Raw genomic sequence first — 113,650 nt, 5'->3', positions numbered from 1 at the left:
GCGACCGCCCAGGGGCTGGAGCCAGAGCCGGTGGATGAGCAGACCGTCAAAATTCAGCAGGCGATATACAACGCGATGCGCTAGCCGTGCCGGGCAGCCTTCGGGCTGCCCAATGCATTACAGCAGCCCTTTATCACGGAACGTCGCGGCGGTGGCTTCATTCAGATCGTAGCTCGCCAGATCCTGCGGGCTGACCCACGCGTACTGCTCAAACTCTTCGTTAAGGGTTATCTCGCGGTTTTCGCTAATGCAGTCGAACATCAGATAAATCATGTACACCTGCTCCTGGCTGCCGTCGGTGTAGGTTTTCACCCGCACGTCATCGCGGAAGGTCCACGGCTCAATGTGCGAGATAATCAGCGCTTCCCCCAGCTCTTCCCGGATCTCACGCCGTAGCCCTTCTGCCATGGTTTCACCCGGCTCAATGCCGCCACCGGAGAGCGCCCACTGGCCGGGAAACACCCCGCGATCTTGTGGCATTTTGCACAGCAAATATTGGCCCTGATTCTGGATTATCGGGCAGGCAATCACTCTTTGTCGCATGGTCATCTCCCTGAAAATAAGTCGCTGAGTTATAGCACAGATACGAAAGAGGGTCTGTGCCGTGACAGACACCTGGGGGAGAATTTTATCCGTTAATACAATAATATTTTTATAATAATTTCATTCAATATATTAATTAGATGAATGCATAAAGATAAATAAAGTAATTTTGTTTTATGTTGTGAGTTAAAATAATGATTGAGGTCTAAGTTTTACTGCAAATATAAAAAATGTGACGCGCCATATGTATCTGCCGCTTATCATAAGTGACGCTCAAGATGAGTCTCGTTAACAATATACCAGGAAGGTCTTTATGCCGGCACTTCAGTTTCCCTGTACGATATTCAAAACCCAGAAAAAGATGGATGACTATACCGCCAGCGATATGCGCTGCGGCGACCTGTCCGAAATCGATCTGAAGGCCCGGTTTCATTTGGTGGATGTTTCCACCAGAGTGAACCCTTACACGTTGACGGCAATCAGCCCCTTCAGCCAGCCGAAGTCAATGTTCCACGGATCCCGAGGGGAAGGTGATAAACTGACCCAGAGGGAGTGCGCAAACATCCTTTTTGATGAGTTTCGGCACCTATCCCGTCCGTTTGCGTGCCACCCCCCTTACAACGTGCTGATTAAGCTGATGATTTCCCATATGCAGAAAAATAGCGACAAATCGTTCTGCCATCCATTACTGGATAGCGCGTTGGAGGCGCATATTTTAAGTGATAGTTCGTCTGAAAACAGTACAAGACTCCGTTTGCAGAAAGTTTTCGGGCGATATATTGACTGGGAAAACAAACGTTATCCATTAAAAGACATAAAAAAATTAGGGGAGGCAATTATGCGTGGAAAATTGCCAAAATTAGACCGCTTCCAGGACAACTTTAACGGCCTGGGCATCACCGTGCACGATACCTGGGCAACGCATATCACGATTAAGTCTCTGGTAGTTGGTAAAGAGCGCTATCGTGCCGTTGTGCATTATAAAGTCCAGGACCACTTTGGGCTGGATGATGAGGACATTTCAAAGGTGAAATTTAACCAGTTCCGTTTTTTCCGGATCTGGTTTGTCCTTCAGCGCTACAGCGAGTTTGCCTTTAAACCCTTTATGACCAATATGCAAGCTACCATTGAAATTACCGGGGGGCGCAATGACATTCAAAAATAAGAAAGCACGTTTTATGTTACTTGGGGTGGGCTGTGTGTTGGCGGGTTACCTGCTATGGCAGTCATTTCGTCCGGTGGAGATTGTCGCTGTTCATCAGAGAAATACCTATAGCAGTGTTCTGGTTAAAAACTTCCCTTTTACGAAAAAAGGAAAAATAAACTGGTGGCTGGAAAACAAGGATATGCTGAAAGCCAGATATGATATTCCAAGGCCTGCATCTTACGGTGGCTACACGATTATTTTTTGGCTTTTCGGTGAGGGCTATAAAGAAGAAGGGAAGTATGACCGACTCTGTTTCGATGATATGAAAACAAAAATCAACTGCATTGATAAAGATTCAGTTTTTAGAATCAGTAACAGTAAAAATAGAGGGCTTACGTTCACGTTTGATGATGGCATTTATAGGCTGGAAGGAAATGGAAGTATTAAAAAGATAGATTGAGATGTTTTGTTTTTTTGATGTTCAATGTGATCGCTACCATTGAAATTACCGGGGGGCGCAATGACATTCAAAAATAAGAAAGCAGTTTCCTTGCTAGTTTTTGTGAGTTGTGTGTTAGCGGGCTGTCTGCTATGGCAGTCACTTCGTTCGGTGGAGATTGTCGCTGTTCATTACGATGGTAACTATAGCGATGTTTTGGTTAAAAATTTCCCTTTGACGAGTAGAGGTAAAATAAACTGGTGGCTGGAAAATCAAGAGATGCTGAAAGCGAAGTATGATATTCCAGGGCCTGAATCATACAGTGGCTACACTATTACGATTTGGCTTTTCGGTGAGGGCTATAAAGAAGAGGGGAAGTATGACCGACTCTGTTTCGATGATATGAAAACAAAAGTTAACTGCATTGATAAGGATGTGGTTTTCATTGTTGACTAAAGTAAAAATACGGGGTTAGAGCTCACTGTTAATGGCAGTATCTATAGGCTGGAAGAAAATGGAAATCTTATAAAGATATATTGAGGGTATGTTTTTTATTGATGATTACCGTGGTGGGAGCATTAACAATACAGCACTTTCTCTGCTATTCAAGCATAAGAACATCTCTCAGCCCGGCTGGTGAAAATCACACAATCCGGGCTGAGTTTCCTCAACTTGATCTGCAAAACCCTTTAGAAGCGATACTGAATTCCGACGCCATAGGTGTAGCTGTCGTTACTCAGGCCCGCTGACCCGCTGCCCTGGGTCCAGGTTTCCCCAGTATTATTATTACGGGTTTTTGTTGATGCTTTTGCTTCGGAAAAACGCGTCCACGTTAATTCCGTGTACAGCCGGGTATTTGGCGTGACGTAATAACCGGCGGAGACGGTTGCAGCATAATAATTGGAATGACTACTTTTCTCGCTAAAGCTCAGCTGACGCATATAGTGCTCGTCATTATCCTGAGCATTAACCAGCGGGCTGAATTTAAATTGCCCTGCAATATCAAAGTCCTGATAGCGGTAGCTACTGGTCAGCCCAATATACGGCACGCTGAATTTCTGACTATACCCAATTCCCGGTTTCCCGGCGGCGAATTCACCGATAAGTGCACCGTTGAAATAATTGTATGAGCCGCCTCTCGCCGTCCAGCTATAGCGAGTTTCCTGGTAGCCGGTTACCACGCCGAGATTGTATGTCGGCTCCTTCAGCAGCCAGCCGGTAAGATTGAAATCGAACTGGTTGGCATAATTCAGGCTGGTATCCGAGTGGGTAGATTTGTCGCTCCAGTGGCTCTGGCCAGGCGTTTGCCAGTCATAGTCGGACATATGCGAGCCGCGAGAGGCGAAGGTTGTCCAGCCGTTAGCATTGAGGGTGATGTAGCGCTGTGCGTCCCAGCTAATACCGCCTTTAATAATAGGGGTATTTTTGATTTTCCATTTCAGTTCACTTAATTTACTGCCATCGCCTTGATTATAAACGAGCTCTTTAGATTCTCCGTTTAAAATGCTGGTGGAAATATTGGTGGTGAATGCATCGGGTGAAAAATTAAAGCTGGTTGAAGCTAGCAGCGCCGGGCTAAACAGCAATGCGGCGGCTACAGGCAGGTATTTTTGCTTGTGCATGATGTATCGTTCTGTTTTCTATCACATTGGTTTGGTGTTGCAAAAAATAAACCTGTACGGACAGGTTAAGGGCCGTAAAGGGTTATTGTTGCGCGATAAATTATGTTGTTGAAAATTATTATTAGTTTGTCTTGCCAGGCAAAACGGGAGCTATTTTATGGACCGTTGCTTGACAGGGGAAAGATTATTTTCTACTGGTGAATATTTGAGCGGTGAATCGTTTGATTTTAAAGAAAATTAAAATTGTAGCTTTTTGTTACAAGGATATATCATAACTATTCATATGTATTTATTGAGGAAATTTAGCTTAAGTCGCGTTTAGTGAATTTAAATATGTAAGCGAACTAATAATTATTTGGCGATGAAAGTTTTGCTGCTCGTAGCATATTCATTTCATTCTCTTTTTTACATAATGCGTGCCACCGCGCTGCTGAGCACTCGGCGTAATATCGAAAAGACGTAAAGCTGCTACCCTGCATGCCGACACTATACCCAGACACTTTGACCAGGAATGACTTATGGAGCCGTTACTGACCACCCCGCGCCTGACGCTGCGCAAGTTTACTCGTGCCGATTTGCCCGCTTTTATTGAATACCGTAACCAGCCGGAAGTTGCTCGCTACCAGAGCTGGGATGGCTATAGCGATGCCGATGCCGAGGCGTTTTATGCCCAGCAGGCGTCGCTGGGCTTTAATACCGATGAAAGCTGGTTTCAGATTGCGGTGGTGCGCAGCGAAGACCAGCGTTTATTGGGTGACGTTGCCGTTCACTTCTTCGATGAAGGCCAGCAGGCAGAGTTGGGCATGACCTTTGATGAGAGGCATCAGCGTCAGGGCTTTGCTTTTGAAGCTTTGCGCGGCGCGATTGATCTGTTGTTCACCACCTTCAACAAGCATCGCCTGGTGGCGACGGTTGATGCCAGGAATGACGCCGCCGCTGGCCTGCTGGAAAAGCTGGGTTTTCGTCGGGAAGCACACTTTCACAAGAATATTTTCTTTAAAGGTGAGTGGGGGGATGAATATGCCTATGCGCTATTGCGCAGCGAGTGGAAATAAACAATGGCCTGCTTAGCGGGCCATTGTTTATTTAGCCGTGGCCTATAGCGAATAATATCAGTGGGCCAGTGCAATATTCACTTAGCGTTATTTTATGATTTTGTGCGTTTTAATTTAGCGCCTAAGACGACGTTGAGCTTTTGTTTAACCTTTAATTTACATTCTTACTATACTCGTTCGAATCCCTTTCAGGTATGCATTCGCTGTCTTCCGGCGGCGTGCTTCTATTCGTCTTTCAAAAAATAAAATGTTCCGGAAATTCATCTGTTAAAGACATTATCCGGAGCAGTGGCAAGGACATCAATATGTCAGATTTAAACATCACTCTTGATACCGCAGCCCTGACGCATCCGCTTTCTCAATGGGGCAATACGGCTGCTGAGTCGGCTGTGAGCGAGCTGGAACAGGGCAAAGTTGTTTTTCTGCCGCAGCTGGCGTTTGCGCTGACCGAACAGGAAACCGCGCTGCTTAACCCAGCGGTCGTGGATCCGAAACGTAAAAACATCAGCTATCAGCCCCTGAAGGATAAATTGACCGGCGTGGCTGTAGCCGGGCAGGAGCCAGAAGTTCGCGCCCTGCTAAAACGGCATTACGAATCTTGCCTGCAGCTGATTGCCACTCTTCTGCCGGAATACCAGCAGGTGCTACATTCGCCGACCAACAGCCTGCGCCTGCACCCCGTTAAGCAGTGGACGCAGAACACTTCCTGGCGTAAGGACGACAGCCGCCTGCACGTGGACGCGTTCCCGTCCCGGCCCAACTATGGCGAGCGTATTTTGCGTATTTTCACCAACATTAATCCGGCCGGTGAAAGCCGCAGCTGGCGCGTGGGTGAAGCCTTCCCGACGCTGGCCGAACGCTTCCTGCCGCGCCTGAAAAGCTATTCCCCGGTAAGCAGCTGGCTGCAGAACGCCGTCGGCATTACCAAAAGCCGCCGCAGCCATTACGACCACCTGATGCTGCAGATGCACGACGCGATGAAGGCCGATGCGGATTATCAAAAGCGGGGGCCTCAGGTGGCCATCGATTTCCCTCCGGGCAGCAGCTGGATCTGTTTCTCTGACCAGACGCCGCATGCCGCGATGGGCGGGCAGTTTATGCTGGAGCAGACGTTCCTGTTGCCGGTGGACGCCATGCAAAACCCGCAGCATTCCCCGCTGAAGGTGCTGGAAGGACTGCTGCGTAAGCCGCTGATTTAGCCATAATGAGCGCGTGTAAAAAGCCGCTGGTGCGGCTTTTTTATTGGTAATCCGTAGAGGCAAGACTGCGCTATTTATTTTCTGAAGTAAGTAATGATTTTTTGTAGAAATGAAGGTGAAATTTCTTTTTTTGCCCACGATGGATTAAGTAAATCATTGGGCGATAAGTATAAGTTGCCGTCATCGTCCAGGACTTTTGCATTGAGCGCGGCGGCGATATCCAGCATTTTGCAATACAACGTCTGAGCAGGCGATTTTGCAGAAATATTTCCTGCATGCCAGTCCAGCCAGTTAATTTCATCCCCTCGCCAGATGACATGATAGGGTCCATTTATGGGAGAGAAACTGAGCTCAGGATCGTTATTTACATACTGAATCCATTCTTCTGCAAGAATAGGATTGCTCTCCCCATCCCATGCATGTTCCGTCCTGGTGATATGCATTTCCCAGCCCATAATATATCTCCGCTTTGTACATTATTTTTGATATCAGTTTATGCAGAGATAAATATCATGGCTGGGTGTTTTTCCACAGATATAAAAAAAGGCCAGAGCGATCTCTGACCTTTTAGGCGTTTCCCTGGGGGAATTAACGCATGGTGACAAACTCTTCCGCTGCGGTCGGGTGGATCGCCACGGTGTTGTCGAAGTCTTTCTTGGTTGCGCCCATTTTCAGCGCTACGGCGAAGCCCTGCAGGATTTCATCCATGCCGAAGCCGATGCCGTGGATCCCGACGATTTTCTCGTCCGGGCCAGCACAGACCAGCTTCATGCGGCACGGCTGGCGGTGAGAGGTCACGGCGGTGTACATAGCGGTGAAGGCGGATTTGTAGACCTTCACGTTATCGTCGCCGTACTGCTCACGCGCCTGCGGTTCGGTCAGGCCCACGGTGCCGATTGGTGGGTGGCTGAACACCACGGTCGGCACGTTGCTGTAGTCCAGATGCTCGTCCGGCTTGTTGTTAAACAGGCGCTCGGACAGGCGACGACCGGCGGCAACCGCCACCGGGGTCAGCTCAACCGCACCGGTGTTATCGCCCACGGCATAAATCCCCGGCACGTTGGTGTTCTGGAACTTATCTACCTTGATGTAGCCTTTGGCGTCCAGCTCAACGCCGGTTACCTGCAGGTTGAAGTTGTCGTTAGCCGGTTCGCGGCCGATCGCCCAAATCAGGGTGTCGACGGTTTCCGACCGGCCATCTTCCAGCTCAAGCGTCAGGCTGCCGTCTGCATTTTTCACAACCGCTTTCGGAATCGCGTTGGTGTGCAGGGTTGGGCCTTCTGCTTCGATGACTTCCAGCAGCGTTTCAACGATCAGCGGGTCGAAGGTGCGCAGCGGCGCATGTTTGCGCACGAACAGGTGCGTTTCAGAACCCAGAGCGTTAATCACGCCCGCGATTTCCACCGCGATGTAGCCCGCACCCACAACCGCCACGCGTTTTGGCAGGCCCGGCAGCTCGAAGAAGCCGTCGGAGTCGATGCCGTACTCAGCGCCAGGGATGTTCGGGTGGCTTGGGCGGCCGCCGGTAGCGATCAGAATATGGTCTGCGGTGATGGTTTCGCCGTTAACTTCCACGGTGTGGGCATCAACGAACTTCGCAAAGCCGCGGATCACGTCCACTTTATTCTTGCCCAGTACGTTGTCGTAAGAGGTATGAATACGGTCGATATAGGCGGTGCGGCTGGCGATCAGCTTGTCCCAGTCGAAGTGGTTCAGCGTGGTGTCAAAGCCGTAGTCCGGGCCGTAGTTGTGGATCGCTTCGGCGATCTGCGCCGCATGCCACATCACTTTTTTAGGCACGCAGCCGACGTTCACACAGGTGCCACCCAGATCCTTCGCCTCAATCAGTGCGCATTTCTGCCCATACATTGCCGCACGGTTAATCGAGGCGATACCGCCGCTGCCGCCGCCAATGGCGAGGTAGTCATAATGTTTGGTCATGATGTTTCCCTTTTGAGTCGAAAATTAGGCGCGATTGTAGCGCGCCGGGATAAAGGTTCTACCGATTACTGTGATAGCCACGCCATACTTCAAGCTGCAGCGGCATTGGCTAGCTTTCTTATTCAGGCACAATCCAGCTCAGCGTGGTGGAGCCGGTACCCGTTGGCACCAGCTTTTTGTGCAGCCACGGCAGCACGTTCGCCATTTGCTGTTCCAGCTTCCACGGTGGGTTAATCACAATCATGCCGGAAGCCGTCATGCCGCGCTGGTCGCTGTCCGGGCGAACCGCCAGCTCGATCTGCAGGATGCGGCGGATGCCGGTCTCTTCCAGGTCGCGGATCATGCGTTTGATTTGCTGACGCAGCACCACCGGGTACCACAGCGCGTAGGTGCCTGTGGCAAAACGCTTATAACCTTCGGCAATCCCTTTCACCACGTCCTGGTAGTCGGTTTTGATCTCATACGGTGGGTCGATGAGGATCAGACCGCGACGGGAAACCGGCGGCAACTTGGCTTTCAGCTGCTGGTAGCCGTCGGCGCGCTCGACGCGGGCCCGGTCGTCTTTCTGGAACTCAGAGCGCAGCAGCGGGAAGTCGGACGGATGCAGCTCGGTCAGCTGCAGGCTGTCCTGCTCGCGCAGCAGGTGGCGGGCAATCAGCGGAGAGCCAGGGTAATAACGCAGGTTGCCGCTGCGGTTCAGATGCTTCACCGCGCCAATATAGGCTTCCAGTTCGGCAGGCAAATCGTCCTGCTGCCAGATGCGGGAGATACCTTCCAGATATTCGCCGGTGCGCTCCGCATGTTCGCTGCTCAGCTGGTAACGCCCGGCGCCTGCGTGAGTGTCGAGATAGAGAAACGGTTTCTCCTTCTCTTTAAGCGATTCAATAATCAGGCTTTGAACGGTGTGTTTTAGTACGTCGGCATGGTTACCGGCGTGAAAGCTGTGGCGATAGCTGAGCATGAGGGATGGTGTTCCGCAAATAAGAAAACAAATTTCCCACAGTTTACCGCAGATTGCGGCGGATTACCGCCCGGGCGCGGCGCTGTTTCAGTTGGGGAGAAAGCGTTTCAAAACATAACGGTGTCATAAAAATGTCAAATCACCAGGATAGCGTCGCTGCCAGGCAAGGTAATCGTTTGAATAAAAGGAAAAATAATGAAACTTCGTATTTCTGTGCTGGCCGCCGCGTTAGCCGTCTCTCTGCCCGCGCTGGCGAAAGATGTGTCTCTTCCTCAGGCCGCGGCGATAGCCAATAGTGTGACCCCGGCCAACAGCAGCCAGGCGTTTGATGAGATTGAAATGCAGTCTCTGGCGGCGTTGCGCGCTGCCCTGAAAGGCGATGCGGATAAACTGACCCGCGACCAGCTGGATAAAGCGAAGCAAAGCAAAAAGCTGGCGGATGCCGCCTGGCTGAAGGCGAGCGGCTATGACTTCCAGACGAAAGCTAACCAGAAGGCGGGTATTGAGCTGCTTTCTGCCTTCAGCAAGTTGCCGGACTCGGTGATTAAGCAAAACCTTGAAACCGTCACCAACATCAACCTGAACGCCGTGCAGACTTCGCGCCATCAGGCGCTGGCGGATGCCGAGGGCATCAACCACCTTTACTTCCTGAGCGATGCCATGGGGCCGCGCCTGGGGAAAGCCTTCCTGGCCGCCTACGATAAAGGCGAGCTGAGCAAAGCCGCGGCGCTGATTAAAGCCTCCGAAGTCAGCACCAGCGCAGCGAAGAAGCACTTCAATAACCCGCGTCCGTTCCTGATCCAGGGCAACACCATTCACCTCGTGCCGGACGATGTGGTGATTAAAGACAACAAACCGTACACCGCAGACGGCGGCTCCTTCCCAAGCGGCCACACCAACACCGGCTACACCGATGCGCTGCTGATGGCCGAAATGGTGCCGGAGCGCTTTGAAGCCCTGGTTGAGCGCGGTGCGCGCTACGGTTACTCGCGCATTGTGCTGGGCGTGCATTACCCGCTGGACGTGATGGGCTCCCGCATGGTGGCGCAGCGCAACGTCGCCAACTATCTGAACGACCCGAAATACCGTGCGTTGTTTAACGAAGCTCGCGATCAGCTGCGTACCGCGCTGGAAAAAGAGTGCGGCACCACTTTGGCTGAATGTGCGAAATCTTCCGCAAAAGACGATCCGTACCGCGCCCCGGCGATGAAAGAACTTTACCGCTTCACCATGACTTACGACCTGTCGCAGCAGAAGGGTGAGAAGCAAGTCCTGAAAGTACCGCAAGGGGCGGAAGTTTTGCTGGAAGCCGCGCTGCCTAAGCTTTCCGCCTCCCAGCGCCGCGACCTGATGGTGAAAACTGCGCTGCCTGCGGGCTATCCGCTGTCCGGCACGACGGCAGACCAGCAGTTCTGGCAGCGCCTGAACCTGCCAGCGGCCTACGCCATGGCCACGAAATCCCACTGATTTATCCCCTGGGGCAGCGCCTGCTGCCCCATTTCCCGGCGACCACAGCGCAACGCCCGGGATTGAAATTCGCTACACTTAACCCCATGCTAGACTCCATGCACAAAGCGCCGCTTGAGCGCTTCTCTCTCCCTTTTAATCAGGAACGCGCTTATGACCAATCCTTTACTGACCTCTTTTGAGCTGCCGCCGTTTTCCGCCATCAAACCTGAGCATGTTGTTCCGGCCGTGACTAAAGCGTTGGACGACTGCCGTGCGGCGGTGGAAAGCGTGGTTGCGCAGGGCGCGCCTTATAGTTGGCACAACCTGGTTCAGCCGCTGGCAGAAGTGGACGATCGCCTCGGCCGCCTGTTCTCCCCGGTCAGCCATCTGAACTCGGTACAGAACAGCCCGGAGCTGCGCGAAGCCTATGAGCAGACGCTGCCGCTGCTGTCCGAATACAGCACCTGGGTTGGCCAGCACGAAGGCCTGTATAATGCCTACCGCGACCTGCGTGACGGGGCGAACTACGCCAGCCTGAGCGTCGCCGAGAAGAAAGCGGTGGATAACGCGCTGCGCGACTTCGAGCTGTCCGGGATTGGTCTGCCAAAAGACAAACAGCAGCGCTACGGGGAGATCTCCGCTCGCCTGTCCGAGCTGGGGTCCACCTACAGCAATAATGTGCTCGATGCCACCATGGGCTGGAGCAAACTGATCGCCGACGAAGCCGAGCTTGCCGGAATGCCGGAAAGCGCCTTAGCCGCAGCGCGCGCTCAGGCGGAAGCCAAAGAGCAAGACGGCTGGCTGCTGACCCTGGATATCCCAAGCTACCTGCCGGTGCTGACCTACTGCGACAACCGTGCGCTGCGCGAAGAGATGTACCGCGCCTATTCCACGCGCGCTTCTGACCAGGGCCCGAATGCCGGGAAGTGGGATAACACCCCGGTGATGGAAGAGATTCTGGCGCTGCGCCACGAGCTGGCTCAGCTGCTGGGCTTTGGCAACTACGCGGAAAAATCCCTGGCCACCAAAATGGCGGAAAACCCGCAGCAGGTACTGGAGTTCCTGTCAGACCTGGCCAAACGCGCCCGTCCGCAGGGTGAAGCCGAGCTGGCTCAGCTGCGCGCCTATGCGAAAGAGCATTACGGCGTGGAAGAGCTGGAGCCGTGGGACATCACCTGGTACAGCGAAAAACAGAAACAGCATCTCTACAGCATCAGCGACGAACAGCTGCGCCCGTACTTCCCGGAAGAGCGTGCGGTGAATGGCCTGTTCGAAGTCGTGAAGCGCATCTACGGTATCACCGCCAAAGAGCGGAAAGATATCGACGTCTGGCACCCGGACGTGCGCTTCTTCGAGCTGTATGACGACCAGGGCGAGCTGCGCGGCAGCTTCTATCTCGACCTCTACGCTCGCGAGCACAAACGCGGTGGGGCGTGGATGGATGACTGCGTGGGCAAAATGCGCCGCGCCGATGGCTCACTGCAAAAACCGGTGGCCTATCTGACCTGTAACTTCAACCGCCCGGTGAACGGCAAACCTGCGCTGTTTACCCACGATGAAGTGATCACCCTGTTCCATGAATTCGGTCACGGCCTGCACCACATGCTGACCAAAATCGAAACCGCGGGCGTGTCCGGTATCAACGGCGTGCCGTGGGATGCGGTCGAGCTGCCGAGCCAGTTTATGGAAAACTGGTGCTGGGAGCCGGAAGCGCTGGCGTTTATCTCCGGCCATTATGAAACCGGTGAATCTCTGCCTGTTGAGCTGCTGGAAAAAATGCTGGCGGCGAAAAACTACCAGGCAGCGCTGTTTATTCTGCGTCAGCTGGAGTTCGGCCTGTTCGACTTCCGCCTGCATGCGGAATTCAACCCGGAGCAGGGGGCGAAAGTGCTGCAGACGCTGGCCGAAATTAAGAAACAGGTTGCCGTGGTGCCGGGGCCGAGCTGGGGCCGCTTCCCGCACGCCTTCAGCCATATATTTGCCGGTGGTTACGCGGCGGGTTACTACAGCTACCTGTGGGCCGACGTGCTGGCGGCGGACGCGTTCTCTCGCTTTGAAGAAGAGGGTATTTTCAACCGCGAAACCGGCCAGTCGTTCCTCGATAACATCCTGACCCGTGGCGGTTCGGAAGAGCCGATGGAGCTGTTCAAACGCTTCCGCGGGCGTGAGCCGCAGCTGGATGCGATGCTGGATCACTACGGTATTCAGGGTTAAGCCACCACGTGAAAATCTGTTTACTGACTGAAGCAGGCGCCGACTCCGGCGCCTTATCTGTTTTGAGCGAGCGCTGGCAGCTCGAGCATGATGAAGAGGCGCTGATGGCGCTGGTGCTGACGCCTGAAAGGCTGGAGTTACGCAAACGCGACGAGCCAAAGCTAGGCGGCATTTTTGTTGATTTTGCCTCCGGCGCGATGGCGCACCGCCGTAAGTTTGGCGGCGGGCGTGGCGAAGCGGTGGCAAAAGCCGTGGGCGTGAAGGGCAGCTATCTGCCAGACGTGGTTGACGCGACGGCGGGGTTAGGGCGAGATGCCTTTGTGCTGGCGTCCGTCGGTTGCCGCGTGCGGATGCTGGAGCGCAATCCGGTGGTAGCCGCGTTGCTGGATGACGGCCTGCGCCGTGGCTACGAAGATCCTGAAATCGGTGGTTGGCTGCAGGAGCGATTGCAGCTGATTCATGCCTCAAGCCTGACGGCGCTCAGCGATATCACGCCGAGGCCGGATGTGGTGTATCTCGACCCGATGTTCCCCCACAAGCAGAAAAGCGCGCTGGTGAAGAAAGAGATGCGCGTTTTCCAGTCTTTGGTGGGGCCGGATGAAGATGCAGACGGGCTGCTTGCCCCAGCCAGAGCGCTCGCGAAGAAAAGGGTCGTTGTGAAGCGTCCGGACTACGCGCCGCCGCTGGCCGACGTCGCCACGCAGAATGCTGTGGTGACCAAAGGGCACCGGTTTGATATTTATGCCGGGACGCCGGAGTAATTACTAAAACGCTGGAAAGTGCCTCGCAGAAGAGATTGCTTCCCCTCGCAACTTTACGGCTGCATCGGCATGTTGTATGCCATGCAGCCGATCCGACGTTATGCCCGCCAGCTCGGGCACCAGATGACTCCCGAAGAGAACTTGCTGTGGTATCAACTCCGCAGCAGGCGTTTTGCTACGTTTAAGTTTCGCCGCCAGCATCCGGTTGGGCTTTATATCGTCCACTTTGCCTGCTGCGCTGCTCGCCTGGTGATCGAGCTGGACGGTGGGCAGCATGAGATGCAAAAGGGCTATGATGAACGAAGAACGACGTATTTGAATGAGCAAGGGTGGCGGGTGAGGCGGTTCTGGAATAACGAACTGCGGGAGAATCTGGAGGGAGTGTTGACGGTGATTCTGCAGGATTTGAGTGAGCTGTGACCCTCACCCCGGCCCTCTCCCTGGAAGGGAGAGGGGGGAAAATCAAAGGATTTGGCTCTATCGAGTCCCCTCTCCCCTTTGGGGAGAGGGTTAGGGTGAGGGGCAATACCGTTACTCGTCTTCTTCATCACGCAGTGGAACAATCAGCATATCCACATGCACGGTATTGATCAGCTGGCGTGCAGAGGACATCAGCTTGCTCCAGAAATCCTGGTGGTGACCACAAACCACTAAATCCATATCGTATTTTTTAATGGCATCGACCAGCACCTGGCCCAGATCGCCGCTGCCGCTCAGGGTTTCGGTAATCGGGTAACCTGCCCCGGTAGACAGCTCGGTGAGCGCGTGGTGAGTCTCTTCGGAAATGCGTTTCTGCATATCGCCCAGATTGACATCAATCAGCCCGGTATACAGATCGGAGTAATTCACATCGACATGAATCAGGGAAACTTTCGCGTTGTAAGGCCGAGCCATGGAGACGGCTTTTTCTACCAGGACTTTACTCTCAGGGGAGAGGTCAACCGCGATCAGAATGTGTTTGTAAGCCATAATGTTACTCCTTCCATAAGTTATCGATGACTCTCGCCGTCATCTTTTAAACCGTAGCGGCATGAGCTACGGTCACCCGATCTAAAGACTTCAATTGTAGATGGTATTTCGCTTTTATCGAACCTTCTTCAGCCCGACAATGCGCCATCCCTCAATCACATTCAAGCGAAAAATGAATGCGGCCACTTTGATAAAGATTAACGCGGTGGTAAAAAAATTAAGGGATCTCCTACACTATTAAATGAGCCGGGCGGGAAGAGATCTGTGACCTGTATCGGTTATTCGTTGCAGGATTGTCTGACAGGGTTTTCGGGGAGAGCGGTCGTCCCGAAGCAAAGGCTTCGAGGGCTTCGCCGGGAGGGGTACATGATCAGCACCGTCGCGCTGTTCTGGGCGCTTTGTGTAGTTTGTGTGGTGAATATGGCGCGCTATTACTCTTCACTGCGCGCGTTACTGGTGGTGCTGCGCGGGTGCGATCCGCTGCTGTATCAATACGTTGATGGCGGCGGTTTTTTCACCTCACATGGTCAACCCAGCAAGCAGGTCAGGCTGGTGCGCTATATCTACGGCCAGCGCTATGTCGATCATCATGATGAAGAGTTTATTCGCCGCTGTGAGCGCCTGCGCCGCCAGTTTATTCTGACGAGTTCGCTGTGTGGTCTGGTGGTGATTAGCCTGATTGGATTAATTATCTGGCACTAGTTGTAGGGCAGCGTTATGGACAAGCATAAAAAAAGCGGGCCAGTTTCCTGACCCGCTTTTTCTTTGGCTACGGCTTACACGAAGCGCAGCGCAATCCAGTACAGCCCGCCGGAGAGCAGAATCGAAGCCGGTAAGGTGAATATCCAGGCCATCAGGATATTGGTTACCGTCTTACGCTGCAGGCCGCCGCCGTCCACGATCATGGTCCCTGCCACGGAGGAAGAGAGCACGTGGGTAGTGGAAACCGGCATCCCGGTGTAGCTTGCCAGACCGATAGAAACGGCTGCCGTCATCTGCGCGGACATCCCTTGCGCATAGGTCATGCCTTTCTTACCGATCTTCTCGCCGATGGTGGTCGCCACGCGACGCCAGCCGATCATTGTACCCAGACCAAGAGCCAGAGCCACCGCCAGAATAATCCAGACCGGCGCGTACTCGATGGTGCTAAGCATGTCGCCTTTCAGTTTCTTCAGCAGGCGCTGGTCGTCGGCGCTCACTTCCGGCAGCTTCGCCACTTTATCGGTGGTGTCGGAGATGCACAGCATAATGCGACGCAGCTGGCTACGCTGCTCAATGCTGAGCTTGTCGTAGCTTTCGATATCCGTCAGCATCAGCTTCGCGCGATCCAGCGCGTTAATCGCGTTGGCCGGGTGGCAGTGGAACTGAGCCGGTTCAGTTGCGCCCGCTTCCGGAGAAGGGATCAGCTGTTCCGAGCCGGTGGCTTTCTTCAGCAGGTCAGGGCGTTGCTGGAAGAAAGTTTCGACGTTGTTCACCGCATCGCGAGTACGGGTGATTTCGTAGCCGGAAGCATTCATGTTAACCACGAAGCCCGCCGGTGCGACGCCAATCAGTACCAGCATAATCAGACCGATGCCTTTCTGGCCGTCGTTAGCGCCGTGAGAGAAACTCACGCCGATAGCGGACAGGATCAGCGCGATACGCGTCCAGAAAGGCGGCTTTTTCTTGCCGTCTTGCTTTTCACGTTCCGCAGGCGTCAGGTGAATACGCTGCTTTTTCTTGGTGTTGCTCCAGTAACGGCGCAGCAGGAAAATCAACCCACCGGCAATCACCAGCCCGACAATCGGGGACAGAATTAAGGAAGCGAAGATCCCAATGACTTTCGGGATATTCAGCGCGTCGACAACCGAGGTGCCGGTCAGCAGCGCGTTGGTCAAACCGATACCGATGATGGCACCGATAAGCGTATGGGAGCTGGAGGCCGGCAGACCAAAATACCAGGTGCCGAGGTTCCAGATAATAGCGGCCAGTAACATAGAGAACACCATGGCGAGACCATGAGAAGACCCTACGTTTAACAGCAGATCTGTAGGCAGCATATGCACAATGGCATAGGCCACGCTCAGCCCACCGAGCAGAACGCCGAAGAAGTTAAACAACGCAGCCATTGCCACCGCAAGTTGCGATCGCATAGCGCGGGTATAAATTACCGTTGCTACTGCGTTGGCCGTATCGTGGAAACCATTAATGGCTTCGTAGAACAGCACAAATGCCAGAGCAAGCAAAAGTAAAAGCCCGGTGTGAAGATCCAGGCCGGCAAACAAATGTAGCATAGACGTTACGCCATTTTGAGGACATGAACGCGGCGCATTATGTAAGACAACCTCCACCGCGGCAAAGTGAAATCTGGACTTTTTTTGATTTTAGTCGCCATCTGGCGCACAGGTGGAATGATTTACATTTTGTTTATCAATCACCTGCATTTGTTATTAACCTTAAAGCTGGTGCGACCAGCCTCAGGTCTTTACAATCCGTTGCCTTAAGCATAGTCGGGAGTCGGTCGTGGAAAAGTTTGATGCCATTATTATAGGTGCGGGTGCAGCTGGAATGTTTTGTGCGGCGGTTGCCGGGCAGGCGGGCAGCCGCGTATTGCTGATTGATAATGGGAAAAAACCGGGCCGTAAAATCCTGATGTCCGGCGGCGGACGCTGCAACTTTACCAACCTTTATGTCGAGCCTGCGGCGTATCTGAGCCAAAACCCGCATTTTTGCAAATCTGCGCTGGCCCGCTACACCCAATGGGACTTTATCGACATGGTGGGCAAGCACGGCATCGCCTGGCACGAGAAAACCCTCGGGCAGCTGTTCTGCGACGATTCTGCCCAGCAGGTAGTCGATATGCTGGTGGCCGAATGCGAGAAAGGCAAAGTAACAATGCGCCTGCGCAGCGAAGTGCTGAGTATTGAACGCGACGAGCAGGGGTACACCCTGCAGCTAAACGGCGGCAGCGTGCAGGGCGCGAAACTGGTTATCGCCAGCGGCGGTCTGTCGATGCCGGGGCTGGGGGCGACGCCGTTCGGCTATAAAGTCGCCGAACAGTTTGGCCTGAAGGTGCTGCCGACCCGCGCGGGCCTGGTGCCGTTCACGCTGCATAAACCTTTGCTCGAACAGTTGCAGGTGCTGTCCGGTGTCTCGGTGCCGTCCGTCATCACCGCAGAAAACGGCGTCAGCTTCCGTGAAAGCCTGTTGTTTACCCATCGCGGCCTGTCCGGCCCTGCCGTTCTGCAGCTTTCCAGCTACTGGCAGCCGGGCGAATTCGTCAGCGTGAATCTGCTGCAGGACACCGATGTGGACGGTTTTATTCACGAGCAGCGCAACGCGCACCCAAACCAGAGCCTGAAAAACACGCTGGCGATGGTGCTGCCGAAACGCCTGGTTGAGTGCCTGCAGCAGCTGCAGCAGATCCCGGACGTCACGCTGAAGCAGCTCAACAGCCGCCAGCAAAGCGAGCTGATTGACACCCTGCAAGCCTGGCGCGTTCAGCCCAACGGCACCGAAGGCTATCGCACGGCGGAAGTGACCCTCGGCGGCGTGGATACCAACGAACTTTCCTCCCGCACCATGGAAGCGAAAAAATCCCCGGGCCTCTATTTTATCGGCGAAGTGATGGACGTCAGCGGCTGGCTGGGCGGCTATAACTTCCAGTGGGCCTGGAGCTCCGCCTGGGCGTGCGCGCAGGCGCTGGTTGAGGGCTAGCCCGCGCTTTTCAGCTGCGATGATAGATTGTGATATGTTATGCACTATTGCAGCTATTTGAGGGCTAAACGTGACAGATTATGACGCATTGCCTGAACAGCGCCAGGCGATGATCCACCAGATCCTGACCGAAACGGGCAGGGTGATCGGGGCTGATGTGGCGCGGAAGCTGGGCGTGTCCGAGCACACCATCCGCCGGGATCTGCAGGAGCTGGCGCGTCGCGGCCTGTGCAAAAAGGTTTATGGCGGGGCCATCAGTCAGTTCCAGCAGTCTGCCAGCTTCGAAACCCGCGTGTCCCAGGATGTGGGTGAGAAATCCCAGGTGGCACGGAAGTGCGCCGGGATGATCCAAGCTAACACCTGCGTGTTTCTCGACGCCGGTTCAACCTATCTGGCGATGGTGGAGTTTATCCCCGAAGAGCTGGATCTCACCATTGTCACCAATTCCCCGCAGATTGCAGCGGCGCTGAGCGGGCGCACGCGGGGCGAACTGATTTTGTTGGGCGGCAAAGTTAACCCGCTGACCGGCAGCACGCTGGGTTCCGACACGGTCAATCAGCTGCGCGGCATGGTTTTCGACCAGACCTTTATCGGCGTGTGCGGGCTGGATCCGCAGGCCGGCCTGAGCGCGGTTTATTACGAAGACGCCTGTTTTAAGCGGGAAGTGCTGAGCCAGAGTAATGAGGTGATCGCCGCCGTGACGGCCAACAAGATGTCCCAGGTGGCTCGCTATAAAGTGGCACCCTGCGAAGACATTGATATTGCGGTGGTGAGCGCCGAAACCAAAATTGCCGGTTTCGGCGGCGTTAACCTGCGGATTGAAATCGCGGGCTAGCGGAACGGGCGGCTAAGAACCCGCCCTTCTTCAGACTTTGCTTTGCAACACCAGCAGGCTTTTTATCGTGTGCTGGACCGCGCTTTCATCATTGCTGCCGGTAATAAACCGGGCTGCGGCCTTGGTCTCTTCAAACGCATTACGCATCGCGAAGCTGTATTCCGCCTGAGCCAGCAGTTCCAGGTCATTATACCCGTCGCCAAAGGCGAGAGTCTCCGCCGGGCTGACGTTCAGTAACTGCTGGAGCCTTTGCACCGTTGTCCCTTTATGGACGCCATAATCCGCAATATCTATCCACGCCGCTTCGGACACCACGATGTAGACATCCTGTTCAAACGGCCTGAGTACCGGGCGAGTCTGCGGGCAGTTTCCGGCTTCGTCATAGACGCTTATCTTCACGAAATCACAATTGAGTTCGGCAAAAGAGTCCACCAGCGCCAGGCTGGCGTAGGACTGGCGCATTTTGTCCTGCAGCCGCTGCGGCACGTCTTTGCGAATAAACGCGCTTTCGCTGCCGCAGGCAACAATCACGTGGCTGTCACTGGCTGCTTCCAGCGTGTCGATAATGCGTAATCCCAGCGCATTGTTGATAAGCGATTCGTAGACATATTCGCCGTTCCTTTTAATGCGCGTGGCGCTGTCGCCGATGATCCATAAATCCTCGCGGTAATCGGCGAACAGCTCTTCTACCCGCTGGCACTGCTTGCCGGTACAGGCGGCGAAATGGACGCCTTGCTCGGCCATTAAGCGGTGGGTCTGGGCAAATAATTTACGGTCATAGTCGCCGTGGCTATTGAGAAAAGTGCCGTCCAGGTCGGTAATAATTAGCTTTATCATGTTGTTATCCCATCGGTAAGTGTTCTGTAGGCGTTTATATTTTTAGTTTTGAAACGAAGGGCAGGTTGCGGTACTTGTTTTGCCACGGCATGCCGTAGCCAATGAGCAAATCGTCATTGTCCATGATCCAGGCATAACATTGCTCGGCGGGGATCTCTACGCGGCCAGGCTTCACAAATAAGGTGGCGATGGAGAGCGATTTCGGAGCGTAATGTTCGATTAAATGCTCGACCAGACGCTTCATGGTCCCACCGGACTCAATGGCGTCATCCACCAGGATAACGTCCTTCCCCCTGATGCCAATATTGTCGTGGTAAACGATGGTAGAGCTGTTGTTTCTGTCGCCAGGCGTGTGCGGGCAGGAAATATAGTCCATTGAAATATCGAAGGTGAGCTGCCTGACCAGATCGGCGGTAAACAGAATCCCACCGGGCACGACCGTGATCACTACCGCTTCGTGATAGCGACTGTTCAGCAGCCGGGCGACTTTGGTGACGCCTTCGGCAATCGTCGACTCATTCATCACGATCTGTCCTACATGATTGTTTCTCACTGCTGCATCCTCGCTAAAGTGTCATTGCTCGTTGTTGCTCGATTAAAATAAGATCGAATGCTCGATTGTGCAATATTAGCGTGATGACAGCGTATTTTTTGTGATCTAAAACGATCGTGCAGGCAGGGTATGCTCAATGCTGCATTACCGAGCATTGAGCAAAGGGATCTACTGGCGGAGATCGAAACGGATTGGCAGCGTGAGGGTTATTTGCGGCTGGCCTGGCGCGATATCGTCCGTGGGGGCGGGCAGTGGAACCGCGCGCGTCGGCAGGGCAAGGGCTTCGCGATCCAGCGTTGGCGTACCGCTGCTTTTTGCCAGCGCCACGCTAAGGACCTGGCCCTCCCGGTTCAGCGTCAGGCTCAGATAAACCACGCCCTGGGCCTGCTGACGTAAAGCCTGAGCCGGGTAACGTTTGAAGCGGTCGAGCCGCTGGCGCAGTAGCCCGACCCAGTTCACTTCGCCTGGGCTGGGGGCGCTCACTGCGCTGCTTCCTGCCCTGCCGGCGCTTTGCTGCGGGTGGCTGGCGGGTGCATGCGTTTCAGGTGCAGGTGTAGGGGCCGGCGGCACTTCCGTATCGTGCGGCTTAACCGGCTGAGGTTTGGCGATGACTTTATGGTGCATTTTTTTAGCCACAACGAGCTCCGGGTTCGGGGCCTCCACGCTCTTCACCGCTTCTTTTGACTCGGCCTTTTCCTGAGGTGCGGCCGACTGGATCTGTTTGATCTTATCGGGCTGCTTGGCTGGCGTGGCGACAGAGGCCGGATCGTCTGTCGGGAGGATCATCAGCGCAATAGGCGGTGGCGCGGTGGCCGGTTGTTCCTGAGTGGGCCGGTTGGTTAGCCAGAGAAAAACGCCCGCGTGCAGCAAGAGCGCCAGCACCAGCCCGATGCTGCGGCGTGTGGGAGGCAGGCCGTCGGACCAGGCAGGAAAGGGCTGTCTTATCGGCAGGGTAGAAGGCATGACAAAATACTCCGCAGCCGGGCTAAAGGCTGTTGTTTCAGTGGGGATAAGAGAGAGGACACGCGAAACGCCCAAACGGGCAGGCTGACATGAATAACGAGACAACTGACATGGATTACTCCGTATCGAAGCATTATTCACTGCGTGAAAGGCTGACCCAGTAACGAGATAGCGTATTTATTCTGACGGGCAGGGCGCGGGGGAGCACAGCCAGAATCTGGTCAGTATCCGCCAGCGGGAAAACGCCGGACAGCCGCAGGGCCGCAATATCCTCGTCGCAGCGCAGGACGCCGGGGCGGTAGCGGTTAACTTCCCGCAGGAAATCGCTCAGCGGCATATTGTCGGCCAGCAGTTTGCCGTGCACCCAGCCAGGCTCTTTTTCACCGCCGTGCAGGCCCCCGGATTCAGCCCCGCTGAGCCATGCGCCCTGGCCTGCCGCGAGCTGTAGCCCGGCGAGGCCAGAGCTGCGCGGATAAAGCCGGACTGCGCCGTGGTAAACCGCCACGCGGGTAAGCCCCGGTTCCAGCTTTACCCGGAATTGGGTGCCCAGCGCGAGCACTTTGCCCTGTGGCGTCGTCACGCTAAAGGGCCGGGGCCATGCCGCCCGCTTTTCCTTCTGCCCGGTCGTAATCAGCAGGTCGCCGCCGAGCAGCTCAATCTGGCGCTGTTGCCCGGTAAAATCCACGTTTAGCGCGGTTTGGGTGTCCAGTAATAGGCGGCTGCCTTCGCTGAGTTCAACCTGCCGCTGCTCCCCCGTCCCGGTGCGATAATCGGCAATGAACGCTTCCCAGCCGTGCTGCTGTCGCCCCCATTCCAGCGAACCACCGAGTAGCAGCAGAGCGCCTAATCCTTTTAGCGCCCGACGCCTGCCGCTGTTTTTTAACGAAGAGAGGCTCTGCCGCGCCAGTTTGCCGTCAACCTGCCGGAAGCTGGCGCAAACCGCCTCGACGTGCCGCCAGGCTCGCTGATTCTCGGCGCTGGACGCCAGCCATTTTTGCCAGTCGGCTTTATCCTGCTCGCTAACGTCGTCCGACATCATCAGCGTCAGCCATGAGGCGGCGGCCCAGGCGCTGTCCCGGTCGATGGCTTGCCCGTTTTGGTCAATAAAAGGATGGGAGGTCATGAGCTGAGCGCGAAGAAACAGTGCAGGTTGGCGCGCTGGAGATACTGCTTCACGGAGCTGCTGGAAACGCGCAGACGCTCGGCGATATCGCAATAGCGCATTCCCTGCAGGTGGGCCAGCAAAAAGGCCTCCCGCACCTGCGGCGGCAGGCCGTCCAGCGCCGCATCAATCTGTTCCAGCACTTCCAGAATCAGCAGTCGGGTTTCAGGGGAAGGGTGTTCCATTTCCGGCTGAGTCGCCAGCGCCTCCAGCCAGGCCTCTTCGATTTTCTTGCGGCGATAATGGTTGGCAATCAGCCGTCTGGCGACCGTGGCAAGAAAAGGACGTGGCTGGCGAATGGAGGCCAGATCGGGGCTGACCAGAATATTAATAAAGGTGTCCTGAGTCAGATCCTGCGCCTGTTCCGGGCAGCCGACTTTGTTGCGAAGCCAGTGGTAAAGCCAGCGCTGATGATCGCAGTAAAGCTGCTGCGCAACCTGTTGGGAACGGGACATGATGTGACTCACCATTGATCGGTATCAGGGCGTGATAAATATTTAAATGATAATCATTATTATTTTCATTTCTCTATTTTTATGTCAAGAGATTGCGAAGTATTAATGTATTTTTGCGGGCGACGAGAACGCAGCGCCAGCACTGGCGCTGCGGGTAACACACTAGAATTTCTGCGAAATGGTCAGCTTAACGTTGCGACCGATACCGGACACGGATTCACCCAAGTACGGGTAGTAGTCGGTGTTAAACAGGTTGTCGACGGCAATGCGGGCTTCCATGCCTTTCACCTGCTCCGGCTGCCAGGACGCAAACAGGCCCTGCAGCGCGTAGCCGCTGGTTTTTGGCAGCGCCCAGATGCCCGCTAACGGGTCGCCATCCTGCGGGGAGCGATCCTGTTTACGCACCATGTCCATGGTCCAGCCAAAGGTCATGTTCCACTCCGGGGCTTTTACGCCCAGCGTGGTGTGGGCGGTGACCGGCGGAATTTCTGCGATCCAGGTTTGGTTGCCCCACGGGTCGCGCGGAGAAGCGTCACGCTGCCCACGAATGGTGGAGAAGGAGAAGCTGCCAAAGATGCGGCGGCTGTCGTAAAATGATTCAATCTCCAGGCCCTGGATGGTGTAGCCCGGCAGGTTACGATAGTTCGACAGCGGAGAACCGCAGTTCGCGCCACTTTTCACCGACTGCGCCTCACACAGCACGCCGCGACGGTAGAAGATTTCATCTTTGCCGCGGTTGCGGAATAGCGTGGTACGAATCTGTACGCTGTCGTCGTCCGCCAGCAAATTATTGAAGTTCAGGATCATCCCGCCGCGAACGCTGTTAATGGTTTCCACTTTCAGGTCGCGGCTGGTGCCGGACACGTTAGACAGCGCGTACTGCACGGTGTACTGCTCATCAATGGTCGGCGCTCGCCACGTGCGGGTCACATCGGCAAACAGCGACACATTCGGCGTGGCTTTCCAGACCAGCCCAAGCGCAGGCGTAAAGCCGTGATAACTTTTGCTGCTGTAGTCGTGGCCGACTTTAGGATTACTGCTGTTGTACATTGAGGCGATGTTTGGCTCACCGGTATTGGTGACGCTGTCGTAGCGCACGCCCGGCGTTACGGTGACGCTGCCGAGCGTCATGCTGTCCTGCAGATACAGGCCGCGCGTTTGCTGTTCCCCGGCGGGCATGTAGTACGGCTGGAAGTAGCCGTAGTTGTAGGCGGCATTTTTCTTGTAGCCTGGGTAGTACATCAGCGCATCGCGTTGGTTTTTATGCCAGCTTGCGCCGATTTCCAGCAGGTGATCCACCGGCCCGGTGCTGAAGCGGCTCTTGTTGCTGATCTCCACCAGGTTGTCTTTGTAATCCACCCAGCTCTCATTGCCGAGCGAGCCCAGGAAGCTGGACGCTCCGGCGGAGTCGGGGCGGGTATCATGCTGTTTGGTTTTGGAGTAAGCGTAGTTCAGCGTCAGATCCAGCCAGGGCTTGTCCGCCGGGGCCAGGTTCCACTTCACGGAGTAGTTTTCGTCGGTCTGGTTGCGGTACACCAGCTTCCTGCGCCAGGCCTCGTCTAACCCGTATTTGTCGACATCCGCCTGACTCGGGGCGGCAATTTCGTCCCGCTTGGCGGCGAAGGGCTGCCAGCCGGTGGATTCGGAATGCATGGCCGAAAGCGTCAGCGTCTGCGCGTCGGTCAGGTAGAGATTGGTTTTGGCAAGCCAGGTCCCCTGGCGGTTAGCGGAATAGTCGAAATGCGTGCCGTCCGGGCGGGTAATATTGCCGCCATCGCGTTTGCTGGCGTAGAGCATCCCGTCGGCAAAGCCTTCTGACGTTCTGCCATACAGTGCGCCGCTGTAGATATTCTGGTTGTCGTTGGTGTGGAAACCGTACTTCAGCATGCCGCCAAAGTTTTCGCCGGGCTGTAAGAGGTCGGCCGCGTCTTTGGTGACGATTTTGATGCTGCCGCCAAAGCCGCCGTTGCCGTTGGCGAGGTTAAACGGACCCTTATCGACGTCGATTTGTTTGATTAGCTCTGGTTCGATAAACACCGACCCCTGGCGGTACTTCTCAAACCCTTTGGGCGCGCCGTCCAGCGTCACTTTGATGTCCTCCATGCCGCCCATGCCCCAGATATTCAGGCTTTGCCCGCCCGGGCGCGGTGAACCTGCGGAAGAGACACCCGGCAGCTTATCCAGCAGGGCGGCGACGTTATCAGCCTGAATGCGCTCGATATTCTCTTTTTTCAGCGTTGAGCGCCCGGCCACGACGCTGTCATCCAGGCCGCTGAGCACGGAAAGCTCTGGCACGATAATCGGCGCGTTCTCGCCAGAGGCTGCCGGAAGAGAAACAAGCCGATAGCTATTGCCGTCGCGCACGGCTTTCAGGCCGCTGCCCGTCAGCAGATGATCAAACGCGCTTTGTACGGAATAAGTCCCTTTGAGGCCTGAAGTCGTTTTGTTTGACGTCTGATCCGGGGTGAAGACCAGCAGCACGTTGGCGTCATTCGCCAGCGTTTGCAGGGCGCCGCTCAAAGGCCCGGCAGGCACGGAAAATGCCTGGCTGGCGGCTGAGGAGGCTTCTGCCGCCCAGGATAATGTCGGTAAACCAGTTGCCAGCGCCAGCAGGCCGGATAAGGCGATGCCGGACGCAAGCGGGGCGCGAGGGAGCTGTGCAGGTTGGCTCGCGTCGGAAATGGCCGTAGCCTTTCCGTTATTTTTTATCGTCATGATGTATCCCTGAAGGTGAGTCACAAGAAGTACTGCTTCAGAGAGGTCACGCGAGACTGAAAATCAGGCAGAAAATTTTTAAATTAAAAACGGCCGCCGGGCTCTACATCGTCAGCACTATGCGGAATCGTGCCTTGCCGGACTTCATTTTTTGCCACGCTTCGTTGGCCTGTGCCAGCGGGAATATTTCCGTCATCGGCTGCACGTTGTTCAGCAGGCTAAAACGCAGAGCGCTTTCGGTTTCATACGGGGTGCCGGTCAGCGAGCCTTCGATTGACAGCTCCCGGCCAACCAGCATACCCGGAGAAAGCGCGAGCGGCTGCTGGCCGACCCCGAGCACCATTAGCTTGCCTTTGGGCTGCAGGGCTGGCAGCAGAGAGGACGCTATAGCGTTGTCCGTGACCGTGGTGACGATCGCCTTTACACCGCCGAGTTTTCTCAGCGCTTCGGCAGGATTATCCAGGCTGCTGTCGAGATAATCGCGGGCACCCAGCGCCAGCGCAGCTGGTGGTTTATCGCTTCCACGCCCGATGGCGATAACCCGAAACCCCATTTTAGCGGCATACTGCACGGCAAGGTGGCCCAGGCCGCCAATGCCGAGGACTACGATGCTGTCTCCCGGCTGAGCACCTGATTTACGTACCGCGTTAAAGGTGGCTATTCCGGCGCAAAGCAGCGGCGCGGCGTCGACTGCGCTTAGCGCATCCGGGATTGCTACAAGGCCGGTCGCCTTCGCCAGCATCATTTCGGCATAGCCGCCGTCCTGCGAGCTGCCGACGACCGGCTGGTGGCTGCAAAGCGTGAACTCGCCGCGGCGGCAGGCATCGCATTCATTGCAGTGCCCGCCAAGCCTGCCCACGCCAACCCGCTGCCCAACATGCAGGCCAGAAGGTACGCCACTGCCAAGTTTCAGCAGCGTGCCGACAACTTCATGCCCCGGCACGCGCGGGTAAGCCACGTTCTTTTCCGTGCCGTCGATAACGCCGCCGTCAGCGCCACAGATGCCGCAGGCTTCTATTTTTATCAGCACTTCGCCTGCGCCAGGTTCTGGTACGAGGCGCTCGACAAGTTCCAGGCTACCGTTGCCGCTGGCCTGCATCGCTTTGTAGGTCATTTGCATTCTCCGGTGAAAAAAACGGCACCCTCAGGAAGGATGCCGCTTAGGCTCAGGCTTTTGGCAACGCGTCGAACGCGTCCAGGGCGTGAGCGGTGTAGGTCAGCGCCGCCCCGGTGTTCAGCGAAATGGCGACCGCCAGCGCTTCGGCAATCTCTTCCCGGGTTGCGCCGTGTTTTGCGGCGGATTTAACGTGTACCGACAGGCAGCCGTCGCAGCGGGTGGTGATCGCCACCGCCAGCGCAATCAGCTCGTGGGTTTTGGCATCCAGGTGGCCCATGGCGGAAGCACCCGCGTCCATCTTCATCAGCCCTTTCATAAACTCCGGCTGCAGCTTCGCGTAATCGCCCACCACACCCAGTAATTCTTCGCGATGTTCATTCCAGTTCAGCAACATACAAACCTCTTCAGTTAATTTCAGGCGACGCTATAAATGCGGACTTCCGGGGCGGCGTTCAGGAACGGTTTCAGGGCTTCAACTACGTCGCGGGTGAACAGGTCAGAACCCAGATAGGCTTCGGCCTGGGCGGCGGTGTTAAAGCCGTGCAGTACCTGGACGTCCTGCTCGCGGATCAGCAGTTCCTTGGAGACTGCACCGTCGATGGTGGTCAGGAAGGCCGTTTTGTACTGCTGGTAAACGCCCGCGGCTGCGGCGCGATTCTGCGCGCTGATATCAAGGGTGATTTGCAAATAAGCCATGGTTCACTGCCTCTTGTTGTGTGGCTCATGCCGTTGCACGAGCGGAGATGAGGGAGAAAAAAGCGGCAGAGCAAAGAAGAAAAAGGCTGCCGCTTGCCTCTCCGTGTTGGCGCATTATGTGAATCAGCGTGAGGGTTAACAAATGACTTAATCTTGACTGGCAAGATAGATTTTCTTCTTTGGTGGGTGGTTTTTTTGCTGGCCTGGTGATTCTTGTTCATTGTGGATCTGTCTGTCGTGGCGGCTTTGCGCAGAATAGGAAGCCAATCTGAGTATCTGGAGCCACCATGCAAAATAGAAGCGCGTTGCCGCTCAGTCAGCCGACTGCTCACCCGCAAACCCGAGGCTGGATCAGCGGCTTTTTGGGGATGCTTATTTTTAGCGGCTCGCTGCCGGCCACACGCGTTGCGGTGCTGGAGCTTGATCCTCTTTTTCTGACGGCGATACGAGCCACTCTTGCGGCGCTGCTGGCGGCCGGCACGCTGCTGATTTTGCGGCAGCCGCGACCGCAGCGGGGAGACTGGCTGCCGCTTTGCCTGGTGGCCGTCGGCGTGGTGCTGGGTTTCCCGCTGCTGACGGCTTTAGCACTGCAGCACACAACCTCGGCACACTCGCTGGTCTACATCGGCCTGCTGCCGCTGGCGACCGCCTGTTTTGGCGTGTTGCGTGGAGGAGAAAGGCCACAAGCGGCTTTCTGGCTGTTTTCTCTGGCGGGTGCTGCGCTGGTGGCAGGTTTTGCTTTGAGCCACGGGACAGCAAGCAGCTGGCAGGGCGATGCGCTAATGCTGGGCGCCATTGCGCTGTGTGGGCTGGGTTATGCTGAAGGTGCGGTGCTCACCCGGCGGTTGGGCGACTGGCAGGTGATTTCGTGGGCATTGGTAATTTCTCTGCCGCTTAGTGCCGCGGCTACTGCTTTTACCGTTCCGTCGGCGGGAGACGCTATCAGCGCTCAGGCATGGCTCGCGCTGGGCTACGTGTCGCTGTTCAGCATGTGGATAGGGTTTATTTTCTGGTATCGCGGCCTGGCGCTGGGCGGGATTGCCGCCGTCGGGCAACTGCAATTGTTACAGCCCTTTTTTGGTCTGTTACTTGCCGGATTGCTGCTTCATGAAGAAGTACATACATCGATGATTGCCGTGATGCTTGGCGTGCTGGTTTGCGTGTTCGGCGCTAAGCGCTTTTCCCGCTAAAAAGAAAAACCGCCGGGGAAGGCGGTTTCTCAGAGGTTAGTCGATATTCAGCTCGGAGAAGCTGGTAATGACTTTGCCGACAATCCCGTAGTCGATAGCTTCTTTCGGCGACATCCAGTAGTTGCGATCGGTGTCCTGCTTCACCTTCTCCAGCGGCTGGCCGGTGGCTTCTGAGATCATCTTGTTCACGCGATCGTGCATGCGGATGATCTCTCTGGCTTCGATCTCAATGTCCGTGGCCTGGCCGCGCACGCCGCCCAGCGGCTGGTGGATCATAAAGCGCGTATTTGGCAGCGAATAGCGGTGCTTTTTGTCCGCCGCGAGGAAGATGGTGATCCCGGCGCTGGCAACCCAGCCGGTGCCGATGATATGGACTTCCGGCTTGATGAATTTGATCACGTCATGAATGGTGTCCGCCGCCTCAACGTGGCCGCCCTGGCTGTTGAGGTACAGCTTGATGGGTTTGTCGTTGATGCTTTGCAGCAGCAAAAGCTGGGCAACCACCTCTTTGGTGATCGCCTGAGTGATTTCGCCGGAGATAATAATCGAGCGGGAATCCAGCATTTTTTGCTGCATCAGTCCTGAGGCATTGGCGGGGGTGGCGCTTTCTTCAGGTTCATCTTTTTCTAAATAGGTCAGCATAATCAGGCTCCTGCCAGGTTTATGGCGTAATCAGGGATGCACTTGAGCATAGCACTTCATCCAGACGCTGCACGGCGCGAACGATCTCTTCGTCGCTGTAACCACCGAGGCCCAGCAGAATGCCGGACTTCTGTTTTTCTGGGGTAAACATGTGCGACACCGCACGAACGGCGATTCCGGCCTGCATTGCCCGCTCCACAACCTGATGGTCGTCCAGGCCCTGGCGCAGCCAAAGCACCATGTGCATGCCCTGGTCGCAGGGCTGAAGCCAGGCCACGTCCGGGGAAATGTATTGTTCTACCGCCGCCATTAACACGCGGCGTTTTTCGGCATAAACACCGCGCATTTTGCGCAGGTGGCGGTCGAGGTGCCCCTCTGAAATAAAGCTCGCCAGCACATGCTGGTCTGCCCCTGGCGGCTGCCTGTCCATCAGAATGCGTGCCCCGCAGAAGGCGGAAACCAGCTGCTTGGGCACTACGGCGTAGCCGAGACGCAGCGACGGGAAGAGGATTTTGCTGAAGGTGCCGAGGTAGATAACGTTCTCCGGCCCCAGGCCCTGAAGCGCCGGGAAAGGGTGGCCCGCGTAGCGCATCTCGCTGTCGTAGTCGTCTTCAATGATCCAGGCCTGGTTGGCCTGCGCCCATTCCAGCAATGCGGCGCGGCGCGACATGCTGAGCGGCATGCCCAGCGGGTACTGGTGCGAGGGCGTGACAAACGCAGCGCGGGCGTTGGGGGCCAGCTTTTTCCCCAGCTCAACGTCCAGCCCTTCGTCGTCCACGGCGACTCTGACCATGCTACGGTCGCGGAACATCGTCTCAAACAGCGAGGTCGCACCTGGGTAGCCCGGCTCTTCCATCCAGACGGCATCGCCTGCCTCCAGCAGGATTTGCAGGGTCAGATACAGGCCGTGCTGGTTGCCGGAGGTGATGATGACCTGCTCAGGGGTGCAACGAACCGAGCGCGACTTTCTGACGTATTCACAGATAGCCTCGCGCAGAACCAGAACGCCTTGCGGATCGGCATAGCCCGACGGGGCACCGGCACCCCGCGCCCGAATGCGGTTGCCTAGCCTGCGCCACACGTCGTCCGGGGCCGTGTCGCCAACCGGAACGGAAACGGCAAACGGCTTCGGCGCCAGCGTTTTAAGCTGCTCGCCTACTCTGGCAAAAGCCTGAGCCTGGGCAGACAGCGGGATGGCTGCTGCTGTACGAGCCGCCGGTTCGGGCTGCGGGCTTTCCGGGGCGTAGGCCACGCGGGTGCCGGAGCCGTGTTTCGACTCCAGAAACCCTTCCGCAACCAGCTGCTCGAACGCCTCCAGCACGGTGCCGCGCGCCACGTTAAGGGCGCCCGACAAGACGCGGGTGGAGGGCAGCAGGTCGCCGCTCTTCAGTTCGCCTTTGTGAATGGCGTTTTTCAGCGCTTTGGCTAGCTGCAAACTAAGCTGCCCGCTGCGGCGGTCAAGCTCGCCAATGGCGGGGATATCTACGGCTCGGGCTTTACGTGACATGAGTTGTGGCTCGGTCATATAGCTGTAATCTGGTTCTTTATCATAAACCACTTCGAACATAAGCTGGGCAAAATTACCGCAAATGAAGGTCTGCCCATGTATATTCCTCGCCCTTTTCAGGAGCCCGATATCGCTGTGCTGCAGCGGCTGATTCAGGCCAATCCCCTGGGCCTGCTGGTTGTACAAATCGAAGGTGTGCTGGAAGCGTTTGATATTCCCTTTGAGCTTTGCCCTGATGAGGGGGAGTTCGGCGCGCTCCGCGCGCACATTGCCCGTGCGAACCCGTTGTGGCGCGGCCTTCAGCCCGAGCAGGATGTGCTGGTGGTGTTCCGTGGTGCACAAGGTTATATCTCCCCGAGCTGGTATCCGGGCAAGCAGGAGCATCACAAAGAGGTGCCGACCTGGAACTACCAGACCGTGCAGGCGCGGGGGAGGATTGCGGTGCGGGACGATGTGGATTTTGTCCTGCGGCAGATAACCAGCCTGACCCGGCAGCAGGAAGCGCAGATGAACCTCCCGTGGCAGGTAAGCGATGCGCCTCCTGAGTTTATCGGCTCAATGCTTAAAGCGATTGTCGGGATTGAAATCCCTCTGGCTTCGCTGGTCGGCAAGACCAAGCTCGGCCAGAACAAGAAGTCTGAGGATCAGGCCGGGGCCGCGCAGGGACTAATGGCAAAGGGTGAAGTGGCCATCGGCGAGGCGATGTTAAGCAGCCTCGCAAAGCGTCGTCAGACTTAACATTCGTGCTGTTGAAAGAGGGTGAGCAGCGTGGTGATTGGCTCGTCCAGTGGGGCTAAATCCTTTTTCACGATCAAATGCAGGGGCGTGGCACGCCTTGCCCCGTGACTGAGCGGGAGCGGTTTAAGCGTGCCGTTTTCAATCTGCGGAGCAATCCGTTCTTCAGGCAGCCAGCCGTAGCCAACCTGCCAGGTCACGGCTTCGCACGCGGCATCAAGCGTGGAAAACGTCCAGTCTGCCGTGGGCGAGGATTCGCTGCTGTTTTGCCCGGCAAGGCGGATCAGCGGATAGTTCGCCAGGTCCGCCTCTTCTAAGGGGGCGGGAAGCTGATGCAGGGGGTGATCGCGGTGCGCCACGGCCACAAAATCAACGTTTCTGAGCCACTGCCCGCGGCCCGTGAGATCCTGACGGCGGGTTAGCACCATGACATCCGCTTCTGCCAGATCGGCTGTGTCGGTTTCCAGAATCTCCGTCAGATGAACCTGCGTGCTGGCATGTAATCGCTGAAACTGATGGAGGATGGCGAACAGGCGGGCGCGCGGGAATATGCAGTCCACCACTAAGTCTATGCGGGTGCGGATGCCGTTTTTTAACGTAGCGGCGCGGCTTTCAACGTAGTGAAAGCTTTTCAGCAGCGGGCGAACCTGCGCCAGCAAAAGTTCCCCTTCAGGCGTCAGTACCGCCTTACGCCCTTCTGGCTTCAGCAAGCTAACGCCAAGCCGCTCCTGAAGTAATGCAAGGTTATAGCTGACGGAGGACTGGCTGCGGAAAGTGGCTTCTGCCGCTTTGGCGAAGCTGCCCAGCTCAATGACCAACTCCAGAAGTGCCCACTGCTCAAGGGTTGTTTTATGCATATCATCTAAAAAATGGATGAATTTGATACAAAAGTAGCGTTATTCATCGAAAATGTGAAGGTCTAAGATGCGCTTAACCCCACAGAGGAGCGCCATCATGAGTCACTTTGATAAACACGATTTAAGCGAGTTCGTCGGCAAACATCTGGTTTATACCTACGATAATGGTTGGAACTACGAAATTTATGTAAAAAATGCAACTACCCTGGATTACAGGATCCACAGCGGCATTGTGGCCAATCGCTGGGTGAAAAATCAGGATGCGCACATTGTGCGTGTGGCAAGCAGCGTGTACAAAATTTCCTGGACTGAACCTACGGGTACGGACGTCAGCCTGATTGTGAATCTCGGCGATAAGCTGTTCCACGGGACGATTTTCTTCCCGCGCTGGGTGATTAATAACCCGGAGAAAACGGTGTGTTTCCAGAACGAGCATATTGCGAAAATGGAAGCGTTCCGCGAGGCTGGCCCGGCTTATCCAACGGAAGTTATTGATGAATTTGCCACCATCACGTTTGTTCGCGACTGCGGCGAGAATAACGAAGCGGTGATTGCCTGTGCCGCCAGCGAGCTGCCGGCGGACTTTCCAGAAAACCTGAAATAAGCGTTAGCCCGGCAGGCGTTTTTTCGGCCTGCCGGGACCCAGCAGAATTGCCAGTTTCGCCCCGCCCTGGGTAGATTCCATGAGGATTTTACAAACGCTGGTGAGCGGCACCGAGAGCAACATGCCCACCGGGCCGAGCAGCCAGCCCCAGAAGAGCAGGGAGAGAAATACGACGAAAGTCGACATCCCCAGCCCACGCCCCATCATGCGGGGCTCCAGAATATTCCCCAGTACCATGTGCACCACCAGGAACAGCGCCCCGACTATCAGCATCTCATAGGTGCCGTTGAGCAGCAGAGCCTGAATCATCGGCGGCACGGCGGAGATCACCGACCCAATATTGGGAATGTAGTTGAGCAAGAAGCCCAGCACGCCCCACATCAGCGCAAACTGCACGCCCAGCAGCTTTAGCCCCAGCCAGATAACGATGCCGGTCAGTAAACTGATAAAGGTCTTCAGCGCCAGATAGTGGGTGACGCCTTTCAGCGCTCGGTGCATGCCGGCGATATGCAGCTTAGGGTTTGCCAGCGCAAAACGGAGTTTATAAGGTACATGGCGCACCTCAAACAGCATAAAAATCACCGTCATCGCCAGTAGAAGCACGCTGGCCATCGCCCCGGAAAGCCCGGTCATCAGCGTTGTGGCAAAGGTCATCAGCTTGTCGGAGTCCAGCTTTTGCAGCAGGCGTTCCGGCGACAGCGGCAGGTGCAAAAACGGCATCGCGTGCTCGATTTCACGCACTTTCTGCGTCAGCAGTTTGTTGAACTGCGGCATTTGTTCCATGAAGTCATTCATCGACGTTGCCAGCACGCCAACCAGCAAAGTGAGCATCACTAGCATGACCAGCACCACGATGGCAATCGCGAGCGGGCGGCTGAGGCCGCGGCGCATAAACCAGGTCACCAGCGGGTTGAGAACAATGGCGAAAAATACCGCCAGCAATAGCTGAACGATGATGTCGGCTGCGGCGTGAATACCGGCGAGAATAATCACCAGGGCCGCGAGTTTGAGTAATATATGCAGGCCGGTCTTATCAGGTTGTGGGGCTGTCATGTAGACGTCCGATCGGGAAAATGTGCTTTTAGTGTAGTACTTCCTGGCAGGGCGACGGCGGCAGTCTGTCTGAAAATGAAGGAAAAAAATGGCCCCGCGGAGGCGGAGCCATTGATGTATCACGCGGCGATTACTTGATGACGATGGTGTTGATGATGTTTTCCGCGTTGGTCTGCGCCAGCTGCTGGTTATCCGCAGGCAGCGTGATTTGCATGGTCAGCAGTTTATCGTCCACTTTGCCAATGATGATGGAAGAGTACGCGGTCTGTCCTTTGGCGGAGATCACGCTGTCCAGCTGCTGCAGGGTGTGGCCTTTAATCTCGATGGATTTGTTGGTTACCACCTGAAGCTGCGGGTCGCGTGCGCGCTGCTGCTCTTCCAGGCCTTTTGCCAGCGTGGCAAGGTCGCTCGTCGGGTTGTCGCTGACAATCACGATCACCGCTTTCTGGCCGGTTGCGTCAGAATAAACGTGCATGTTGTTGGACTGGGTGCCCACCTTGCCGCTCTGATCGCTCATGTCCGCTGGCAGGGCAAAGCTCAGCTTGCCGTCCAGCAGTTCAACTGGCTGACCGCTGGCGCTGCTGGCTTCCGGCGCGCCGGTGGTGGCGGTTTTGCTGTCGTTATTATCACAGGCGGCAAGACCCACTACCAGCAGGCCAATACCGACATATTTTACCAGTTTGCGCATCGCGTTCTTCCTTTCCGTTAGCAAGCCAAATGGCCAATCCCTGCATCTTAACACAAGATATTCAGCCCGCGTTTAACCAGGCTGCAGCGCGGAGATTTCAGATTTATCTGCGAGGCGTTTCAACAGCATATTCAGCAGAACGCCGTACATCGGCAGGAAGAATACCAGGCTAATAAGTACTTTGAAGCAGTAATCGACCACGGCGATTTCTACCCAGTGCTGGGCCATAAAGGCGTCCGGGCTGCGCCAGAAGGCGATAAAGAAGAACGACAGCGTATCGCTCACGTTACCGAACAGCGTGGACACCGTTGGGGCCAGCCACCAGCAGTGATTCTGGCGCAGGCGGTTAAAGACGTGCACGTCCAGAATCTGGCCGAGCGCGTAAGCCATGAAGCTGGCAACCGCGATACGGGCAACAAACAGGTTGAAGTGGGTTAGCGCTTCAAAGCCCTGCCAGCTTCCCATGTAAAACAGCGAGGAGATGCCGTAGGAAATCACCAGCGCCGGGATCATCACTGCGAAAATAATCCGCCGCGCCAGCGGAGCGCCGAAAATACGCACCGTGAGGTCGGTCGCGAGGAAGATAAACGGGAAGCTGAAGGCGCCCCAGGTGGTATGAAACCCAAAGACGGAGACCGGAAGCTGAACCAGATAGTTGCTGGAGGTGATCACCAGCAAATGAAAAAGCGATAGCCAAAACAGCGCATTAGTGCGCTGGCGAGTGCTGAACTGCATCATGTTGTAGCCTTTTTAGTAGTGGGGTGAGGGAACCCAGTCAATAATGTAAAGCGCGGGGATGATACTGCTTTAGTTTCTCAATGCAATGGTTAATTTTAACGCAATCGTTCACGCGGCTTGCGCCAGATTTTACCCGGCGTAAACTAGCGCGGTTTTTGACGACCTGAGAGTGCTATGACCGATTTGTTCGCAACCCCTGACCACACGCTGGATGCTCTTGGCCTGCGCTGCCCGGAGCCGGTGATGATGGTGCGCAAAACCGTGCGCAATATGCCCGTCGGCGAAACGCTGCTGGTGATAGCCGATGATCCGGCCACTACGCGCGATATCCCCGGTTTCTGCCGCTTTATGGAGCACGAGCTGGTCGCCAGCGAAACCGACGCGCTACCTTACCGCTATTTGCTGCGTAAGAGTCATTAATCCCCTCACCAGGCTAATCCGCTGCTCAGAAAAAGAGGGCGGGTGATATGCCAAATCGCCGTGACAGTTTGCGGATGTGATCGGTGGTTAGCTGGCGTTCACCGCTGAGAATGCGGGAGACCATCGACTTGCTGCCAATCTCTTGTTGAAAATCGCTCTGTTTCAGATGGTGATGCTCCATCAGGGTTTTCAGTATGGCTATCCCGGCAGGTATGGCCTGCATTTCCTCGCGGAACGCCTGCACGTCAGGCTGCGCGTTTTCCCAGGCCTGGATCTTACTACTGAGAATCTCAACCAGCGGACTTTCTGGATCATTGATGAGCAGATATTCGACCAGCTCCAGCGCAGCCAGATAATCTTTTTCGCAGGTGCTGCCTGCCAGTAGCGGAACCGCTGTTTTTAAAGCTTCGGCGGCCTTCAGTGCATCCGCAATCATCGCTTCTTTCCCCGGTGTTTTTCAGTAAATCGCATGTATTCGCTGTGCGTCATGACGTGGCGGATGTAGAACTTCTGGCTGGTAAAAAAGATAAGTGCAATCAGCCTGAGTTCATTTCCGGCTATGTTGATGACGTAATGTTTATCGAGATATTTAAAGTTATCCAGCGTGGGATAAATCCGCTTAAGTGAGTCCGGTGTTGGGAAGAAGCCTTTTTCCAGCACTTTGCCAAGGATTTGCAGTTCCTGCTTATGTCTGGGAAATTTTTGACCGGCTTCCACAAGCGCCTTAAGCGTAATCAGGTGCATCACTTCATCCTGAAGTTGACTGATTGGCAATTAATATGCCCATAAGTTGCCAATCAGTCAACTTATGGGCGGGGATTTATTTTTACACAGGGGCATCCTTGCCCCTGCTTGCGGAGTAAAAAACCGGAAGCTGCCTCGAAAACTATTTCTTCCGCAGCAGGCGAATGGCGTTCGCCGTGACCAGCGCGGTAGCGCCTGAGTCTGCCAGCACCGCCAGCCACAGGCCGGTCAGGCCGAGCAGGGTGGTGACCAGGAAAATCCCCTTCAGCCCCAGCGCAATCGTCACGTTCTGGCGAATGTTGTTATGGGTGGCTCTGGCGAGCCGTACCATACCTGCCAGTTCGATCAGACGGTTGTGGGTTAGCGCGGCATCTGCCGTTTCCAGCGCGACGTCGGTGCCGCTGCCCATCGCGATGCCGATGGTCGCCGCTTTCATCGCCGGGGCATCGTTGATGCCGTCGCCGACCATTGCCAGCGGCGCGGTGGCATTGAGTTTATTCACCGCTGCCACTTTGTCTGCCGGCAGCAGGCTGGCGCGGTAATCAATGCCAAGCTCGCGGGCGATTGCCGCCGCCGCGCGTGGGTTATCCCCGGTCAGCATTACGCCCTGAATCCCGAGCTGGTGGAGTGCCGTAACCGCTTCGCGGGCATCGCTGCGCAGCGTATCGCGCATAGCGATGGTGCCCAGCAGTTGCCCCGCACGCAGCACCACGATCACCGTCTGGCCCTCTTCTTCCTGCTTCGCGATCCGTCTTTGCCAGGTTTCGCTGAGTGTCTGGCCGGCAAGTTTGGACGGTGAACTGAGCAGCAGCGTTTCGCCCTGAATGCTGGCTTCTACGCCAACCCCGGCGAGAGCGCGGTGATTTTCTGCGGCGACAGGAGGCAAGTTGCGCTGTTGCGCCGCGTTGACAATGGCCTGCGCCAGTGGGTGGGTGGAGCCTTGTTCTACCGCTGCGGCGAGCGCCAGAAGCTGGTCTTCTTCTGTTCCTTCTTCCACCGCTATGGCCGTAACCTGAGGTTTACCTGCCGTCAGGGTACCGGTTTTGTCGAACGCGACCTGCTGGATTTGACCGAGACGTTCCAGCGCGGCCCCGCCTTTAATCAACGCGCCTCGACGAGCCGCCGCGGCAAGACCTGAAGTAATGGCCGCAGGCGTGGAGATAACCAGCGCGCATGGGCAGCCGATCAGCAGCAGCGTCAGGCCTTTATAGATCCACGGTTCCCAGCCCTGGCCGAAGAACAGTGGCGGGATGACGGCGGTCAGCAGCGCGAGCAGCATGATGATCGGTGTGTAAATCCGGCTAAAACGATCGATAAAGCGTTCGATAGGCGCACGGCGCTCCTCGGCTTCTTCAATCAGCCGCAAAATGCGGTCGATGGCGCTGTCGCCGGGCTCGGAAATGACCTCCAGCTGAACAAGGCGATCTACGCTGGTGCTGCCTGCGGCGACTTTTTCGCCCTGCTGGCGCTCTACCGGCACGGATTCCCCGGTTAGGGCACTTTCGTCAAAGCTGGCAAAACCGCTGAGCAGGCGGCCGTCGGCGGGCAGTCTGCCTCCGGCGGCAACTTCAATCACGTCGCCTGGGCGAAGATCGGCCTGCGCGACGGTTTCGCGCTCGCCGTCCCGGAGGCGAATAGCGACGTCCGGTTTTAGCGCCATCAAGGCGCTTACCCCGCGGCGTGCTCGGCTGGCGGCATAGGATTCGAGGCGTTCGCCGATGAGGAACAGCAGCAGAACCATCGCCGCCTCGGCGGTGGCGCCGATAAACAGCGCGCCGATTGCGGCGACGCTCATCAGCGTTTCAATGGCGAACCAATTGCCGCTGCGAATCAGGCGCACGGCCTGGCGCGCGATCGGCCACAGGCCAACCAGCGTGGTGGCGATAAACGCCAGGTTGCCGAGCGGATGGTTGAATTGCTCGAGCCCCCAGCTGATCACCATCAGGACGATGAGCAGGATCAGCGGCAGGTTCTCTTGCAGGCTGCTGCTTTTTTCCTGCTTCGGGGCGCTGGCGTCGTTCAGCGTGTAGCCTGCGGCCTTGACCGCTTTTTCTACGTCGTCGCGAATGTCTCTTGAGGCGCTGACCAGCAGTTTTTCGGTAGAAAACACCACCTGAACTTGCTGCACATCGCTCACCTGTTTCACCGCATTTTCCACTTTGCGTGCGCAGGCCGCGCAGTCCATTCCCGCGACGTGCCAGCTGTAGCGGCTGCCGTTGTCGGCAATTTCTGGCTCTGGTTTTTGTGCAGAGCAGGCGTCATCGGCGCAGCAGGAGGGGCCTTCCGCCTGCAGCGGGCTTAGTTTGGCAAACGCAAACTGCGGTGGCTTTTTGCCGTCTTGAGGTGTGTTGAGCATGGCGCCCTCCGGTAATGATAATTTTCTCATTACCGATGTTACTCTCTGGAGTTGACTCCAGAGTCAAGCGTCTTTTTTACCGCCGGATATTTCTGGCTGGCCGGCGGCAGTTTTCAGGATTGGCCTTTGCTTCCCCACGGCGCTTCCCCTAGTATTATCCGCAGGTCGGGATGAGAATGAATCGATGAAAAAACCACTGACAATCAAGGATATTGCGGAGCTGGCGCAGGTGTCTATCGCCACGGTCTCCCGAGTGCTGAACAATAACAGCTGGGTGGCGGACAAAACGCGTAGCCGGGTTGAAAAAGTGATTCAGGAGCATAACTTCAGCCCGAATCTGCTGGCGCGGGGGATGATTTCCAAGAAAACCCAGACGCTGGCGATTGTCGTTTCCGATATCAGTAACCCCTACTTTGTGATGCTGGTGGCGCAAATTGAGCACGAAAGTCTGCGGTTGGGCTACAAGGTCACGCTGTACGACACGCAATCGGCAAACAGAACCTCCCGCGAAGCACCGGTGGTGCCCGAAGAGCATATTTTTAATTCCATTACCGACAGCCAGATAGACGGCGTGATCATTCTCGGCGGTAATATCGACTACAACGACATTGCCGCGACTTATCTGCAGGAACTGAAAAAGCTGATCGCCACCGTGCCGGTCGTGGTCGTGGGGCGTAACCTGCCGGGCGTGGAATATGCCTGCGTTGAACGCGATCAGGCGGGATGTGTGCGCTTAGCCACTCGTCACCTGATTGAGAAAGGTTACTGGCGCATTGGTTTTATCGGCGGGTCAAAGAATGTATATATTACTCGCGAGCGCGAGGCGGTATTTCGGGCCGAGCTGGAAGCTGCGAAATTGCCGGTAGAAAATAGTTTTATTGTGCTGAATAACTTTTATTTACAGCATGGCTATGAGGCAATTGAAACGCTGATTTCAACGAATACAAGCTTGCCGGATGCCATTGTGGCAATTAACGATCATGTTGCCAAAGGCGCGATCCGTGCGCTAAAGGATCACAATCTGTCTGTGCCAGATAATATCGCCATAGTGAGCTGTGAATATTTCCCTGGCAGCGAGTATTTTATTCCCCGCATTGCCACCGTTGACCACCAGAATGCTTTGATTGGCAAAGCGGTCATGACAAAGTTAATGGCTATTTTGAATGAAAATGCTGCCGGTATCGCAGTCGAAAAAATACCTCTTACGCTATTGAACGGCGAATCCTGTTAGTTTTCAGCGGCGGATCTCTTTTTCAGGCATCCGCCCGTTTCTCCCCTTCACATTATTTTTTGATCTCGCTAACAGTTGCGCGATCTGGCGTTGACAAGCCTCGTCAGACTCCTCTAGCCTAAAACCTGAAAACGTTTTCAGGTTTTGATTACAGGAGAGCCGATGAAACCGACAATGATGACCTACATCCATGAAGAGCAGGCGACATTAAGCGCCATGCTGTCTCGCTATCCGTCCGATCTTCCGGTGCTCGGTGGGAAGAAAGAGTGGCTGGTGCTGGCCACGGGCTCCAGCATTAACGCGATCAAAAGCGCGAAGTACTACGTGGAAAAACTGGCGGACGTTCGTGTCACCGTCGAAGAGCCGTTCCACTTTCAGCATTACGAAAAATTCAGTGATACCACGGATTTGGTGATAGGCGTTTCCCAGAGCGGGGAAAGCACCTCGACCCTCAACGCGATTCAGCATATTCGCCAGACTCACCTGGTCAAAACGGTGGGCATCACCAGCAAAGCCGGGAGCGAGCTTGCCCGCGCCGTGGACCATGTGATTGATATCGAGATCGGCGAGGAACGCGTGGGCTACGTCACCAAAGGGTACGTTGCTACGATCCTGAAATTTATGCTGCTGGGCGTGTTTGTTGCTCGCCGCAGCGGGAAGATCGACGCTGAACAGGAAGCGGCTGAGCTGCATAAGCTGGACGTTGCGGTGAAATCGATTCCGGGCGTGATTGCCGACACCGAAGCTTTCTTCACCCAATGGCAGGCCGAACTGGCCGCTTCCCCGCGCTTCACCTCAATTGGCTACGGGCCGAGCGTCGGCGTGATCAAAGAGATGGAAACCAAGTTTGCCGAGACGATTCGCGTGCCATCCCAGGGCGTTGAGCTCGAAGCGTTTATGCACGGGCCTTATTTCGAAGTGAATGGCAGCCACCGGATGTTCTTTATTGATACGCCGGGCGTGGCTCGCGAGCGTTTATTACTGCTGAAAGCCTATGAGCAAAAATATACCGATTACGTGTACACCATCAAATTAGGTGAGGACAACGATCCGCGCACGCTGGCGGTGAAAGTCAATATTGATGAGTTTATTGCCCCGCTGATCATGGTTATCCCTTTCCAGATATTGGCTCACCATATTGCCGAGGCAAAGGGCAATAATCTGCCGCAGCGGATCTTTACCGATTTTGGCGTGTCCGTAAAAAGTAAAACGAAGCCAGGCGATTACGCCTGAGGCACAGTATTCCCTACACAATAATAACGTCCCTACCTTGCTACTGAGGAATGATTATGGCTACCTTCAGTCAACTTGCCCGACAGATAATTCAGCATGTCGGCGAGGCAGAAAATATAGAGCATCTTACCCACTGCGCAACCCGTTTGCGTTTTACTATCAAAGATAAAAGTAAGATTAATAAAGATGAGCTTTATAAGTTGCCAGAGGTAGTCAAACTGGTTGAAAACCCAGGGCAATTCCAGATTGTTATTGGGCCTAAAGTTGAAAAAGTCTTTCTGGCTATCACGGCGCAGATGGGGGAACCGTCCTCAGAAGAGGCCTCTGCGCCGCAGGGCTCGATGATTAACCGCCTGCTGGCCACGCTGTCCGCTATTTTCACGCCTTACATCGGCGTGCTGGCGGGCGTGGGGGTGGTGAAAGGGATTGTGGTGTTGCTGCAAACAATGAATCTGGTGGATACCCATTCGTATGTGTTCACCGTGTTCAATGCGCTTTCCAGCGGCGTTTTCGTCATGCTGCCGCTGTTTATCGCGGTAACGGCTGCGGAGCGCTTTAAGGCCAATAAATTTAGCGCCCTGGCGCTGACGGCGGCGATGATTTTCCCGCTGACGGATGCCAGCGTGCCCGGGGCCTTCCACGTTATGGGCCTGGCGCTGAACGTGAAAATCTACGGCGGGGCGGTGATCCCGGCGGTCTTTGCCGTGCTCTTCCTGAGCCACGTCGAACGCTGGCTGAAAAAGGTGATCCCGGAGATCGCCGCGCTGGTATTCGTGCCTTGTTTGTCGCTGATCGTCAGCGGCTTTGTGGTGTTCACCGTGATTGGCCCGGTGGCTGACTATGTTGGCGTCGGCATCGCCAACGGCTATGCGTGGCTGTACAACCTCAGCCCGGTGATTTCCGGTGCGCTGTTAGCGGGGATTGGGCAGCTGTTCGTGGTGTTTGGCGTGCACTGGGGCATTATCCCGCTGGCGTTAATTAACATTCAGGTCAACGGCTATGACACCATTATGGCGATGTTTATGTCGGCGGTAATGGGGCAGTTTGGGGCGGTATTTGGTGCCATCTTTATTGCCCGTAACCTGAAAGATAAGCAGATTGCGATTTCCGCTTCGCTCTCCGCCTTCTTCGGTATTACCGAACCGGCGCTGTACGGCGTGAACCTGAAATACCGCATGTTATTTGTTTTCGGCTGCATTGGCGCAGCGCTGGGCGGCGGGATTACCGGCCTCCTGGGCGTGAAAACCTACAGCTTCCTGCCGGTGCTGAACGTGTTCGAGCTGGGGCTGTTTAGCGGGCCGGAATCGAAGATGATTTACGAGGTGATTGCTATCGCGGTGGCGTTTACGGTGCCTGCGGTGTTGACCATTATCTACGGCAAAACCCGCAGGCTGGAACCTGCCTCCCTGGCGGAAGACAGGCGTTAACCTCAGATATACAGGGCGCGAACAATCATAAAGTGCCCGGCAAAGTAGCAGGCGGCGGCAATGGCGCTGTCGCCTCTGAAGCGGTGACGATAGTGGCTGACCAGCCAGACAATGTTGCCCAGCAGCAGCAGGCTAGCCCCCACAAACCCGGAGAAGTTCGGGGCCGTCGGGCGGAAGAAATAAAGCTCGGCGGCAAGCCAAACCATCACCAGCGTCATACCGATAAACGTCAGAATAGGCACGCGCAGCGCTTCCAGCCGCGTCCAGATAGTCGCGACCAGCAGTGCGCCAATAATCAGCAGAGCCAGCGGTAGCGGCCAGAAAATGGCCAAGCTCATCTGGCTGGCAAAATAGATGGTGTACAGCAGATGCGAAAGGAAGAATGCCCCCACGGCGTAAAGCAGACGTTGAGTGGGCAGTAGCGTGAGCGCATCGCCGACCAGCGTTGCCAGAAGACCCGCCACAATCAGGTAGCCGGCCGCTTCAAACATCGGTGCCTGCCAGGCCAGCAGCAGCAGGAGCAGCAGGGTCAGCGGCTTGAAGAGCCAGCGCTGCCAGGTGGCGCCGCGCCAGGAAGCATCAATGTAAATCCAGGCCGATAACGCAACAGCAATAAATGACCAAAGCATGGCATATCCTTATTTTAATTGTTGGCGTAACACCGTTCAGTCTAGTGGCTAAGCGGCGCAGATGACAACGCCGCGGCGCCAGGGTTATGCTGAAAAGTGTCTGACAATTAGAGAAAAAGCCATGAGCAAGCCCCCAACTTTCATTATCGCCATCGTTGTGGTCATCGTCGTAGCCGCCTCCTTTCGCTATTTTCAGCAGCGCCGCCAGAATATCGAAAACGACGCGGCGCCGCTGAGCGTAAAAAAAGTGGTGGTGGCGACCAAGCGTGAAAAACCGTCCAACGACCGACGTTCGCGCCAGCGTGAAGTCACTCCGCCGGAAGACTCGATTCGCTATGAGGTTTGGTTTGCGCCACAGAGCGGCGGGATGGAAATGAAAATGCGCGTTGAAGCGGCGGAATACCATGCGGTATCGGTGGGAGATAAAGGTACGCTGAGTTACAAGGGGACGCGCTTTGTCAGCTTCGTCCCCGAAGAGACTCACTTGCCCTGACGCAGCTTTTTCTGCCAGACCAGCAGCTCAAACACGCCAAAAACGAAAATCTTAATCTGTTCACCGCGGGCAAGCGCCGGGCCGTCTTTCGGCTGTGTGGCTTTCAGCAGGCTCAGCTGCAGGCCGTGCATAATCACCATGAAGATCAGCGCGACGTTAACGAAAATGTTCAGCGGGCGCGGATAAGGGTGAACCAGGTTAAAGATCAGAAAGCCCCAGACGCAAAGCATCAGCAGGCGGCCAAAGTTAATCAGAATCGGCATTATGCGGCTCCTTGAGCTTCACGAATAAACAGGCGATAAGCCACCTGACCGGCGACTTTTTCACGGTGCAGCGCCCAACTGGCAGGTACCGCTGGCAGACCATTTTCCACTTCACTTTCTACATAGATTAGCGCGTCATCCGCCAGCCAGCCGTTTTCCTCGAGCAGGCTGAGCGTTTCATCCAGCAATCCCTTACGGAACGGCGGGTCGACAAAGACGACGTTGTGCTGCGTGCCGGGCTGCGCGAGCACATTCAGCGTATTGGCGTTGAGCACTTTGCCATTGCTGGCTTTTAAGGTTGCGAGGTTCTTTTGCAACTGCTGGGAGACTGCGCGATCCATTTCAATCAGCGTCGCGCTGGCGGCATAGCGGGAGAGCGCCTCCAGTCCGAGCGCGCCGCTGCCGGCAAAACAGTCGAGGCAATGGGCATCTACCATTGACGGGGCCAGCCAGTTGAAAAGCGTTTCGCGCACGCGGTCTGTCGTCGGGCGCAGGCCGGGGCTGTCCGGCACCGGGAGTTTTCGGCCGCGCCATTGGCCGCCGATGATGCGAATCTGGCCGGAACCAGAGGATTGGGGTTTCTTCATTGCTCTCACTGCGATGCTAAATTTTGCGGTTATTCTAGCGGCGCACGCCCGGCCAGGAAACCTTAATCCACTGGCGTGATGCCGCGCCGGGAAAGTGATAGACTAACGCACTATTTTTTATGCCCGTGGCAAGCAGAATCGGGTCTGTGCCATGAATTAACAGCGAGGAGTGTAGTCGCAAATGGCGAAAGAGAAAAAACGTGGCTTTTTTTCCTGGCTGGGATTTGGCCAGAAAGAGCAGCAGCCGGATGTCGAAGCAGAACAAAAAGTAATAGAAGAACAACCGGTTACTGAGCAGGCTCCCGCGCAGGATGAATCTCAACAGCCTCAGGCTGTTGAGCAGGAACAGCAGGACTTAGTTAGTGAGCACTCACTGGAGGAGTCCGAAAAGTTTGCTGAGCAGGTCGTGGAGGTTAACGCCCAGCTTGCAGAAGAAGCGGAAGAGAAAGCGCTGACGGCCGAGCCGGAAATGATTCCTGAGCCGGAAGTGACCGTTGAGCCCGAGATCGTGGCTGAACCAGAGCCTGTGGCGGTTATCGAGCCAGAACCCGTTGTCGAACCTGAGGCCGTTGTCGAGCCTGAGGTGATTGAACCTGCGGCTGTTATTGCAGAGCCGGAAGTCATTGAGCAGCCTGTTGCGGCCGTGGAGCACGAAACGCTGCCGTTGCCGGAAGAGATTGCCGAAAATGTAGATCAGCCTGACGAGTGGCAGGCCGAGCAGGACGAAATCGTCAACGAAGAAGTGGCTGAAGCCGAGGCGCTGTTCGCGCACGAAGCTGCCGTGGAAGATGAAGCCGTGGCTGAAGAAGCTGTTGATGAAGAGCCGGAAGAAGAGGCTGTCGAAGAGACTGCTCCGGTTGCCGTGCAGCAAGAGCAGGAAAAGCCGACCAAAGAGGGCTTCTTCGCCCGCCTGAAGCGTAGCCTGGTCAAAACTAAACAAAACCTCGGTTCCGGATTTATCAGTCTGTTCCGCGGCAAGAAAATCGATGATGATCTGTTTGAAGAGCTGGAAGAGCAGCTACTCATTGCCGACGTTGGGGTTGAGACAACCCGGAAAATCATCACCAACCTGACCGAAGGTGCAAGCCGTAAGCAGCTTCGTGACGCGGAAGCGCTGTACGGTCTGCTGAAAGAAGAGATGAGCGAAATCCTCGCCAAAGTGGACGAGCCGCTTAGCGTGGAAGGCAAAACGCCGTTTGTTATCCTGATGGTTGGCGTTAACGGCGTGGGTAAAACCACCACCATCGGTAAGCTGGCACGGCAGTTCGAGCAGCAGGGTAAATCCGTGATGCTGGCGGCAGGTGATACCTTCCGTGCGGCAGCGGTTGAGCAGCTTCAGGTTTGGGGCCAGCGCAACAATATTCCTGTTGTCGCCCAGCATACCGGCGCGGACTCCGCTTCAGTTATCTTCGATGCTATTCAGGCGGCGAAGGCGCGTAACATTGATGTGTTGATTGCCGATACCGCAGGGCGTTTGCAGAATAAATCGCACCTGATGGAAGAATTGAAGAAAATTGTCAGGGTTATGAAAAAGCTGGACGAAGATGCCCCGCATGAGGTTATGCTCACCCTCGACGCCAGCACCGGTCAGAATGCCATAAGCCAGGCTAAACTGTTCCACGAAGCGGTCGGGCTGACGGGCATCACCCTGACCAAACTGGATGGTACCGCCAAGGGTGGCGTAATCTTCTCTGTGGCAGACCAGTTCGGCATTCCGATTCGCTACATTGGCGTCGGCGAACAAATTTCTGATTTACGACCGTTTAATGCGGGCGACTTTATAGAGGCACTTTTTGCCCGAGAGGATTAACAATGATTCGCTTTGAACACGTCAGTAAAGCCTATCTCGGTGGGAGACAAGCGTTGCAGGGAGTGACCTTCCATATGCAACCGGGCGAGATGGCCTTTCTGACCGGCCATTCTGGCGCAGGGAAGAGTACTCTGCTCAAGCTTATCTGCGGTATCGAACGGCCCAGCGATGGGAAGATTTTTTTCAGCGGCCATGACATTAGCCGCCTGAAGAGCCGTGAAGTGCCGTTCCTGCGTCGTCAGATTGGGATGATCTTTCAGGATCACCACCTGCTGATGGACAGAACCGTGTACGACAACGTGGCCATCCCGCTGATCATCGCGGGCGCCAGCGGCGAAGATATTCGCCGCCGCGTGTCTGCGGCATTAGATAAGGTCGGCCTGCTGGACAAAGCGAAGAACTTTCCTATCCAGCTTTCCGGCGGTGAACAGCAGCGCGTGGGCATCGCTCGCGCCGTGGTAAACAAGCCGGCTGTGCTGCTGGCGGATGAACCGACCGGGAACCTTGATGATGCGCTGTCGGAAGGTATTCTGCGCCTGTTCGAAGAGTTTAACCGCGTGGGCGTAACGGTGCTGATGGCGACTCACGATATAGGGCTTATCTCACGTCGCAATTACCGTATGTTGACCCTCAGCGACGGCCATTTGCATGGAGGCCTGGCAGGTGAATAAACACAGTGCGCTCAACCATATCAAGCGCTTCAGCAACAAGCTGGATAAAATCAACCAACTGAATAAGTTAGGCGACCTTGGCCGTTCGGTGAAAAAACGTGGCAAAGGGCCGCAGTCTAAAAGTAAATCCCTGAAAGGCGGCGTGAATGAGCAGTTCCGCTACGCCTGGGAAGGGGCGCTTCAGGATCTGAAGAGCAAGCCGCTGGCGACCTTCCTGACGGTCATGGTGATTGCCATCTCCCTGACGCTGCCGAGCGTTTGCTATATGGTTTACAAGAACGTAAACCAGGCGGCGACCCAATATTATCCGTCCCCGCAAATCACCGTTTACCTCGATAAGGCGCTGGACGATAACGCCGCGCAGCAGGTGGTGGGCGCGATTCAGGCGGAGGAGGGCGTGGATAAAGTTAACTACCTCTCCCGCGAAGAAGCGCTGGGCGAGTTCCGTAACTGGTCGGGCTTTGGCGGCGCGCTGGATATGCTGGAAGAGAACCCGCTGCCCGCCGTGGCCGTGGTGAACCCTAAACTGGATTTCCAGAGCACGGATCATCTGAATACGCTGCGTGATCGCGTGGCGAAGATTCATGGCGTCGATGAAGTGCGCATGGATGACAGCTGGTTTGCCCGTCTGGCGGCGCTGACAGGGCTGGTCGGGCGAGTGGCGGCGATGATCGGCATCCTGATGGTTGCAGCGGTGTTCCTCGTCATCGGTAACTCGGTGCGTTTGAGCATCTTTGCCCGCCGCGATACCATCAACGTGCAGAAGCTTATCGGGGCAACCGACGGCTTTATTTTGCGTCCATTCCTGTATGGCGGTGCGCTGCTGGGCTTTAGCGGTGCGTTTCTGTCGCTGATCCTGTCTGAGATTCTGGTGATGCGCCTCTCTTCGGCGGTGACGGAAGTGGCGCAGGTGTTCGGGACTAAGTTCGATATCAGCGGGTTGGGCTTTGACGAATGCCTGCTGCTGTTGCTGGTCTCGTCGATGATCGGCTGGCTGGCAGCCTGGCTTGCCACTGTTCAACATTTACGCCGTTTTACGCCGGAGTAAAAAGTTTTTGATATACTCATTCCCTGCTACGATAACGTCGTCCGCAGGGAGTGCGTTTTACACCGTAGTGACCCCTGCGATGCTGCAATAACCGTCACACTTTGTGTGTAATCTATTCACAGCTTTACATTGAACTTGTGGATAACATCACTGTCTGAGAGTACAGTGAAGGGTACGGTCTGGGCCTGACGTGTTGTCGGTGCGCCTCAGCCACTTGAATGGCAAGCCGTACTTAGTCTCTAAGAGAGGGTTTGAATGACCAAAGAAATGCAAAATTTAGCTTTAGCCCCTGTTGGTAACCTGGAGTCGTATATCCGGGCTGCAAACGCCTGGCCGATGTTAACGGCTGAGGAAGAGAAGGAGCTGGCTGAAAAGCTGCATTACCAGGGCGATCTGGAAGCAGCGAAAAAGCTGATCCTGTCTCACCTGCGCTTTGTTGTTCATGTTGCGCGTAACTATTCCGGCTACGGCCTGCCGCAGGCAGACCTTATCCAGGAAGGCAACATCGGCCTGATGAAAGCAGTACGCCGTTTTAACCCAGAAGTGGGTGTTCGCCTGGTCTCCTTTGCGGTGCACTGGATCAAGGCTGAAATTCATGAATACGTGCTGCGTAACTGGCGTATTGTGAAAGTCGCGACCACCAAAGCACAGCGTAAGCTGTTCTTTAACCTGCGTAAAACCAAGCAGCGCTTGGGCTGGTTTAATCAGGACGAAGTCGAAATGGTGGCCAACGAGCTTGGCGTGTCCAGCAAAGACGTGCTTGAGATGGAGTCACGCATGGCGGCGCAGGATATGACTTTCGACATGTCGAATGACGACGACGCTGACGGTCAGCCGATGGCGCCGGTGCTCTTCCTGCAGGATAAGTCTTCCAACTTTGCCGACGGCATTGAAGACGACAACTGGGAATCTCACGCCGCAGACAAACTGAGCGATGCGATGCAGGGCCTGGATGAACGCAGTCAGCAGATCATTCGCGCGCGCTGGTTAGATGAAGACAACAAAAGCACGCTGCAGGAACTTGCAGACCGCTATGGCGTTTCCGCCGAGCGCGTTCGTCAGCTTGAAAAGAACGCGATGAAAAAATTGCGCGCCGCTATCGAAGCTTAACGCCGATACACACGTCGCACTAAGAGCGCCCCACTTTATGTTGGGGCGTTTTGCTTTTTATGCTCCGGCATACATGCCAGCAGCACGGTAAACGCCGCTTCCATTTCGCGCTCCGGCAGGCTGGCGAACCCCATCAATAATCCCTTCTTGCGCCGTTCGGTCAGATAGTAACGCGACAAGGGCCGCACCAGAATATTGCGGGCGTTAGCGCGCTCAGCAATCGCCACATCATCGGCCTCATCAGGCAGATTCAAAATCAAATGCAGCCCGGCGTTATCGCTAAAATCTGACAGCGCCTGTGGCCCGCAGTGGCGGGAGATCAGGTCGGTCAGGAAGGCGCGACGGCGGCCGTAGAGCAGGCGCATCCGGCGAATATGGGCCGAATAATGCCCGGCGGTAATAAACTCTGCCAGCGCCTGCTGAATAAGCGAATGCCCGCCGCGATACAGTTCCGCATGGGCGGTTTTCAGGTCATTGACCAGCGGGCGAGGCAGCACGACGTAGCCGAGCCTTAAACCCGGATAAAGCGTTTTACTGAAGGTGCCGATGTAAACCACCGGCGCGTCGGTGACCAGCCCCTGCAGCGCCGGAATAGGCTGGCCAGAAAAGCGAAATTCGCTGTCGTAGTCATCTTCAATAATCCAACTGCCGTGCTGGCGGGCGAGTGCCAACAGGCGCTGGCGGCGCTCCAGGCTCATCACCGCCCCCAGCGGGTACTGATGAGACGGCGTGACGAAGATTAAGCGCGGCGCTTCGCTCACTTTCTCCGGCGGGCAAAGGCCGTTCTCATCGACGGTGAGCGGCGTGACCCGCACATCATTCATCGTCAGTACGTGGCGGATGCCCCAGTAAGAAGGTTCTTCGATCCACGCCAGGTCGTCTCTGTCGCACAGCATCCGGGTGACCAGATCGATAGCCTGGTGGATCCCTTCGGTGATCAGGATTTGGTCGACCTGGCAGTTTACTCCTCGGGAAACACGCAGGTAATCGACCAGCGCATGCTGCAGTTCAGATGTGCCGCCGTTGCAGCTATAGCTCAGGCGCTCCGGTTTAGGACGGCGGCTGATGCGCGCCTGGATCTTGCTGAATAGCGGATGAGGGAAGGCGTTGACGTCTGGTACACCGGGAATAAAAGCTCCCCACTGGCGCGGGCTGGCGCTCACCTGAGAAAGAAGATGCTGCCCGCGGCGGGAAATAGATACCTCAGGAGCCGGAGCCGTGCCACCTTCGGCAGGGCTTCCCGTGGAGGTGAAGCGATCCGGCAGCGTTTTTTCAACAAAAGTGCCGCTGCCCTGGCGGGATGAAACGTACCCCTCGGTCATAAGCTGCTCATAAACTGTTAACACAGTGTTACGGGAAATGCTGAGTTCGCTGGCTAAGTCGCGGGAGGCGGGCAGGCGGCTATGGGGCGGCAATGAGCCATCCAGAATGGAACGGCGCAGCGCGTTATAAAGACGTTTATGCAGCAGGATATCGGTCTCTGCCTGCAGCCTGACAAGAATCAAATCACCCACTAAGTCTCGCAATTGGATCCCTCAGATAAACTGAATTGGCACTCGATTATAGGGCCAATACCTGTGTAAATAAACGACATTGTTTCTGATTTGTTGCGATAAAGTGACTGACTTAACAGGAGAGACCAAGGTGAAAAGTGCAGAGCTGAATCAGCGTCGTTTACAGGCCACGCCGCGCGGTGTGGGCGTGATGTGTAGCTACTTTGCAGAGAAGGCAGAGAACGCCACTCTGTGGGATGTGGAAGGCAACGAGGTTATCGATTTTGCCGCCGGGATCGCCGTGCTGAACACCGGCCATCGTCACCCGAAAGTGATTGCCGCTGTAGAAAAACAATTGCAGGCCTTTACCCACACGGCTTACCAGATTGTCCCTTATGAAAGCTACGTTTCACTGGCCGAGCGTATTAACGAACTGGCGCCGATTGACGGCCCGGCGAAAGCCGCGTTCTTCACCACCGGTGCAGAAGCGGTTGAGAATGCGGTGAAAATCGCCCGCGCTTATACCAAACGCCCCGGCCTGATCACCTTCGGCGGCGGCTTCCATGGTCGTACCTTTATGACCATGGCGCTGACCGGCAAAGTGGCACCGTACAAAATCGGTTTTGGCCCGTTCCCTGGCTCCGTCTACCACGCGGTTTACCCGAATGCCGCTCACGGCGTGACGACTGACGATGCGCTCAAAAGCCTGGACCGTATCTTTAAAGCTGATATCGCCGCGGATCAGGTGGCGGCCATCATACTGGAGCCGGTTCAGGGAGAAGGCGGCTTCAACGTGGCGCCCCCTGAATTTATGCAGGCGCTGCGCCAGCTGTGCGACACCCACGGTATTCTGTTGATTGCCGATGAAGTGCAGACCGGCTTCGCGCGTACCGGCAAGCTGTTTGCGATGGACTATTACGACGTCAAAGCCGACCTGATGACGATGGCGAAAAGCCTGGCCGGTGGCTTCCCGCTGTCCGGCGTTGTGGGCCGTGCCGAAGTGATGGATGCCCCTGCGCCTGGCGGCCTGGGCGGAACTTATGCGGGCAACCCGTTGGCGGTTGCGGCGGCTCATGCGGTGCTGGATGTAATCAACGAAGAACAGCTATGCAAACGTGCCACCCAGCTTGGTGAACACCTGAAAGAAGTGCTGAATCAGGCGCGCCAAAGCTGCCCGGCAATTGTCGACGTGCGTGGGCAAGGCTCGATGGTTGCAGTGGAGTTTAACGATCCGCAGACCGGGAAACCTTCGCCGGAATTTACCCGCGAAGTTCAGCTGAAAGCTCAGGCACAAGGGCTGCTGCTGCTGAGCTGCGGCGTCTACGGCAACGTTATCCGCTTCCTTTATCCGCTGACCATTCCTGATGCTCAGTTCACCAAAGCGCTGGCCATTCTGTCCAGAGTACTTAAGGGCTAATCCCCGTAGTTTGCGGCGGCAGGGAAGCCCGCCATACACAAGGCGGCCGCAGCATTTTTTGCCCAGCGTGAAGTGGTTTATCACCCTGATATCCCCTGTTTTCCGGCGGACGTTACCGCCGGAGTAATACGGAAAATATTATGTCTGAAAACTCCACCTTCTCTCCCGCCGTTGCGCGCGGGGAGCGGACTGCTGTCCCCGGTAAATCCCTGAGTTTCGTTGAAGGCGTGTCGATGATTGTCGGCACTAACATTGGTGCGGGCGTGCTTTCTATCGCCTATGCCTCGAGTAAAGCAGGATTCTGGCCGCTGCTATTCTGGCTGGTGCTGGTGGGCAGCCTGACCACCGTGACGATGCTTTACGTCGCTGAATCCACTTTGCGTACCCGTCAGCATTTACAGCTCAGCGGGCTGTCGCTGCGCTACGTCGGGCGCTTTGGCGCGCTGATGATGTTCCTTTCCGTCTGCGTAAACAGCGTCGGGGCGTTGACCGCCTATATGACTGGCAGCGGCAAACTGTTGCACTCTTTGTTTGGTATCTCCCCGGCCCTGGGCAGCGTGCTGTTTTTCATCCCGGCGGCGGGCGTGCTCTACATGGGCCTGAAAGCCATCGGGCGTGGGGAAAAGTTTATTAGCGTCGGCATGGTGGTGATGATCGCGGTACTGGTGATTGCGACTTTGCTGAAAGAGACGACCAGCGTCGGCTACCTGCTGGAAGGCAACTGGCTTTATATGGTGCCGGTGTTCAACGTGGTGGTGTTCTGCTTCTCGGCGCAGTACATCGTGCCGGAGATGGCGCGTGGTTTTGCCGACAAGCCCGAAAAGCTACCGAAAGCCATCCTCGTTGGCATGGTGGTGACCTTCGCGCTGCTGGCCCTGGTGCCGATGTCGGTCATCATGCTTAACGGGCTGGACGATATCTCTGAGGTGGCGACGATTTCCTGGGGGAAAGCGCTGGGAGAGTGGGCATTCTTCTCGGCGAACCTGTTTGCACTGTGCGCCATGCTGACGTCGTACTGGGGGCTGGGCGGGAGTTTCCTGACCAATATCTTTGACCGCTTCCGCCTGGGCAGCGATGAGCCTTCTCTGAAGCGTTTTCTGGTACTGCTGGTGGTCGCGATCCCGCCGTTTGTGCTGGCCTACAGCGGGCTGGTGTCGTTCGTGAATGCGCTCTATTTTGCGGGCGTGTTCAGCGGCGTGATTTTGTCGATTATGCCGATCCTGATGATTAAAGGCGCCCGCCGCAGCGGCGATGTCACGCCCGGCTGGACCTGCCCGGCATTTATGACCCACCCGCTGATCCAGATTTTCATCGTGTTGCTTTACCTCTGCAGTGCCGTTTATGCGGTTGCTTCCGCTCTGGGATATTTGCCGGCAGGTTGGTGATTCCGAGGCCTGCTCCCCCGCGCCCGGAGGCTTTCCGGCGCGGTTTTTTTTTGTCACATTCCCGTTATCTAACCTTCAAATATGTCTTTCCAAATTATCGCAAATGGCGCTATGTTTAGCATAGTGTGCTGCCGTAGCGCCGGCTGCTGCCCTTAAGTTAGCTATCATATGCTTTTCTTATACCTACAAACAGAATAATGCGCTAACAAACAACAACACAACAAATTCAATAACCATAACAATGGGGACTCTCAGGATGAAAATGACGGGTAAAGCCTTACTGGCAGGATGCGTTGCACTGGCAATGAGCCACGCGGCGATGGCAAAAGATATTAAGGTCGCGGTAGTAGGGGCAATGTCTGGGCCGGTCGCGCAATACGGCGATCAGGAGTTTACCGGTGCCGAGCAGGCGGTGGCTGACATTAACGCAAAGGGTGGGATTAAAGGCGACAAACTGGTTATCACCAAATATGACGATGCCTGTGACCCGAAACAAGCGGTCGCGGTAGCGAACAAAGTGGTGAACGACGGCATCAAGTACGTGATCGGTCACCTGTGCTCTTCTTCTACTCAGCCAGCGTCTGACATTTACGAAGACGAAGGCATTCTGATGATCACCCCGGCAGCTACGGCACCGGAGCTGACCGCGCGCGGCTATAAGCTGACTCTGCGTACTACCGGTCTCGACTCCGACCAGGGCCCAACCGCGGCGAAATACATTCTGGAACACGTGAAGCCTAAGCGCATTGCTGTTATCCACGATAAGCAGCAGTACGGCGAAGGTCTGGCGCGTTCCGTGCAGGACGGCCTGAAAAAAGGCGGCGCTAATGTGGTGTTCTTCGACGGGATCACCGCCGGTGAGAAAGATTTCTCCACGCTGGTTGCTCGCCTGAAGAAAGAGAACATCGACTTTGTTTACTACGGCGGCTACCACCCGGAAATGGGGCAGATCCTGCGCCAGTCCCGCGCTGCTGGTCTGAAAACTCAGTTCATGGGGCCTGAAGGTGTAGCGAACGTTTCCCTGTCTAACATCGCCGGGGATTCAGCAGAAGGCCTGCTGGTGACCAAACCGAAGAACTACGATCAGGTTCCGGCCAACAAACCGATTGTGGACGCGATCAAAGCGAAGAAACAGGATCCAAGCGGCGCATTCGTCTGGACCACCTACGCAGCCCTGCAGTCGCTGGCTGCTGGCCTGAACCAGAGCGCAGATCCGGCGGCTATCTCTAAATACCTGAAAGGGGCGACCGTGGATACCGTGATGGGGCCGCTGTCGTGGGATGAGAAAGGCGACCTGAAAGGCTTTGAGTTCGGCGTGTTCACCTGGCATGCCAACGGCACAGCCACCGACGCAAAATAAAAGCAAACGGCAACCCAGGGTTGCCGTTTTAGTGTTTGCTCCCTCTCCCTCCGGGAGAGGGGCGGGGTAAGGGCAGCTTACCTCCCCCAACCGCCGCTCTGCTCGCAGAACCCGGAAGCCTGCATAAACGCCGTCATCACGGCATGATCCTCAACGCCAACATCCGCCAGCCACCAGCGTTTAATCGCCGGGTTATCCCGCATAACCTCTTCCAGCAAATACTGCCCCACGCCTCTGCGGCGGGTAATTTCACGAACGCGCAGAGAATCCAGCGCTCCGGCATCCCCTGTGAGCGTGACGCGCACCGCGCCGAGCAGGCGTTCGTTAAATTTTGCGGCGTAGATCCTTTCACTGTCGCTAAGGGTCAGTGAACCGCTGGAGTATTCCGGCCAGATCTTGCCGAGGTCAATTTTATCCTGAGCGCTAAACTCAAACAGACGAATGATAGTGAGTTTCATAAGTGACCTAACCAAAAAGCGGGAAAACCCCGAGTGTAACCAATTTATTTGCCTCAGACGCTTTATCTTTTTTATGCCGTTCAGCAGTTGATTACTTTTTAGCGAAAAGATAAGCCAGCCTTTAACGCGGCAGATTGAATCCTGACCAGGATAAAGCACTAAAATCCAGTGAATTGTTCGGCTCTTTGTACCGCTATTTTATGCTGATTTTGGTGCTTTTTTTTGTTTAACTATGGCGAAATACAGAATATTATCTCTACTTAATCGCCTGAAAAATAGAGAGTTTAGTCTGATAAATTGTAAAATTTACCGCTAACTCCTTAACGGCACTGATAAAAATGGTCATTGATTATAAAAGGTACTGAGTGCTTTTTAACCAAGTTATGGGGATGGAACGAATGAAGATGAACGCGAAGACATTACTGGCCGGGCTGGTGGCGTTGGCCGTGTCTCACGCGGCAACCGCGGGTGATATCAAAGTGGCTGTTGTCGGGGCAATGTCAGGCCCGGTCGCGCAGTGGGGCGACATGGAATTTAACGGTGCTCGCCAGGCTATCAAAGACATCAACGCCAAAGGCGGGATCAAAGGCGACAAGCTGGTTGGCGTTGAATATGACGATGCCTGCGATCCAAAACAGGCCGTGGCGGTTGCCAACAAAATCGTTAACGACGGCGTGAAGTACGTTATCGGCCACCTGTGCTCCTCTTCCACCCAGCCGGCTTCTGACATCTATGAAGATGAAGGCATCCTGATGATCACTCCGGGCGCGACCAACCCTGAGCTGACCCAGCGCGGCTACGGCATGATCATGCGTACCGCGGGCCTCGACTCTTCCCAGGGTCCAACGGCGTCCAAATATATTCTGGAGCACGTTAAGCCGCAGCGCATCGCGATCATCCACGATAAGCAGCAGTACGGCGAAGGTCTGGCGCGCTCCGTGCAGGATGGCCTGAAAAAAGGTGGCGCTAACATCGTGTTCTTCGACGGGATCACCGCCGGAGACAAAGACTTCTCCACCCTGGTGGCGCGTCTGCAGAAAGAAAATATCGACTTCGTTTACTACGGCGGCTACTACCCGGAAATGGGGCAGATCCTGCGCCAGGCACGCGCCGTTGGCCTGAAAACTCAGTTTATGGGGCCGGAAGGCGTGGGTAACGCTTCTCTGTCCAATATCGCTGGCCCTGCGGGCGAAGGGATGCTGGTCACCATGCCTAAGCGCTATGACCAGGATCCGGCCAATAAAGCTATCGTTGATGAGCTGAAAGCGGCGAAGAAAGACCCGAGCGGCCCGTATGTGTGGATCACCTACGCGGCAGTTCAGTCTCTGGCCACCGCCATGGACCGCACCGGCAGCAAAGATCCTGCTGCGCTGGTGAAAGATTTAAAAGCACACGGTGCGAACACTGTGATTGGGCCGCTGAACTGGGATGATAAAGGCGATTTGAAAGGATTTGAATTCGGTGTCTTCCAGTGGCACGCCGATGGTTCGTCCTCCGTGGCGAAGTAAGGCGAAGGCTGCACAGTCATCCCACCCCCGGCCTATGCCGGGGGTTTTTAAAAGGTTAAGTTATGTCCGAGCAGTTTCTCTACTTCCTGCAGCAGATGTTTAACGGCGTCACGCTGGGCAGTACCTACGCGCTGATCGCCATCGGTTACACGATGGTGTACGGCATTATTGGCATGATCAACTTCGCCCACGGCGAAGTGTATATGATCGGCAGCTACGTCTCTTTCATGATCATCGCCGCGTTAATGATGCTCGGTATTGATGTGGGCTGGATGCTGGTGGGCGCAGGTTTTATTGGCGCCATTATCATCGCCAGCGCCTACGGCTGGAGCATTGAGCGCGTCGCCTACAAGCCGGTGCGTAACTCCAAGCGCCTGATCGCGCTGATTTCCGCCATCGGGATGTCTATCTTCCTGCAAAACTACGTCAGCCTGACGGAAGGTTCGCGCGACATCGCGCTGCCAAGCCTGTTTAACGGGCAGTGGATTGTGGGGGCGAGCGATAACTTCACTGCCACCATCACCACCATGCAGCTGGTTATCTGGGTTGTGACCTTCCTGGCTATGCTGGCGCTGACGCTGTTCATCCGTTATTCCCGCATGGGCCGCGCCTGCCGCGCCTGTGCTGAAGACCTGAAAATGGCCAGCCTGCTCGGGATTAATACCGACCGCGTTATCTCGCTCACCTTCGTCATCGGTGCCGCGATGGCGGCAGTGGCTGGCGTACTGTTGGGCCAGTTCTACGGCGTAATCAACCCGTACATCGGCTTTATGGCAGGGATGAAAGCCTTTACCGCGGCGGTACTTGGCGGCATCGGCAGTATTCCTGGCGCCATGATTGGCGGCCTGATCCTCGGCGTGGCCGAAGCGCTGACTTCAGCCTACCTGAGCACGGAATATAAAGACGTCGTCTCCTTCGCGCTGCTGATAGTGGTGCTGCTGGTGATGCCTACCGGGATCCTGGGTCGTCCGGAGGTTGAGAAAGTATGAAACCGATGCATATTGTTTTTTCGCTGCTCTCCGCAGCCATGTTTTTTGTTTTAGCATCGGTATTTATGGGCGTTCAGCTTAGCCTGGACGGCACCAAACTGGTGGTGAACAGCGCACCTTCCGTGCGCTGGGAATGGGTCTTCATCGGCACCGCTGCGGTGCTGGTGTTCCAACTGCTGCGCCCGCTGTTCCAGAAGGGCATGAAGAAAGTGTCCGGGCCGAAGTTTGTGCTGCCGGCGCTGGATGGTTCCACGGCTAAGCAGAAGCTGTTCCTGGTGGCGCTGTTGGTTGCCGCTGTGGCGTGGCCGTTCCTTGTTTCACGCGGCACCGTGGACATTGCTACATTAACCATGATTTACATCATCCTCGGCCTGGGGCTGAACGTGGTGGTGGGGCTGTCTGGCCTGTTGGTGCTGGGCTATGGCGGCTTCTACGCTATCGGCGCTTACACTTTTGCGTTGCTGAACCACTATTACGGCCTGGGCTTCTGGACCTGTCTGCCGCTGGCGGGGCTGGTGGCTGCTGCCGCAGGCTTCCTGCTCGGCTTCCCGGTACTGCGCCTGCGTGGGGACTACCTGGCGATCGTGACGCTGGGCTTCGGGGAAATCGTCCGTATCCTGCTGCTGAACAACACCGATATTACCGGCGGCCCGAACGGCATCAGCCAGATCCCAAAACCGACCTTCTTCGGCCTGGAGTTTAGCCGTACCGCCCGCGAAGGCGGCTGGGATACCTTCAGTAATTTCTTTAACGTGGCCTACGACCCGAGCGACAGGATTATTTTCCTGTACCTGGTAGCGTTGCTGCTGGTGGTGCTGTCGCTGTTCGTGATTAACCGCCTGCTGCGTATGCCGCTTGGCCGCGCCTGGGAAGCGCTGCGCGAAGATGAGATCGCCTGCCGTTCGCTGGGCCTGAACCCAACCCGTATCAAGCTGACTGCGTTCACCATCAGCGCCGCTTTTGCGGGCTTCGCCGGGACGTTGTTCGCCGCACGCCAGGGCTTTGTCAGCCCGGAATCCTTCACCTTCGCCGAGTCGGCGTTTGTGCTGGCGATTGTGGTGCTCGGCGGGATGGGCTCGCAGTTCGCGGTGATTCTGGCCGCTGTTCTGCTGGTGGTTTCCCGCGAGCTGATGCGTGACCTGAACGAGTACAGCATGCTGGTGCTCGGTGGCCTGATGGTGCTGATGATGATTTGGCGTCCACAAGGCTTGCTGCCGATGACGCGTCCGCATCTGAAGCTGAAGAAAGAGCAAGTGAAAGGAGAGCAGGCATGAGTCAGCCATTGTTATCCGTAAGCGGTCTGATGATGCGTTTCGGCGGCCTGCTGGCCGTCAACAATGTCTCGCTCGAGCTGCATCCACAGGAAATTGTTTCGCTTATCGGCCCGAACGGCGCCGGTAAAACCACGGTGTTTAACTGCCTGACCGGCTTTTACAAGCCGACCGGCGGCACCATTTTGCTGCGCGACCAACACCTGGAAGGCTTACCGGGCCAGCAGATTGCGCGCATGGGCGTGGTGCGTACCTTCCAGCACGTTCGCTTGTTCCGTGAAATGACGGTGATTGAGAACCTGCTGGTGGCGCAACATCAACAGCTGAAAACCGGTATTTTCTCGGGCTTGCTGAAAACCCCAGGCTTCCGTCGCGCTCAGAGCGAAGCGCTGGACAGAGCGGCCACCTGGCTCGAACGTATCGGGCTGCTGGAGCACGCTAACCGCCAGGCAAGCAACCTGGCCTATGGCGATCAGCGTCGCCTTGAAATCGCTCGCTGCATGGTGACCCAGCCGGAAATCCTGATGCTGGATGAACCTGCCGCCGGCCTTAACCCGAAAGAAACCCATGAGCTGGATGAGCTGATCATGGAGCTGCGCAATCATCACAACACCACGGTGTTGCTGATTGAGCATGACATGAAGCTGGTCATGGGCATTTCTGACCGTATCTACGTGGTGAACCAGGGAACGCCGTTAGCCAACGGCACGCCGGAGCAAATCCGCAACAACCCTGATGTCATTCGCGCCTATCTGGGTGAGGCTTAAGATGGAAAATGTAATGCTGTCGTTTGATAAGGTGAGCGCCCACTACGGCAAAATTCAGGCGCTGCACGACGTCAGTCTGCATATTAAACAGGGCGAAATTGTTACGCTCATCGGCGCTAACGGCGCTGGTAAAACGACGCTGCTTGGCACGCTTTGCGGCGACCCGCGCGCGACCAGCGGCCGCATCGTGTTTGATGGCAAAGATATTACAGACTGGCACACCGCGCGCATCATGCGTGAGGCCGTGGCGATTGTGCCGGAAGGGCGCCGTGTTTTCTCCCGCATGACGGTGGAAGAGAACCTGGCGATGGGCGGCTTTTTTGCCGAACGTGACCAGTTCCAGTCGCGTATTAAGCGCGTCTACGATCTGTTCCCGCGTCTGCACGAACGCCGCATTCAGCGGGCGGGTACCATGTCCGGCGGTGAGCAGCAGATGCTGGCGATAGGCCGCGCACTCATGAGCCAGCCGCGTCTGTTACTGTTAGATGAACCGTCGCTGGGTCTGGCGCCTATCATCATCCAGCAAATTTTCGACACCATTGAGCAGCTGCGCAGCGAAGGGATGACCATCTTCCTCGTGGAGCAGAACGCCAACCAGGCGCTGAAGCTGGCTGACCGGGGCTACGTGCTGGAAAACGGCCACGTCGTGCTGGAAGACACCGGCGATGCGCTGCTGGCGAACGAAGCGGTGCGCAGCGCTTATTTAGGCGGCTAATAAAAGCATAACGGCAACTTCGGTTGCCGTTTTTTTTTGTTTGCACTCTCTCCCTGTGGGAGAGGGAACAGCATGGGTTGAGTTTGAATTATTCAGGGAATACACGGGGAAAGAAAAATATATCTCCCGTCGACAAAGAAACATTTCATTCACTCCGCTGTAACTATTCTGTCATCCAGCCGTTATTTTTCTGTCATTCGAGCGTGTCATGTTACCTCGCGAGCATAAAACGCGTGATTTCGCGCATCCGGCACAACAAGAGAGATAACCGAATGACATCGTTACGACACACAGCTTTAGCGCTGACGCTTGGTCTGGCATTTGCCTCCCAGGCGATGGCCGTTACCACGATTCCTTTCTGGCATTCAATGGACGGGGAACTGGGTAAAGAAGTGGATTCTCTGGCAAACCGTTTCAATGAAACGCACCCTGATTACAAAATTGTGCCGGTTTATAAAGGCAACTACGATCAAAGCCTGGCGGCGGGTATCGCGGCATACCGTTCCGGTAACGCCCCGGCCATCCTGCAGGTATATGAAGTTGGCACCGCGACCATGATGGCTTCCAAGGCTATCAAACCGGTCTACGAAGTGTTTAAAGACGCTGGCATCAACTTCGACGAATCTCAGTTTGTCCCGACCGTGGCCGGGTACTACACCGACTCTAAAACGGGCCACCTGCTGTCCCAGCCTTTCAACAGCTCCACCCCGGTGCTGTACTACAACAAAGACGCTTTCAAGAAAGCCGGTCTGAACCCGGATCAGCCACCTAAAACCTGGCAGGACGTGGCGGCATACAGTGCCAAACTGCGCGCAGCGGGCATGAAGTGTGGCTACGCCAGCGGCTGGCAGGGCTGGATCCAGTTGGAGAACTTCAGCGCCTGGCACGGCCTGCCGTTCGCCACCAAAAACAACGGCTTTGACGGCACTGATGCCGTGCTGGAGTTCAACAAACCTGAGCAGGTGAAACACATTGCCCTGCTGGAAGAGATGAACAAGAAGGGCGACTTCACCTATTTCGGTCGTAAAGATGAGTCCACCGAGAAGTTCTACAACGGTGACTGCGCGATCACTACCGCGTCTTCCGGCTCTCTGGCTGACATTCGTCAGTACGCGAAATTCAACTACGGCGTAGGCATGATGCCTTACGACGCAGACGTGAAAGGCGCGCCACAGAACGCCATCATCGGTGGGGCAAGCCTGTGGGTAATGCAGGGCAAAGACAAGCCAACCTACAAAGGCGTGGCCGAGTTTATGCAGTTCCTGGCTAAACCAGAAATCGCCGCTGAATGGCACCAGAAAACCGGCTACCTGCCAATCACCACCGCCGCTTACGAGCTGACTCGTAAAGAAGGCTTCTACGACAAGAATCCGGGCGCGGACACCGCAACTCGCCAGATGCTGAACAAGCCACCGTTGCCGTTCACCAAAGGCCTGCGTCTGGGCAACATGCCGCAGATTCGTACCGTGGTTGACGAAGAGCTGGAATCCGTCTGGACCGGTAAGAAAACGCCACAGCAGGCGCTGGACGCTTCCGTTGAGCGTGGTAACCAGCTGCTGCGCCGCTTCGAGCAGTCTACCAAGTCTTAAGTTCTACCCTCGTCCCCTCCCAAAAGGAGGGGGCAAAGTACCGCGCTCTCTGTCACAGGAGGGCGTTGTGCTAAGGGGCAAAGCATCGCCTGTTCTAACATTAACCGAGTAACCCTATGTCATCATCTCGCCCGGTGTTCCGTTCAAGTTGGCTACCTTATGCGCTGGTTCTGCCGCAGCTGATCATCACCGTCATTTTCTTTATCTGGCCGGCGGGCGAAGCCCTCTGGTACTCGCTGCAAAACCTTGACCCGTTTGGTCTGTCCAGCCATTTCGTTGGCCTGGATAACTTCGTGCAGCTTTTCCACGATAGCTACTATCTGGATTCTTTCTACACCACCATGATCTTCAGCGGGCTGGTGGCGGGCTGCGGGCTTCTGGCTTCGCTGTTCTTCGCCGCGCTGGTGGATTATGTGGTACGCGGCAGCCGTTTTTATCAAACGCTGATGCTGCTGCCCTATGCCGTTGCACCCGCCATTGCCGCGGTGCTGTGGATTTTCCTGTTTAACCCAGGGCGCGGGCTAATTACCCACACGCTGGAAGAGTTTGGCTACAACTGGAACCACGCGCAGAACAGCGGGCAGGCCATGTTCCTGGTCGTGTTCGCGTCCGTGTGGAAACAGATTAGCTACAACTTCCTGTTCTTCTTTGCCGCTTTGCAGTCGATTCCGCGTTCTCTGGTGGAAGCCGCAGCCATTGACGGAGCTGGCCCCGTGCGCCGCTTCTTCTTTATCTCGCTGCCGCTGATTGCCCCGGTGAGCTTCTTCCTGCTGGTGGTGAACCTGGTGTATGCCTTCTTCGACACCTTCCCGGTGATCGACGCGGCAACAGGCGGTGGCCCGGTGCAGGCAACCACCACGCTTATCTACAAGATTTATCGCGAAGGGTTTACCGGGCTGGATCTCTCTTCCTCGGCGGCGCAATCCGTGGTGCTGATGCTGCTGGTGATTGTCCTGACGGTGGTTCAGTTCCGCTTCGTTGAACGTAAGGTGCGCTACCAATGATTGAGAACCGTCGCGGGCTGACTATCTTCAGCCACACCATGCTGATTCTGGGCATCATCGTCATTCTGTTCCCGCTGTACGTGGCATTTGTTGCCGCGACGCTGGACAACAAAGCCGTCTTCGATACGCCGATGACGCTGATCCCCGGTACTCACCTGTGGGAAAACATCAGCTACATCTGGACCAACGGCGTGGCGGTCAACAGCGCCCCGTTCGGCCGGATGCTGTTTAACAGCACGGTGATGGCGCTGGTGATCACCATCGGCAAAATCGCCGTGTCGATGCTGTCGGCTTTCGCCATCGTCTGGTTCCGTTTCCCGCTGCGTAACCTGTTCTTCTGGATGATTTTTATCACCCTGATGCTGCCGGTCGAAGTGCGTATTTTCCCGACGGTTGAGGTTATCTCTAACCTGAAAATGCTCGACAGCTACACCGGCCTGACGCTGCCGCTGATGGCGTCGGCCACGGCCACGTTCCTGTTTCGCCAGTTTTTCATGACGCTGCCAGACGAGCTGATGGAAGCGGCCCGCATCGACGGCGCCTCGCCGATGCGCTTTTTCTTTGACATCGTGCTGCCGCTGTCCAAAACCAACCTGGCGGCGCTGTTCGTGATCACCTTTATCTATGGCTGGAACCAGTATCTCTGGCCGCTGCTGATAATCACCGATGCCGATTTGGGCACAGCCGTGGCGGGCATCAAGAGCATGATTGCCAGCGGTGATGGCGTGACGCAGTGGAACCAGGTGATGGCAGCGATGCTGCTCACGCTTGTTCCGCCGGTTGTTATTGTTTTAGTTATGCAGCGCGCCTTTGTGCGTGGTCTGGTTGATAGCGAGAAGTAGGAACCTTTCATGGCTGGTTTAAAATTACAGGCAGTAACCAAGAGCTGGGACGGTAAAACCCAGGTGATTCAGCCGCTGACCGTGGACGTAGCGGATGGCGAATTCATCGTGATGGTCGGGCCTTCTGGCTGCGGGAAATCTACGCTGCTGCGTATGGTCGCCGGGCTGGAGCAGGTGACCAGCGGGGATATCTGGATCGACAGCCAGCGCGTCACCGACATGGAGCCCAAAGAGCGTGGCATCGCCATGGTGTTCCAGAACTATGCGCTCTATCCGCACATGACGGTGGAAGAGAACATGGCCTGGGGCCTGAAAATTCGCGGTCTGGGCAAAGAACAGATCCGCCAGAAAGTGCTGGAAGCCGCCCGTATTCTGGAGCTGGATGCGCTGTTAACTCGCCGCCCGCGCGAACTTTCTGGTGGCCAGCGCCAGCGCGTTGCCATGGGCCGCGCCATCGTGCGCGATCCGGCGGTATTCCTGTTTGACGAACCGCTATCCAACCTTGATGCCAAGCTGCGCGTGCAGATGCGCCTTGAGCTTCAACAGCTTCATCGCCGCCTGAAAACCACCAGCCTGTACGTGACGCACGATCAGGTTGAGGCCATGACCCTCGCCCAACGCGTGATGGTGATGAACAAAGGCGTGGCGGAGCAGATTGGTACGCCAGTCGAGGTTTACGAGCGCCCGGCGAGCCGCTTTGTGGCAAGTTTTATTGGCTCTCCGGCAATGAACCTGCTGGATGGCAACATCAGTATCGACGGCTCACGCTTTGAGCTGGACGGCGGCGATGCGTTGCCGACCGGCAGCCAGCGCCTGCAGTGGGTTGGCCGGCCAATGACGCTGGGTATCCGCCCGGAACATATTGCGCTAAGCTCACAGGCTGCAGGTGGCATCCCTATTGTGGTGGAAACCCTTGAAATGCTGGGGGCTGATAACCTGGTTCACGGCCGCTGGGGCGGTCAAAAAGTGGTGATTCGCCTTGGGCATCAGGAACGCCCGCAGCCGGGCACCACGCTTTGGGTGCATCTGCCAGAAGAACATCTGCACTTCTTTGATGGCAAAAACGGACAACGTTTATGAGCAACTGGCCTTACCCAAAAATCGTCGCCCACCGTGGCGGCGGTAAACTTGCGCCGGAAAACACTCTTGCGGCAATCGACGTCGGAGCGCGTTACGGCCACACCATGATTGAGTTTGACGCCAAGCTCTCGCGCGACGGGCAAATCTTCCTCCTCCACGACGACACGCTCGAGCGTACCAGCAATGGCTGGGGGGTTGCCGGCGAGCTGACCTGGGACAATCTGCTGAAAGTTGACGCGGGAAGCTGGTTCAGCCGTGAATATGCGGGCGAGCCGCTGCCGCTGCTTTCTCAGGTGGCCGAACGCTGTAAACAGCACGGCATGATGGCCAACATTGAGATCAAGCCCACCACCGGCCTGGAAACCGAAACCGGCAAAGTGGTTGCGCTGGCTGCCCGTGAGCTGTGGACCGGGCAAACCGCACCGCTGCTTTCTTCTTTTGAGATTGAAGCTCTGGAAGCCGCACAGCTTGCGGCCCCTGAACTGCCTCGCGGTCTGCTGCTGGATGAATGGCGTGATGACTGGCAGGAACTGACGACCCGGTTACAGTGCGTGTCTATTCACCTGAATCATCAGCTGCTTGATGAGGCTCGGGTGAAGGCATTGAAAGCCGCTGGACTGTATATTCTGGTTTATACCGTGAACGTTCCCCACCGCGCGGCCGTGCTGCTGCAGTGGGGCGTCGATGCCATCTGTACCGACCGCATCGACGAGATAGGCCCGGACTTCTCCGCATAACGCCTTACGGCGTGACTGTCGGCGGCAGCGTTGAACTGTTTGGCTTCAACATGCCGCCGTTATTTCCTCTTAGCATCCCACCATTGGTGTTCGGCAGCGGGTTCATGCCCGGCTGCGACTGCAGGACACGCTGCTGATTATTGTTCAACTGCGTCTGAAGCTGCTGTTGTTGAAGCTGATTTTGCGATTGTATCTGCTGCTTTAACATCCCCTGCTGCTGAGACTGCTGCGTTTGCATCTGCGTCAGCATCCGCTGCTGGCTCGGGTTCTGATAGACCGGCAGGTTAGGGTTGTTGGTCGTGTTGAGCGGCTGTGCGAGCGCGGTTAGCGGCAGCAAGGCTGCCAGAAGCCATACCTTTTTCATCGTTATCTCCTCCCATCAGGGGTTGCTTAAGTTTACTCCGTTTCCTTTATCACGGTGATTATTTCGGATTTGTGAACCAGGCTTAAGCGGGGACTTTCCCCGGGTAAATGAGGATATAACGATGATAAAGCAGTGGAAAATTTTACGCTGGGTAGCGATTCCAGCCCTGACAATCGGGCTGTGTTTGACGGTTATAGCCGCTCCTCCGCCGGTCTCTTATGGCGTGGAAATGGACGTTTACCATCCGGTGCGCGCGGAGCACGGTATGGTGGCTTCGGTGGACGCAGCGGCGACTCAGGTGGGCGTCGATATTTTAAAGCAGGGCGGTAATGCGGTAGATGCCGCGGTCGCCGTGGGTTATGCCCTTGCGGTCACGCACCCGCAGGCGGGCAATATCGGCGGCGGTGGTTTTATGATGCTGCGCACTAAAGACGGCAAAACAACCGCGATAGACTTCCGGGAAATGGCGCCGGAAAAAGCCAGCCGGGATATGTTCCTCGATGATAAAGGCAATGCGGACAGCAAGAAGTCGCTGACCTCGCACCTGGCTTCCGGCACCCCGGGTACAGTGGCAGGCTTTAGCCTGGCGCTGGAAAAGTACGGCACCATGCCGCTGAATAAAGTCGTGCAACCGGCTATCAAACTGGCACGAGACGGCATCATTGTGAACGATGCGCTGGCGGACGACCTGAAACAGTACGGGGCGGAAGTGATCCCGAATCACGCCAACAGCAAGGCTATCTTCTGGAAAGCGGACGGAGAGCCGCTGCAGAAAGGTGACAGGCTGGTGCAGGCCAACCTGGCGAAAAGCCTGGAGATGATTGCCGAGCAGGGGCCAGATGCCTTCTACAAGGGGGTGATTGCCGACCAGATTAGCGAAGAGATGGCGAAGAGCGGCGGGCTGATAAGCAAGGCGGATTTGGCCATTTACAAAGCCATTGAGCGTCAGCCCGTCAGCGGGGAATACCGTGGCTACGAAGTCTATTCCATGCCGCCGCCGTCTTCCGGCGGGATCCACATCGTGCAGATCCTCAATATTCTCGAAAACTTCGATCTGGCGAAATACGGCTTTGGCAGCGCGGACGCCCTGCAAATCATGGCCGAGGCGGAAAAATACGCCTACGCCGACCGCTCTGAATACCTCGGCGATCCGGACTTTGTGAAGGTGCCGTGGCAGGCGCTGACCAGCAAGGCTTATGCGAAATCGCTGGCGGAGAAAATTGATATCAACAAGGCTCGCCCGTCGAGCGAAATCAAGCCGGGTAACCTGGCCCCGTATGAAAGTAACCAGACCACGCATTTCTCCGTGGTGGATAAAGACGGTAACGCCGTGGCGGTGACTTATACGCTGAATACTACCTTCGGCACCGGGATCGTGGCCGGGAATACCGGCATTCTGATGAACAACCAGATGGATGATTTCTCCGCTAAACCGGGCGTGCCGAACGTGTACGGTCTGGTCGGTGGGGAAGCCAACGCCGTGGGGCCGCACAAGCGCCCGCTATCTTCTATGTCGCCAACCATCGTGGTGAAGGACGGGAAAACCTGGCTGGTCACGGGCAGCCCAGGCGGGAGCCGAATTATCACCACCGTGCTGCAAATGGTGGTTAACAGCATCGATTTTGGCATGAACGTGGCAGAAGCGACCAACGCGCCGCGCTTCCATCACCAGTGGCTGCCGGACGAACTGCGGGTGGAGAAAGGTTTTAGCCCGGATACGCTCAGGTTGCTGAAAGAGAAGGGGCAAAACGTCCAGGTGAAGGCTGCGATGGGCAGCACGCAAAGTATTATGATTGCGCCGGACGGCAAGCTGTATGGCGCATCTGATCCACGTTCGGTGGATGATTTAACCGCGGGGTATTGATTGCCCCCTCACCGAGAGGGCGGCAAGAAACAGGCTTGTTTTCCCCCTCTCCCTTTTAGGGAGAGGGTCGGGGTGAGGGTAAAAATCACTCCGGCTTAAAACGCGCCATAAAATAGGCATCCACATACTCGCCGTCGCGCAGCGCAAAGCGCTTTCCGGTGCCTTCCACCTCGAAGCCAAACTTGCGGTACACCGCCAGCGCAGCCGCGTTATCGGTATACACCGTCAGCTCGATGCGCTCGATGCGCAGCCACTTATCGCACAGGCCAACCATTTCCTTAAGCAAAGCCGAAGCGATGCCTTTCCCCTGATGATCGTAATGCACGCCCATGCCGAAAGTGGCGACGTGGCTGCGGCGTGGGAACTGTTCCACCGTGACCGTTAGCTGCCCCACAATCTCATCGTCGATGCATGCCACCAGATGTCGGCTCCCCGGTCTGGGGTCGGTAATTCGGTCCAGCCAGGCTTTTAGAGGAGGATGAGGTAGCTGCAGCGTGTCGCGGTAAAGCGCCGGATGGGCATACATTTTCTGTAAAGCTTCCGCATCGCCAGGTTCGGCGTGACGCACAACAACTGATTTCATCCTTTTCTCCTCAATGAGTTATAGAAAACCTTTTAAACATCATTGACTTTGAACAATAAGTCAACGCTATTTTTTTCAAAAAACGCTTTACAAGTGCGAATGATAATGATTATTATTGCCATGCGTTCAGGGGAGACCCCTACGGAGACATCCTGAAAGCACGACATTGCTCACATTGCTTCCAGTATTACTTTAGCCAGCCGGGTGCTGGCTTTTTTTTTGCCTTTCTTATTTGAACCCGTAGCCGCGTTGGCTGCGCTCAGTTGCCCGAATCACTTACCGAAGTAAGCTCATCGGGATGCCTTCCCTTGCCGCCTTGCTACAGCGCCAACTCCTTTGGGCAAACCTTTGTCCGGTTTTAATAAAACGTGGGTGAAAAATGCAGTAAGGTACAGGCAGCTCAAATCAAAAAGGACAATGAAATGACTCTGCACTGCGCCTTCATCGGCTTTGGTAAAAGTACCACCCGCTATCACCTGCCGTTCGTTCTGGTTCGTAAAGACAAACTCAACGTGGCCCATATCTTCCGCCGCAGCGAAAAGCCGGAACTGGAACAACAGCCGCAGTACGCGGAAATTCACTTCACCAGCCAGCTCGATGACATTCTCAATGACCCGTTAGTCAAACTGGTGGTGATTTGCACCCACGTTGACAGCCATTTTGAGTACGCGAAAAAAGCGCTCGAAGCGGGTAAAAACGTGCTCGTGGAAAAACCTTTCACCCCGACGCTTGCCGAAGCGCGCGAGCTGTTTGCGCTGGCAAAAGAGAAGGGCCTGGTCGTGACGCCTTACCAGAACCGTCGCTTTGACGCCTGCTTCCTGACGATGAAAAAAGCCATCGAGAGCGGTAAGCTCGGCAAGATTGTGGAAATTGAAAGCCACTTCGATATGTATCGCCCGGATGCGCCTGCGAATCCTGGTAAACCGGCGGACGGCGCTTTCTACGGCCTGGGCGTGCACACCATGGACCAAATCATCTCCCTGTTTGGTCGCCCGGACCACGTCGCCTATGACATCCGCAGCCTGCGAAACAAAGCTAATCCGGACGATACCTTTGAAGCCCAGCTGTTCTACGGCGACCTGAAAGCGATCGTGAAAACCAGCCATCTGGTGAAAATCGATTACCCGAAATTTATCGTGCACGGTACCAAAGGCTCGTTCGTGAAGTACGGCATCGATCAGCAGGAAACCAGCCTCAAAGCGTACATCATGCCGGGTGAGCCAGGGTTCGGGGCCGACAGCAGCGTAGCGACGCTGGAGTATGTTAACGAAGCCGGGGAAACGGTGCGCGAGGAGTGGAAACCGGAAGTGGGCGACTATGGCCGCGTCTATGATGCGCTGTACGACACGCTGATCGGCGGCAAGCCTAATTACGTCAGAGAAATTGAAGTTCTCACCAACCTGGAAATCCTCGAGCGCGGTTTTGAACAGCCTTCTCCTGCGACAGTAAGCCTTGCCTGATAACTTTTTGACTCCTCCAACTCGTTCACTTTTTTTGAACAGAGGAGTCAATTTTCACCCTCTATGATCCTCCGCGAAATGGGTCCACACTTATCCCATCAAACGAATTGCGGAGGACATACCATGATCTACTTAAGAAAAGCACAGGACCGCGGCCATGCGAACCACGGCTGGCTGGACAGCTGGCATACCTTCTCTTTTGCCGACTATTATGACGCCAACTTTATGGGCTTCTCGGCGCTGCGGGTCATTAACGAGGACGTGATCGATGCGGGGCAGGGTTTTGGGACCCATCCGCATAAAGACATGGAAATCCTGACCTATGTGCTGGAAGGCGCGGTTGAGCACCAGGACAGCATGGGCAACAAAGAACGCGTGCCTGCGGGTGAGTTCCAGATCATGAGCGCCGGGACCGGGATCCGTCACTCTGAGTACAACGCCAGCCAGACCGAACCGCTGCGCCTGTACCAGATTTGGATCATTCCAGAAAAAACCGGGATTACGCCGCGCTACGATCAGCGCCGTTTTGATGCGCCTCAGGGGCGCCAGCTGGTGCTTTCCCCGGATGCACGCGACGGTTCGCTGAAGGTTTACCAGGATATGGAACTGTCCCGCTGGGCGCTGGCCAAAGACGAACAGTCGGTTTATCAAATTCCGGCCGACCGCCGCGTCTGGATCCAGGTCGTAAAAGGCGATGTGTCCATTAACGGTACGCAGGCAAAAACCAGCGACGCGATCGCGGTCTGGGATGAACAGGCGATTTCCGTTCACGCCAACGAAGCGAGCGAGATCCTGCTGTTCGACCTGCCACCGGTATAACGTTACCCGTCACAGCCTGCCCCTGAAAAAGGGGCGGGTTTTCTTTTGTCCGTGCTAAACTCGGCTGTCGAAACTCACAAGTCGCGCAGGACAATGAAAAAGAAAAGACCGGTACTACAGGATGTTGCAGATCGCGTTGGGGTGACCAAAATGACGGTCAGCCGTTTTTTACGCAACCCGGATCAGGTGTCTGCCGCGCTGCAGGTTAAAATTGCCGCCGCGTTAGATGAACTGGGCTATATCCCGAACCGTGCGCCGGATATCCTTTCTAATTCAACCAGCCGGGCCATTGGCGTCCTGCTGCCTTCCCTGACCAACCAGGTGTTCGCCGAAGTGCTGCGCGGCATTGAAAACGTCATTGATGCCCACGGTTACCAGACTATGCTGGCTCACTACGGCTATAAGCCGGAACTGGAGCAGGAGCGTCTGGAATCCATGCTGTCCTGGAATATCGACGGCCTGATCCTGACCGAGCGCAACCACACGCCCAGAACGCTGAAAATGATTGAAGTTGCCGGTATTCCGGTGGTGGAGCTGATGGACAGCGTTTCTCCTTGCCTGGATATCGCCGTAGGTTTTGATAACTTCGAGGCGGCTCGTCAAATGACGGCCAGCATTATTGCCCGTGGTCATAAACACGTGGCTTACCTGGGGGCGCGCCTCGATGAACGTACCCTCATCAAGCAAAAAGGCTACGAGCAGGCGATGCTCGACGCCGGGCTGACGCCGTACAGCGTGATGATTGAAAACTCCTCGTCTTATTCCACCGGCATTGAACTGCTGCGCCAGGCAAAACGCGAGTATCCGCAGCTCGACAGCATCTTCTGCACCAACGATGACTTAGCGATTGGTGCGGCCTTTGAATGCCAGCGCCAGGGGCTGCGTATCCCGGAAGATATGGCGATTGCCGGTTTCCACGGCCACGATATTGGGCAGGTAATGGAGCCGCGTCTGGCGAGCGTGCTGACCCCGCGAGAGCGCATGGGGCGTATCGGCGCAGAGCGTTTGCTGGCGCGTATTCGCGGTGAAATCATTACCCCGAAAATGCTGGATTTAGGTTTTACGTTGTCGCCTGGTGGCTCGATCTAGGCCAAATTTTTTTATTTGATGTAGCTCACACTTATACACTTTGCAAGCTAATGGTTATTGCTTATTGCTCAGCCAGACTGGAAAATGTTATCGGTAACAGTTACCCGTAACAAAACCAGGCGCATTGCTTTGTGTCAGAGTCGGAGCCATCATGAGCACTACTAACCACGACCACCACATTTACGTCCTGATGGGCGTCTCCGGCAGCGGTAAATCCGCCGTTGCCAGCGAAGTTGCCCATCAGCTGAACGCCGCGTTTCTTGACGGCGACTTCCTGCACCCCCGCAGCAACATCCTGAAAATGGCCTCCGGCGAGCCGCTGAACGACGACGACCGTACCCCGTGGCTAAAAGCGTTGAACGATGCCGCGTTTGCGATGCAGCGCACCAACAAGGTTTCACTGATCGTCTGCTCGGCGCTGAAAAAGCACTATCGCGACCTGCTGCGTGACGGTAACCCGAACCTCTCCTTCATCTATATGAAAGGTGATTTTGAAGTGATCGAAAACCGTCTGAAGGCGCGGAAAGGCCACTTCTTTAAAACCCAGATGCTGGTGACCCAATTCGAAACCCTGCAAGAACCGCAGGCGGATGAAAAAGACGTGCTGATCGTCGATATCGACCAGCCGCTGGACGGCGTCGTCGCCAGCACCCTCGCATTGATCAACCAAGGCAGCGCAGAGTGAGTACATTAACGCTTGTTTTAACCGCGGTCGGCTCCGTGCTGCTCCTGCTGTTTTTAGTGATGAAGGCGCGTATGCACGCCTTCGTGGCTTTGATGGTGGTTTCTATTGGTGCCGGGCTTTTCTCCGGCATGCCGCTCGACAAAATTGCCGACACCATGCAGAAAGGCATGGGCGGGACGCTGGGCTTCCTGGCGATTGTGGTCGCCCTGGGTGCCATGTTCGGTAAAATCCTGCATGAAACCGGCGCGGTGGATCAGATTGCCGTCAAAATGCTGAAATCCTTCGGCCACAGCCGTGCGCACTATGCGATTGGCCTGGCCGGCCTGATTTGCGCGCTGCCGCTGTTCTTTGAAGTGGCTATCGTGCTGCTGATTAGCGTGGCATTTTCAATGGCGCGCCACACCGGGACGAACCTGGTGAAACTGGTGATTCCTTTGTTTGCTGGCGTCGCTGCCGCTGCGGCGTTCCTGCTGCCGGGGCCTGCACCAATGCTGCTGGCCTCCCAGATGCACGCTGACTTTGGCTGGATGATCCTGATTGGCCTGTGCGCCGCGATCCCGGGCATGATTATTGCCGGGCCGCTGTTCGGGAACTTCATCAGCAAATTTGTTTCGCTGGAAATTCCGGAAGACATTTCCGAGCCGCATCTGGGTGAAGGCAAGCTGCCGTCCTTCGGTTTCAGCCTGTCGCTGATCCTGCTGCCGCTGGTGCTGGTTGGCCTGAAAACTATCGCTGCTCGCTTTACCGCGCCGGGTTCTTCGCTGTACGAATGGCTCGAATTCATCGGCCATCCGTTTACTGCGATTCTGGTCGCCTGCCTGGTGGCTATTTATGGCCTGGCGTATCGTCAGGGCATGGATAAAGAAAAAGTGATGGCGATTTGCGGCCAGGCGCTGCAGCCGGCGGGCATTATCCTGCTGGTTATCGGTGCCGGTGGCGTGTTCAAACAGGTGCTGGTTGACTCCGGCGTGGGCCCGGCACTGGGCGAAGCGCTGACCGGAATGGGCCTGCCTATCGCGATTACCTGCTTCGTGCTGGCGGCGGCGGTGCGTATCATTCAGGGTTCCGCTACCGTGGCCTGTCTGACGGCGGTTGGCCTGGTGATGCCGGTTATCGAGCAGCTGAATTATAACGGCGCTCAAATGGCGGCTCTGTCGATTTGTATCGCCGGCGGTTCTATTGTGGTGAGCCACGTGAACGACGCGGGCTTCTGGCTGTTCGGTAAGTTTACCGGCGCAACCGAAGCGCAGACGCTGAAAACCTGGACGATGATGGAAACCATTCTCGGCACCACCGGGGCGATTGTCGGGATGATTGCGTTCAGCCTGCTGAGTTAAAGTATCCTGACCAGCAAAAAGGCAGCGCTCTTCGGAGGCTGCCTTTTTTATTACTCCTGAACAGGCTTTCTCCCAGAGGGAGGGATGTCCTACCCCCGCATCCAGGCGCGGATGCCGTCGAGGAACATCTGGGTGGAAATCATCACCAGCACCAGCCCCATCAGACGCTCCAGGGCGTTAACCCCTTTCTCACCCAACAGGCGCAGGAACAGGGAAGACTGCAGCAGAATTGCCACGGTACCGCCCCAGGCCAGCATCAGCGCGGCCACTAAATGCCCCATCTGATTTGGATACTGGTGCGAAAGCAGCATCAGCGTCGCCAGCAAAGAAGGGCCAGCAACCAGCGGAATCGCCAGCGGTACGATAAACGGTTCTTCACCCGCAGGCAGGCCGGATGAACTGCCTTCCTGGCCTGGGAAAATCATCTTAATGGCAATCAGGAACAGAATGATGCCGCCTGAAATCGACACGGTTTCAGCGCGTAAATTCAGGAAGCCAAGAATTTTTTCTCCGGCAAACAGGAAGATAAGCATCAGCAGCAGAGCAATAAGCAGTTCGCGGATCATAATGGCCCGGCGGCGCTTTGGCTCCGTGTGTTTTAGGACCGACATAAAGATCGGCAGGTTACCCAGCGGGTCCATAATCAGGATCAGGAGTACCGCGGCGGATATGATTTCAGTCATCTGTTTTCCCCAAAATCTGGCAAGTTGTTTCTGGTAATAAGCTTTGTTTCTGACTCGGTGGATATCATTGATTAATTTCACTTGCGACTTTGGCTGCATTTTGTAAGGTGGAGTGATGTTCTGGCCCACGGCCAGCGCTTACACACGCAATCATCTCTGCAGGATTAAGTCGCTATGAAAAATGTTGGTTTTATTGGCTGGCGCGGTATGGTCGGCTCTGTACTCATGCAACGCATGGTGGAAGAGCGCGATTTTGACGCCATTCGTCCGGTTTTCTTCTCCACTTCCCAGCTTGGGCAGGCAGCCCCTACGTTTGCCGGCACCACCGGCGGTACACTGCAGGACGCATTTGATCTGGAAGCGCTGAAGGCGCTGGATATCATCGTGACCTGCCAGGGCGGCGATTATACCAACGAAATCTATCCAAAGCTCCGTGAAAGCGGCTGGCAGGGTTACTGGATCGACGCAGCTTCTTCTCTACGCATGAAAGATGACGCGATTATTATCCTCGACCCGGTAAACCAGCACGTTATTCAGGAAGGCCTGAACAAAGGCGTGAAAACCTTCGTCGGCGGTAACTGCACCGTCAGCCTGATGCTGATGTCCCTCGGCGGCCTGTTTGCCAACGACCTGGTTGACTGGGTTTCCGTGGCGACTTACCAGGCGGCATCCGGCGGCGGCGCGCGTCATATGCGCGAGCTACTGAACCAAATGGGCCAGCTGTACGGCGAAGTCTCTACCGAATTGGCAAATCCGGCTTCCGCTATTCTTGATATCGAACGTAAGGTCACCGAACTTGGCCGCAGCGGCAAACTGCCGGTGGATAACTTCGGCGTGCCGCTGGCCGGGAGCCTGATCCCGTGGATCGACAAGCAGCTCGACAACGGCCAGAGCCGTGAAGAGTGGAAAGGCCAGGCCGAGACCAACAAAATTCTTGCGACCTCTGCTGTTATCCCGGTTGACGGTCTGTGCGTGCGCGTTGGCGCGCTGCGCTGCCACAGCCAGGCATTCACCATCAAGCTGAAAAAAGACGTGTCTATTCCTACCGTGGAAGAGCTGCTGGCCGCGCACAACCCGTGGGCGAAAGTGGTGCCAAACGACCGCGATATCACCATGCGTGAACTGACGCCTGCCGCGGTAACTGGCACGCTGTCGACGCCGGTTGGCCGTCTGCGTAAGCTGAACATGGGGCCGGAGTACCTTTCCGCCTTCACCGTCGGTGACCAGCTGCTGTGGGGCGCCGCCGAACCGCTGCGCAGAATGCTGCGGTCACTCGCATAATTACACTTATTTACCTGAGGGGCTTTGTGGCCCCTCTTTTTTTGCCCGTAATTTAAGGTACAACGGAATTCATTAATTAATTTCACGAGGAGTTAATAAAGCGTTGGCTATGCTTAAGTCAGCACGCGCAAGCGTTTTGGCGAGTATTGGGCGAACTGGCTTACAGGAGTTGCGCGCCGTTCGTCGGGGTCAATGATAAGTGTCGTATCCGCACGCAGGCGTAGGGCGGGTCATCGGTGACACATAAAAAAGGAAAATGCCATGTCTGTTCTGCCGGAAAGAGACGTGATTAATGCGCTAATTGCGGGTCATTTTGCCGATCCGTTTTCCCTGCTGGGAATGCACCAAACCGACGCCGGGCTTGAAGTTCGGGCACTCCTGCCTGACGCCACCGAAGTGTGGGTTATTGAGCCTAAAACAGGGCGTAAAGTCGCCCAGCTCGACTGCCTCGATTCCCGCGGCTTCTTCTGCGGGCTGATCCCTCGCCGTAAAAATGTTTTTCGCTACCAGCTTGCCGTTGTCTGGCACGGCCAGGAAAACCTGATCGACGATCCCTACCGTTTTGGTCCTTTGACTCAGGAGCTGGATAGCTGGCTGCTCTCAGAAGGCACGCATTTACGCCCTTATGAAACGCTGGGTGCGCATGCAGATACCTTGGACGGCGTGACCGGAACGCGTTTCTTGCTGTGGGCCCCCAACGCCCGTCGCGTTTCCGTGGTGGGGCAGTTTAACTATTGGGATGGCCGCCGCCATCCGATGCGGCTGCGGCGCGAAAGCGGCATTTGGGAGCTGTTTATCCCCGGGGCGCACAACGGCCAGCTTTATAAATTTGAATTGCTGGACGCCGAAGGGCGGCTGCGTATTAAAGCCGATCCTTATGCTTTTGAAGCGCAAATGCGCCCGGAAACGGCCTCGCTGATTTGCGGCCTGCCGGAGAAAACCACGCTCAGCCCCGAGCGGCAGAAAGCTAACGGTTTTGATCAACCCATCTCCATCTATGAGGTGCATCTCGGCTCCTGGCGTCGCCACACCGACAATAATTTCTGGCTCAGCTACCGCGAACTGGCGGATCAGCTCATTCCCTACGTCAAAGAGATGGGCTTTACCCATCTTGAACTGCTGCCGGTTAACGAGCATCCGTTTGACGGCAGCTGGGGCTATCAGCCGCAGGGGCTTTACGCGCCGACGCGTCGTTTCGGTACTCGTGACGACTTCCTCTATTTCATCAGAACCGCCCACGAAGCCGGGCTTAATGTTCTGCTGGACTGGGTACCGGGCCATTTCCCGACGGATGACGCCGGGCTGGCGAAGTTCGACGGCACTGCGCTGTATGAGCACGGCAATCCGCAAGAGGGCTACCACCAGGACTGGAACACGCTGATTTACAACTATGGCCGCCGGGAAGTCAGCAACTATCTGGTGGGCAACGCGCTCTACTGGATTGAGCGGTTTGGCATTGACGGCCTGCGTGTGGATGCCGTGGCGTCGATGATTTATCGCGACTATAGCCGGGAAGGCGGCCAATGGGTGCCGAATGAGCACGGCGGGCGTGAGAACCTGGAAGCGATTGCGTTTTTGCGTAGCACTAACCGCATCATCGGCGAGCAAACCCCGGGGGCGGTGACCATGGCGGAAGAGTCCACCGATTTTGCCGGTGTCTCTCGCCCACCAAGTATGGGCGGCCTGGGGTTCTGGTTTAAGTGGAACCTGGGCTGGATGCACGACACGCTCGATTACATGAAGCTTGACCCGGTTTACCGCCAGTACCATCACGACAAAATGACCTTCGGCATGCTGTATAACGGCACCGAAAACTTTGTGCTGCCGCTGTCTCACGATGAAGTCGTGCACGGCAAAAAATCCATTCTTGATCGTATGCCGGGGGATGCCTGGCAGAAGTTTGCCAATCTTCGCGCCTACTACGGCTGGATGTGGGCATTTCCAGGCAAAAAGCTGCTGTTTATGGGCAACGAATTTGCCCAGGGGCGAGAGTGGAACCACGACAGCAGCCTCGACTGGCACCTGCTGCAGGGCGGCGATAACTGGCACCACGGCGTGCAGCGCCTCGTGCGCGACCTGAATCATACCTATCGGCGTCATGCGGCCTTGCATCAGCTGGATTTTGACGGCTACGGCTTTGAATGGCTGGTGGTGGAAGATAAGGCCAATTCAGTCTTTATTTTCGTGCGGCGTGATGCCGAGGGCAATGAAGTGATTGTCGCCAGCAACTTTACGCCGGTGCCGCGTTACCACTATCGCTTCGGCATCAACCAGCCAGGGCGCTGGCGCGAAGAGCTGAATACCGACTCCATGCACTATCACGGCAGCAACGCCGGTAACAGCGGCACGGTGCGTAGCGAGGCGGTGCCGAGCCACGGTCGCGACCATTCGCTGTGTATTACGCTACCGCCGCTGTCCACGCTCTGGTTGATCCGCGAGGGGGACGCATGACGCAGCTTACCCAAGGCAATTCGGCTCCCTTTGGGGCGTATTTCGACGGCAAAGGCGTTAACTTCACGCTCTATTCCGTGCATGCGGAAAAGGTCGAGCTGTGCTTGTTCGACGAGCATGGCCACGAGCGCCGCTACGACATGCCTGCGCGCTCCGGGGATATCTGGCATGGCTATTTGCCGGATGGCAAGCCGGGGCAGCTGTACGGTTACCGGGTTCATGGCCCGTGGGCACCTGAGCAGGGCCACCGTTTCAACCCGGCGAAGCTGCTGCTCGATCCTTGTGCTCGCGTGGTCGTCGGCGGGGCAGAAGATCACCCGCATTTTCACTGCGGCTACGATGAGCCCAACCTTGAAGACAGCGCCCCGCACATGGCGAAGTGCGTGGTGGCCAGAGAGAAATTTGACTGGGAAGACGACCGGCCGCTCCGGACGCCGTGGGGCAACACGGTTATCTATGAAGCCCATGTTCGCGGGCTGACGTTGCTCCACCCCGGCATCCCGGAAGAGCTGCGTGGGACTTATGCGGCGCTTGGGCATCCGGTGATCATCGACTACTTCAAGCGCCTGGGCATCACGGCGCTTGAGCTGCTGCCCGTGGCGCATTTTGTTACCGAGCCACGCATCTCCCAGCTTGGGCTGAGTAACTATTGGGGTTACAACCCTCGCGCTTTCTATGCCGTTGAAAGCTACTACGCGATAGACCAGAACCCCCACAACGCTGCCAACGAGCTGCGTGGCGCCATCAAAGCGCTGCATCAGGCCGGTATAGAAGTGATCCTCGACATTGTGTTGAACCACAGCGCGGAGCTGGACAAGGACGGCCCAACGCTGTCGCTGAGCGGAATCGACAACCGTAGCTATTATTGGTTAATGGACAATGGCGATTACCAGAACTGGACCGGCTGCGGGAACACCCTGAATCTCAGCACGCCGGGCGTGGTTGCCCTGATGATCGACTGCCTGCGCTACTGGGTGGACAGTTTTCACGTGGACGGTTTCCGGTTCGATTTGGCTTCGGTAATGGGGCGCACGCCCGAATTTCGGCAGGACGCCCCGCTGTTTGAGGCAATCAAAAACGATCCTCACCTGTCGCAGGTGAAGCTGATTGCGGAGCCCTGGGACATCGGCCAGGGCGGTTATCAGGTCGGTAATTTCCCTCCGCTGTTTGCCGAATGGAACGATCATTTCAGGGACGGGATGCGCCGCTTCTGGCTCCAGCAGGATCTCTCTTTGGGCGGCTTCGCCTGCCGCTTTGCTGGCTCGAGCGACGTTTATCGCCACGGCGAAAGGCTGCCTTCCACCAGTATTAATTTAATCACCGTCCATGATGGTTTTACGCTGCGGGATTGCGTAAGTTTTAACCAGAAGCATAACGAAGCCAACGGCGAAGATAACCGCGACGGCACCAACAGCAATTTTAGTAACAACTATGGGTTTGAAGGGCTTGAAGCCAGCTTGATTACCAAGGAACGGCGGCGCGACAGCGTGCATGCCCTGCTCACCACGCTGCTGCTCTCGCAGGGCACACCGATGCTGCTGGCCGGGGATGAACACGGCCACAGCCAGCACGGCAACAACAATGCCTACTGCCAGGACAACGTGCTGACCTGGCTTGACTGGGCTGAGGGCAATGACGGCCTGACGGCCTTTACGGCGGCGCTCCTCCAGCTTCGACAGGCGATCCCGGCGCTGACCGCCAACCGCTGGTGGGAAGAGGGTGATGGCAACGTCCGTTGGCTGAATAAAGACGCACAGCCCCTGAACGTCGATGAGTGGCAAAACGGCGTACATCGCCTGCAAATCCAGCTGTCCGACCGCTGGCTTATCGCAATTAACGCGACCGAAGAAGTTGCGGACATCGTTCTACCTGAGGGGGAATGGCACGCTGTTCCTCCGTTTGCCGGAGAGGACAACCCGGTCGTGATGGTTGTATGGCATGGTCCCGCGCACGGAGTTTGCGTGTTCCACAAGTCATGAAAAAGGAGTTCGTCATGGTTAGGTTTGAGAAAAACGATCCGCTGATGTTGGCCCGCCAGCTGCCCATCAAATCCGTTGCGTTAATTCTGGCCGGTGGCCGCGGGACTCGACTGAAGGATCTCACGTCGACCCGCGCCAAGCCTGCTGTTCACTTTGGCGGCAAGTTCCGCATTATTGATTTTGCGCTATCCAACTGCATTAACTCCGGCATTCGCCGCATTGGGGTGATTACTCAATATCAATCGCACACCCTGGTGCAGCATATTCAGCGCGGCTGGTCTTTTTTCAGCGAAGAGATGAACGAGTTTGTGGATTTGCTGCCCGCCCAGCAGCGCGTACACGGTGAGAACTGGTATCGCGGCACGGCGGACGCCGTGACCCAGAACCTCGACATTATTCGACGTTACGACGCCGAATATGTGGTCATCCTGGCCGGGGATCACATCTACAAGCAGGACTACTCGCGCATGCTGATCGATCACGTCGAAAAGGGCGCACGCTGCACCGTGGCCTGCATGCCGGTGCCGGTGCATGAAGCATCAGCGTTTGGTGTTATGGCGGTGGACGCGGACGAAAAAATTATCGATTTCGTGGAGAAGCCGGAAAACCCGCCGACGATGCCCAACGACAGCAGTAAGTCTCTGGCCAGCATGGGCATTTACGTTTTTGATGCGGATTACCTGTTTAAGCTGCTGGAAGAAGATGACCGGGATGAAAACTCCAGCCACGATTTTGGCAAAGACATTATCCCGAAAATCACTCGCGCGGGAGAAGCTTACGCCCACCCGTTCCCGCTCTCCTGCGTACAGTCCGACCCTAACGCCGAGCCTTACTGGCGCGATGTAGGCACGCTGGAAGCCTACTGGAAAGCCAACCTTGACCTGGCCTCGGTGATGCCGGAACTGGATATGTATGACCAGGCCTGGCCGATCCGCACCCATATGGAGCCGCTGCCGCCCGCTAAATTCGTTCAGGATCGCTCCGGCAGTCACGGCATGACGCTGAACTCGCTGGTGTCCGGCGGCTGCATTATTTCTGGTTCAGTCGTTGTGCAGTCAGTGCTGTTTCCTCGCGTGCGTATCAACTCGTTCTGCAACATCGATTCATCCGTCCTGCTGCCGGACGTTATTGTCGGGCGCTCCTGCCGATTACGCCGCTGCATTATTGACCGCGCCTGCGTGATCCCTGAAGGCATGGTGGTTGGTGAAAATGCCGAAGAGGATGCGCGCCGTTTTTATCGCTCTGAAGAGGGCATTGTACTGGTCACGCGTGAGATGCTGGCGAAGCTGCAGGGCTGAAACGCGTAGAAGATTGGCCTGCGCACGGTGATGGCTGTGCGCGGTTATTTTATCGTTCGGCGTTGCCTGATGATTAAGACACAGCGCCGCGACTTTCCATATGGGAGCGATAATGCAGGTCTTACATGTCTGTTCCGAGATGTTTCCTTTGCTGAAAACGGGCGGCCTTGCGGATGTGCTGGGCGCTTTGCCTGCGGCACAAATTGCCGGCGGCGTTGATACGCGCGTCCTGCTGCCCGCCTTTCCTGATGTGCGGCGAGGAATCGAAGATATTCAGGTGGTTGCCCACCGACAGACGTTCGCAGGCCCAATGCGTCTGCTCTACGGCCACTACAACGGCGTAGGTATTTATCTGATTGATGCCCCCCATCTTTATGAACGCCCGGGCAGCCCATACCACGACACGAACCAGTTTGCTTACCAGGACAACGTACTGCGCTTTGCGCTGCTTGGCTGGGTTGGGGCGGAAATGGCCTGCGGCCTGGATCCTTTCTGGCATCCCGATGTGGTGCATGCCCACGACTGGCACGCCGGGCTGACGCCGGCCTATCTCGAGGTTCGCGGGCGGCCAGCCAGGTCGGTATTTACCGTCCATAACCTCGCCTATCAGGGAATGTTCTATGCTCATCACTTAAGTGAAATTGATTTGCCGTGGTGGGTCTACGACATGAACGGGCTGGAATTCCACGGCCAGATTTCGTACCTGAAGGCCGGGCTTTACTATGCCGACCACATTACCGCCGTCAGCCCAACCTATGCTCGGGAGATTACCGACCCGCATTTTGCCTATGGCATGGAAGGGCTGCTGCGCCAGCGCCAGCGTGAAGGGCGCCTGTCGGGCATTTTAAACGGCGTGGACGACAAGATCTGGAACCCGGAAAGCGACCTGCTGCTGGCCTCGCGGTATAACCGCGATTCGCTGGAGGAGAAAGCCGAAAACAAACGCCAGCTGCAGGTAGCGATGGGGCTGAAGGTGAACGACAAAGTCCCGCTGTTCGCGGTGGTCAGTCGGTTAACCAACCAAAAAGGGCTGGATCTGGTGCTTGAGGCATTGCCGGGGTTGCTGGAGCAGGGCGGGCAGCTGGCGCTGCTGGGGGCCGGGGATTCCGTGCTGCAGGAAGGGTTCCTGGCGGCGGCGGCCGAGCATCCCGGCCAGGTCGGCGTCCAGATTGGCTATCACGAGGCATTTTCCCACCGCATCATGGGCGGTGCCGACGTGATTTTAGTCCCGAGCCGCTTTGAGCCCTGCGGCTTAACGCAGCTTTATGGTCTGAAATATGGCACCTTGCCGCTGGTGCGGCGAACCGGTGGCCTGGCTGACACCGTGTCTGATACTTCTCTCGAGAATCTGGCTGACGGTGTGGCGACCGGTTTTGTGTTTGAAGACAGTAATGCCTGGTCGCTGCTTCGCGCGATCCGGCGTGCTTTCGTGCTGTGGTCCCGCCCGTCGCTGTGGCGTTTTGTGCAGCGGCAGGCAATGAATATGGATTTTAGCTGGCAGGTAGCGGCGCAGTCATACCGCGACCTTTATCAACGCTTGATGTAATTACCCATACACCAGGAATCACTGATATGAACGCACCCTTTTCCTATGCATCACCCACGCTGAGCGTCGAGGCGCTTAAACACTCGATTGCCTATAAGCTGATGTTTACGGTGGGGAAAGACCCTGCCATCGCCAATAAACACGAGTGGCTTAACGCGACGCTGTTTGCCGTGCGCGACAGGCTGGTGGAGCGCTGGTTGCGTTCCAACCGCGCCCAGCTTTCCCAGGAAGTCCGCCAGGTTTACTACCTGTCGATGGAGTTTCTGATCGGACGCACGCTGTCGAACGCGCTGCTTTCCCTCGGCATCTATGAAGATGTGAAAAATGCCCTCGAAGAGATGGGCCTCGACCTCGAAGAGTTGATTGACGAGGAGAACGACCCCGGCCTGGGCAACGGCGGTTTGGGGCGTCTCGCCGCCTGTTTCCTCGATTCGCTGGCGACCCTGGGGCTGCCTGGGCGTGGCTACGGCATACGTTACGACTACGGTATGTTCAAGCAGAACATCGTCGATGGCCGCCAGAAAGAGTCGCCGGACTACTGGCTTGAGTACGGCAACCCTTGGGAGTTTAAACGCCACAATACGCGCTACAAGGTGCGTTTCGGCGGGCGTATTCAGCAGGAAGGGAAAAAGTCTCGTTGGGTCGAAACCGAAGAGATCCTCGCGGTTGCCTATGACCAGATTATTCCGGGCTACGACACCGACGCGACCAACACGCTGCGGCTGTGGAACGCTCAGGCGAGCAGCGAGATCAACCTCGGTAAGTTTAACCAGGGTGATTATTTCGCGGCGGTGGAAGACAAAAACCACTCTGAAAACGTGTCCCGCGTGCTTTATCCCGATGACTCGACCTATTCCGGGCGTGAGCTTCGCCTGCGCCAGGAGTATTTCCTGGTTTCGGCGACCATGCAGGACATTCTGAGCCGCCATTATCAGCTGCATAAAACCTACGCCAACCTTGCGGATAAAATTGCGATTCACCTGAATGACACTCACCCGGTGCTGTCGATTCCGGAGTTGATGCGGCTGCTGATTGACGAGCATAAGTTTGAATGGGAGGAAGCGTTCGAAGTGACCTGCCAGGTCTTCTCGTACACCAACCACACGCTGATGAGCGAGGCCCTGGAAACCTGGCCGGTGGACATGCTCGGCAAGATCCTGCCGCGCCATCTGCAGATCATCTTTGAGATTAACGACTACTTCCTGAAAACCCTGCAGGAGCAATACCCGAACGACACGGGTCTGCTGGGCAGGGCATCTATCATCGACGAATCCAACGGCAGGCGAGTGCGGATGGCCTGGCTCGCGGTGGTGGTCAGCCATAAGGTGAACGGCGTGTCTGAGCTGCACTCCAATCTGATGGTGCAGTCCCTGTTTGCTGACTTCGCCAGTATCTTCCCGATGCGCTTTAGCAACAAAACGAACGGCGTCACGCCGCGCCGCTGGCTGGCGCTTGCCAACCCGGCGCTGTCTGAAGTGCTGGATGAGAATATCGGGCAGACCTGGCGGACGGACTTAAGCCAACTGAACGACCTGAAGCAGCACATTGACTACCCGACGGTGCATCAGGCGGTGCGTAAGGCCAAGCTGGCGAATAAAAAACGGCTGGCGACGTACATTGGGCAGCAACTGAATGTCGTGGTGAGCCCGGACGCCTTATTCGACGTGCAGATTAAGCGCATTCATGAATATAAGCGCCAGCTAATGAACGTCCTGCATGTGATCGCCCGCTATAACCGCATCAAGGCCGATCCTGAGGCGGAATGGGTGCCACGCGTGAATATTTTCGCGGGTAAAGCGGCATCGGCCTATTACATGGCGAAGCATATTATTCATCTTATCAACGACGTTGCGGAGGTCATCAACAACGACCTGCAGGTTAAAGATAAGCTGAAGGTGGTGTTTATCCCCAACTACAGCGTCAGCCTCGCCCAGTTGATTATTCCGGCGGCAGATCTCTCCGAGCAAATTTCGCTGGCGGGAACCGAAGCTTCGGGGACCAGTAACATGAAGTTTGCGCTTAACGGGGCGTTGACCATCGGGACCCTGGACGGCGCCAACGTGGAGATGCTCGACCACGTCGGCAAGGACAACATCTTTATCTTCGGCAACACCGCAGAAGAGGTGGAGACACTCCGCAGTAAAGGCTACAACCCTCGGGAGTATTACGAGAAGGATGAAGAGCTGCGCCAGGTGCTGACGCAAATCGCGACGGGGGCATTCAGCCCCGGGGAGCCGGGGCGCTATCGGGACTTAGTCGACTCGCTGATTAACTTTGGCGATCACTACCAGGTGCTGGCGGATTACCGCAGCTATGTGGACTGCCAGGACAGGGTGGATGAGGTTTACCAGCAGCCGGAGGAGTGGACTATCCGTACTATGCACAATATTGCCAATATGGGCTATTTCTCCTCAGACAGGACGATTCAGGAGTATGCCGACGAGATTTGGCATATTAAGCCGGTGAGATTGTAACTTTTCCCCTCAATCTAACCCTCTCCCTTTTAGGAGAGGGCCGGGGCGAGGATAAAACTCAGCACAGCTCCAGCTGCACGTTATTCTCTTTAATCACCTGCATCACTCCTGCGGGCGGCACCACGTCGGTATACACGGTATCCACCAGGCTAATACTGCCCAGATTCACCATCGCATTACGGCCAAACTTCGAATGGTCCACGACCAGCAGCACGCTGCGAGAGTTTTCGATAATCGCGCGCTTGGTGCGAACCTCGTGGTAGTCGAACTCAAGCAGCGAGCCGTCGCTGTCGATCCCGCTGATGCCGAGAATGCCGAAGTCGAGACGGAACTGGGAAATGAAGTCCAGCGTGGCCTCGCCGATAATGCCGCCATCGCGACTGCGCAGCTCTCCGCCGGCCAGAATGATACGGAAATCTTCTTTAGCCATCAGCGTGTTTGCCACGTTGAGGTTGTTGGTCACAATGCGCAGATTGCTGTGATTAAGCAGCGCATGCGCCACGGCTTCCGGCGTCGTGCCGATGTCGATAAACAGCGTGGCGCCGTTAGGAATTTGGCTGGCAACCTTCTGCGCAATACGCTCTTTTTCTGCGGTTTGCGTTGCTTTTCGGTCATGCCACGGGGTGTTAACCGAGCTGGAGGGCAGGGCCGCCCCGCCGTGGTGGCGCAGGATCATATTCTGATCGGCCAGGTCGTTTAAATCCCGGCGGATGGTTTGCGGGCTGACGGCAAACTGTTCCACCAACTCTTCGGTACTGACGTATCCCTGCTGCTTAACCAGCTCAATAATCGCGTCATGACGTTGTGTCTGCTTCACAAGCTACTCCAGCATTGTTATGTTCGTTTTCGCGCATTCAGGGTATCTACCAGCGCCATCGCCAGCCCAACCAGCATGCCGGTCAGGTGCGCTGGAATGACAGCGGACTGAGTGAAGACCTCAATAACCAACCAAATTACCGCAAACGCCAGCAGCCCGCGCTGCATCTGAATGCCGCTGTCGGGATCTCGCTCTCCGCGCAGCCAGACATAACCCATCAGCGCAAACACCGTGCCTGACAGGCCGCCAAACAGTGGGCCGGTAAATTTTGCCTGCATAAAACCGCTCAGCAGGGTGGAGATAAGCGTCAGCGTCAGCAGTTTGCCGGTGCCGAGGCGTTTTTCGAGCGCGCCGCCTAAATACCACCACCATAGTAGGTTAAAGAGGATATGCAGCAAGGAGAAATGCAGTAATCCGTGCGTGAAATAGCGCCAAAACTCAAAGCGCTGCTCGGGCACGAGCGGCCAGCCAAGCACGGAGATCACCGGACCGAAGCCCACGATATTGAGCAGGACAAACAGCGCGATACACACGCCGATGACGATAAGCGTCAGCGGGCCGGCGCGCTCTTTGATGGTGGCGAAAAACGGATAGCGTTTATAGCTGAAACCCACGCCGCTGTGGCCGGTGCTCCAGCTGGCGGCCTGGTAGCGCGGGTCGCCAGGGTTCGCGACGAACTTTTCCAGCTCGGCGCGGACATACTGTACCTGGTTCTCATCCGCCAGCCAGACATCGCTTTGCGTATGTTGCTGAATCGTAAGAATAACGCCCTGAGTTGCCATGTAATCGACAAAAGCCTGCGCCACGCGCGGGTTGGCGAAAGAGGTAATCATGATCATGAAAGTTTAACCAACTTCGTCTATAAAGCCGTACAAAGGCAAGCAGTATACCTGCAGGGAGCGACAAGGGCTGAACTTTACGCGCCGTGAGCGACTTCAGCCGGGAAATGGCGGTGCCAGGCATCAAAGCCACCGTCGATGCTGTAGACCTGGTCATAGCCTTGCTGCAGCAGATATTGGGCGGCGCCTTTGCTGCTGTTGCCGTGGTAGCACATCACCATGACCGGCGTGTCGAAGTCGGTTTGCTGCATAAAATTCACCAGCGTGTCGTTGGTAAGGTGGTAAGCCCCCGGCGTGTGTCCCATGGCAAAGCTCTGCGGATCGCGGATATCCACCAATACCGCCTGCTGCTGCTGGAGTTTCTGGTGTGCTTCTTCCACACCAATACATTCAAATTGATCCATGGTTTTACTCGTCGAGAAAGAAAGGAAACAAGGGGCATGTTAAGGCATCGCGCCCCGCTGGCGCTGATATTAACGCCAATATGTTATCCATATCACGTAGAAATGTTTTTATTTCGTTACCAAAGCGGGCGAACACTTGCTATCATGAGCGATATCGAACATTTTTGAGCTTTAACGAAAGTGCGTGAGGGCAACATGGAAACCAAAGATCTGATTGTTATTGGCGGTGGAATCAACGGCGCCGGTATTGCGGCGGACGCCGCTGGCCGCGGGTTATCCGTGTTGATGCTGGAGGGACAGGATCTGGCCTGCGCGACCTCTTCCGCCAGCTCGAAGCTGATTCACGGCGGCCTGCGTTACCTGGAGCATTATGAGTTTCGCCTGGTGAGTGAGGCGCTGGCGGAGCGTGAAGTGCTGTTGAAAATGGCGCCGCACATTGCTTTCCCGATGCGCTTCCGTTTACCGCACCGGCCGCACCTTCGTCCGGCCTGGATGATTCGGACTGGCCTGTTCATGTACGATCATCTGGGGAAACGCACCAGTTTGCCGGCCTCGACCGGCTTGCGTTTTGGCGCAGATTCAGTGCTGAAGCCTGAGATCGTGCGCGGTTTCGAATATTCCGATTGCTGGGTGGATGATGCTCGCCTGGTGCTGGCTAACGCCCAAATGGTGACCCGCAAGGGCGGAGAGGTGAAAACCCGTACTCGCGCCACCAAAGCAACCCGCGAAAATGGGCTGTGGGTCGTTGAAGCGCAGGATATTGATACCGGCGAAACCTTTACCTGGCGCGCGAAAGGCCTGGTGAACGCCACCGGTCCGTGGGTGAAAACCTTCTTTGACGAAGGGCTACACCTGCCTTCGCCTTACGGTATCCGCCTGATCAAAGGCAGCCACATCGTGGTGCCTCGCGTGCATACCCAGAAGCAGGCTTACATCCTGCAAAACGAAGATAAACGTATTGTGTTTGTGATCCCGTGGATGGACGAATTCTCCATCATCGGCACCACCGACGTGGAATACCACGGTGACCCGAAAGCGGTGCAGATTGATGACAAAGAAGTGAGCTATCTGCTGAACGTTTACAACGCGCATTTCAAAAAGACGCTGACCAAAGATGATATCGTCTGGACCTATTCTGGCGTGCGCCCGCTGTGTGATGACGAGTCTGATTCTCCGCAGGCGGTGACCCGCGATTACACTCTCGATATTCATGACGAAAATGGTCAGGCACCGCTGCTGTCGGTCTTCGGCGGTAAACTGACGACCTACCGTAAGCTGGCTGAACATGCGCTGGATAAGCTGGAGCGTTACTACCCGAATATCGGCCCGGCCTGGACCAAAGAGTGCCGCCTGCCTGGCGGTGACATCGGTGGCGATCGTGATGATTATGCGGCCAAACTGCGCCGTCGTTACGGTTTCCTGACCGAAAGTCTTGCCCGTCACCTGGCGCGCACCTATGGCAGCAACAGCGACCTGGTGCTGGGCGAGGCCAAAACCCTGGGCGATCTGGGCGAAGATTTTGGCCATGAGTTTTATGAAGCCGAGCTGCGCTACCTGGTTGAGCATGAATGGGTCAGATGTGCGGAAGATGCGCTGTGGCGCCGTACTAAGTTGGGCATGTGGCTGAACGAAGAGCAGCAGGCGCGGGTGGCGCAGTGGCTGGTCAAGCAGGCGGCTAAAGCGGGACTGTCGCTGGCGTCTTAAAGAGAGTTGAACCCTTTTCAGTCCGAGTGTTGGCCGGTTCCGCTCATCTTCAGATTTTTATCCCCCCTCTCCCCTATGGGGAGAGGGCCGGGGTGAGGGGCTGAAACTAGCCTTCAGAATATCTCCAGCTAAACCCCATACCCCATCATCTTCAGTAATTTCTGTGCATGCTGTACCGCGTCCTGACGGTGCGCCACGCCCAGCTTCTGGTAAAGATTTCGGATATGCGTTTTGATGGTGGTGGCCGCAACATCCAACTCTCCGGCGATCTGCTCGTTGCTATAACCGGAATAAATCAGCCCCAACACCTGCCATTCTCGCTGCGTCAGCGGGCTGGTGCGGATAAGCTCCGGCACTTCCGGGTGATTCAGCAGGCGGTTCACAAAGCTTTCATCAAAGTGTGCAAACTTATGGCGGTGGTGCTGGTTTATCTCACGCAGGATGCGTTGAGCGCGGTGCTGATCCAGCTCCGGCAGCGTGTTGAGCTGAATAAGCTGGCGCAGCTGCTGCGCCATCGCTTCCCCTTCGATAACGAAGTGACTGATAAACCCGGTGCGGTTTGCCAGCGCCAGAGCTTCCAGCAGCACGCGCTGAGCGTCACTTTTTCTGCCCGCCTGCCAGTAAAGCTGGTTGAGCAGCAGCAGGTTGCGGTTAAGGTCGCTCATCAGACGCAGGCTGCGGGCGTTTTCGTTAAGTTCTTCCAGCACCATTTCCGCCGGATCGTACTCACCCAGCAGGATTTGCACGCGGGCGATATTCCGCCACTGGCTTTGCAGGAAGTGGTTATTGGCAAATTCAGGCTTCGGCGTCTGGCGCAGCCAGTTGGCTGCCGACTTTTTATCGCCAATCATTTGCCAGTAAATCACCCGCACCTTGTCGGCGTTGGAGACCCAGTCGCTGTGCCAGGGACCGTTCCCAAGCAAATTTTCAAGGCGATTAAGGTGATTGCGAGCATTATCCAGGTCACCGCGCGCCAGTGAGCACTGCACCAGCAGCGCCAGACACTGGAGCTGTTGCTGCGGCTGGAAGCTGGAAAGGACCTCCATTCCGCTGCGGGCTGCCGCTTCGGCTTCATCCAGCCGGGCCCAGGCCCAAAGCAGCTGGGCGCGGATACGCTGTAGAAACTCATGCAGTGGCAATTGTTCGAGGTGCTGCTCGCGGATCAGCACAAAGGCTTTCTCCTGGGTTTCCCAGGCGGCCTGTAAGAACCCCTGAGCCAGCAGGATTTCGCTTTGCTGAATGAGACTCCACAGCGCGTAGTGCCACACATCGTGGCGGCGGGCCATTTGCTCGGTCTGCTGCATAACGGAAAGAGACTTCGTCAGATCGCCCTTGCAGTGCAGCACTTCGCCGTGAACCGAAGTTGCTACTATGCGGCTGTAAAAATTGGCCAGCGGCAGCATTTCCAGCGCGACCATGGCCAGACGCTCGGCTTCCGCCGGATCGCCCGCGTTGATGGCAACCTGGGCTCTCAGGGCGTTAAATTCACCGTGCAACGTGTCGTCGATGACCAGGTCCATTTCCTGCTCGGCCCTTGCCAGCAGGGTATTCACTTCGCCGTAGCGGTGCTGGCTTTGCATCAGCCAGGCCTGCAGCAGCACAAGTTTTGGGTTTTCCAGCAGACTTTCCCACGGCAGCGCCTTCAGTGACTCCTCGAGCAGCGTCAGTTCGCTGTGGTTAAACAGCGCCCACGCGTGGCCCAGCAGAATATCGCGCAGCATATTGGCATCACCTGCCGCCAGCGCGTGGTGAATAGCCTCGCTTGGGAAGCCTTGCGCCATCCAACTTTCGGCGGCCGCCCGGTGAATATCCGGCAGCTCTGCGGCCAGCTCCCACTGGCAGCGCTGGCGAAGGAAACTGCCAAACAGCGGGTGGAAGCAGAACCATTCGCCGGAATCGTCCATACGCTGCAGGAACAAGCCCTGGCGCTCAATCTCCTCCAGCCGCATCTGGCCATTTTCTTCACCCGTTACCTGGATGATCAATGCGTCATTCATTGAGCGCAGGATGGAGCTTCTCAGCAGGAAGTTGCGGGTATCGGCATCAACGTTGTTCAGGACTTCATCCACCAGATAATCTGAAAGATGGCTGGCGTTAATGCCCGACAGACGGCGTGCGGAATGTTGAGCTGGCGTATTGCTCTGGCGCGCGGACAAGGCGATTAACTGGAGCGCCGTTACCCAGCCAGCAACGTCATCACACAGGCGGCTGCTGTCCGCTTGTTCAATCGGCGTTGCCAGGCGGTTGTCGAAGAACTGTTTGGCTTCCTGATGCGTAAAGGCGAGCTGCTGGCTACCAATTTCCAGGAGCTGATCGCGCACGCGAAGGTTGGCAATGCCAAGCTGCGGGAGATTGCGCGACAGGATCACCAGTGTCAGGTTTTCTGGCTGGTGGCGAATGAAAAAGCGCATGGCTTCATGAATAACCGGGTTGGCAATCAGATGATAATCATCAATCACCAGGTACAGCGGTTTGTCCCACCCCGCCAGCTCAATGAACAGCTGAGAAAAGAGCGAAGACAGGCTGGCGTATTGCCGCTTTTGCGCCATGATTTCGCTACTGGCGCAGTGGCCGCCGGTGGCGTGCTGCACGGCGGCAATCAGGTAGCTGGCAAAGCGCTCCTGCTGGTTATCTCCCTCATCGAGGGAATACCAACCCAGCTCTTTTCGCCCCGCCGCCCACTGCGACACGAGGGTCGTTTTACCATAACCGGCCGGGCTGGCGATCAGCGCTAAGCGATAGTTGGCGGCAGTTGAAAGCTTCACCAACAGGCGATCGCGAACCACAGTGTTTTCCAGCCGAACGGGGCGGCTTAATTTGGATGGGATTAACATAGTTGATCACTTCACTGTGTATAAATTTCCCCGGCATTTTTCGCGCTGCAGGGCGGGGCTGCCGGACTGCAGAGAAAATAATGGAGGGAAAAGTTCAAGGATGCGATTTTTTTTACGCTTCGTAATTAATGCTTACGGATAAGGTCTGCCAGAATGCTTTTTATTGCAAGGTTGTTGAACTTTCCGAGCTCGGTAAGTTGCACCCTGTCACAGTTCCATTTTTTCATGAATGCGATTGCTCACTGCTTGTGACAGCGCGGCTGAAACCTGTTACACCGCCGCATCGAGTGGCAGAGATCACATTTTTCGCTCATCCTCGCTACTCCTCCCCGCCTAATCCGCGCCGGGAGGAGGAACTCCCACGGGCTGCCCGGCACACTAACGGGTAATGATTTTCGAACATTACAGGACCGATTTTCTATGTCACAGCCGATCTTCAGTAAAGAACAGTTCCAGTCCGCTCTGACGCGCCAGTGGCAGCGTTATGGCCTCCATGATGCCAGTGAAATGACTCAGCATCAGTGGTGGCAGGCGGTTAGTGGTGCGCTTGCAGAGCACTTAGCGGCTCAGCCAACAGCAAAACCTGAAGCCAAACAGCGCCACGTAAACTACATCTCGATGGAGTTTCTGATAGGCCGCCTGACGGGGAATAACCTGCTTAATCTTGGCTGGTTCACTGAGGTGAGCGATGTGCTGAAGGATTACCAGATAAACCTCACCGATTTACTGGAAGAAGAAACGGACCCGGCTTTAGGCAACGGCGGGTTGGGACGGCTTGCGGCCTGCTTCCTGGACTCAATGGCCACGGTCGGGCAATCGGCCATCGGCTATGGCCTCAACTATCAGTATGGCCTGTTCCGCCAGTCCTTTAAGGACGGCAAACAGATGGAAGCCCCGGATGACTGGCAGCGCGGGAGCTACCCTTGGTTCCGCCACAACAGCGCGCTGGATGTGCAGGTGGGCATTGGTGGGAAACTCGTGAAGGACGGTAAGCGTTCCCGCTGGGAGCCAGCCTTTATTTTCCAGGGCGAGGCGTGGGATTTACCGGTGCTGGGCTACCGAAATGGCGTGGCGCAGCCGCTGCGCCTGTGGCAGGCAAAACATGCTCATCCATTTGATTTGACAAAATTTAATGACGGTGAGTTTCTTAAAGCCGAGCAGCAGGGCATTGACGCTGAAAAGCTCACCAAGGTGCTCTATCCGAATGACAATCACCTGAACGGTAAAAAGCTGCGCCTGATGCAGCAGTATTTCCAGTGTGCCTGTTCGGTGGCTGACATTCTGCGCCGCCATCATCTGGCAGGCCGCAAGCTCGCCGAGCTGCCGGCCTACGAAGTGATTCAACTGAACGATACCCACCCAACCATCGCTATCCCTGAGCTGCTTCGCGTGCTGATTGACGAACATCAGCTTAGCTGGGATGACGCTTGGGCGATTACCAGTAAAACGTTCGCCTACACTAACCACACCCTGATGCCTGAAGCTCTGGAGTGCTGGGACGAGAAGCTGGTGAAAGCGCTGCTGCCTCGCCATATGCAAATTATCAATGAGATTAACAAACGCTTTAAGCTGCTGGTCGACAAAACCTGGCCGGGGGATGAAGCCGTCTGGGCGAAGCTTGCCGTGGTGCATAGCAAGCAGGTACGTATGGCTAACCTGTGCGTGGTCGGAGGCTTTGCGGTGAACGGCGTTGCGGCGCTTCATTCTGAGCTGGTGGTGAAAGATCTGTTCCCGGAATACCACCAGCTGTGGCCGAACAAATTCCATAACGTGACGAACGGCATTACGCCGCGCCGCTGGATCAAGCAGTGCAACCCGGCGCTTGCCACGCTGTTCGACAAGACGCTGAAGAAAGAGTGGGCGAATAACCTCGACGTGCTGGAAGGACTGGAAAAGCACGCCGATGACGCCAAATTCCGCCAGACCTGGCGCGAAATCAAGCATCAGAACAAAGTAAAACTGGCTGCATTTGTGAAGGCTCGTACCGGCATCGTGATTAGCCCGGATGCGTTGTTCGACGTGCAAATCAAACGCCTGCACGAATACAAACGTCAGCACTTGAACCTGCTGCATATCCTGGCGCAGTACAAAGAGATCCGCGAGAACCCGAAAGCAGACCGTGTGCCGCGCGTTTACCTGTTTGGCGCGAAGGCGGCTCCGGGTTATTACCTGGCCAAAAATATTATCTTTGCTATCAACAAAGTGGCTGAGGCGATCAACAACGATCCGCTGGTGGGCGACAAACTGAAGGTCGTTTTCCTGCCGGACTATTGCGTATCTGCGGCGGAAATCATGATCCCGGCGGCTGATATTTCCGAACAGATTTCGACTGCCGGTAAAGAGGCATCCGGCACCGGTAACATGAAGCTGGCGCTGAACGGCGCGCTGACGGTGGGGACGCTGGACGGTGCCAACGTTGAAATTGCAGAGAAGGTGGGTGAAGAGAATATCTTTATTTTCGGCCACTCCGTCGAGCAGGTTAAAGCCCTGAAAGCCAAAGGCTATGATCCGGTGAAATGGCGCAAAAAAGATAAAGTGCTGGATGCCGTGCTTAAAGAACTGGAGCAGGGCAAATACAGTGAAGGAGATAAACACGCCTTTGATCAGATGCTGCACAGCATCGGCAAAGAGGGCGGCGATCCTTACCTGTTGATGGCGGACTTCACTGCTTATGCCGAGGCGCAAAAGCTTGCCGACAAACTTTATCTGGACCAGGAAGCCTGGACGCGCGCCGCCATTTTGAACAGCGCCCGTTGCGGCATGTTCAGCTCCGATCGCTCGATCCGCGATTACCAACAACGTATCTGGCAGGCAAAACGCTAAGGGAGCGCCATGGAGAGCAAACGTCTTGATAGCGCCGCTCTGGCGGCGGGTATCAGCCCGAACTACATCAACGCCCACGGCAAACCGCAGGCTATTCCTGCGGAGACAAAACTGCGTCTGCTCGAGGCCATGAACCGCACCGCTGTTGCAAAAAAGTCGACCGATCCTGTGCCAGCGGTTCAGGTTTTCACTGCCGGGCAGCGAATGCAGCTGACGCTGGAAGGAGAGGGTGAATTTAGCTGGACGCTGACCACTGAAGAAGGCCATACCCACCGCGGGCAAGTTTCCGGTGGGAAGACGTTATCGCTGCCGACAAAGCTACCCGAGGGCTACCATTCGCTGGTAGTCAGTCGGCAAAAGCAGAGCTGGACGAGCCGAATTATCGTCGCCCCGCCGCGCTGCTATGAGCCGGACGCGTTACTGCAGGGCAAAAAGCTGTGGGGGGCATGTGTGCAGCTTTACACGCTGCGCTCGGCGGCTAACTGGGGCATCGGCGACTTTGGCGATTTGAAGCAGATGCTGGGGGATGTGGCGAAGCGGGGCGGGGCGTTTATCGGCCTCAACCCGATTCATTCGCTTTACCCGGCTAACCCGGAGAGCGCCAGCCCATACAGCCCTTCGTCACGCCGCTGGCTGAATGTCATCTATATCGACGTCAATGCGGTAGAAGATTTCCAGAATAGCAAAGCGGCGCAGACGTGGTGGAAAACATCCACAGTGCAGAAACAGCTTCAGGCCACGAGAGATGCCGAGTGGGTGGATTATTCTGCCGTTACGGCCCTCAAAGTTGCGGGACTGCGTTTAGCGTGGCAGCAGTTCTCGTTGCGTACAGCCAGCGATGAACAAGTCGTCGCGTTTGGCAGGTTCGTTGCGGAAGGAGGAGAAGGTCTGTTCTACCAGGCTGCCTACGATGCGCTTCATGCCAGCCAGGTTAACGAAGATCCTCTGCGCTGGGGCTGGCCGGTGTGGCCGGAAGGCTATCGCGACGCCCATAGCCCGGGAGTGAAGCAGTTCTGTGAGCAACATTGCGATGAGGTCAACTTCTGGCTTTGGCTGCAGTATCTCGCCTGGCGTCAGTTTAAGGCCTGCTGGGATGCCAGCCAGCATGACGGGATGCCGATTGGCCTTTATCGCGACCTGGCGGTGGGCGTAGCGGAAGGCGGCTCTGAAACCTGGTGTGACCGTGAGCTTTACTGCCTGAAAGCCTCCGTTGGCGCGCCGCCGGATATCCTCGGCCCGTTAGGCCAAAACTGGGGGCTGCCACCGATGGATCCCCACGTCATGGCCGCTCGCGGCTATCAGCCGTTTATCGAACTGCTGCGCGCCAATATGACCCACTGCGGCGCCCTGCGCATTGACCACGTTATGTCGATGCTGCGGCTGTGGTGGATCCCGTACGGCGAGACGGCGGATAAAGGCGCCTATGTGCAGTACCCGGTGGACGATCTGCTTTCGATTCTGGCCCTGGAAAGCCAGCGTCACCGCTGCATGGTGATTGGCGAGGACCTCGGTACCGTGCCGGTTGAAATCGTCGGCAAGCTTCGCGACAGCGGCGTTTATTCTTACAAAGTGCTGTACTTCGAACACGACGGAGAGAAGCAATTCCGGGCTCCGGCCACATGGCCTGAGCAGTCGATGGCGGTTGCCACAACGCACGACTTGCCCACGCTGCGTGGCTACTGGAATAGCGGTGATTTAACGCTGGGCAAAACGCTGGGACTTTACCCTGATGAAGAGGTGCTGGCGGGGCTGTATGAAGACCGCGAAAGGGCTAAACAAGGTCTACTGGACGGGCTGCATAAATACGGCTGCTTGCCGAAGCGGGCGGGACATAAGGCCGCGTTAATGACGATGACCGACACGCTCAACCGTGGAATGCAGCGTTATATCGCCGACAGCCATAGCGCGCTGCTGGGGCTGCAGCCGGAGGACTGGCTGGATATGGCCCAGCCGGTGAATATTCCTGGCACCAGCGATCAGTATAAGAACTGGCGGCGCAAGCTGACCGTCTCTCTGGAAGCGATGTTTGCCGATGAACGGGTGAATAAGTTGCTGAAAGATTTGGATAAGCGGCGTAAGAAGACGTAGTTTCGTCTCACGTTTCTCGGTCTATTCCCTCTCCCTTTTAGGGAGAGGGTTAGGGTGAGGGGCAAACTAATAGTAAGAGTGCTCACCGCGCTGGTGTTCGGTCAGGTCACGTACGCCTTTCAGCTCAGGGAACTCAGCCAGAAGCTGTTTCTCGATCCCTTCTTTCAGCGTCACATCCACCATAGAACAGCCGTTACAGCCGCCGCCAAACTGCAGAATGGCATAGCCTTCGTCGGTAATTTCCATCAGCGTGACGCGACCACCGTGGCCCGCCAGCTGTGGGTTAACGGTCGCCTGCAGCATATACTCAACGCGCTCCATCAGCGGCGCGTCGTCAGACACCTTACGCATTTTTGCGTTAGGGGCTTTCAGCGTCAGCTGGGAACCGAGCTGGTCGGTGACGAAGTCGATTTCGGCATCTTCCAGATAAGGCGCGCTCAGCTCATCGACATAAGCGGTTAACTGCTCGAACGGCAGCGCCGTGTCGGTCGCTTCAACCGCATCCGGCGGACAATAAGACACACCACACTCCGCATTCGGGGTGCCAGGATTGATAACGAATACGCGGATTTGCGTCCCTTCTTCCTGATTTGCCAGCAACTTGGCAAAGTGGGATTGTGCAGCATCGGAAATACGGATCATAACGATTGCTCAATAGTTGACTATTTTAGTCGGTTATAATACGCCCATCATCGAGGGTCTACAAGGTTCGACACAGGCACCATACCTGGACAGTCGCCGCGCCCTGCCTTTTCAGCAATCGCGCTATCTCCGCAACAGTACTACCCGTCGTCACGACATCATCCACAATCGCCATATGGCGACCCGCAACGGGAATTTCAACCCTAAAGATGCCTTTCAAATTCCTCTTTCTTTCCTTTGCTGTCAACGTATGTTGGGCTGGTGAGGCGCGTATGCGTTTGATTGCAGAGGGATAATGCTCCAGCCCTAACCAGCGAGACAGCGGAGTAGCAATAAGTGCGCTTTGGTTATAGCCGCGCCGCCACGCTCGGGTATGGTGCAGCGGTACACTCACAATAGCATCAGGCAAATGAAGCCTGCCCTCTCGCCTGGCTGCCAGAATACGCAGTAGCAAAAGGCGGGCTAAGGCCGGTGCAAGCGAGGGCGTTCCGGTAAATTTTAGGTGATGAATCAGCGTGCTTAACGGCGGCAGGTAGTCTGTCACATAGGCCATTGCGTCCCACTCAGGCGCTCTTTGCAGGCAACGTCCGCAGGGCAAATGCCCGCTCAACGCCGGTAAACCACACTGTAAACAGCAGGCCAGGGGCTGAAGCAGCGAGGCGGCGCAGCAGGAGCAAATGCCCCATGTCGGACGGGCAAGCGGTAACCGGCATAGCCAACAGCGGCCAGGGATTGCTAGCATAGCGTTCTCCTTGCTGATGAAAATGAGAACGGTAACTGATGAGTGAGCTGTGGTGGCAAACAAAAGGTAAAGGAAAAAGCGATCTTGTGCTGCTGCACGGATGGGGACTGAATGCGGAGGTTTGGCACAACATAGAATCCGAACTCGGCTCGCAATTTCGGCTGCATCTGGTCGACTTACCGGGGTATGGCCGGAGCAGGGGGTTTGGTGCGCTAACGCTGGAGGAAATGGCCGACATTGTGCTGGCTAAAGCGCCTGAATGTGCCACATGGCTTGGCTGGAGCCTGGGTGGACTGGTAGCAAGCCAGGCTGCGCTCGCCAGGCCTGAACGTGTGAATGCGCTGGTGACGGTGGCTTCCTCACCCTGTTTTACCGCCGCAGAAGACTGGCCGGGCATTAAACCTGACGTGCTGGCCGGGTTCCAGCAGCAGCTAAGCAAAGATTTTCAGCGTACCGTGGAGCGTTTTCTGGCGTTGCAAACCCTGGGCACAGAAACCGCGCGCCAGGATGCTCGCCTGCTGAAAACCGTTGTTCTGGAACAGCCGATGCCGGACGTGGCCGTGCTTAATGGCGGGCTTGAGATCCTGAGAACCGCCGATCTGCGCCAGGAGCTTTCGCATTCTGTAATACCACATTTACGTCTGTATGGCCGACTGGACGGGCTTGTGCCACGGAAAGTGGTTCCCCTGCTGGACGCCCTGTGGCCGCAGTCCAGCTCGGTTATCTTCGACAAGGCCGCCCACGCGCCGTTTATCTCTCATCCGGCTGAATTCTGCCAGGCTCTGCTGGCCTGGGGGCAACAACGGCTTAGCTGACGGGCAGTAAAAAGGCGGGGTAGCCCGCCTTTCATCAGATTAACTTAACGCAGTGCCCAAAGTTCCCGTACGCATTTTTTCCCTTCTGGACAGCTTTTGCAGCTTCCCGTCAGGCAACTGCTCGGATCTTCGCTGATGCGTCTGGCTTTGCCCATCGCTTCCAGTCGATCGAGCATGGCGGCTACCAGCGGCAGAGGCGTGGCAAGCTGCTGGCTTATCTGCTTCGCTTCCAGGCGGCCCTGAAGCGCCAGGGCGTTACGGATATCAATCAGGCTTGCCATCATCGCTCCTTAGTGACAGTCGCCGGTGCTGCTTTGGCAGCAGGACGACGGCGTTTTTCTGGTGGCGAGCAGCGATACATCCACGCGACTTCTTGCCCGGCGCAGCCCGCCAAGCAGCAGGACGTTGAACAATATCACCGCGAGGATGCAAATCAGGCTGAACTGCGGGTGCTCGCTGAAGGTGACGCTCTGGTAGTAAAGCGTGGAGAGCGAATAGGCAATGTTCAGCCCCCAAAGCACGGAAAATGTCATCCAGCCCCGGCTCGATTCACGGGCGATGGCCCCCATCACCGAGATGCACGGAATATAGAGCAGAACGAAAATCAGATAGCTGTAGGCGGCGGCTTCGCTGCCGAATTTCGTGCTCATCACGCCCATCGGCCCGGAGGACATTTCACCGTCGCCTTTGCTTGCCTCAATCGGGTTCGCCAGCACGCTCAGGCTGAAGGTGTTTTTCAGCCCCTGCCAGGTTTCATCGGCGGCAGCGCCCAGTTCATCAAGCAGGTTAAAGCTTGCGGCATCAAACTCTTCATTATGAATATCTTCGGCGGTATAGAGGGTATTTAACGTGCCGACCACAACTTCTTTGGCCATCGCACCGGTAAACAGTCCAACGGTAGCCTGCCAGTTGTCATCATGGACACCGATCGGCTTCAGCAGCGGCGTCAACACACGGCTGACGGAGGCAAGGGCGGAATCATTGATGCTATCTACTGGCTTGCCGCTAAAGGAGAAGCTGTTCAGGGCGCCGATGAAAATACTGACGATCACGATGACCTTCCCGGCGCGAAGCACGAAGCCTTTCAGGCGCTGCCAGGTTTGTAAAATCAGGCTCTTGAGGTGAGGGACGTGGTAAACCGGCAGCTCCATGACAAACGGCGAAGCTTCGCCGCGCATGATGGTGTGCTTCAGCATCAGGCCGGTGAGAATAGCCATGACAATGCCGAGAATATAAAGCGAGAACACCACCAGCGCGCCCTGCTGGCCGAAGAATGCGGCGGCAAACACCGCGAAAATCGCCAAGCGTGCACCGCAGGACATAAACGGCGCCATCATGATGGTCATCAGCCTTTCGCGCGGCGCATCAAGGGTACGGGCGCCCATGACCGAAGGCACGTTACAGCCGAAGCCGACAATCAGCGGCACAAAGGATTTACCCGGTAAACCCAGCGACTGCATCAGGCGATCCATCACGAAGGCTGCGCGCGCCATATAGCCGGAATCTTCGAGGAAGGAAAGGAACAGGTACATCATGCCGATTTGCGGCACCAGCGGCAGCACGGTATTGATCCCGCCGCCAATCCCCTGGGCCAGGAAAATCGTCAGCCATTCCGGGAAGTGCAGCGTATAACCGAGCCACTGGATGCCGTGAATGAATATCGCCACCGAACCGCCATCAAAAATAGGCTGCAGCGCGCCGCCGATGTTAATCGCCAGCAGGAACATCAGATACATCACCAGCATGAAGATCGGCAGGCCGAGGTAACGATTGAGGATGATTTTATCCATCGCCACCGTCAGCCGGTTGGGTTCGGCTGTCAGGCTATTGCTAACCGCGTCGCAAATGGAAGCGATGCTTTGGTAACGAGCATCTGCGATCAGCAGCGCGGGATCGTCAATGGTCTCTGCCAGGCGCGCGCGCGCTGAATCAAGTTTGTCTGTGGCATTGCCCGCATACGCGAGGCTGTAGATATCCCCTTCCAGCATCTGCAGCGCCAGCCAACGGCGCTGCGTCACCGGCATTTCCTGCGGCATATCCTCGGCCAGCTTTTTTGCCTCTTGCAGCAAAATCTGCGGATAGTGCACCAGCTCGTTTTTCTCGTTGGGCTGCTTGCGGTCAATGGCGAGTTTCAGGCTTTCAATACCGCGCCCGCGAGTAGACACCAGCGGCACGACGGGGCAGCCGAGGCGGGCGGCCAGCGCGTCGATGTCGATGCGAATCGCCTGTTTCTCGGCAATATCCAACATATTGAGCGCCACCACGCACGGGATACCCAGCTCGAGTAGCTGGAGCGTCAGGTAGAGGTTACGCTCAAGGTTAGAAGCATCCACTACGTTGATTAACAGATCGGCATCGCCGCTCAGGATGTAGTGGCAGGCGATTTGCTCATCAAGCGAAGTTTGTGACGAAATGGTGGTGAGTGAGTAGGTGCCGGGTAAATCAACCAGCGTGACCTGGTGCTCAAGGGTGGAAAACTGACCTTCTTTGCGTTCTACGGTGACACCCGCCCAGTTCCCCACGCGCTGGCGGGCACCCGTCAACTGATTAAATAACGTGGTTTTACCCGAGTTAGGATTACCGATTAAACCTATGGTTAAGTTTTTCATTTTATTCGTAAACTTCGTTGAATGTGCAAAATAACGCGAACGTTTCCCCGCCGTTACGCCACGGCTTCGATATTGACCAGCGCGAGATCTTTTTTGCGCAGCACCAGGCTAACGCGGCGCGTTTCGATATGAATAGGGTCGCCGAGAGGTGCCACGCGGACGACGTTGAATGAGGAACCCGGCAGCATGCCGAGGGACAATAATTTTTGGCGATAAGCCGGACTGATTTCACTGGCGAAGCCGGTAATTTTCCACGCGCTATTCGGTATGAATTGCATAAGACCTACTTAGAGCTGGGCTCTGCATTGACGCTGACTGAATGATCGTTTTATTCACGAGCGATGCGTGTAATAAAAACGAATTAAGCTATCGGAAGAAAGAGAAGAAATATCGTTCAATGCAATGATAATGAGAATGGTTACTGTCGACAATATTTATTTTTCTGAGTGAATTTAACCAAAATAGGTATTTTTCTGGCTGATTTAGTGGGGTTGTTTTTAACGAGCGGAAGAAAGTGGTTTCTTAATTGCATGAAAAATAGAGTAATGGCTTCTCTTTGGTGAACGATGAATGTTATTTCGTTATTGCCGATGTTACAGGGATGATAATTGCTGGTTTCATGGCGGGGTAGATATTGAAAATTGATTTAGATCAAGAGTACGTTATTTTTCTGCTTTTTGTCGGCGATGGAAAAAATAAGACCTCTCCCCGAAGGGAGAGGTCAGACAATTAACGCTTCTTGCCCATCGCAGCGGCCAGCGCATCCATCATCGCGCTATTCCCACCGGCGGCGTTTTCACGCCCGCGCGGTTTTTGTTGTGCTGTTGGCCTGCCTTTTTGCTCGCGAGGTGCGTTGCCACCCCCATTACCGCGACGGCTGCCACCTTCGCCAGGCTGTTCATCAAGGCGCATGGTCAGGGCGATGCGTTTCCGCTGCAGGTCCACTTCCAGGACTTTAACTTTAACGATATCGCCCGCTTTCACCACTTTGTGCGGATCGTCGATGAATTTGTCCGACAGGGACGAAATATGCACCAGGCCGTCCTGATGTACACCGATGTCGACAAATGCGCCGAAGTTGGTGACGTTCGTCACCGCGCCTTCCAGCACCATGCCCGGCGTCAGGTCGTTCATGGTTTCCACGCCTTCGGCAAACTGTGCGGTCTTAAACTCAGGGCGCGGGTCACGGCCCGGTTTTTCCAGTTCTTTAATAATGTCCGTCACGGTAGGGACACCGAAACGCTCATCGGTAAACTGGCTGGCCTTCAGATCGCGTAATTCGCTGCTGTTGCCCATCAGGTCCTGCAGCGCCTGTTGAGTGGCGGCCAGAATACGTTCGACCACCGGATAGGCTTCCGGGTGTACGGTAGAGGCATCCAGCGGGTTATCGCCGTGGTTGATGCGCAGGAAGCCCGCACACTGCTCAAAAGCTTTTGGCCCCAGGCGGCTGACTTTTAGCAACTGCTGGCGGTTCTGGAAGCGGCCATTTTCGTCACGCCAGTTGACGATGTTCTGCGCCATCATGCGGGTCAGGCCAGCCACGCGGGTCAGCAGCGGCACGGAAGCGGTGTTCAGATCCACGCCAACGGCGTTCACGCAGTCTTCGACGACCGCATCCAGTTTTTTCGCCAGCTGAGTCTGGCTGACATCGTGCTGGTACTGGCCCACACCGATAGATTTCGGGTCGATTTTCACCAGCTCGGCCAGCGGATCCTGCAGACGGCGGGCAATCGAGACCGCGCCGCGAATAGACACGTCCAGATCCGGGAATTCCAGCGCCGCCAGCTCGGAAGCTGAGTAAACGGAAGCGCCGGCCTCGCTGACGATCACCTTCTGGGCGGTGACTTTCGGGAACTGTTTTTGCACATCCAGGAAGAAGCGCTCGGTTTCACGGGATGCGGTACCGTTGCCGATAGCGACCAGCTCGACGTTATGTTTTTCACAAAGGGCAGCAACGGCCACGGCGGCTTTCGCAGCCTGACCGGTATGCGGATAAATAGTATCGGTCGCTACCAGCTTGCCGGTGGCGTCAACCACCGCGACTTTTACGCCGGTACGCAGGCCCGGATCGAGGCCCATGGTGGCGCGCAGGCCAGCCGGGGCCGCCATCAGCAGATCGTGAAGGTTGCGGGCGAAAACGTTGATGGCTTCATCTTCGGCGCGTTCGCGCACGGTGCCCATCAGCTCGGTTTCAAGGTGCATTAACACCTTGATGCGCCAGGTCCAGCTCACCACGGCCTTACGCCAGCCGTCGGCCGGGGCATTGTTCAGGCGCAGATTCAGGTGAGAGATGATCAACTGCTCGCAGTAGCTCTCGCGCGGCGGCTCATCAAACTGCGGGTCGGCATTCAGCGACAGCTGTAAAATACCTTCGTTACGCCCGCGGAACATCGCCAGCGCGCGGTGAGAGGGAACGGTGGCAATGGCTTCGTGGTGGGCGAAGTAGTCGCGGAATTTCGCGCCTTCTTCCTCTTTACCGCTTACCACGGCGGAAACCAGATGCGCATTTTTCCACAAATAGTCGCGCACTTTTGCCAGCAGAGCGGCATCTTCGGCGAAGCGTTCCATCAGGATGTAGCGTGCGCCGTCCAGCGCGGCTTTGGTGTCGGTGACGCCTTTGTCGGCATCCACAAAGCGAGCGGCTTCCTGCTGCGGGTCGTGTGAAGGTTCGTTCCACAGCAAATCCGCCAGCGGCTCAAGGCCGGCTTCGATGGCGATTTGCCCGCGGGTACGGCGCTTGGGTTTATACGGCAGGTAAAGGTCTTCGAGTTCGGTTTTGCTCAGCGTGCCGTTGATGGCACCGGCAAGTTCGTCGCTCAGTTTACCCTGCTCGGCAATAGACTTGAGGATGGACTGACGGCGCTCTTCCAACTCCCGCAGGTAGCTAAGACGAGTCTCCAGTTGACGCAGTTGCGTGTCATCCAGACCGCCGGTGACTTCCTTACGATAACGTGCAATAAACGGCACGGTATTCCCTTCATCCAGCAGGCGAACGGCGGCTTCCACCTGTTCGTTTCTGGCCTGAAGCTCACCCGCAATAATGCGGCAAAGCGAATCATTCATCATGGCTTTTCATCTGTGTAGTACGGAAAATTCAGCAAACAGTTATACGGATCGGGGCGCGAAAATGCCAGCCGACGACCCACGGATATTGGGTTTCAGACAGTTCTGTGCACATTACTCGGGTTTAGGGTACTCAATTTCATTGACGTACCACTGCGCTTCTCCCGCCGGCGTTTGCACCACGGCTAAATCGCCCACTTCTTTTTTGAGCAGCGCGCGCGCCATCGGCGAATCAATAGAAATGTAGTCCTTGCGGCCAAAAATCTCGTCGTAACCGACGATGCGAAAACGCAGCATGTCGCCGTCGTCGTTTTCAATTTCGACCCACGCGCCGAAGAAGACTTTGCCTTCCTGCTGCGGTGAGTAATCGACGATTTTCAGGCGCTCCAGAGATTTGGTGATGTAGCGAACCCGGCGGTCAATTTCACGCAGGCGTTTTTTGTTGTACTGATAGTCGGCGTTTTCGCTGCGATCGCCGAGGCTGGCGGCCCAGGTCACTTTTTTGGTCACTTCGGGGCGCTCTTCACGCCACAGATAATCCAGCTCTTTTTTGAGCTTTTCGTAGCCTTCACGGGTGATTAACGGCGTTTTCATCTTTCTGCCCTACAGCCTGTAAAATCAGAGTGTGATTTAAACCGATGCTCAATAAGGAATGCAACCGGCGCATTTTGGGAAGCAAGTCACCAAATTTTGATTTAAAACGTTGATAACCGACTGTTTAATATGCTTTGTAACAATTTCGACTAGAATGTATACCAGAATTGACTGGTTGTATTAGCGCAGTTTTTTAAGAATACACACTCAACTGTTCGAGCCTTTGGGAGTACAAACGATGCAAGAGAACTATAAAATTCTGGTGGTCGATGACGACATGCGTCTGCGCGCGCTGTTAGAGCGTTATCTCACCGAGCAGGGCTTCCAGGTTCGCAGCGTCGCTAACGCCGAACAAATGGATCGCCTGCTGACCCGTGAATCCTTCCACCTGATGGTGCTGGATCTCATGCTGCCGGGCGAGGATGGTCTTTCTATCTGCCGCCGTCTGCGCAGTCAGAGTAACCCAATGCCGATCATCATGGTGACCGCGAAAGGTGAAGAAGTTGACCGTATCGTCGGCCTGGAAATCGGCGCTGATGACTATATTCCTAAGCCGTTTAACCCGCGTGAACTGCTGGCCCGTATTCGCGCGGTCCTGCGCCGTCAGGCGAACGAACTGCCGGGTGCGCCTTCTCAGGAAGAAGCAGTTATCGCTTTCGGTAAGTTCAAGCTGAATCTAGGCACTCGTGAAATGTTTCGCGAAGACGAGCCAATGCCGCTGACCAGCGGTGAGTTTGCGGTGCTGAAAGCGCTGGTCAGCCACCCGCGCGAGCCGCTTTCCCGCGACAAACTGATGAACCTGGCCCGTGGCCGCGAATACTCCGCGATGGAGCGTTCCATTGACGTGCAAATCTCCCGCCTGCGCCGCATGGTGGAAGAGGACCCGGCGCATCCGCGTTATATCCAGACCGTTTGGGGTCTTGGCTACGTCTTTGTCCCGGACGGCGCTAAGGCATGAGGCGAGTTCGCTTCTCCCCCAGAAGCTCGTTTGCCCGTACGCTGTTGCTGATCGTCACCTTGCTGTTTGTCAGCCTGGTGACGACTTATCTTGTCGTTCTGAACTTCGCGATTTTGCCGAGCCTGCAGCAGTTTAATAAGGTGCTGGCGTACGAAGTCAGAATGCTAATGACCGACAAACTGCAGCTTGAAGACGGCACCCAACTTGTGGTGCCGCCTGCGTTTCGTCGTGAGATTTACCGCGAGCTGGGCATTTCACTTTACTCCAACGAGGCGGCGGAAGACGCTGGCCTGCGCTGGGCGCAGCACTACGAGTTTCTGAGCCAGCAAATGGCGCAGCAGCTTGGCGGCCCGACCGAAGTGCGCGTTGAGGTGAACAAAAGCTCCCCGGTTGTCTGGCTGAAGACCTGGCTGTCGCCGAATATCTGGGTCCGCGTTCCGCTGACCGAAATCCATCAGGGCGATTTCTCCCCGCTGTTCCGCTACACGCTGGCGATCATGCTGTTGGCGATAGGCGGCGCATGGCTGTTTATTCGAATACAGAACCGACCGCTGGTCGACCTGGAGCACGCTGCGCTGCAGGTCGGTAAAGGGATTATTCCTCCTCCTTTGCGCGAATATGGCGCTTCGGAAGTGCGGTCTGTAACGCGGGCGTTTAACCATATGGCCGCGGGCGTTAAACAGTTGGCCGATGACCGCACGCTGCTGATGGCGGGCGTTAGCCATGATCTGCGCACGCCGCTGACGCGTATCCGCCTGGCGACTGAAATGATGGGGCAGGAGGATGGCTATCTGGCCGAGTCGATTAACAAAGATATCGAAGAGTGTAATGCGATTATCGAACAGTTTATCGACTACCTGCGCACCGGGCAGGAGATGCCGCTGGAGATGGCGGATCTCAACGGCGTGCTCGGGGAAGTTATTGCGGCAGAAAGCGGTTACGAGCGTGAAATCGATACCGATCTGCAGGCCGGCGAAATCCGCCTGAATATCCATCCGCTGTCTATCAAGCGCGCGGTGGCGAATATGGTGGTGAACGCGGCGCGCTACGGCAATGGCTGGATCAAAGTCAGCAGCGGCAGCGAATTAAACCGCGCCTGGTTCCAGGTGGAAGATGATGGCCCAGGCATTGAGCCAGACCAGCTTCAGCATCTGTTCCAGCCGTTTGTTCGCGGCGATAGCGCCCGCAGTACCAGCGGCACAGGGCTGGGTTTAGCCATCGTGCAGCGCATCATCGACAACCATAACGGGATGTTGGATCTCGGGAAGAGCGAGCGGGGAGGGCTGCGAATCAGGGCTTATCTCCCGCTGCCGATAACCCGGGTGGTGACTCATCGGGAAAGCTAGCTGGCCTGTGGCCCAATAAAAAACGAACCCCGAAGGGTTCGTTTTTTTTCGTCTAATGCTTCAGATTTACAGCTTCGGACCGGCTTCGACCAGGGCCGCACCGGCAGGAGTATCGGTGTATTTCTCGAAGTTTTCGACAAACAGCTTCGCCAGTTGCTCTGCTTTTTCCTGCCACTGCTCCGGGGATGCGTAGGTATTACGCGGGTCCAGAATTTGGGTATCAACGCCCGCGAGCGAGGTTGGAATGGCGAGGTTAAACATCGGCAGCGTAAAGGTTTCTGCGTCGTCCAGCGAGCCGTCGAGAATAGCGTCGATGATCGCGCGGGTGTCTTTGATCGAAATGCGTTTGCCGGTACCGTTCCAGCCGGTATTCACCAGGTACGCCTGGGCACCGGATGCCTGCATGCGTTTCACCAGCACTTCAGCATACTGCGTTGGGTGCAGCGACAGGAACGCCGCGCCGAAGCAGGCGGAGAAGGTTGGCGTTGGCTCCGTCACGCCGCGTTCGGTACCCGCCAGTTTGGCGGTAAAACCGGACAGGAAGTGGTACTGAGTCTGGTTCGCGGTGAGGCGGGAAACCGGTGGCAGTACGCCGAAGGCATCCGCAGTCAGGAAGATGACTTTAGTAGCGTGACCCGCTTTCGACACCGGCTTAACGATGTTGTCGATGTGATAAATCGGGTAAGAAACGCGGGTGTTTTCCGTTTTGGACGCATCGTCGAAGTCGATTGTGCCGTCGGCACGGACGGTCACGTTTTCCAGCAGCGCATCGCGGCGAATCGCGTGATAGATATCCGGCTCAGCTTCTTCTGACAGACGAATGGTTTTCGCGTAACAGCCGCCTTCAAAGTTAAACACACCGTCGTCGTCCCAGCCGTGCTCATCGTCGCCAATCAGGCGGCGTTTCGGGTCGGTAGAAAGCGTCGTTTTACCGGTGCCGGACAGGCCGAAGAACACCGCCACATCCCCTTTTTCACCGACGTTTGCCGAGCAGTGCATGGAGGCGATGCCCTTCAGCGGCAGCAGGTAGTTCATGATAGAGAACATCCCTTTCTTCATCTCGCCACCGTACCAGGTGCCGCCGATAAGCTGCATGCGTTCAGTCAGGTTAAACGCCACAAAGTTTTCGGAGTTCAGGCCCTGTTCTTTCCAGTTTGGATTGGTACATTTAGCCCCATTCATCACCACAAAATCGGGCTCAAACGTTGCCAGCTCTTCGTCCGTTGGGCGAATAAACATGTTTTTCACGAAGTGTGCCTGCCAGGCAACCTCGGTGATAAAACGCACTGACAGGCGGGTATCGGCATTGGCCCCGCAGAAAGCGTCAATAATAAACAGGCGCTTGCCCGACAGTTGATGAGTGACGAGCCCTTTGAGCTGGTGCCAGGTTTCTTCGGAAAGCGGTTTGTTATCGTTTTTGCCTTTACCGTTGTCGGCCCACCATAAAGTGTCGCGGGTGGTGTCATCGCGGACGATGTATTTATCTTTTGGAGAGCGGCCGGTAAAGATCCCGGTATCTACGGAGACGGCGCCTAAGTTAGTGACCACACCGCGCTCAAAACCCTGCAGGTTAGGGTCGAGTTCTTCGCGGTAAAGGGTGTCGTAATCGGGGTTATAGACGACTTCGCTGACGTCATGAATGCCATAAGCCTTGAGATCTTGCGGGGTTATGCCTTTAACTCGCATTTCACTGCTCCTTAGCCAATTTATACTGCCGAATATTGTAGGGTTGTTTAGGGGGTGTTAACCGCGACCACTATCATAAATTTACGCGCCTGCTTAAATTTAACAGGGGAAATGCACAGGGGATGCCGCAACGGGGGCAGAGTATGGCAGGAATTCGCTGGCTTTCGGGGAAAATATGGCAGATATGTTAATAATTAGGATAATAACGAAGAACTTTGTGAATGAACGCGCTCTCATGCGCAACGCAATGAAACAAGAGCGTCATTTGCAAGTCGCAGCAGGTCGTTACACTAAGTCAAAAATGAGCTAATAAGGGATGACAACTATGTTCATGTCTGAACCGTTGCCTAAGGCGACCCGCTGGGGGATTTTGCTGGTGGGGTTTCTTTTAGGCGTGGTGCTGTACCTCACCGAAGGAGACAGGGTGAGTAGCATCTGGCTGCGAGGGGATAATCAAGCCCTGTATTTGCGCTCCCTGTCCGTAGTGCTAGCGGCGACGCTGGCGCTTATCACAGTGCGTTTCAATGGCCTGCGATTTTGGGGCCTGGCGTTGCTCCCCTTGCCGATTGTGGCGTTGATGAGCGGCTGGGTGAACTGGACGACCCAGGGGCTGGAAAGCTGGAGTCGGCACGATATTGTGCTGGGGTATCTCTGTTCGCTGGCGGTGATGCTGTTTCTGACCTTGCCCTGGCTGCAGGGGCGGCTGCACTCGAATCGCGGTTGGGGAGGCTGGCAGGTATTCTACGGCCAGCTCTGGCGGAACGGTATTACTCTGCTGCTGACCGGGCTGCTGGTGCTCTTTTTCTGGGGCGTGCTGGCGCTTTGGGCCGGGTTATTTAAGCTGGTGGATATCGCCTTCTTTGATCGCCTGTTTTTCAGTTCGTCGGCGTTTGCCTGGATTGCTACCTGTACGGCAGCGGCGCTGGCGGTCACGCTTTGCCGTGACCAGGTTCGGGCTATTAACGCGGTAAAACATTTCTTCAGCGTTTTTGCCACGGGGCTTTTACCGCTGCTGTCGCTGATTTCTCTTATGTTTTTGGCGACGCTGCCGGTGGTTGGCCTGGGGTCGATTTCACTGCACTTCTCCTGTAATGCGCTGCTCAACACGCTGACGCTGATGGTGATGGGCACTGCCGCAGTGGCTTATCATCCGGAAAGAGAAACCCGACCTTATCCTGCTCTGCTTGATGGTGCGATAAAGCTGACGTTATTGCTGTCGCCGGTTTATGCCTTGCTGGCAAGCTATGCGCTGTGGTTGCGCGTTTCGTCATACGGCTGGACGCCGACGAGGGTATATGCGGCGCTGATAACCTTCACCGTATTGGTGTGGGCCTTTGGCTATGTCGTCACGCTCGTTCGCCAGCGTCGGGAGACTGTTCTACAGCCGGGAGGGATTAACCGCGCGGTGCTTTTGCTGGCGCTGGCCTTGCTGGTCGCGGTGAATTCCCCGCTTCTGGACCCTTACCGGATCAGCGTTAATAACCAAATGGCGCGTTACCACAGCGGCGTCCTGAAGCCCGAGAAGGTGAGTATGACCATGCTGCAATACGCCGGGCGGCGGGGCTACGATGCGCTCAGCGAGCTGCAAAAAGACCCGGTGTTTGTCGCCAGTCCCGATCGCAGAAGGCAATTGGCGATGCTGTTGAGCAATGGCAAAACGGGCGGTGTGGCGGTGGTGAAGCTGACGGTTGAATCTCTGCGTCAGCGTATCGTGCTGGCGGATAAAAATCGCGTGCCGGAAAACGCGTGGTGGCAGGCCATGGTAAAAGATGAAAGTTACCAGGCTCGCGAGTGTCTGGATGACGAGGATAAGTGTCTGCTGGTTGGGATGGATTTGAACGGCGACGGGCAGGATGAATGGCTGCTGTGCCAGCCGGAAATGAGCTACTGCAAAGTGTACGGCAAGATAGACGGGAACTGGAAGGATATCGGTCAGGCCCGGGATCTGGATAAAAACCAGATGATGTCAGCGCTGAAGCAGGCCGCTTCTGAAGGAAAACTGACGGCGGCGCCGAAGGTCTGGCAGGACGTGATGGTGCAGGGGCAGCGGGTTAAAATCGACTATTACCGCTGAAAAAAAACGCCTCCAATCGGAGGCGTTTTGCAAACTTAGTGAACCTGCGGATCCGCCGGAGAGGCATTGTTGCGGATCGCCGTGATGTCCATGGAGTCAAACACATAGCGGCTGCCACAGTAATCACAGTTCATGTCGATTTCGCCATCTTCGGCCAGAATACTGTCGACCTCTTCATCCGGCAGCGTGCGCAGCGCGTCAGCACAGCGCTCGCGTGAGCAGGTGCATTTGAACTCTACGTCCTGAGGATCGTACAGCGTGACTTCTTCTTCGTGATACAGGCGCCATAGCACATCGTTCGCTGGTAGCGTCAGCAGCTCTTCGGCCTTGATGGTTTCGGTCAGCGTCGCGAGGTGGTTGAAGTCGTCGGTTTCCGCGTTTTGCGCTGGCAGAACCTGCAGCAACATACCGCCCGCCGCCGCTTTACCGTCTACTTCACCGGTACGAATAAACAGACGAGTTGGCAGCTGCTCGGAACGCATGAAATAATCTTCCAGGCAGGCGGCCAGCGTATCCCCTTCCAGACCGACCACGCCCTGATAGCGCTCGCCTTCGCTTGGGGAGATGGTGATCACCAGATAACCGTTACCCACCAGATCTTTTAATGCAGCATCCGCCGGGATATCACCCTGTACACGCGCTACGCCGCGCATTTGCTGTTTGTTGTTGCCGTTAATCACGGCCAGCGTCATCGGGCCATCGCCCTGAAGCTGAACGGTGATATCTCCGTCAAACTTCAGCGTGGCGGTCAGCAGGCTGGTGGCGACCAGCAGTTCGCCCAGAATTTTTTTGACCGGCTGCGGGTAATCATGGTTTTCCATGATCTGCTGCCAGGTTTCGGAAACCGTCACCAGCTCGCCGCGCACGGCGTGGTTTTCAAACAGATAGCGGTGTAGTTGGTCGTGTTGAGTCATCGTCATCTCTCTTACTGGTCGGCGAATTTACGCTTCGCCACCGTGTTTAAATTTCATCAAATCTCGCCGCTCTTTTTTATCCGGGCGGCGATCGGGATGCGGCATGGTCAGCGCGTTCATTTTGCGCGCCAGCGCCACTTTTTCCCGTTTGGCGATGCTTTCCGCCGTCTCTTCATAAAGCTGAGAGGCTTCTGCGGCTGGCCTGCGCTGTTCGGTAATACCCAGGACGGTTACGGTGCGCTCGTCGTTTCCCTGGCGCAGCGTGAGTACCGCATGAAGCTCAACCAGTTTACTCGGCTTGCTGCGTTGGCCGTTGTAGTGCACTTTCCCGCCTTCAACCATTTCCCGCGCCACCGCACGGGTTTTGTAAAAGCGTGCGGCCCACAGCCATTTATCCAGGCGTACGCCCTCGGCGGTTTTTTCTTTCATTGCGCCTCCTTAAGCGGAAAGCGACGGGATCAGGCTACGGTAATCGCTCAGGCCTGGGTGGCGCTCAAACGTTTTTTCCGCTTCACCTGAGTCCGGGTTGAGGACACCAAAGCAGTAGCGAATCCCAAACGTTGCGGCTGCATCAAGAATCGCTTCGCTGTCGTCGATAAAGACGGTTCGGGCCGCATCGAATCCGGTATGCCCGGCCACCGCCTGCCATAAACGCTGATCTTCTTTCGGATAACCAAATGTGTGGGTGGAAAGTAATAAATCAAGGTGCTGGTTCAAACCCGTGTGCTCAAGCTTCACCGCCAGGTTATGCGGGTGCGCATTGGTGAGCAGAATGCGGCGCTTGCCGCTGGCTTTCGCCGCTTCA

General features: G+C 56.1%; 104 protein-coding genes and 1 pseudogene (2 of these 105 only partly in view). 57 read left to right on the top strand and 48 right to left on the bottom strand.

Going from position 1 to position 113,650, the window contains the following annotated elements:
• Nucleotides 1–84, top strand: the end of a protein-coding gene (locus F3J26_RS15710; RefSeq protein WP_166994754.1) for an STY4199 family HEPN domain-containing protein. 1,554 nt of this gene lie to the left of the window's left edge; only the last 84 of its 1,638 coding nucleotides appear in the window; its start codon lies off the left edge, out of view; its stop codon occupies nt 82–84.
• Nucleotides 85–117: 33 nt separating this feature from the next.
• Here F3J26_RS15710 and nudI read toward each other — a convergent pair whose 3' ends face one another.
• Entirely contained in the window at nt 118–543 is a 426-nt protein-coding gene (nudI, locus tag F3J26_RS15705) for a nucleoside triphosphatase NudI (protein ID WP_008458672.1), read from the bottom strand.
• A gap of 313 nt (nt 544–856) precedes the next feature.
• Between nudI and F3J26_RS15700 the strand changes: the two genes are divergently transcribed.
• The 3 genes and pseudogenes from F3J26_RS15700 to F3J26_RS15690 all read left to right on the top strand — a co-directional run bounded on the left by F3J26_RS15700 (nt 857) and on the right by F3J26_RS15690 (nt 2,669).
• Nucleotides 857–1,708 carry a YPO3983 family protein gene (locus F3J26_RS15700; RefSeq protein WP_166994752.1) on the top strand — a complete coding sequence of 284 codons (852 nt, stop codon included), beginning with the start codon at nt 857–859 and terminating at the stop codon, nt 1,706–1,708.
• Nucleotides 1,692–2,150, top strand: a complete 459-nt coding sequence (locus F3J26_RS15695) for a DUF943 family protein (RefSeq protein ID WP_166994750.1) — start codon at nt 1,692–1,694, stop codon at nt 2,148–2,150. The genes F3J26_RS15700 and F3J26_RS15695 overlap by 17 nt, the downstream gene beginning before the upstream one ends.
• A 60-nt stretch (nt 2,151–2,210) precedes the next feature.
• Nucleotides 2,211–2,669: pseudogene (locus F3J26_RS15690) on the top strand (DUF943 family protein).
• Nucleotides 2,670–2,818: 149 nt separating this feature from the next.
• Here F3J26_RS15690 and F3J26_RS15685 read toward each other — a convergent pair.
• Entirely contained in the window at nt 2,819–3,751 is a 933-nt protein-coding gene (locus F3J26_RS15685) for an omptin family outer membrane protease (RefSeq protein WP_166994748.1), read from the bottom strand.
• 518 nt (nt 3,752–4,269) lie between these two features.
• On the opposite strand from F3J26_RS15685, the gene F3J26_RS15680 reads away from it, so the two are divergent.
• Nucleotides 4,270–4,806: a GNAT family N-acetyltransferase gene (locus F3J26_RS15680; RefSeq protein ID WP_166994746.1), complete on the top strand. Its 537-nt coding sequence runs from the start codon at nt 4,270–4,272 to the stop codon at nt 4,804–4,806.
• A 305-nt stretch (nt 4,807–5,111) separates the two neighbouring features.
• Entirely contained in the window at nt 5,112–6,005 is an 894-nt protein-coding gene (kdoO, locus tag F3J26_RS15675) for a Kdo hydroxylase KdoO (RefSeq protein ID WP_166994743.1), read from the top strand.
• A gap of 74 nt (nt 6,006–6,079) precedes the next feature.
• On the opposite strand, the gene F3J26_RS15670 is transcribed toward kdoO, so the two are convergent.
• The 3 genes from F3J26_RS15670 to F3J26_RS15660 all read right to left on the bottom strand — a co-directional run bounded on the left by F3J26_RS15670 (nt 6,080) and on the right by F3J26_RS15660 (nt 8,907).
• Complete coding sequence (locus F3J26_RS15670) at nt 6,080–6,460, bottom strand: hypothetical protein (RefSeq protein WP_166994741.1); 381 nt, start codon at nt 6,458–6,460, stop codon at nt 6,080–6,082.
• A gap of 133 nt (nt 6,461–6,593) precedes the next feature.
• Nucleotides 6,594–7,946, bottom strand: coding sequence for a glutathione-disulfide reductase (gene gorA, locus F3J26_RS15665; protein WP_166994739.1), 1,353 nt, complete (start codon nt 7,944–7,946; stop codon nt 6,594–6,596).
• A gap of 118 nt (nt 7,947–8,064) precedes the next feature.
• Nucleotides 8,065–8,907, bottom strand: coding sequence for a 23S rRNA (adenine(2030)-N(6))-methyltransferase RlmJ (locus F3J26_RS15660; RefSeq protein WP_008458656.1), 843 nt, complete (start codon nt 8,905–8,907; stop codon nt 8,065–8,067).
• A gap of 195 nt (nt 8,908–9,102) precedes the next feature.
• Here F3J26_RS15660 and F3J26_RS15655 point away from each other — a divergent pair, with 195 nt between their 5' ends.
• The 4 genes from F3J26_RS15655 (at nt 9,103) to F3J26_RS15640 (ending at nt 13,751) form a co-directional block, all read left to right on the top strand.
• Nucleotides 9,103–10,374 (top strand): acid phosphatase, encoded by a 1,272-nt coding sequence (locus F3J26_RS15655; protein ID WP_166994737.1) that lies wholly within the window; start codon nt 9,103–9,105, stop codon nt 10,372–10,374.
• A gap of 153 nt (nt 10,375–10,527) precedes the next feature.
• A complete protein-coding gene (gene prlC / locus F3J26_RS15650) occupies nt 10,528–12,570 on the top strand; it encodes an oligopeptidase A (RefSeq protein WP_166994735.1) in 2,043 nt (680 codons plus the stop codon).
• An 8-nt stretch (nt 12,571–12,578) separates the two neighbouring features.
• Nucleotides 12,579–13,331: a 16S rRNA (guanine(1516)-N(2))-methyltransferase RsmJ gene (gene rsmJ / locus F3J26_RS15645; protein ID WP_085540213.1), complete on the top strand. Its 753-nt coding sequence runs from the start codon at nt 12,579–12,581 to the stop codon at nt 13,329–13,331.
• 81 nt (nt 13,332–13,412) lie between these two features.
• Nucleotides 13,413–13,751: an endonuclease domain-containing protein gene (locus F3J26_RS15640; protein ID WP_166994733.1), complete on the top strand. Its 339-nt coding sequence runs from the start codon at nt 13,413–13,415 to the stop codon at nt 13,749–13,751.
• A gap of 111 nt (nt 13,752–13,862) precedes the next feature.
• Here F3J26_RS15640 and uspA read toward each other — a convergent pair whose 3' ends face one another.
• Entirely contained in the window at nt 13,863–14,300 is a 438-nt protein-coding gene (uspA, locus tag F3J26_RS15635) for a universal stress protein UspA (protein ID WP_008458645.1), read from the bottom strand.
• Nucleotides 14,301–14,666: 366 nt separating this feature from the next.
• Between uspA and uspB the strand changes: the two genes are divergently transcribed.
• Entirely contained in the window at nt 14,667–15,002 is a 336-nt protein-coding gene (uspB, locus tag F3J26_RS15630) for a universal stress protein UspB (RefSeq protein ID WP_008458643.1), read from the top strand.
• Nucleotides 15,003–15,076: 74 nt separating this feature from the next.
• Here the strand turns inward: uspB and pitA are convergent, their stop codons facing one another.
• Nucleotides 15,077–16,573: an inorganic phosphate transporter PitA gene (gene pitA, locus F3J26_RS15625; RefSeq protein ID WP_008458642.1), complete on the bottom strand. Its 1,497-nt coding sequence runs from the start codon at nt 16,571–16,573 to the stop codon at nt 15,077–15,079.
• A gap of 229 nt (nt 16,574–16,802) precedes the next feature.
• Here pitA and F3J26_RS15620 point away from each other — a divergent pair, with 229 nt between their 5' ends.
• Nucleotides 16,803–17,996, top strand: a complete 1,194-nt coding sequence (locus F3J26_RS15620; protein ID WP_166994731.1) for a BaiN/RdsA family NAD(P)/FAD-dependent oxidoreductase — start codon at nt 16,803–16,805, stop codon at nt 17,994–17,996.
• Between the two features lie 70 nt (nt 17,997–18,066).
• A complete protein-coding gene (locus tag F3J26_RS15615; RefSeq protein ID WP_166994729.1) occupies nt 18,067–18,831 on the top strand; it encodes a DeoR/GlpR family DNA-binding transcription regulator in 765 nt (254 codons plus the stop codon).
• A gap of 30 nt (nt 18,832–18,861) precedes the next feature.
• On the opposite strand, the gene F3J26_RS15610 is transcribed toward F3J26_RS15615, so the two are convergent.
• The 9 genes from F3J26_RS15610 to F3J26_RS15570 all read right to left on the bottom strand — a co-directional run bounded on the left by F3J26_RS15610 (nt 18,862) and on the right by F3J26_RS15570 (nt 27,329).
• A complete protein-coding gene (locus tag F3J26_RS15610; protein WP_166994727.1) occupies nt 18,862–19,668 on the bottom strand; it encodes an HAD-IIB family hydrolase in 807 nt (268 codons plus the stop codon).
• 34 nt (nt 19,669–19,702) lie between these two features.
• The gene (locus tag F3J26_RS15605; protein ID WP_336706547.1) at nt 19,703–20,221 is read right to left on the bottom strand and encodes a phosphoribosyltransferase; all 519 of its coding nucleotides are present in this window, start codon (nt 20,219–20,221) and stop codon (nt 19,703–19,705) included.
• A gap of 168 nt (nt 20,222–20,389) precedes the next feature.
• The gene (locus tag F3J26_RS15600) at nt 20,390–21,184 is read right to left on the bottom strand and encodes an energy transducer TonB (protein ID WP_166994725.1); all 795 of its coding nucleotides are present in this window, start codon (nt 21,182–21,184) and stop codon (nt 20,390–20,392) included.
• 133 nt (nt 21,185–21,317) lie between these two features.
• On the bottom strand, nt 21,318–22,307 hold the full coding sequence (locus tag F3J26_RS15595) for a FecR domain-containing protein (protein ID WP_166994723.1): 990 nt from the start codon (nt 22,305–22,307) through the stop codon (nt 21,318–21,320).
• Nucleotides 22,304–22,801 carry a sigma-70 family RNA polymerase sigma factor gene (locus tag F3J26_RS15590; RefSeq protein WP_166878574.1) on the bottom strand — a complete coding sequence of 166 codons (498 nt, stop codon included), beginning with the start codon at nt 22,799–22,801 and terminating at the stop codon, nt 22,304–22,306. Before F3J26_RS15590 ends, F3J26_RS15595 begins: the two co-directional genes overlap by 4 nt.
• A 162-nt stretch (nt 22,802–22,963) precedes the next feature.
• Nucleotides 22,964–25,516, bottom strand: a complete 2,553-nt coding sequence (locus tag F3J26_RS15585; RefSeq protein WP_008458628.1) for a TonB-dependent receptor — start codon at nt 25,514–25,516, stop codon at nt 22,964–22,966.
• A gap of 103 nt (nt 25,517–25,619) precedes the next feature.
• Nucleotides 25,620–26,636, bottom strand: coding sequence for an alcohol dehydrogenase (locus F3J26_RS15580; protein ID WP_166994721.1), 1,017 nt, complete (start codon nt 26,634–26,636; stop codon nt 25,620–25,622).
• 46 nt (nt 26,637–26,682) lie between these two features.
• The gene (locus tag F3J26_RS15575; RefSeq protein WP_166994719.1) at nt 26,683–27,027 is read right to left on the bottom strand and encodes a carboxymuconolactone decarboxylase family protein; all 345 of its coding nucleotides are present in this window, start codon (nt 27,025–27,027) and stop codon (nt 26,683–26,685) included.
• Between the two features lie 20 nt (nt 27,028–27,047).
• The gene (locus F3J26_RS15570) at nt 27,048–27,329 is read right to left on the bottom strand and encodes a hypothetical protein (RefSeq protein WP_008458622.1); all 282 of its coding nucleotides are present in this window, start codon (nt 27,327–27,329) and stop codon (nt 27,048–27,050) included.
• A 287-nt stretch (nt 27,330–27,616) separates the two neighbouring features.
• Between F3J26_RS15570 and F3J26_RS15565 the strand changes: the two genes are divergently transcribed.
• The gene (locus F3J26_RS15565) at nt 27,617–28,519 is read left to right on the top strand and encodes a DMT family transporter (RefSeq protein ID WP_008458619.1); all 903 of its coding nucleotides are present in this window, start codon (nt 27,617–27,619) and stop codon (nt 28,517–28,519) included.
• 36 nt (nt 28,520–28,555) lie between these two features.
• On the opposite strand, the gene F3J26_RS15560 is transcribed toward F3J26_RS15565, so the two are convergent.
• Both F3J26_RS15560 and pdxR (F3J26_RS15555) read right to left on the bottom strand, forming a co-directional pair.
• A complete protein-coding gene (locus tag F3J26_RS15560) occupies nt 28,556–29,161 on the bottom strand; it encodes an ATP-dependent Clp protease proteolytic subunit (RefSeq protein WP_008458618.1) in 606 nt (201 codons plus the stop codon).
• 19 nt (nt 29,162–29,180) lie between these two features.
• Complete coding sequence (gene pdxR / locus F3J26_RS15555; protein ID WP_166994717.1) at nt 29,181–30,668, bottom strand: MocR-like pyridoxine biosynthesis transcription factor PdxR; 1,488 nt, start codon at nt 30,666–30,668, stop codon at nt 29,181–29,183.
• 96 nt (nt 30,669–30,764) lie between these two features.
• Here pdxR (F3J26_RS15555) and F3J26_RS15550 point away from each other — a divergent pair, with 96 nt between their 5' ends.
• Nucleotides 30,765–31,406: an FMN-binding negative transcriptional regulator gene (locus F3J26_RS15550; protein ID WP_166994715.1), complete on the top strand. Its 642-nt coding sequence runs from the start codon at nt 30,765–30,767 to the stop codon at nt 31,404–31,406.
• On the opposite strand, the gene F3J26_RS15545 is transcribed toward F3J26_RS15550, so the two are convergent.
• Complete coding sequence (locus F3J26_RS15545) at nt 31,403–32,260, bottom strand: LysR family transcriptional regulator (RefSeq protein ID WP_166994713.1); 858 nt, start codon at nt 32,258–32,260, stop codon at nt 31,403–31,405. The two genes, F3J26_RS15550 and F3J26_RS15545, sit on opposite strands and share 4 nt — an antisense overlap.
• 97 nt (nt 32,261–32,357) lie before the next feature.
• Between F3J26_RS15545 and F3J26_RS15540 the strand changes: the two genes are divergently transcribed.
• Nucleotides 32,358–32,864, top strand: a complete 507-nt coding sequence (locus F3J26_RS15540; RefSeq protein ID WP_008458611.1) for a phenolic acid decarboxylase — start codon at nt 32,358–32,360, stop codon at nt 32,862–32,864.
• Nucleotides 32,865–32,867: 3 nt separating this feature from the next.
• On the opposite strand, the gene F3J26_RS15535 is transcribed toward F3J26_RS15540, so the two are convergent.
• The 3 genes from F3J26_RS15535 to F3J26_RS15525 form a co-directional block, all read right to left on the bottom strand.
• A complete protein-coding gene (locus F3J26_RS15535; RefSeq protein WP_166994710.1) occupies nt 32,868–33,917 on the bottom strand; it encodes an AI-2E family transporter in 1,050 nt (349 codons plus the stop codon).
• 130 nt (nt 33,918–34,047) lie between these two features.
• A complete protein-coding gene (locus F3J26_RS15530) occupies nt 34,048–34,605 on the bottom strand; it encodes a DcrB family lipoprotein (RefSeq protein WP_008458608.1) in 558 nt (185 codons plus the stop codon).
• Nucleotides 34,606–34,677: 72 nt separating this feature from the next.
• Nucleotides 34,678–35,343: a 7-cyano-7-deazaguanine/7-aminomethyl-7-deazaguanine transporter gene (locus F3J26_RS15525; RefSeq protein WP_034809192.1), complete on the bottom strand. Its 666-nt coding sequence runs from the start codon at nt 35,341–35,343 to the stop codon at nt 34,678–34,680.
• Between the two features lie 174 nt (nt 35,344–35,517).
• Between F3J26_RS15525 and tusA the strand changes: the two genes are divergently transcribed.
• Nucleotides 35,518–35,763, top strand: coding sequence for a sulfurtransferase TusA (gene tusA, locus F3J26_RS15520; protein ID WP_008458604.1), 246 nt, complete (start codon nt 35,518–35,520; stop codon nt 35,761–35,763).
• 25 nt (nt 35,764–35,788) lie between these two features.
• On the opposite strand, the gene F3J26_RS15515 is transcribed toward tusA, so the two are convergent.
• The 3 genes from F3J26_RS15515 to zntA form a co-directional block, all read right to left on the bottom strand.
• Nucleotides 35,789–36,199, bottom strand: coding sequence for a helix-turn-helix domain-containing protein (locus tag F3J26_RS15515; RefSeq protein WP_008458601.1), 411 nt, complete (start codon nt 36,197–36,199; stop codon nt 35,789–35,791).
• Nucleotides 36,196–36,507: a type II toxin-antitoxin system HigB family toxin gene (locus tag F3J26_RS15510; RefSeq protein ID WP_008458599.1), complete on the bottom strand. Its 312-nt coding sequence runs from the start codon at nt 36,505–36,507 to the stop codon at nt 36,196–36,198. Before F3J26_RS15510 ends, F3J26_RS15515 begins: the two co-directional genes overlap by 4 nt.
• 142 nt (nt 36,508–36,649) lie before the next feature.
• Entirely contained in the window at nt 36,650–38,863 is a 2,214-nt protein-coding gene (gene zntA / locus F3J26_RS15505; protein ID WP_166994708.1) for a Zn(II)/Cd(II)/Pb(II) translocating P-type ATPase ZntA, read from the bottom strand.
• 184 nt (nt 38,864–39,047) lie between these two features.
• Between zntA and F3J26_RS15500 the strand changes: the two genes are divergently transcribed.
• The 3 genes from F3J26_RS15500 (at nt 39,048) to F3J26_RS15490 (ending at nt 42,754) form a co-directional block, all read left to right on the top strand.
• Nucleotides 39,048–40,094, top strand: coding sequence for a LacI family DNA-binding transcriptional regulator (locus tag F3J26_RS15500; protein ID WP_166994706.1), 1,047 nt, complete (start codon nt 39,048–39,050; stop codon nt 40,092–40,094).
• A gap of 162 nt (nt 40,095–40,256) precedes the next feature.
• Nucleotides 40,257–41,327 (top strand): SIS domain-containing protein, encoded by a 1,071-nt coding sequence (locus tag F3J26_RS15495; protein ID WP_166994704.1) that lies wholly within the window; start codon nt 40,257–40,259, stop codon nt 41,325–41,327.
• Nucleotides 41,328–41,383: 56 nt separating this feature from the next.
• Nucleotides 41,384–42,754: a PTS transporter subunit EIIC gene (locus F3J26_RS15490; RefSeq protein WP_286180307.1), complete on the top strand. Its 1,371-nt coding sequence runs from the start codon at nt 41,384–41,386 to the stop codon at nt 42,752–42,754.
• Nucleotides 42,755–42,756: 2 nt separating this feature from the next.
• Here the strand turns inward: F3J26_RS15490 and F3J26_RS15485 are convergent, their stop codons facing one another.
• On the bottom strand, nt 42,757–43,383 hold the full coding sequence (locus F3J26_RS15485; protein WP_008458586.1) for a lysoplasmalogenase: 627 nt from the start codon (nt 43,381–43,383) through the stop codon (nt 42,757–42,759).
• Nucleotides 43,384–43,504: 121 nt separating this feature from the next.
• Here F3J26_RS15485 and F3J26_RS15480 point away from each other — a divergent pair, with 121 nt between their 5' ends.
• Entirely contained in the window at nt 43,505–43,876 is a 372-nt protein-coding gene (locus F3J26_RS15480; RefSeq protein WP_166994700.1) for a DUF2500 family protein, read from the top strand.
• On the opposite strand, the gene F3J26_RS15475 is transcribed toward F3J26_RS15480, so the two are convergent.
• Together F3J26_RS15475 and rsmD are read right to left on the bottom strand one after the other, a co-directional pair.
• Complete coding sequence (locus F3J26_RS15475; protein ID WP_096754169.1) at nt 43,864–44,133, bottom strand: DUF1145 family protein; 270 nt, start codon at nt 44,131–44,133, stop codon at nt 43,864–43,866. The genes F3J26_RS15480 and F3J26_RS15475 overlap by 13 nt on opposite strands.
• A gap of 5 nt (nt 44,134–44,138) precedes the next feature.
• Entirely contained in the window at nt 44,139–44,726 is a 588-nt protein-coding gene (rsmD, locus tag F3J26_RS15470; RefSeq protein ID WP_166994698.1) for a 16S rRNA (guanine(966)-N(2))-methyltransferase, read from the bottom strand.
• Nucleotides 44,727–44,907: 181 nt separating this feature from the next.
• On the opposite strand from rsmD, the gene ftsY reads away from it, so the two are divergent.
• From ftsY to rpoH, 4 genes are all read left to right on the top strand, one after another.
• Nucleotides 44,908–46,536, top strand: a complete 1,629-nt coding sequence (gene ftsY, locus F3J26_RS15465) for a signal recognition particle-docking protein FtsY (protein WP_166994696.1) — start codon at nt 44,908–44,910, stop codon at nt 46,534–46,536.
• Nucleotides 46,537–46,538: 2 nt separating this feature from the next.
• A complete protein-coding gene (gene ftsE / locus F3J26_RS15460) occupies nt 46,539–47,207 on the top strand; it encodes a cell division ATP-binding protein FtsE (RefSeq protein WP_008458576.1) in 669 nt (222 codons plus the stop codon).
• The gene (gene ftsX, locus F3J26_RS15455; protein WP_008458575.1) at nt 47,200–48,255 is read left to right on the top strand and encodes a permease-like cell division protein FtsX; all 1,056 of its coding nucleotides are present in this window, start codon (nt 47,200–47,202) and stop codon (nt 48,253–48,255) included. The genes ftsE and ftsX overlap by 8 nt, the downstream gene beginning before the upstream one ends.
• A gap of 255 nt (nt 48,256–48,510) precedes the next feature.
• Nucleotides 48,511–49,365, top strand: a complete 855-nt coding sequence (rpoH, locus tag F3J26_RS15450) for an RNA polymerase sigma factor RpoH (RefSeq protein ID WP_008458573.1) — start codon at nt 48,511–48,513, stop codon at nt 49,363–49,365.
• 35 nt (nt 49,366–49,400) lie between these two features.
• Here the strand turns inward: rpoH and pdxR (F3J26_RS15445) are convergent, their stop codons facing one another.
• Nucleotides 49,401–50,891: a MocR-like pyridoxine biosynthesis transcription factor PdxR gene (gene pdxR, locus F3J26_RS15445; RefSeq protein WP_166994694.1), complete on the bottom strand. Its 1,491-nt coding sequence runs from the start codon at nt 50,889–50,891 to the stop codon at nt 49,401–49,403.
• Between the two features lie 118 nt (nt 50,892–51,009).
• On the opposite strand from pdxR (F3J26_RS15445), the gene F3J26_RS15440 reads away from it, so the two are divergent.
• The 3 genes from F3J26_RS15440 (at nt 51,010) to F3J26_RS15430 (ending at nt 55,020) form a co-directional block, all read left to right on the top strand.
• Nucleotides 51,010–52,275, top strand: coding sequence for a 4-aminobutyrate--2-oxoglutarate transaminase (locus F3J26_RS15440; RefSeq protein ID WP_166994692.1), 1,266 nt, complete (start codon nt 51,010–51,012; stop codon nt 52,273–52,275).
• Between the two features lie 140 nt (nt 52,276–52,415).
• Entirely contained in the window at nt 52,416–53,660 is a 1,245-nt protein-coding gene (locus F3J26_RS15435) for an aromatic amino acid transport family protein (RefSeq protein ID WP_166994690.1), read from the top strand.
• A 256-nt stretch (nt 53,661–53,916) separates the two neighbouring features.
• The gene (locus F3J26_RS15430; RefSeq protein ID WP_008458563.1) at nt 53,917–55,020 is read left to right on the top strand and encodes a branched-chain amino acid ABC transporter substrate-binding protein; all 1,104 of its coding nucleotides are present in this window, start codon (nt 53,917–53,919) and stop codon (nt 55,018–55,020) included.
• Nucleotides 55,021–55,097: 77 nt separating this feature from the next.
• Here the strand turns inward: F3J26_RS15430 and panM are convergent, their stop codons facing one another.
• Nucleotides 55,098–55,478 carry an aspartate 1-decarboxylase autocleavage activator PanM gene (gene panM, locus F3J26_RS15425; protein ID WP_166994688.1) on the bottom strand — a complete coding sequence of 127 codons (381 nt, stop codon included), beginning with the start codon at nt 55,476–55,478 and terminating at the stop codon, nt 55,098–55,100.
• Between the two features lie 398 nt (nt 55,479–55,876).
• Here panM and livK point away from each other — a divergent pair, with 398 nt between their 5' ends.
• From livK to ugpQ, 10 genes are all read left to right on the top strand, one after another.
• Nucleotides 55,877–56,986: a high-affinity branched-chain amino acid ABC transporter substrate-binding protein LivK gene (gene livK, locus F3J26_RS15420; protein WP_166994686.1), complete on the top strand. Its 1,110-nt coding sequence runs from the start codon at nt 55,877–55,879 to the stop codon at nt 56,984–56,986.
• 62 nt (nt 56,987–57,048) lie between these two features.
• A complete protein-coding gene (gene livH / locus F3J26_RS15415; RefSeq protein ID WP_008457946.1) occupies nt 57,049–57,975 on the top strand; it encodes a high-affinity branched-chain amino acid ABC transporter permease LivH in 927 nt (308 codons plus the stop codon).
• Nucleotides 57,972–59,249: a high-affinity branched-chain amino acid ABC transporter permease LivM gene (locus F3J26_RS15410; RefSeq protein WP_008457943.1), complete on the top strand. Its 1,278-nt coding sequence runs from the start codon at nt 57,972–57,974 to the stop codon at nt 59,247–59,249. Before livH ends, F3J26_RS15410 begins: the two co-directional genes overlap by 4 nt.
• Nucleotides 59,246–60,013, top strand: coding sequence for a high-affinity branched-chain amino acid ABC transporter ATP-binding protein LivG (gene livG, locus F3J26_RS15405; RefSeq protein WP_008457941.1), 768 nt, complete (start codon nt 59,246–59,248; stop codon nt 60,011–60,013). Before F3J26_RS15410 ends, livG begins: the two co-directional genes overlap by 4 nt.
• A 1-nt stretch (nt 60,014) precedes the next feature.
• Complete coding sequence (gene livF, locus F3J26_RS15400) at nt 60,015–60,728, top strand: high-affinity branched-chain amino acid ABC transporter ATP-binding protein LivF (protein ID WP_085938903.1); 714 nt, start codon at nt 60,015–60,017, stop codon at nt 60,726–60,728.
• A 272-nt stretch (nt 60,729–61,000) separates the two neighbouring features.
• A complete protein-coding gene (ugpB, locus tag F3J26_RS15395) occupies nt 61,001–62,317 on the top strand; it encodes a sn-glycerol-3-phosphate ABC transporter substrate-binding protein UgpB (RefSeq protein WP_008457936.1) in 1,317 nt (438 codons plus the stop codon).
• Nucleotides 62,318–62,433: 116 nt separating this feature from the next.
• Nucleotides 62,434–63,321: a sn-glycerol-3-phosphate ABC transporter permease UgpA gene (gene ugpA / locus F3J26_RS15390; RefSeq protein WP_008457934.1), complete on the top strand. Its 888-nt coding sequence runs from the start codon at nt 62,434–62,436 to the stop codon at nt 63,319–63,321.
• Entirely contained in the window at nt 63,318–64,163 is an 846-nt protein-coding gene (gene ugpE, locus F3J26_RS15385) for a sn-glycerol-3-phosphate ABC transporter permease UgpE (RefSeq protein ID WP_008457932.1), read from the top strand. Before ugpA ends, ugpE begins: the two co-directional genes overlap by 4 nt.
• A gap of 9 nt (nt 64,164–64,172) precedes the next feature.
• Nucleotides 64,173–65,243, top strand: coding sequence for a sn-glycerol-3-phosphate import ATP-binding protein UgpC (locus F3J26_RS15380; protein WP_008457931.1), 1,071 nt, complete (start codon nt 64,173–64,175; stop codon nt 65,241–65,243).
• Nucleotides 65,240–65,980, top strand: coding sequence for a glycerophosphodiester phosphodiesterase (gene ugpQ, locus F3J26_RS15375; protein ID WP_008457928.1), 741 nt, complete (start codon nt 65,240–65,242; stop codon nt 65,978–65,980). Before F3J26_RS15380 ends, ugpQ begins: the two co-directional genes overlap by 4 nt.
• A 4-nt stretch (nt 65,981–65,984) precedes the next feature.
• Here ugpQ and F3J26_RS15370 read toward each other — a convergent pair whose 3' ends face one another.
• The gene (locus F3J26_RS15370; RefSeq protein WP_166994684.1) at nt 65,985–66,344 is read right to left on the bottom strand and encodes a DUF2756 family protein; all 360 of its coding nucleotides are present in this window, start codon (nt 66,342–66,344) and stop codon (nt 65,985–65,987) included.
• Nucleotides 66,345–66,465: 121 nt separating this feature from the next.
• On the opposite strand from F3J26_RS15370, the gene ggt reads away from it, so the two are divergent.
• Nucleotides 66,466–68,208, top strand: a complete 1,743-nt coding sequence (gene ggt / locus F3J26_RS15365) for a gamma-glutamyltransferase (protein ID WP_166994682.1) — start codon at nt 66,466–66,468, stop codon at nt 68,206–68,208.
• A gap of 85 nt (nt 68,209–68,293) precedes the next feature.
• Here ggt and F3J26_RS15360 read toward each other — a convergent pair whose 3' ends face one another.
• Complete coding sequence (locus F3J26_RS15360) at nt 68,294–68,791, bottom strand: GNAT family N-acetyltransferase (protein WP_166994680.1); 498 nt, start codon at nt 68,789–68,791, stop codon at nt 68,294–68,296.
• 422 nt (nt 68,792–69,213) lie between these two features.
• Here F3J26_RS15360 and F3J26_RS15355 point away from each other — a divergent pair, with 422 nt between their 5' ends.
• The 5 genes from F3J26_RS15355 (at nt 69,214) to gntU (ending at nt 74,181) form a co-directional block, all read left to right on the top strand.
• Nucleotides 69,214–70,251, top strand: coding sequence for an oxidoreductase (locus F3J26_RS15355; protein ID WP_166994678.1), 1,038 nt, complete (start codon nt 69,214–69,216; stop codon nt 70,249–70,251).
• A 123-nt stretch (nt 70,252–70,374) separates the two neighbouring features.
• Nucleotides 70,375–71,070 (top strand): pirin family protein, encoded by a 696-nt coding sequence (locus F3J26_RS15350; protein ID WP_166867980.1) that lies wholly within the window; start codon nt 70,375–70,377, stop codon nt 71,068–71,070.
• Between the two features lie 93 nt (nt 71,071–71,163).
• Nucleotides 71,164–72,159 (top strand): gluconate operon transcriptional repressor GntR, encoded by a 996-nt coding sequence (gntR, locus tag F3J26_RS15345; protein WP_008457915.1) that lies wholly within the window; start codon nt 71,164–71,166, stop codon nt 72,157–72,159.
• A gap of 151 nt (nt 72,160–72,310) precedes the next feature.
• Nucleotides 72,311–72,844: a gluconokinase gene (gntK, locus tag F3J26_RS15340; protein ID WP_008457913.1), complete on the top strand. Its 534-nt coding sequence runs from the start codon at nt 72,311–72,313 to the stop codon at nt 72,842–72,844.
• Entirely contained in the window at nt 72,841–74,181 is a 1,341-nt protein-coding gene (gene gntU, locus F3J26_RS15335; RefSeq protein WP_008457911.1) for a gluconate transporter, read from the top strand. Before gntK ends, gntU begins: the two co-directional genes overlap by 4 nt.
• 89 nt (nt 74,182–74,270) lie before the next feature.
• Here the strand turns inward: gntU and F3J26_RS15330 are convergent, their stop codons facing one another.
• The gene (locus tag F3J26_RS15330; protein WP_008457909.1) at nt 74,271–74,864 is read right to left on the bottom strand and encodes a YhgN family NAAT transporter; all 594 of its coding nucleotides are present in this window, start codon (nt 74,862–74,864) and stop codon (nt 74,271–74,273) included.
• 174 nt (nt 74,865–75,038) lie between these two features.
• Between F3J26_RS15330 and asd the strand changes: the two genes are divergently transcribed.
• From asd to glgP, 6 genes are all read left to right on the top strand, one after another.
• On the top strand, nt 75,039–76,145 hold the full coding sequence (gene asd / locus F3J26_RS15325) for an aspartate-semialdehyde dehydrogenase (RefSeq protein ID WP_166867984.1): 1,107 nt from the start codon (nt 75,039–75,041) through the stop codon (nt 76,143–76,145).
• Between the two features lie 261 nt (nt 76,146–76,406).
• Complete coding sequence (glgB, locus tag F3J26_RS15320) at nt 76,407–78,596, top strand: 1,4-alpha-glucan branching enzyme (protein WP_166994676.1); 2,190 nt, start codon at nt 76,407–76,409, stop codon at nt 78,594–78,596.
• On the top strand, nt 78,593–80,575 hold the full coding sequence (glgX, locus tag F3J26_RS15315) for a glycogen debranching protein GlgX (RefSeq protein WP_166994674.1): 1,983 nt from the start codon (nt 78,593–78,595) through the stop codon (nt 80,573–80,575). Before glgB ends, glgX begins: the two co-directional genes overlap by 4 nt.
• A 14-nt stretch (nt 80,576–80,589) precedes the next feature.
• The gene (gene glgC, locus F3J26_RS15310) at nt 80,590–81,873 is read left to right on the top strand and encodes a glucose-1-phosphate adenylyltransferase (protein WP_008457902.1); all 1,284 of its coding nucleotides are present in this window, start codon (nt 80,590–80,592) and stop codon (nt 81,871–81,873) included.
• Nucleotides 81,874–81,985: 112 nt separating this feature from the next.
• A complete protein-coding gene (glgA, locus tag F3J26_RS15305) occupies nt 81,986–83,419 on the top strand; it encodes a glycogen synthase GlgA (protein ID WP_008457900.1) in 1,434 nt (477 codons plus the stop codon).
• 26 nt (nt 83,420–83,445) lie between these two features.
• Nucleotides 83,446–85,893 carry a glycogen phosphorylase gene (gene glgP, locus F3J26_RS15300; protein ID WP_166994672.1) on the top strand — a complete coding sequence of 816 codons (2,448 nt, stop codon included), beginning with the start codon at nt 83,446–83,448 and terminating at the stop codon, nt 85,891–85,893.
• Nucleotides 85,894–85,951: 58 nt separating this feature from the next.
• On the opposite strand, the gene F3J26_RS15295 is transcribed toward glgP, so the two are convergent.
• From F3J26_RS15295 to glpE, 3 genes are all read right to left on the bottom strand, one after another.
• A complete protein-coding gene (locus tag F3J26_RS15295) occupies nt 85,952–86,710 on the bottom strand; it encodes a DeoR/GlpR family transcriptional regulator (RefSeq protein ID WP_008457897.1) in 759 nt (252 codons plus the stop codon).
• A 17-nt stretch (nt 86,711–86,727) separates the two neighbouring features.
• A complete protein-coding gene (glpG, locus tag F3J26_RS15290; RefSeq protein WP_008457895.1) occupies nt 86,728–87,549 on the bottom strand; it encodes a rhomboid family intramembrane serine protease GlpG in 822 nt (273 codons plus the stop codon).
• A gap of 77 nt (nt 87,550–87,626) precedes the next feature.
• The gene (gene glpE, locus F3J26_RS15285; protein ID WP_008457894.1) at nt 87,627–87,953 is read right to left on the bottom strand and encodes a thiosulfate sulfurtransferase GlpE; all 327 of its coding nucleotides are present in this window, start codon (nt 87,951–87,953) and stop codon (nt 87,627–87,629) included.
• A gap of 195 nt (nt 87,954–88,148) precedes the next feature.
• Between glpE and glpD the strand changes: the two genes are divergently transcribed.
• The gene (gene glpD / locus F3J26_RS15280) at nt 88,149–89,657 is read left to right on the top strand and encodes a glycerol-3-phosphate dehydrogenase (RefSeq protein WP_008457892.1); all 1,509 of its coding nucleotides are present in this window, start codon (nt 88,149–88,151) and stop codon (nt 89,655–89,657) included.
• A 128-nt stretch (nt 89,658–89,785) separates the two neighbouring features.
• Here glpD and malT read toward each other — a convergent pair whose 3' ends face one another.
• Nucleotides 89,786–92,491: an HTH-type transcriptional regulator MalT gene (gene malT / locus F3J26_RS15275; protein ID WP_008457891.1), complete on the bottom strand. Its 2,706-nt coding sequence runs from the start codon at nt 92,489–92,491 to the stop codon at nt 89,786–89,788.
• A 420-nt stretch (nt 92,492–92,911) separates the two neighbouring features.
• Between malT and malP the strand changes: the two genes are divergently transcribed.
• Both malP and malQ read left to right on the top strand, forming a co-directional pair.
• Entirely contained in the window at nt 92,912–95,314 is a 2,403-nt protein-coding gene (malP, locus tag F3J26_RS15270; RefSeq protein WP_166994670.1) for a maltodextrin phosphorylase, read from the top strand.
• Nucleotides 95,315–95,323: 9 nt separating this feature from the next.
• Entirely contained in the window at nt 95,324–97,402 is a 2,079-nt protein-coding gene (gene malQ, locus F3J26_RS15265) for a 4-alpha-glucanotransferase (RefSeq protein WP_166994668.1), read from the top strand.
• 66 nt (nt 97,403–97,468) lie between these two features.
• On the opposite strand, the gene nfuA is transcribed toward malQ, so the two are convergent.
• Both nfuA and gntX read right to left on the bottom strand, forming a co-directional pair.
• Nucleotides 97,469–98,044, bottom strand: a complete 576-nt coding sequence (gene nfuA / locus F3J26_RS15260; RefSeq protein ID WP_008457887.1) for a Fe-S biogenesis protein NfuA — start codon at nt 98,042–98,044, stop codon at nt 97,469–97,471.
• Between the two features lie 58 nt (nt 98,045–98,102).
• Nucleotides 98,103–98,786, bottom strand: coding sequence for a DNA utilization protein GntX (gntX, locus tag F3J26_RS15255; RefSeq protein ID WP_166994666.1), 684 nt, complete (start codon nt 98,784–98,786; stop codon nt 98,103–98,105).
• Between the two features lie 38 nt (nt 98,787–98,824).
• Here gntX and bioH point away from each other — a divergent pair, with 38 nt between their 5' ends.
• Nucleotides 98,825–99,601: a pimeloyl-ACP methyl ester esterase BioH gene (bioH, locus tag F3J26_RS15250; RefSeq protein ID WP_166994665.1), complete on the top strand. Its 777-nt coding sequence runs from the start codon at nt 98,825–98,827 to the stop codon at nt 99,599–99,601.
• 44 nt (nt 99,602–99,645) lie between these two features.
• Here bioH and feoC read toward each other — a convergent pair whose 3' ends face one another.
• From feoC to greB, 5 genes are all read right to left on the bottom strand, one after another.
• Nucleotides 99,646–99,882, bottom strand: coding sequence for a [Fe-S]-dependent transcriptional repressor FeoC (gene feoC, locus F3J26_RS15245; RefSeq protein WP_008457879.1), 237 nt, complete (start codon nt 99,880–99,882; stop codon nt 99,646–99,648).
• A gap of 9 nt (nt 99,883–99,891) precedes the next feature.
• Nucleotides 99,892–102,210 (bottom strand): Fe(2+) transporter permease subunit FeoB, encoded by a 2,319-nt coding sequence (gene feoB / locus F3J26_RS15240; RefSeq protein WP_166994664.1) that lies wholly within the window; start codon nt 102,208–102,210, stop codon nt 99,892–99,894.
• 53 nt (nt 102,211–102,263) lie between these two features.
• Nucleotides 102,264–102,488: a ferrous iron transporter A gene (feoA, locus tag F3J26_RS15235; RefSeq protein ID WP_008457875.1), complete on the bottom strand. Its 225-nt coding sequence runs from the start codon at nt 102,486–102,488 to the stop codon at nt 102,264–102,266.
• 451 nt (nt 102,489–102,939) lie between these two features.
• On the bottom strand, nt 102,940–105,276 hold the full coding sequence (locus tag F3J26_RS15230; RefSeq protein WP_166994662.1) for a Tex family protein: 2,337 nt from the start codon (nt 105,274–105,276) through the stop codon (nt 102,940–102,942).
• Nucleotides 105,277–105,387: 111 nt separating this feature from the next.
• Nucleotides 105,388–105,867 carry a transcription elongation factor GreB gene (gene greB, locus F3J26_RS15225; protein ID WP_008457871.1) on the bottom strand — a complete coding sequence of 160 codons (480 nt, stop codon included), beginning with the start codon at nt 105,865–105,867 and terminating at the stop codon, nt 105,388–105,390.
• A gap of 238 nt (nt 105,868–106,105) precedes the next feature.
• Between greB and ompR the strand changes: the two genes are divergently transcribed.
• Together ompR and envZ are read left to right on the top strand one after the other, a co-directional pair.
• The gene (ompR, locus tag F3J26_RS15220; protein ID WP_006177890.1) at nt 106,106–106,825 is read left to right on the top strand and encodes an osmolarity response regulator transcription factor OmpR; all 720 of its coding nucleotides are present in this window, start codon (nt 106,106–106,108) and stop codon (nt 106,823–106,825) included.
• Nucleotides 106,822–108,171, top strand: coding sequence for a two-component system sensor histidine kinase EnvZ (gene envZ, locus F3J26_RS15215; protein WP_008457865.1), 1,350 nt, complete (start codon nt 106,822–106,824; stop codon nt 108,169–108,171). Before ompR ends, envZ begins: the two co-directional genes overlap by 4 nt.
• Before the next feature lie 66 nt (nt 108,172–108,237).
• Here envZ and pckA read toward each other — a convergent pair whose 3' ends face one another.
• On the bottom strand, nt 108,238–109,857 hold the full coding sequence (gene pckA, locus F3J26_RS15210) for a phosphoenolpyruvate carboxykinase (ATP) (protein WP_008457863.1): 1,620 nt from the start codon (nt 109,855–109,857) through the stop codon (nt 108,238–108,240).
• A 325-nt stretch (nt 109,858–110,182) separates the two neighbouring features.
• Here pckA and F3J26_RS15205 point away from each other — a divergent pair, with 325 nt between their 5' ends.
• Entirely contained in the window at nt 110,183–111,931 is a 1,749-nt protein-coding gene (locus F3J26_RS15205) for a DUF4153 domain-containing protein (protein WP_166994660.1), read from the top strand.
• Nucleotides 111,932–111,966: 35 nt separating this feature from the next.
• Here F3J26_RS15205 and hslO read toward each other — a convergent pair whose 3' ends face one another.
• The 3 genes in view from hslO to yrfG are tightly spaced (at most 27 nt apart) and all read right to left on the bottom strand, a layout consistent with a single transcriptional unit that may run on beyond the window.
• Entirely contained in the window at nt 111,967–112,845 is an 879-nt protein-coding gene (gene hslO / locus F3J26_RS15200; RefSeq protein WP_008457859.1) for an Hsp33 family molecular chaperone HslO, read from the bottom strand.
• Nucleotides 112,846–112,872: 27 nt separating this feature from the next.
• Nucleotides 112,873–113,274 carry a ribosome-associated heat shock protein Hsp15 gene (gene hslR / locus F3J26_RS15195; RefSeq protein WP_008457857.1) on the bottom strand — a complete coding sequence of 134 codons (402 nt, stop codon included), beginning with the start codon at nt 113,272–113,274 and terminating at the stop codon, nt 112,873–112,875.
• 9 nt (nt 113,275–113,283) lie between these two features.
• Nucleotides 113,284–113,650, bottom strand: the 3' portion of a protein-coding gene (gene yrfG, locus F3J26_RS15190) for a GMP/IMP nucleotidase (protein ID WP_008457854.1). Its footprint extends 305 nt past the window's final position; only the last 367 of its 672 coding nucleotides appear in the window; its start codon lies beyond the right edge, outside the window; it ends in the stop codon at nt 113,284–113,286.

Origin of the sequence: Enterobacter sp. Ap-867 (assembly GCF_011752855.1) — a bacterium.
In the GTDB taxonomy this organism is placed as follows: domain Bacteria; phylum Pseudomonadota; class Gammaproteobacteria; order Enterobacterales; family Enterobacteriaceae; genus Cedecea.
This window is presented reverse-complemented; position numbering and strand designations above follow the sequence as displayed.

Excerpts from the sequence above, each read along its gene's own strand:
- ugpE (WP_008457932.1), top strand. The coding sequence starts at position 63,318 with ATGATTGAGAACCGTCGCGGGCTGACTATCTTCAGCCACACCATGCTG.
- hslR (WP_008457857.1), bottom strand. The coding sequence starts at position 113,274 with ATGAAAGAAAAAACCGCCGAGGGCGTACGCCTGGATAAATGGCTGTGG.
- pckA (WP_008457863.1), bottom strand. The coding sequence starts at position 109,857 with ATGCGAGTTAAAGGCATAACCCCGCAAGATCTCAAGGCTTATGGCATT.
- F3J26_RS15640 (WP_166994733.1), top strand. The coding sequence starts at position 13,413 with ATGCAGCCGATCCGACGTTATGCCCGCCAGCTCGGGCACCAGATGACT.
- F3J26_RS15230 (WP_166994662.1), bottom strand. The coding sequence starts at position 105,276 with ATGATGAATGATTCGCTTTGCCGCATTATTGCGGGTGAGCTTCAGGCC.
- glgC (WP_008457902.1), top strand. The coding sequence starts at position 80,590 with ATGGTTAGGTTTGAGAAAAACGATCCGCTGATGTTGGCCCGCCAGCTG.
- F3J26_RS15590 (WP_166878574.1), bottom strand. The coding sequence starts at position 22,801 with ATGTCCCGTTCCCAACAGGTTGCGCAGCAGCTTTACTGCGATCATCAG.
- envZ (WP_008457865.1), top strand. The coding sequence starts at position 106,822 with ATGAGGCGAGTTCGCTTCTCCCCCAGAAGCTCGTTTGCCCGTACGCTG.
- F3J26_RS15540 (WP_008458611.1), top strand. The coding sequence starts at position 32,358 with ATGAGTCACTTTGATAAACACGATTTAAGCGAGTTCGTCGGCAAACAT.
- nudI (WP_008458672.1), bottom strand. The coding sequence starts at position 543 with ATGCGACAAAGAGTGATTGCCTGCCCGATAATCCAGAATCAGGGCCAA.
- F3J26_RS15600 (WP_166994725.1), bottom strand. The coding sequence starts at position 21,184 with ATGCCTTCTACCCTGCCGATAAGACAGCCCTTTCCTGCCTGGTCCGAC.
- F3J26_RS15510 (WP_008458599.1), bottom strand. The coding sequence starts at position 36,507 with ATGCACCTGATTACGCTTAAGGCGCTTGTGGAAGCCGGTCAAAAATTT.
- greB (WP_008457871.1), bottom strand. The coding sequence starts at position 105,867 with ATGAAAACGCCGTTAATCACCCGTGAAGGCTACGAAAAGCTCAAAAAA.
- rpoH (WP_008458573.1), top strand. The coding sequence starts at position 48,511 with ATGACCAAAGAAATGCAAAATTTAGCTTTAGCCCCTGTTGGTAACCTG.
- F3J26_RS15435 (WP_166994690.1), top strand. The coding sequence starts at position 52,416 with ATGTCTGAAAACTCCACCTTCTCTCCCGCCGTTGCGCGCGGGGAGCGG.
- F3J26_RS15490 (WP_286180307.1), top strand. The coding sequence starts at position 41,384 with ATGGCTACCTTCAGTCAACTTGCCCGACAGATAATTCAGCATGTCGGC.
- F3J26_RS15585 (WP_008458628.1), bottom strand. The coding sequence starts at position 25,516 with ATGACGATAAAAAATAACGGAAAGGCTACGGCCATTTCCGACGCGAGC.
- tusA (WP_008458604.1), top strand. The coding sequence starts at position 35,518 with ATGACCGATTTGTTCGCAACCCCTGACCACACGCTGGATGCTCTTGGC.
- livF (WP_085938903.1), top strand. The coding sequence starts at position 60,015 with ATGGAAAATGTAATGCTGTCGTTTGATAAGGTGAGCGCCCACTACGGC.
- uspB (WP_008458643.1), top strand. The coding sequence starts at position 14,667 with ATGATCAGCACCGTCGCGCTGTTCTGGGCGCTTTGTGTAGTTTGTGTG.
- ompR (WP_006177890.1), top strand. The coding sequence starts at position 106,106 with ATGCAAGAGAACTATAAAATTCTGGTGGTCGATGACGACATGCGTCTG.
- nfuA (WP_008457887.1), bottom strand. The coding sequence starts at position 98,044 with ATGATCCGTATTTCCGATGCTGCACAATCCCACTTTGCCAAGTTGCTG.
- glgB (WP_166994676.1), top strand. The coding sequence starts at position 76,407 with ATGTCTGTTCTGCCGGAAAGAGACGTGATTAATGCGCTAATTGCGGGT.
- F3J26_RS15485 (WP_008458586.1), bottom strand. The coding sequence starts at position 43,383 with ATGCTTTGGTCATTTATTGCTGTTGCGTTATCGGCCTGGATTTACATT.
- ggt (WP_166994682.1), top strand. The coding sequence starts at position 66,466 with ATGATAAAGCAGTGGAAAATTTTACGCTGGGTAGCGATTCCAGCCCTG.
- glgA (WP_008457900.1), top strand. The coding sequence starts at position 81,986 with ATGCAGGTCTTACATGTCTGTTCCGAGATGTTTCCTTTGCTGAAAACG.
- F3J26_RS15660 (WP_008458656.1), bottom strand. The coding sequence starts at position 8,907 with ATGCTCAGCTATCGCCACAGCTTTCACGCCGGTAACCATGCCGACGTA.
- bioH (WP_166994665.1), top strand. The coding sequence starts at position 98,825 with ATGAGTGAGCTGTGGTGGCAAACAAAAGGTAAAGGAAAAAGCGATCTT.
- ugpB (WP_008457936.1), top strand. The coding sequence starts at position 61,001 with ATGACATCGTTACGACACACAGCTTTAGCGCTGACGCTTGGTCTGGCA.
- gntR (WP_008457915.1), top strand. The coding sequence starts at position 71,164 with ATGAAAAAGAAAAGACCGGTACTACAGGATGTTGCAGATCGCGTTGGG.
- F3J26_RS15680 (WP_166994746.1), top strand. The coding sequence starts at position 4,270 with ATGGAGCCGTTACTGACCACCCCGCGCCTGACGCTGCGCAAGTTTACT.
- F3J26_RS15580 (WP_166994721.1), bottom strand. The coding sequence starts at position 26,636 with ATGCAAATGACCTACAAAGCGATGCAGGCCAGCGGCAACGGTAGCCTG.
- F3J26_RS15575 (WP_166994719.1), bottom strand. The coding sequence starts at position 27,027 with ATGTTGCTGAACTGGAATGAACATCGCGAAGAATTACTGGGTGTGGTG.
- kdoO (WP_166994743.1), top strand. The coding sequence starts at position 5,112 with ATGTCAGATTTAAACATCACTCTTGATACCGCAGCCCTGACGCATCCG.
- prlC (WP_166994735.1), top strand. The coding sequence starts at position 10,528 with ATGACCAATCCTTTACTGACCTCTTTTGAGCTGCCGCCGTTTTCCGCC.
- F3J26_RS15570 (WP_008458622.1), bottom strand. The coding sequence starts at position 27,329 with ATGGCTTATTTGCAAATCACCCTTGATATCAGCGCGCAGAATCGCGCC.
- F3J26_RS15595 (WP_166994723.1), bottom strand. The coding sequence starts at position 22,307 with ATGACCTCCCATCCTTTTATTGACCAAAACGGGCAAGCCATCGACCGG.
- feoB (WP_166994664.1), bottom strand. The coding sequence starts at position 102,210 with ATGAAAAACTTAACCATAGGTTTAATCGGTAATCCTAACTCGGGTAAA.
- livH (WP_008457946.1), top strand. The coding sequence starts at position 57,049 with ATGTCCGAGCAGTTTCTCTACTTCCTGCAGCAGATGTTTAACGGCGTC.
- zntA (WP_166994708.1), bottom strand. The coding sequence starts at position 38,863 with ATGCTCAACACACCTCAAGACGGCAAAAAGCCACCGCAGTTTGCGTTT.
- asd (WP_166867984.1), top strand. The coding sequence starts at position 75,039 with ATGAAAAATGTTGGTTTTATTGGCTGGCGCGGTATGGTCGGCTCTGTA.
- livG (WP_008457941.1), top strand. The coding sequence starts at position 59,246 with ATGAGTCAGCCATTGTTATCCGTAAGCGGTCTGATGATGCGTTTCGGC.
- glpE (WP_008457894.1), bottom strand. The coding sequence starts at position 87,953 with ATGGATCAATTTGAATGTATTGGTGTGGAAGAAGCACACCAGAAACTC.
- F3J26_RS15355 (WP_166994678.1), top strand. The coding sequence starts at position 69,214 with ATGACTCTGCACTGCGCCTTCATCGGCTTTGGTAAAAGTACCACCCGC.
- F3J26_RS15500 (WP_166994706.1), top strand. The coding sequence starts at position 39,048 with ATGAAAAAACCACTGACAATCAAGGATATTGCGGAGCTGGCGCAGGTG.
- ftsY (WP_166994696.1), top strand. The coding sequence starts at position 44,908 with ATGGCGAAAGAGAAAAAACGTGGCTTTTTTTCCTGGCTGGGATTTGGC.
- glpD (WP_008457892.1), top strand. The coding sequence starts at position 88,149 with ATGGAAACCAAAGATCTGATTGTTATTGGCGGTGGAATCAACGGCGCC.
- F3J26_RS15685 (WP_166994748.1), bottom strand. The coding sequence starts at position 3,751 with ATGCACAAGCAAAAATACCTGCCTGTAGCCGCCGCATTGCTGTTTAGC.
- F3J26_RS15430 (WP_008458563.1), top strand. The coding sequence starts at position 53,917 with ATGAAAATGACGGGTAAAGCCTTACTGGCAGGATGCGTTGCACTGGCA.
- F3J26_RS15495 (WP_166994704.1), top strand. The coding sequence starts at position 40,257 with ATGAAACCGACAATGATGACCTACATCCATGAAGAGCAGGCGACATTA.
- F3J26_RS15360 (WP_166994680.1), bottom strand. The coding sequence starts at position 68,791 with ATGAAATCAGTTGTTGTGCGTCACGCCGAACCTGGCGATGCGGAAGCT.
- gntX (WP_166994666.1), bottom strand. The coding sequence starts at position 98,786 with ATGCTAGCAATCCCTGGCCGCTGTTGGCTATGCCGGTTACCGCTTGCC.
- F3J26_RS15560 (WP_008458618.1), bottom strand. The coding sequence starts at position 29,161 with ATGCTGACCTATTTAGAAAAAGATGAACCTGAAGAAAGCGCCACCCCC.
- livK (WP_166994686.1), top strand. The coding sequence starts at position 55,877 with ATGAAGATGAACGCGAAGACATTACTGGCCGGGCTGGTGGCGTTGGCC.
- glgP (WP_166994672.1), top strand. The coding sequence starts at position 83,446 with ATGAACGCACCCTTTTCCTATGCATCACCCACGCTGAGCGTCGAGGCG.
- hslO (WP_008457859.1), bottom strand. The coding sequence starts at position 112,845 with ATGACTCAACACGACCAACTACACCGCTATCTGTTTGAAAACCACGCC.
- F3J26_RS15350 (WP_166867980.1), top strand. The coding sequence starts at position 70,375 with ATGATCTACTTAAGAAAAGCACAGGACCGCGGCCATGCGAACCACGGC.
- F3J26_RS15545 (WP_166994713.1), bottom strand. The coding sequence starts at position 32,260 with ATGCATAAAACAACCCTTGAGCAGTGGGCACTTCTGGAGTTGGTCATT.
- pdxR (WP_166994717.1), bottom strand. The coding sequence starts at position 30,668 with ATGTCACGTAAAGCCCGAGCCGTAGATATCCCCGCCATTGGCGAGCTT.
- gntK (WP_008457913.1), top strand. The coding sequence starts at position 72,311 with ATGAGCACTACTAACCACGACCACCACATTTACGTCCTGATGGGCGTC.
- panM (WP_166994688.1), bottom strand. The coding sequence starts at position 55,478 with ATGAAACTCACTATCATTCGTCTGTTTGAGTTTAGCGCTCAGGATAAA.
- F3J26_RS15330 (WP_008457909.1), bottom strand. The coding sequence starts at position 74,864 with ATGACTGAAATCATATCCGCCGCGGTACTCCTGATCCTGATTATGGAC.
- F3J26_RS15655 (WP_166994737.1), top strand. The coding sequence starts at position 9,103 with ATGAAACTTCGTATTTCTGTGCTGGCCGCCGCGTTAGCCGTCTCTCTG.
- F3J26_RS15530 (WP_008458608.1), bottom strand. The coding sequence starts at position 34,605 with ATGCGCAAACTGGTAAAATATGTCGGTATTGGCCTGCTGGTAGTGGGT.
- F3J26_RS15670 (WP_166994741.1), bottom strand. The coding sequence starts at position 6,460 with ATGGGCTGGGAAATGCATATCACCAGGACGGAACATGCATGGGATGGG.
- F3J26_RS15565 (WP_008458619.1), top strand. The coding sequence starts at position 27,617 with ATGCAAAATAGAAGCGCGTTGCCGCTCAGTCAGCCGACTGCTCACCCG.
- F3J26_RS15610 (WP_166994727.1), bottom strand. The coding sequence starts at position 19,668 with ATGATAAAGCTAATTATTACCGACCTGGACGGCACTTTTCTCAATAGC.
- F3J26_RS15550 (WP_166994715.1), top strand. The coding sequence starts at position 30,765 with ATGTATATTCCTCGCCCTTTTCAGGAGCCCGATATCGCTGTGCTGCAG.
- gorA (WP_166994739.1), bottom strand. The coding sequence starts at position 7,946 with ATGACCAAACATTATGACTACCTCGCCATTGGCGGCGGCAGCGGCGGT.
- F3J26_RS15535 (WP_166994710.1), bottom strand. The coding sequence starts at position 33,917 with ATGACAGCCCCACAACCTGATAAGACCGGCCTGCATATATTACTCAAA.
- F3J26_RS15380 (WP_008457931.1), top strand. The coding sequence starts at position 64,173 with ATGGCTGGTTTAAAATTACAGGCAGTAACCAAGAGCTGGGACGGTAAA.
- F3J26_RS15410 (WP_008457943.1), top strand. The coding sequence starts at position 57,972 with ATGAAACCGATGCATATTGTTTTTTCGCTGCTCTCCGCAGCCATGTTT.
- rsmD (WP_166994698.1), bottom strand. The coding sequence starts at position 44,726 with ATGAAGAAACCCCAATCCTCTGGTTCCGGCCAGATTCGCATCATCGGC.
- uspA (WP_008458645.1), bottom strand. The coding sequence starts at position 14,300 with ATGGCTTACAAACACATTCTGATCGCGGTTGACCTCTCCCCTGAGAGT.
- malQ (WP_166994668.1), top strand. The coding sequence starts at position 95,324 with ATGGAGAGCAAACGTCTTGATAGCGCCGCTCTGGCGGCGGGTATCAGC.
- glpG (WP_008457895.1), bottom strand. The coding sequence starts at position 87,549 with ATGATCATGATTACCTCTTTCGCCAACCCGCGCGTGGCGCAGGCTTTT.
- F3J26_RS15525 (WP_034809192.1), bottom strand. The coding sequence starts at position 35,343 with ATGATGCAGTTCAGCACTCGCCAGCGCACTAATGCGCTGTTTTGGCTA.
- F3J26_RS15515 (WP_008458601.1), bottom strand. The coding sequence starts at position 36,199 with ATGATTGCGGATGCACTGAAGGCCGCCGAAGCTTTAAAAACAGCGGTT.
- feoC (WP_008457879.1), bottom strand. The coding sequence starts at position 99,882 with ATGGCAAGCCTGATTGATATCCGTAACGCCCTGGCGCTTCAGGGCCGC.
- malP (WP_166994670.1), top strand. The coding sequence starts at position 92,912 with ATGTCACAGCCGATCTTCAGTAAAGAACAGTTCCAGTCCGCTCTGACG.
- ugpA (WP_008457934.1), top strand. The coding sequence starts at position 62,434 with ATGTCATCATCTCGCCCGGTGTTCCGTTCAAGTTGGCTACCTTATGCG.
- ftsE (WP_008458576.1), top strand. The coding sequence starts at position 46,539 with ATGATTCGCTTTGAACACGTCAGTAAAGCCTATCTCGGTGGGAGACAA.
- glgX (WP_166994674.1), top strand. The coding sequence starts at position 78,593 with ATGACGCAGCTTACCCAAGGCAATTCGGCTCCCTTTGGGGCGTATTTC.
- ugpQ (WP_008457928.1), top strand. The coding sequence starts at position 65,240 with ATGAGCAACTGGCCTTACCCAAAAATCGTCGCCCACCGTGGCGGCGGT.
- F3J26_RS15480 (WP_166994700.1), top strand. The coding sequence starts at position 43,505 with ATGAGCAAGCCCCCAACTTTCATTATCGCCATCGTTGTGGTCATCGTC.
- feoA (WP_008457875.1), bottom strand. The coding sequence starts at position 102,488 with ATGCAATTCATACCGAATAGCGCGTGGAAAATTACCGGCTTCGCCAGT.
- pitA (WP_008458642.1), bottom strand. The coding sequence starts at position 16,573 with ATGCTACATTTGTTTGCCGGCCTGGATCTTCACACCGGGCTTTTACTT.
- malT (WP_008457891.1), bottom strand. The coding sequence starts at position 92,491 with ATGTTAATCCCATCCAAATTAAGCCGCCCCGTTCGGCTGGAAAACACT.
- F3J26_RS15695 (WP_166994750.1), top strand. The coding sequence starts at position 1,692 with ATGACATTCAAAAATAAGAAAGCACGTTTTATGTTACTTGGGGTGGGC.
- F3J26_RS15700 (WP_166994752.1), top strand. The coding sequence starts at position 857 with ATGCCGGCACTTCAGTTTCCCTGTACGATATTCAAAACCCAGAAAAAG.
- F3J26_RS15370 (WP_166994684.1), bottom strand. The coding sequence starts at position 66,344 with ATGAAAAAGGTATGGCTTCTGGCAGCCTTGCTGCCGCTAACCGCGCTC.
- F3J26_RS15205 (WP_166994660.1), top strand. The coding sequence starts at position 110,183 with ATGTTCATGTCTGAACCGTTGCCTAAGGCGACCCGCTGGGGGATTTTG.